110 protein-coding genes, 2 tRNA genes and 1 pseudogene (1 of these 113 running past the window's edge) are annotated in these 112,283 nt (G+C 65.1%); 37 read left to right on the top strand and 76 right to left on the bottom strand.

Going from position 1 to position 112,283, the window contains the following annotated elements; all coding sequences use genetic code 11:
* Window positions 1–324: the 5' end (the start) of a DUF1223 domain-containing protein gene (locus CFP68_RS14415; protein WP_241524105.1), read on the bottom strand. The gene continues 372 nt to the left of window position 1, outside the view; only the first 324 of its 696 coding nucleotides appear in the window; it begins with the start codon at window positions 322–324; the stop codon falls past the left edge of the window.
* 244 nt (window positions 325–568) lie between these two features.
* On the opposite strand from CFP68_RS14415, the gene acnA reads away from it, so the two are divergent.
* Entirely contained in the window at window positions 569–3,352 is a 2,784-nt protein-coding gene (acnA, locus tag CFP68_RS14410; protein ID WP_099827637.1) for an aconitate hydratase AcnA, read from the top strand.
* Window positions 3,353–3,401: 49 nt separating this feature from the next.
* On the opposite strand, the gene CFP68_RS14405 is transcribed toward acnA, so the two are convergent.
* From CFP68_RS14405 to CFP68_RS14355, 11 genes are all read right to left on the bottom strand, one after another.
* The gene (locus tag CFP68_RS14405) at window positions 3,402–3,884 is read right to left on the bottom strand and encodes a hypothetical protein (protein WP_099827636.1); all 483 of its coding nucleotides are present in this window, start codon (window positions 3,882–3,884) and stop codon (window positions 3,402–3,404) included.
* Between the two features lie 277 nt (window positions 3,885–4,161).
* A complete protein-coding gene (locus CFP68_RS14400) occupies window positions 4,162–4,686 on the bottom strand; it encodes a DsbE family thiol:disulfide interchange protein (RefSeq protein ID WP_169961479.1) in 525 nt (174 codons plus the stop codon).
* 13 nt (window positions 4,687–4,699) lie between these two features.
* Window positions 4,700–4,873 (bottom strand): heme exporter protein CcmD, encoded by a 174-nt coding sequence (ccmD, locus tag CFP68_RS14395; RefSeq protein ID WP_099827634.1) that lies wholly within the window; start codon window positions 4,871–4,873, stop codon window positions 4,700–4,702.
* Window positions 4,870–5,598, bottom strand: coding sequence for a heme ABC transporter permease (locus CFP68_RS14390; RefSeq protein WP_099827633.1), 729 nt, complete (start codon window positions 5,596–5,598; stop codon window positions 4,870–4,872). The genes ccmD and CFP68_RS14390 overlap by 4 nt, the downstream gene beginning before the upstream one ends.
* 118 nt (window positions 5,599–5,716) lie before the next feature.
* Window positions 5,717–6,373 carry a heme exporter protein CcmB gene (gene ccmB / locus CFP68_RS14385; protein WP_099827632.1) on the bottom strand — a complete coding sequence of 219 codons (657 nt, stop codon included), beginning with the start codon at window positions 6,371–6,373 and terminating at the stop codon, window positions 5,717–5,719.
* Window positions 6,370–6,984, bottom strand: coding sequence for a heme ABC exporter ATP-binding protein CcmA (gene ccmA, locus CFP68_RS14380; RefSeq protein ID WP_099827631.1), 615 nt, complete (start codon window positions 6,982–6,984; stop codon window positions 6,370–6,372). The genes ccmB and ccmA overlap by 4 nt, the downstream gene beginning before the upstream one ends.
* A 1-nt stretch (window position 6,985) precedes the next feature.
* Window positions 6,986–7,339 (bottom strand): Mth938-like domain-containing protein, encoded by a 354-nt coding sequence (locus CFP68_RS14375; RefSeq protein ID WP_099827630.1) that lies wholly within the window; start codon window positions 7,337–7,339, stop codon window positions 6,986–6,988.
* 86 nt (window positions 7,340–7,425) lie between these two features.
* Window positions 7,426–8,388 carry a protein translocase subunit SecF gene (secF, locus tag CFP68_RS14370; RefSeq protein WP_099827629.1) on the bottom strand — a complete coding sequence of 321 codons (963 nt, stop codon included), beginning with the start codon at window positions 8,386–8,388 and terminating at the stop codon, window positions 7,426–7,428.
* A 1-nt stretch (window position 8,389) separates the two neighbouring features.
* Window positions 8,390–10,051, bottom strand: coding sequence for a protein translocase subunit SecD (secD, locus tag CFP68_RS14365; RefSeq protein ID WP_099827628.1), 1,662 nt, complete (start codon window positions 10,049–10,051; stop codon window positions 8,390–8,392).
* Between the two features lie 33 nt (window positions 10,052–10,084).
* Complete coding sequence (yajC, locus tag CFP68_RS14360) at window positions 10,085–10,408, bottom strand: preprotein translocase subunit YajC (protein ID WP_099827627.1); 324 nt, start codon at window positions 10,406–10,408, stop codon at window positions 10,085–10,087.
* Window positions 10,409–10,560: 152 nt separating this feature from the next.
* Window positions 10,561–11,019 carry an MmcB family DNA repair protein gene (locus CFP68_RS14355; RefSeq protein ID WP_099827702.1) on the bottom strand — a complete coding sequence of 153 codons (459 nt, stop codon included), beginning with the start codon at window positions 11,017–11,019 and terminating at the stop codon, window positions 10,561–10,563.
* 432 nt (window positions 11,020–11,451) lie between these two features.
* Between CFP68_RS14355 and CFP68_RS14350 the strand changes: the two genes are divergently transcribed.
* On the top strand, window positions 11,452–12,744 hold the full coding sequence (locus CFP68_RS14350; RefSeq protein WP_099827626.1) for a hypothetical protein: 1,293 nt from the start codon (window positions 11,452–11,454) through the stop codon (window positions 12,742–12,744).
* Window positions 12,745–12,747: 3 nt separating this feature from the next.
* Window positions 12,748–13,581, top strand: a complete 834-nt coding sequence (locus tag CFP68_RS14345; protein WP_338152818.1) for a hypothetical protein — start codon at window positions 12,748–12,750, stop codon at window positions 13,579–13,581.
* On the opposite strand, the gene CFP68_RS14340 is transcribed toward CFP68_RS14345, so the two are convergent.
* The 5 genes from CFP68_RS14340 to CFP68_RS14320 form a co-directional block, all read right to left on the bottom strand.
* Entirely contained in the window at window positions 13,539–13,832 is a 294-nt protein-coding gene (locus tag CFP68_RS14340; protein WP_099827624.1) for a hypothetical protein, read from the bottom strand. The genes CFP68_RS14345 and CFP68_RS14340 overlap by 43 nt on opposite strands.
* 66 nt (window positions 13,833–13,898) lie before the next feature.
* On the bottom strand, window positions 13,899–14,360 hold the full coding sequence (gene nusB, locus CFP68_RS14335; RefSeq protein ID WP_099827623.1) for a transcription antitermination factor NusB: 462 nt from the start codon (window positions 14,358–14,360) through the stop codon (window positions 13,899–13,901).
* On the bottom strand, window positions 14,357–14,902 hold the full coding sequence (locus CFP68_RS14330; protein ID WP_099827622.1) for a 6,7-dimethyl-8-ribityllumazine synthase: 546 nt from the start codon (window positions 14,900–14,902) through the stop codon (window positions 14,357–14,359). Before CFP68_RS14330 ends, nusB begins: the two co-directional genes overlap by 4 nt.
* Entirely contained in the window at window positions 14,902–16,008 is a 1,107-nt protein-coding gene (gene ribB / locus CFP68_RS14325) for a 3,4-dihydroxy-2-butanone-4-phosphate synthase (protein ID WP_099827621.1), read from the bottom strand. The genes CFP68_RS14330 and ribB overlap by 1 nt, the downstream gene beginning before the upstream one ends.
* A 188-nt stretch (window positions 16,009–16,196) precedes the next feature.
* On the bottom strand, window positions 16,197–16,802 hold the full coding sequence (locus CFP68_RS14320) for a riboflavin synthase (protein WP_099827620.1): 606 nt from the start codon (window positions 16,800–16,802) through the stop codon (window positions 16,197–16,199).
* A 180-nt stretch (window positions 16,803–16,982) separates the two neighbouring features.
* Here CFP68_RS14320 and CFP68_RS14315 point away from each other — a divergent pair, with 180 nt between their 5' ends.
* The 3 genes from CFP68_RS14315 to CFP68_RS14305 all read left to right on the top strand — a co-directional run bounded on the left by CFP68_RS14315 (window position 16,983) and on the right by CFP68_RS14305 (window position 21,559).
* Window positions 16,983–18,275, top strand: coding sequence for a capsule biosynthesis protein (locus CFP68_RS14315; protein ID WP_099827619.1), 1,293 nt, complete (start codon window positions 16,983–16,985; stop codon window positions 18,273–18,275).
* A 99-nt stretch (window positions 18,276–18,374) separates the two neighbouring features.
* The gene (locus tag CFP68_RS14310) at window positions 18,375–19,505 is read left to right on the top strand and encodes a polysaccharide biosynthesis/export family protein (protein WP_099827618.1); all 1,131 of its coding nucleotides are present in this window, start codon (window positions 18,375–18,377) and stop codon (window positions 19,503–19,505) included.
* A gap of 5 nt (window positions 19,506–19,510) precedes the next feature.
* Window positions 19,511–21,559, top strand: a complete 2,049-nt coding sequence (locus CFP68_RS14305; protein WP_241524104.1) for a capsular polysaccharide biosynthesis protein — start codon at window positions 19,511–19,513, stop codon at window positions 21,557–21,559.
* On the opposite strand, the gene ribD is transcribed toward CFP68_RS14305, so the two are convergent.
* The 4 genes from ribD to CFP68_RS14285 form a co-directional block, all read right to left on the bottom strand.
* Window positions 21,542–22,630: a bifunctional diaminohydroxyphosphoribosylaminopyrimidine deaminase/5-amino-6-(5-phosphoribosylamino)uracil reductase RibD gene (ribD, locus tag CFP68_RS14300; protein WP_241524103.1), complete on the bottom strand. Its 1,089-nt coding sequence runs from the start codon at window positions 22,628–22,630 to the stop codon at window positions 21,542–21,544. The genes CFP68_RS14305 and ribD overlap by 18 nt on opposite strands.
* A gap of 1 nt (window position 22,631) precedes the next feature.
* Window positions 22,632–23,096, bottom strand: a complete 465-nt coding sequence (nrdR, locus tag CFP68_RS14295; protein ID WP_099827616.1) for a transcriptional regulator NrdR — start codon at window positions 23,094–23,096, stop codon at window positions 22,632–22,634.
* Window positions 23,097–23,260: 164 nt separating this feature from the next.
* Entirely contained in the window at window positions 23,261–23,653 is a 393-nt protein-coding gene (locus CFP68_RS14290) for a hypothetical protein (RefSeq protein ID WP_099827615.1), read from the bottom strand.
* A gap of 82 nt (window positions 23,654–23,735) precedes the next feature.
* Window positions 23,736–24,158 (bottom strand): secondary thiamine-phosphate synthase enzyme YjbQ, encoded by a 423-nt coding sequence (locus CFP68_RS14285; protein ID WP_099827700.1) that lies wholly within the window; start codon window positions 24,156–24,158, stop codon window positions 23,736–23,738.
* A gap of 82 nt (window positions 24,159–24,240) precedes the next feature.
* On the opposite strand from CFP68_RS14285, the gene CFP68_RS14280 reads away from it, so the two are divergent.
* Window positions 24,241–24,915, top strand: a complete 675-nt coding sequence (locus tag CFP68_RS14280; RefSeq protein WP_099827699.1) for an SDR family oxidoreductase — start codon at window positions 24,241–24,243, stop codon at window positions 24,913–24,915.
* 9 nt (window positions 24,916–24,924) lie between these two features.
* On the opposite strand, the gene CFP68_RS14275 is transcribed toward CFP68_RS14280, so the two are convergent.
* The 4 genes from CFP68_RS14275 to CFP68_RS14260 all read right to left on the bottom strand — a co-directional run bounded on the left by CFP68_RS14275 (window position 24,925) and on the right by CFP68_RS14260 (window position 31,184).
* The gene (locus tag CFP68_RS14275) at window positions 24,925–25,200 is read right to left on the bottom strand and encodes an HlyU family transcriptional regulator (protein WP_099827614.1); all 276 of its coding nucleotides are present in this window, start codon (window positions 25,198–25,200) and stop codon (window positions 24,925–24,927) included.
* Window positions 25,201–25,262: 62 nt separating this feature from the next.
* Window positions 25,263–27,278 carry an RNA polymerase sigma factor RpoD gene (gene rpoD, locus CFP68_RS14270; RefSeq protein WP_099827613.1) on the bottom strand — a complete coding sequence of 672 codons (2,016 nt, stop codon included), beginning with the start codon at window positions 27,276–27,278 and terminating at the stop codon, window positions 25,263–25,265.
* 134 nt (window positions 27,279–27,412) lie between these two features.
* Window positions 27,413–29,344 (bottom strand): DNA primase, encoded by a 1,932-nt coding sequence (gene dnaG / locus CFP68_RS14265; protein ID WP_099827612.1) that lies wholly within the window; start codon window positions 29,342–29,344, stop codon window positions 27,413–27,415.
* A 154-nt stretch (window positions 29,345–29,498) separates the two neighbouring features.
* Window positions 29,499–31,184, bottom strand: a complete 1,686-nt coding sequence (locus CFP68_RS14260; RefSeq protein WP_169961478.1) for a chloride channel protein — start codon at window positions 31,182–31,184, stop codon at window positions 29,499–29,501.
* A 225-nt stretch (window positions 31,185–31,409) separates the two neighbouring features.
* Between CFP68_RS14260 and CFP68_RS14255 the strand changes: the two genes are divergently transcribed.
* Window positions 31,410–32,651, top strand: a complete 1,242-nt coding sequence (locus CFP68_RS14255; RefSeq protein WP_099827611.1) for an Hsp70 family protein — start codon at window positions 31,410–31,412, stop codon at window positions 32,649–32,651.
* A gap of 69 nt (window positions 32,652–32,720) precedes the next feature.
* On the opposite strand, the gene recN is transcribed toward CFP68_RS14255, so the two are convergent.
* From recN to ftsW, 12 genes are all read right to left on the bottom strand, one after another.
* Window positions 32,721–34,370, bottom strand: a complete 1,650-nt coding sequence (gene recN / locus CFP68_RS14250) for a DNA repair protein RecN (RefSeq protein WP_099827610.1) — start codon at window positions 34,368–34,370, stop codon at window positions 32,721–32,723.
* Between the two features lie 37 nt (window positions 34,371–34,407).
* Entirely contained in the window at window positions 34,408–35,253 is an 846-nt protein-coding gene (locus tag CFP68_RS14245; protein WP_099827609.1) for an outer membrane protein assembly factor BamD, read from the bottom strand.
* A gap of 139 nt (window positions 35,254–35,392) precedes the next feature.
* A complete protein-coding gene (gene lpxC, locus CFP68_RS14240; RefSeq protein WP_099827608.1) occupies window positions 35,393–36,313 on the bottom strand; it encodes a UDP-3-O-acyl-N-acetylglucosamine deacetylase in 921 nt (306 codons plus the stop codon).
* Between the two features lie 228 nt (window positions 36,314–36,541).
* Window positions 36,542–38,248: a cell division protein FtsZ gene (gene ftsZ / locus CFP68_RS14235; RefSeq protein ID WP_099827607.1), complete on the bottom strand. Its 1,707-nt coding sequence runs from the start codon at window positions 38,246–38,248 to the stop codon at window positions 36,542–36,544.
* Between the two features lie 172 nt (window positions 38,249–38,420).
* Complete coding sequence (gene ftsA / locus CFP68_RS14230; RefSeq protein WP_099827606.1) at window positions 38,421–39,755, bottom strand: cell division protein FtsA; 1,335 nt, start codon at window positions 39,753–39,755, stop codon at window positions 38,421–38,423.
* A gap of 1 nt (window position 39,756) precedes the next feature.
* Window positions 39,757–40,635: a cell division protein FtsQ/DivIB gene (locus tag CFP68_RS14225; RefSeq protein WP_099827605.1), complete on the bottom strand. Its 879-nt coding sequence runs from the start codon at window positions 40,633–40,635 to the stop codon at window positions 39,757–39,759.
* Window positions 40,623–41,555 carry a D-alanine--D-alanine ligase gene (locus CFP68_RS14220; RefSeq protein WP_099827604.1) on the bottom strand — a complete coding sequence of 311 codons (933 nt, stop codon included), beginning with the start codon at window positions 41,553–41,555 and terminating at the stop codon, window positions 40,623–40,625. Before CFP68_RS14220 ends, CFP68_RS14225 begins: the two co-directional genes overlap by 13 nt.
* A gap of 51 nt (window positions 41,556–41,606) precedes the next feature.
* Entirely contained in the window at window positions 41,607–42,551 is a 945-nt protein-coding gene (gene murB, locus CFP68_RS14215; protein ID WP_099827603.1) for a UDP-N-acetylmuramate dehydrogenase, read from the bottom strand.
* Between the two features lie 10 nt (window positions 42,552–42,561).
* Window positions 42,562–42,816 carry a DUF2484 family protein gene (locus CFP68_RS14210; protein WP_099827602.1) on the bottom strand — a complete coding sequence of 85 codons (255 nt, stop codon included), beginning with the start codon at window positions 42,814–42,816 and terminating at the stop codon, window positions 42,562–42,564.
* 64 nt (window positions 42,817–42,880) lie between these two features.
* A complete protein-coding gene (gene murC, locus CFP68_RS14205) occupies window positions 42,881–44,278 on the bottom strand; it encodes a UDP-N-acetylmuramate--L-alanine ligase (protein WP_099827601.1) in 1,398 nt (465 codons plus the stop codon).
* Window positions 44,279–44,297: 19 nt separating this feature from the next.
* Window positions 44,298–45,434 carry an undecaprenyldiphospho-muramoylpentapeptide beta-N-acetylglucosaminyltransferase gene (gene murG, locus CFP68_RS14200; protein WP_277621464.1) on the bottom strand — a complete coding sequence of 379 codons (1,137 nt, stop codon included), beginning with the start codon at window positions 45,432–45,434 and terminating at the stop codon, window positions 44,298–44,300.
* A gap of 1 nt (window position 45,435) precedes the next feature.
* Entirely contained in the window at window positions 45,436–46,602 is a 1,167-nt protein-coding gene (ftsW, locus tag CFP68_RS14195; protein ID WP_099827600.1) for a putative lipid II flippase FtsW, read from the bottom strand.
* 164 nt (window positions 46,603–46,766) lie between these two features.
* On the opposite strand from ftsW, the gene CFP68_RS14190 reads away from it, so the two are divergent.
* On the top strand, window positions 46,767–47,960 hold the full coding sequence (locus CFP68_RS14190) for a BaiN/RdsA family NAD(P)/FAD-dependent oxidoreductase (RefSeq protein WP_099827599.1): 1,194 nt from the start codon (window positions 46,767–46,769) through the stop codon (window positions 47,958–47,960).
* A 101-nt stretch (window positions 47,961–48,061) separates the two neighbouring features.
* On the opposite strand, the gene murD is transcribed toward CFP68_RS14190, so the two are convergent.
* The 10 genes from murD to CFP68_RS18485 form a co-directional block, all read right to left on the bottom strand.
* Window positions 48,062–49,474 (bottom strand): UDP-N-acetylmuramoyl-L-alanine--D-glutamate ligase, encoded by a 1,413-nt coding sequence (gene murD, locus CFP68_RS14185; protein ID WP_099827598.1) that lies wholly within the window; start codon window positions 49,472–49,474, stop codon window positions 48,062–48,064.
* A gap of 145 nt (window positions 49,475–49,619) precedes the next feature.
* The gene (gene mraY, locus CFP68_RS14180; protein ID WP_099827597.1) at window positions 49,620–50,705 is read right to left on the bottom strand and encodes a phospho-N-acetylmuramoyl-pentapeptide-transferase; all 1,086 of its coding nucleotides are present in this window, start codon (window positions 50,703–50,705) and stop codon (window positions 49,620–49,622) included.
* Between the two features lie 3 nt (window positions 50,706–50,708).
* A complete protein-coding gene (locus CFP68_RS14175) occupies window positions 50,709–52,190 on the bottom strand; it encodes a UDP-N-acetylmuramoyl-tripeptide--D-alanyl-D-alanine ligase (RefSeq protein ID WP_099827596.1) in 1,482 nt (493 codons plus the stop codon).
* Window positions 52,187–53,686 (bottom strand): UDP-N-acetylmuramoyl-L-alanyl-D-glutamate--2,6-diaminopimelate ligase, encoded by a 1,500-nt coding sequence (locus tag CFP68_RS14170; protein WP_099827595.1) that lies wholly within the window; start codon window positions 53,684–53,686, stop codon window positions 52,187–52,189. Before CFP68_RS14170 ends, CFP68_RS14175 begins: the two co-directional genes overlap by 4 nt.
* Before the next feature lie 12 nt (window positions 53,687–53,698).
* On the bottom strand, window positions 53,699–55,489 hold the full coding sequence (locus CFP68_RS14165; protein WP_099827594.1) for a peptidoglycan D,D-transpeptidase FtsI family protein: 1,791 nt from the start codon (window positions 55,487–55,489) through the stop codon (window positions 53,699–53,701).
* Window positions 55,486–55,836, bottom strand: a complete 351-nt coding sequence (gene ftsL, locus CFP68_RS14160; RefSeq protein WP_099827593.1) for a cell division protein FtsL — start codon at window positions 55,834–55,836, stop codon at window positions 55,486–55,488. The genes CFP68_RS14165 and ftsL overlap by 4 nt, the downstream gene beginning before the upstream one ends.
* The gene (gene rsmH / locus CFP68_RS14155) at window positions 55,833–56,834 is read right to left on the bottom strand and encodes a 16S rRNA (cytosine(1402)-N(4))-methyltransferase RsmH (RefSeq protein WP_099827696.1); all 1,002 of its coding nucleotides are present in this window, start codon (window positions 56,832–56,834) and stop codon (window positions 55,833–55,835) included. Before rsmH ends, ftsL begins: the two co-directional genes overlap by 4 nt.
* 7 nt (window positions 56,835–56,841) lie before the next feature.
* Window positions 56,842–57,339, bottom strand: coding sequence for a division/cell wall cluster transcriptional repressor MraZ (locus CFP68_RS14150; protein ID WP_099827592.1), 498 nt, complete (start codon window positions 57,337–57,339; stop codon window positions 56,842–56,844).
* Between the two features lie 696 nt (window positions 57,340–58,035).
* Window positions 58,036–58,608, bottom strand: coding sequence for a P-loop NTPase (locus tag CFP68_RS14145; RefSeq protein WP_241524102.1), 573 nt, complete (start codon window positions 58,606–58,608; stop codon window positions 58,036–58,038).
* Complete coding sequence (locus CFP68_RS18485; protein ID WP_241524101.1) at window positions 58,554–58,874, bottom strand: iron-sulfur cluster assembly protein; 321 nt, start codon at window positions 58,872–58,874, stop codon at window positions 58,554–58,556. The genes CFP68_RS14145 and CFP68_RS18485 overlap by 55 nt, the downstream gene beginning before the upstream one ends.
* 244 nt (window positions 58,875–59,118) lie before the next feature.
* Between CFP68_RS18485 and CFP68_RS14140 the strand changes: the two genes are divergently transcribed.
* A complete protein-coding gene (locus tag CFP68_RS14140; RefSeq protein WP_099827591.1) occupies window positions 59,119–59,337 on the top strand; it encodes a DUF1127 domain-containing protein in 219 nt (72 codons plus the stop codon).
* Between the two features lie 585 nt (window positions 59,338–59,922).
* On the opposite strand, the gene CFP68_RS14135 is transcribed toward CFP68_RS14140, so the two are convergent.
* The gene (locus CFP68_RS14135; RefSeq protein WP_099827590.1) at window positions 59,923–62,376 is read right to left on the bottom strand and encodes an ATP-dependent helicase; all 2,454 of its coding nucleotides are present in this window, start codon (window positions 62,374–62,376) and stop codon (window positions 59,923–59,925) included.
* Between the two features lie 128 nt (window positions 62,377–62,504).
* On the opposite strand from CFP68_RS14135, the gene CFP68_RS14130 reads away from it, so the two are divergent.
* A complete protein-coding gene (locus CFP68_RS14130) occupies window positions 62,505–63,638 on the top strand; it encodes an alpha-hydroxy acid oxidase (RefSeq protein ID WP_099827695.1) in 1,134 nt (377 codons plus the stop codon).
* On the opposite strand, the gene CFP68_RS14125 is transcribed toward CFP68_RS14130, so the two are convergent.
* Both CFP68_RS14125 and CFP68_RS14120 read right to left on the bottom strand, forming a co-directional pair.
* The gene (locus tag CFP68_RS14125) at window positions 63,623–64,156 is read right to left on the bottom strand and encodes a DUF488 domain-containing protein (RefSeq protein WP_099827589.1); all 534 of its coding nucleotides are present in this window, start codon (window positions 64,154–64,156) and stop codon (window positions 63,623–63,625) included. The genes CFP68_RS14130 and CFP68_RS14125 overlap by 16 nt on opposite strands.
* Window positions 64,153–64,365 (bottom strand): hypervirulence associated TUDOR domain-containing protein, encoded by a 213-nt coding sequence (locus CFP68_RS14120; RefSeq protein WP_099827694.1) that lies wholly within the window; start codon window positions 64,363–64,365, stop codon window positions 64,153–64,155. The genes CFP68_RS14125 and CFP68_RS14120 overlap by 4 nt, the downstream gene beginning before the upstream one ends.
* Window positions 64,366–64,530: 165 nt before the next feature.
* Here CFP68_RS14120 and CFP68_RS14115 point away from each other — a divergent pair, with 165 nt between their 5' ends.
* The 4 genes from CFP68_RS14115 to CFP68_RS14100 all read left to right on the top strand — a co-directional run bounded on the left by CFP68_RS14115 (window position 64,531) and on the right by CFP68_RS14100 (window position 70,047).
* Window positions 64,531–65,232 (top strand): PAS domain-containing protein, encoded by a 702-nt coding sequence (locus CFP68_RS14115; protein ID WP_099827588.1) that lies wholly within the window; start codon window positions 64,531–64,533, stop codon window positions 65,230–65,232.
* A gap of 66 nt (window positions 65,233–65,298) precedes the next feature.
* A complete protein-coding gene (locus tag CFP68_RS14110; RefSeq protein WP_099827587.1) occupies window positions 65,299–68,745 on the top strand; it encodes a pyruvate carboxylase in 3,447 nt (1,148 codons plus the stop codon).
* A 92-nt stretch (window positions 68,746–68,837) separates the two neighbouring features.
* Window positions 68,838–68,912: transfer RNA gene (locus CFP68_RS14105), tRNA-Gly, on the top strand.
* 382 nt (window positions 68,913–69,294) lie between these two features.
* On the top strand, window positions 69,295–70,047 hold the full coding sequence (locus CFP68_RS14100; RefSeq protein WP_099827586.1) for a FadR/GntR family transcriptional regulator: 753 nt from the start codon (window positions 69,295–69,297) through the stop codon (window positions 70,045–70,047).
* A gap of 8 nt (window positions 70,048–70,055) precedes the next feature.
* On the opposite strand, the gene CFP68_RS14095 is transcribed toward CFP68_RS14100, so the two are convergent.
* The 4 genes from CFP68_RS14095 to CFP68_RS14080 form a co-directional block, all read right to left on the bottom strand.
* Entirely contained in the window at window positions 70,056–70,802 is a 747-nt protein-coding gene (locus CFP68_RS14095) for an SDR family NAD(P)-dependent oxidoreductase (protein ID WP_099827585.1), read from the bottom strand.
* A gap of 35 nt (window positions 70,803–70,837) precedes the next feature.
* Window positions 70,838–72,133 (bottom strand): TRAP transporter large permease, encoded by a 1,296-nt coding sequence (locus CFP68_RS14090; protein ID WP_099827584.1) that lies wholly within the window; start codon window positions 72,131–72,133, stop codon window positions 70,838–70,840.
* Between the two features lie 5 nt (window positions 72,134–72,138).
* Window positions 72,139–72,630, bottom strand: coding sequence for a TRAP transporter small permease (locus tag CFP68_RS14085; protein WP_158234180.1), 492 nt, complete (start codon window positions 72,628–72,630; stop codon window positions 72,139–72,141).
* A 61-nt stretch (window positions 72,631–72,691) separates the two neighbouring features.
* Window positions 72,692–73,681, bottom strand: coding sequence for a TRAP transporter substrate-binding protein (locus CFP68_RS14080; RefSeq protein ID WP_099827582.1), 990 nt, complete (start codon window positions 73,679–73,681; stop codon window positions 72,692–72,694).
* A gap of 164 nt (window positions 73,682–73,845) precedes the next feature.
* Here CFP68_RS14080 and CFP68_RS14075 point away from each other — a divergent pair, with 164 nt between their 5' ends.
* Together CFP68_RS14075 and CFP68_RS14070 are read left to right on the top strand one after the other, a co-directional pair.
* Complete coding sequence (locus CFP68_RS14075; protein WP_099827581.1) at window positions 73,846–74,532, top strand: fumarylacetoacetate hydrolase family protein; 687 nt, start codon at window positions 73,846–73,848, stop codon at window positions 74,530–74,532.
* Window positions 74,533–74,534: 2 nt separating this feature from the next.
* Window positions 74,535–74,939: an acyl-CoA thioesterase gene (locus tag CFP68_RS14070; RefSeq protein WP_099827580.1), complete on the top strand. Its 405-nt coding sequence runs from the start codon at window positions 74,535–74,537 to the stop codon at window positions 74,937–74,939.
* On the opposite strand, the gene CFP68_RS14065 is transcribed toward CFP68_RS14070, so the two are convergent.
* Genes CFP68_RS14065 through CFP68_RS14050 form a run of 4 tightly spaced genes read right to left on the bottom strand, consistent with a single transcriptional unit; the run spans window position 74,915 to window position 79,014 of the window.
* Window positions 74,915–76,558, bottom strand: coding sequence for an alkaline phosphatase family protein (locus CFP68_RS14065; protein WP_099827579.1), 1,644 nt, complete (start codon window positions 76,556–76,558; stop codon window positions 74,915–74,917). The genes CFP68_RS14070 and CFP68_RS14065 overlap by 25 nt on opposite strands.
* A 4-nt stretch (window positions 76,559–76,562) precedes the next feature.
* Window positions 76,563–77,573: a 5-oxoprolinase subunit C family protein gene (locus CFP68_RS14060; protein WP_099827578.1), complete on the bottom strand. Its 1,011-nt coding sequence runs from the start codon at window positions 77,571–77,573 to the stop codon at window positions 76,563–76,565.
* Window positions 77,570–78,247 carry a 5-oxoprolinase subunit B family protein gene (locus tag CFP68_RS14055; RefSeq protein WP_099827577.1) on the bottom strand — a complete coding sequence of 226 codons (678 nt, stop codon included), beginning with the start codon at window positions 78,245–78,247 and terminating at the stop codon, window positions 77,570–77,572. The genes CFP68_RS14060 and CFP68_RS14055 overlap by 4 nt, the downstream gene beginning before the upstream one ends.
* Window positions 78,244–79,014, bottom strand: a complete 771-nt coding sequence (locus CFP68_RS14050; RefSeq protein ID WP_099827576.1) for a LamB/YcsF family protein — start codon at window positions 79,012–79,014, stop codon at window positions 78,244–78,246. The genes CFP68_RS14055 and CFP68_RS14050 overlap by 4 nt, the downstream gene beginning before the upstream one ends.
* A 220-nt stretch (window positions 79,015–79,234) precedes the next feature.
* Here CFP68_RS14050 and CFP68_RS14045 point away from each other — a divergent pair, with 220 nt between their 5' ends.
* The 4 genes from CFP68_RS14045 (at window position 79,235) to CFP68_RS14030 (ending at window position 82,858) form a co-directional block, all read left to right on the top strand.
* A complete protein-coding gene (locus CFP68_RS14045) occupies window positions 79,235–80,491 on the top strand; it encodes a cation:proton antiporter (RefSeq protein WP_099827575.1) in 1,257 nt (418 codons plus the stop codon).
* A 70-nt stretch (window positions 80,492–80,561) separates the two neighbouring features.
* Complete coding sequence (locus CFP68_RS14040) at window positions 80,562–81,248, top strand: DUF533 domain-containing protein (protein WP_099827574.1); 687 nt, start codon at window positions 80,562–80,564, stop codon at window positions 81,246–81,248.
* 226 nt (window positions 81,249–81,474) lie between these two features.
* Window positions 81,475–82,332 (top strand): PhzF family phenazine biosynthesis protein, encoded by an 858-nt coding sequence (locus tag CFP68_RS14035; protein ID WP_099827573.1) that lies wholly within the window; start codon window positions 81,475–81,477, stop codon window positions 82,330–82,332.
* 112 nt (window positions 82,333–82,444) lie between these two features.
* The gene (locus CFP68_RS14030; protein WP_099827572.1) at window positions 82,445–82,858 is read left to right on the top strand and encodes a Fur family transcriptional regulator; all 414 of its coding nucleotides are present in this window, start codon (window positions 82,445–82,447) and stop codon (window positions 82,856–82,858) included.
* A 7-nt stretch (window positions 82,859–82,865) separates the two neighbouring features.
* Here CFP68_RS14030 and CFP68_RS14025 read toward each other — a convergent pair whose 3' ends face one another.
* Together CFP68_RS14025 and CFP68_RS14020 are read right to left on the bottom strand one after the other, a co-directional pair.
* The gene (locus CFP68_RS14025) at window positions 82,866–83,663 is read right to left on the bottom strand and encodes a metallophosphoesterase family protein (protein WP_099827571.1); all 798 of its coding nucleotides are present in this window, start codon (window positions 83,661–83,663) and stop codon (window positions 82,866–82,868) included.
* The gene (locus CFP68_RS14020) at window positions 83,660–84,577 is read right to left on the bottom strand and encodes a diacylglycerol/lipid kinase family protein (RefSeq protein ID WP_099827570.1); all 918 of its coding nucleotides are present in this window, start codon (window positions 84,575–84,577) and stop codon (window positions 83,660–83,662) included. Before CFP68_RS14020 ends, CFP68_RS14025 begins: the two co-directional genes overlap by 4 nt.
* Window positions 84,578–84,714: 137 nt before the next feature.
* Between CFP68_RS14020 and eno the strand changes: the two genes are divergently transcribed.
* Window positions 84,715–85,992 carry a phosphopyruvate hydratase gene (eno, locus tag CFP68_RS14015; protein WP_099827569.1) on the top strand — a complete coding sequence of 426 codons (1,278 nt, stop codon included), beginning with the start codon at window positions 84,715–84,717 and terminating at the stop codon, window positions 85,990–85,992.
* Between the two features lie 27 nt (window positions 85,993–86,019).
* Here eno and CFP68_RS14010 read toward each other — a convergent pair whose 3' ends face one another.
* The 3 genes from CFP68_RS14010 to CFP68_RS14000 all read right to left on the bottom strand — a co-directional run bounded on the left by CFP68_RS14010 (window position 86,020) and on the right by CFP68_RS14000 (window position 89,480).
* The gene (locus CFP68_RS14010) at window positions 86,020–87,399 is read right to left on the bottom strand and encodes a cytochrome P450 (RefSeq protein ID WP_099827568.1); all 1,380 of its coding nucleotides are present in this window, start codon (window positions 87,397–87,399) and stop codon (window positions 86,020–86,022) included.
* Window positions 87,396–88,664, bottom strand: coding sequence for a hypothetical protein (locus CFP68_RS14005; RefSeq protein ID WP_099827567.1), 1,269 nt, complete (start codon window positions 88,662–88,664; stop codon window positions 87,396–87,398). Before CFP68_RS14005 ends, CFP68_RS14010 begins: the two co-directional genes overlap by 4 nt.
* A 63-nt stretch (window positions 88,665–88,727) precedes the next feature.
* Window positions 88,728–89,480 carry a cytochrome c biogenesis CcdA family protein gene (locus CFP68_RS14000; RefSeq protein WP_099827566.1) on the bottom strand — a complete coding sequence of 251 codons (753 nt, stop codon included), beginning with the start codon at window positions 89,478–89,480 and terminating at the stop codon, window positions 88,728–88,730.
* A gap of 91 nt (window positions 89,481–89,571) precedes the next feature.
* Between CFP68_RS14000 and CFP68_RS13995 the strand changes: the two genes are divergently transcribed.
* Window positions 89,572–89,823: a sulfurtransferase TusA family protein gene (locus CFP68_RS13995; RefSeq protein WP_099827693.1), complete on the top strand. Its 252-nt coding sequence runs from the start codon at window positions 89,572–89,574 to the stop codon at window positions 89,821–89,823.
* Between the two features lie 87 nt (window positions 89,824–89,910).
* Here CFP68_RS13995 and CFP68_RS13990 read toward each other — a convergent pair whose 3' ends face one another.
* The 7 genes from CFP68_RS13990 to purC form a co-directional block, all read right to left on the bottom strand.
* Window positions 89,911–92,544 (bottom strand): Rne/Rng family ribonuclease, encoded by a 2,634-nt coding sequence (locus CFP68_RS13990; RefSeq protein ID WP_241524100.1) that lies wholly within the window; start codon window positions 92,542–92,544, stop codon window positions 89,911–89,913.
* A 470-nt stretch (window positions 92,545–93,014) separates the two neighbouring features.
* Window positions 93,015–94,346: a sigma-54-dependent transcriptional regulator gene (locus CFP68_RS13985; protein WP_099827565.1), complete on the bottom strand. Its 1,332-nt coding sequence runs from the start codon at window positions 94,344–94,346 to the stop codon at window positions 93,015–93,017.
* A gap of 12 nt (window positions 94,347–94,358) precedes the next feature.
* Complete coding sequence (locus CFP68_RS13980) at window positions 94,359–96,128, bottom strand: sensor histidine kinase (protein ID WP_099827564.1); 1,770 nt, start codon at window positions 96,126–96,128, stop codon at window positions 94,359–94,361.
* Between the two features lie 39 nt (window positions 96,129–96,167).
* Entirely contained in the window at window positions 96,168–96,836 is a 669-nt protein-coding gene (gene purQ, locus CFP68_RS13975) for a phosphoribosylformylglycinamidine synthase subunit PurQ (protein WP_099827563.1), read from the bottom strand.
* Window positions 96,837–96,846: 10 nt separating this feature from the next.
* A complete protein-coding gene (locus CFP68_RS13970; RefSeq protein WP_099827562.1) occupies window positions 96,847–97,881 on the bottom strand; it encodes a zinc-binding dehydrogenase in 1,035 nt (344 codons plus the stop codon).
* Window positions 97,881–98,111 carry a phosphoribosylformylglycinamidine synthase subunit PurS gene (gene purS, locus CFP68_RS13965; RefSeq protein ID WP_099827561.1) on the bottom strand — a complete coding sequence of 77 codons (231 nt, stop codon included), beginning with the start codon at window positions 98,109–98,111 and terminating at the stop codon, window positions 97,881–97,883. Before purS ends, CFP68_RS13970 begins: the two co-directional genes overlap by 1 nt.
* A 53-nt stretch (window positions 98,112–98,164) precedes the next feature.
* The gene (gene purC, locus CFP68_RS13960) at window positions 98,165–98,926 is read right to left on the bottom strand and encodes a phosphoribosylaminoimidazolesuccinocarboxamide synthase (protein ID WP_099827560.1); all 762 of its coding nucleotides are present in this window, start codon (window positions 98,924–98,926) and stop codon (window positions 98,165–98,167) included.
* Window positions 98,927–99,078: 152 nt separating this feature from the next.
* Here purC and CFP68_RS13955 point away from each other — a divergent pair, with 152 nt between their 5' ends.
* The gene (locus tag CFP68_RS13955; protein ID WP_099827559.1) at window positions 99,079–99,399 is read left to right on the top strand and encodes a DUF1476 domain-containing protein; all 321 of its coding nucleotides are present in this window, start codon (window positions 99,079–99,081) and stop codon (window positions 99,397–99,399) included.
* Window positions 99,400–99,509: 110 nt separating this feature from the next.
* Window positions 99,510–100,523: a betaine--homocysteine S-methyltransferase gene (bmt, locus tag CFP68_RS13950; RefSeq protein ID WP_099827558.1), complete on the top strand. Its 1,014-nt coding sequence runs from the start codon at window positions 99,510–99,512 to the stop codon at window positions 100,521–100,523.
* 6 nt (window positions 100,524–100,529) lie between these two features.
* Here bmt and CFP68_RS13945 read toward each other — a convergent pair whose 3' ends face one another.
* Window positions 100,530–101,135 carry a GNAT family N-acetyltransferase gene (locus tag CFP68_RS13945; RefSeq protein ID WP_099827557.1) on the bottom strand — a complete coding sequence of 202 codons (606 nt, stop codon included), beginning with the start codon at window positions 101,133–101,135 and terminating at the stop codon, window positions 100,530–100,532.
* 59 nt (window positions 101,136–101,194) lie between these two features.
* A complete protein-coding gene (locus tag CFP68_RS13940) occupies window positions 101,195–102,295 on the bottom strand; it encodes a PA0069 family radical SAM protein (RefSeq protein ID WP_099827556.1) in 1,101 nt (366 codons plus the stop codon).
* Between the two features lie 235 nt (window positions 102,296–102,530).
* Here CFP68_RS13940 and CFP68_RS13935 point away from each other — a divergent pair, with 235 nt between their 5' ends.
* The 6 genes from CFP68_RS13935 (at window position 102,531) to CFP68_RS13910 (ending at window position 105,606) form a co-directional block, all read left to right on the top strand.
* Window positions 102,531–103,232 (top strand): corrinoid protein, encoded by a 702-nt coding sequence (locus CFP68_RS13935; RefSeq protein ID WP_099827555.1) that lies wholly within the window; start codon window positions 102,531–102,533, stop codon window positions 103,230–103,232.
* A gap of 120 nt (window positions 103,233–103,352) precedes the next feature.
* Window positions 103,353–103,982: a glutathione S-transferase N-terminal domain-containing protein gene (locus tag CFP68_RS13930; protein ID WP_099827554.1), complete on the top strand. Its 630-nt coding sequence runs from the start codon at window positions 103,353–103,355 to the stop codon at window positions 103,980–103,982.
* A 115-nt stretch (window positions 103,983–104,097) separates the two neighbouring features.
* The gene (locus tag CFP68_RS13925; protein ID WP_099827553.1) at window positions 104,098–104,286 is read left to right on the top strand and encodes a hypothetical protein; all 189 of its coding nucleotides are present in this window, start codon (window positions 104,098–104,100) and stop codon (window positions 104,284–104,286) included.
* Window positions 104,287–104,350: 64 nt separating this feature from the next.
* The gene (locus CFP68_RS13920; protein ID WP_099827552.1) at window positions 104,351–104,566 is read left to right on the top strand and encodes a hypothetical protein; all 216 of its coding nucleotides are present in this window, start codon (window positions 104,351–104,353) and stop codon (window positions 104,564–104,566) included.
* A complete protein-coding gene (locus tag CFP68_RS13915) occupies window positions 104,547–104,888 on the top strand; it encodes a YbjQ family protein (protein WP_099827551.1) in 342 nt (113 codons plus the stop codon). The genes CFP68_RS13920 and CFP68_RS13915 overlap by 20 nt, the downstream gene beginning before the upstream one ends.
* Window positions 104,889–104,979: 91 nt before the next feature.
* Entirely contained in the window at window positions 104,980–105,606 is a 627-nt protein-coding gene (locus CFP68_RS13910; RefSeq protein WP_099827550.1) for a DUF1638 domain-containing protein, read from the top strand.
* Window positions 105,607–105,727: 121 nt separating this feature from the next.
* On the opposite strand, the gene CFP68_RS13905 is transcribed toward CFP68_RS13910, so the two are convergent.
* The gene (locus tag CFP68_RS13905) at window positions 105,728–106,153 is read right to left on the bottom strand and encodes a SufE family protein (RefSeq protein ID WP_099827549.1); all 426 of its coding nucleotides are present in this window, start codon (window positions 106,151–106,153) and stop codon (window positions 105,728–105,730) included.
* Window positions 106,154–106,265: 112 nt separating this feature from the next.
* Here CFP68_RS13905 and CFP68_RS13900 point away from each other — a divergent pair, with 112 nt between their 5' ends.
* The gene (locus CFP68_RS13900) at window positions 106,266–106,730 is read left to right on the top strand and encodes a hypothetical protein (RefSeq protein WP_241524099.1); all 465 of its coding nucleotides are present in this window, start codon (window positions 106,266–106,268) and stop codon (window positions 106,728–106,730) included.
* 81 nt (window positions 106,731–106,811) lie between these two features.
* Here CFP68_RS13900 and rnd read toward each other — a convergent pair whose 3' ends face one another.
* From rnd to purM, 3 genes are all read right to left on the bottom strand, one after another.
* A complete protein-coding gene (gene rnd / locus CFP68_RS13895; RefSeq protein WP_099827548.1) occupies window positions 106,812–107,993 on the bottom strand; it encodes a ribonuclease D in 1,182 nt (393 codons plus the stop codon).
* A gap of 162 nt (window positions 107,994–108,155) precedes the next feature.
* Window positions 108,156–108,749, bottom strand: a complete 594-nt coding sequence (purN, locus tag CFP68_RS13890; RefSeq protein WP_099827547.1) for a phosphoribosylglycinamide formyltransferase — start codon at window positions 108,747–108,749, stop codon at window positions 108,156–108,158.
* Window positions 108,746–109,804 (bottom strand): phosphoribosylformylglycinamidine cyclo-ligase, encoded by a 1,059-nt coding sequence (purM, locus tag CFP68_RS13885; RefSeq protein ID WP_099827546.1) that lies wholly within the window; start codon window positions 109,802–109,804, stop codon window positions 108,746–108,748. Before purM ends, purN begins: the two co-directional genes overlap by 4 nt.
* Window positions 109,805–109,949: 145 nt before the next feature.
* Here purM and CFP68_RS13880 point away from each other — a divergent pair, with 145 nt between their 5' ends.
* The 5 genes and pseudogenes from CFP68_RS13880 (at window position 109,950) to CFP68_RS13865 (ending at window position 112,225) form a co-directional block, all read left to right on the top strand.
* Window positions 109,950–110,225 (top strand): hypothetical protein, encoded by a 276-nt coding sequence (locus CFP68_RS13880; RefSeq protein ID WP_099827545.1) that lies wholly within the window; start codon window positions 109,950–109,952, stop codon window positions 110,223–110,225.
* A gap of 34 nt (window positions 110,226–110,259) precedes the next feature.
* Window positions 110,260–110,336: transfer RNA gene (locus CFP68_RS13875), tRNA-Ile, on the top strand.
* A gap of 323 nt (window positions 110,337–110,659) precedes the next feature.
* Complete coding sequence (locus CFP68_RS13870; RefSeq protein WP_099827544.1) at window positions 110,660–111,007, top strand: hypothetical protein; 348 nt, start codon at window positions 110,660–110,662, stop codon at window positions 111,005–111,007.
* Window positions 111,008–111,345: 338 nt separating this feature from the next.
* Window positions 111,346–111,450 (top strand): annotated as a pseudogene (locus tag CFP68_RS18225) (transposase); the annotation flags it as partial.
* A gap of 256 nt (window positions 111,451–111,706) precedes the next feature.
* On the top strand, window positions 111,707–112,225 hold the full coding sequence (locus tag CFP68_RS13865) for a sigma-70 family RNA polymerase sigma factor (RefSeq protein ID WP_158234179.1): 519 nt from the start codon (window positions 111,707–111,709) through the stop codon (window positions 112,223–112,225).
* Window positions 112,226–112,283 lie beyond the last annotated feature (58 nt).

The following is a 112,283-nucleotide window of genomic DNA, read 5'->3' as shown; positions in this document are numbered from 1 at the left end:
GACGACATGGTCCTGTCCGCCGACAATCAGTTGCGGCGTGTAGATCGTGCGGCCCTGGGCGGCACGGACGTATCCCTTCTGCCGGGCGGTGTGCGCCTTCTGGCCGAAGATGTCCTTCCAGCCGATGTAATCCCAGTAATCGACGTGCAACGCCAGCGCGATCACGTCGTCACGGCCGGCGAGTCGGGTCAGAAGTTCGTCGGCCGGCGGGCACGACGAACATCCCTGCGAGGTATAGAGTTCGACAAGAACCGGGTTCTCGCCCGCCGGAACCGGCGTGCCGAACCCGCACAGCGCGCCAACGCCGGCAAGGGCTGCTGCCATCCAAACCTTCATCCACTTCCCCCGTGCTGTCGGTCACCCGCCTAACCCCGGCCATGGTGAATGACCAATCAAGGTTTTGCGATGGTATGTGACGAAAACGGCCGCCGCGGGACGGGATGGATGCCAGATCGCCACTGGCATATCATTGTGCACAACGGTATACAGTGTGTGAACCCCTTGATTGACGCCATGGTATGGGCGACACCGAAGGGAACAGGCGCACCCAGTCAAAGGGAGATCAGGAATGCCCATCGAAGTCGGACACGACAGCTCGAACACCCGTCAGACCCTCAAGGTCGGCGAAAAATCCTATGCGTATTATTCAATTCCCGCCGCCGAGAAGGCCGGGCTTGGAGATTTCTCGAAACTTCCCATCGCCTTGCGCGTCGTTCTTGAAAACATGCTGCGGTTCGAGGACGGCAAGACCGTCACCACCGACGACATCAAGGCGTTTTCGGAATGGACCGTGAACGCAGGCACTTCGAAGCGCGAGATCGCCTATCGTCCGGCGCGCGTCCTGTTGCAGGATTTCACCGGCGTTCCGGCCGTGGTCGACCTGGCGGCCATGCGGGATGCGATCATCGACCTTGGCGGCGATGCCCAGAAGATCAACCCGCTGAACCCCGTCGATCTGGTCATCGACCATTCGGTGATGATCGATGAATTCGGCAATCCCCGCGCCTTCCAGGTCAACGTCGACCGCGAATACGAGCGGAACATGGAACGCTATGTCTTCCTGAAATGGGGCCAGAAGGCGTTCAACAACTTCCGCGTGGTGCCGCCCGGCACCGGCATCTGCCACCAGGTCAACCTCGAATACCTGGCAAAGACCGTCTGGTCCGACACCGATCAGAATGGGGCCGAAGTTGCCTATCCCGACACGCTGGTCGGCACTGACAGCCACACCACCATGGTCAACGGCGCCGCCGTCCTGGGCTGGGGTGTCGGCGGAATCGAGGCCGAGGCCGCCATGCTGGGTCAGCCGATTTCGATGCTGATCCCCGAATGCGTCGGCTTCAAGCTGACCGGCGCGATGACCGAAGGCACCACCGCGACCGACCTTGTGCTGCGCGTGGTCCAGATGCTGCGCGAGAAGGGCGTGGTGGGCAAGTTCGTCGAATTCTACGGTGACGGGCTGGACAATGTGCCGCTGGCCGACCGCGCGACCATCGGCAACATGGCGCCCGAATACGGTGCCACCTGCGGCTTCTTCCCCATCGACGCCGAAACCGTGCGCTATCTGACGCAGACGGGCCGCGACCGCGACACCATCGAGCTGGTCGAAGCCTATGCCAAGGCCAACGGCATGTGGCGCGAACCGGGGTATGAACCCGTCTATACCGACACGCTGGAACTGGACATGTCCACCGTGGTGCCCGCAATCTCCGGCCCCAAGCGGCCGCAGGACCACATCGCCCTGACCGAGGCGGCAAGCGCCTTCCGCGCCTATATCAAGGGCGAACGCGAAGGCACCAAGGCACCCGACAAGCAGAAGGAACGCTGGGAATCCGAAGGCGGCCCGATCGCCCCTTGCGACATTCCCGGCGATGCCGGACACCACCGGCGCGGCATCGTGGCCCAGGTGAACGGCAACGACCCCTATCAACTCCACGACGGCTCGATCGTGATCGCCTCGATCACGTCGTGCACCAACACGTCGAACCCCTATGTGATGATCGGCGCGGGCCTTGTCGCGCGCAAGGCGCGCGAGCGGGGCCTGACCCGCAAGCCGTGGGTCAAGACATCGCTGGCCCCCGGATCGCAGGTCGTTTCGGCCTATCTCGAGGCTGCGAACCTTCAGGAAGACCTGGATGCCATCGGCTTCAACCTGGTCGGCTATGGCTGCACCACCTGCATCGGCAACTCGGGCCCGCTCGAGCCTGAAATCAGCAAGGCCATCAACGATTTCGACCTGATCGGCGTGTCTGTCCTGTCGGGCAACCGCAACTTCGAAGGCCGGATTTCGCCCGACGTGCGCGCCAACTATCTGGCGTCACCGCCCCTGGTCGTGGCCTATTCGCTGGTCGGCGACATGAACGTCGACATCGCCAAGGATCCGCTGGGTCAGGACAAGGACGGCAACGACGTCTATCTCAAGGACATCTGGCCGTCGCAGGCCGAGATCGCCGAACTGGTCGAAGCGACCGTGACCCGCGAGGCGTTCCAGAGCAAATATGCCGACGTCTTCAAGGGCGATGAAAAGTGGCGCGGGGTCGAGACGACCGACAGCCAGACCTATGACTGGCCGCCTTCGTCGACCTATGTCCAGAACCCGCCCTATTTCAAGGACATGGGCGCCGAACCCGGCAAGATCAGCGATGTGAAGGACGCCCACGTCCTGGCCATCCTGGGCGACATGATCACGACCGACCATATTTCTCCGGCCGGATCGTTCAAGGAAAGCACCCCCGCCGGCCAATACCTGGTCGACCGCCAGGTGCCCGTGCGCGAGTTCAACTCCTACGGCTCGCGGCGTGGCAACCACGAGGTGATGATGCGCGGCACCTTCGCCAACATCCGCATCAAAAACGAGATGCTGGACGGCGTCGAGGGTGGCTATACCCTGGGGCCGGACGGCGAACAGACCTCGATCTATGACGCCGCCATGGCCTGGCAGGATCAGGGCACGCCGCTGGTGATCTTCGCGGGCGAGCAATACGGCGCCGGATCGTCGCGCGACTGGGCGGCCAAGGGCACCGCCCTGCTGGGGGTCAAGGCGGTGATCGCCGAATCCTTCGAACGCATCCACCGCTCGAACCTGGTCGGCATGGGCGTCATCCCGTTCGAGTTCACCGGCGGCGACACCCGTAAATCGCTGAACCTGAAGGGCGACGAGAAGATCACGATCACCGGTCTCGAGGGCGACATCAAGCCGTCGGCCCTCGTGCCCTGCACCATCACCTATGCCGACGGCACAGTGAAGGAGATCGAGCTGAAAAGCCGGATCGATACCGCGGTCGAGATCGAATACATCGAGAACGGCGGCGTGTTGCACTATGTGCTGCGCAACCTCGCCAAGGCCGCCTGACCCGAACATCAAGGCAAAGTGGCGGCCGTCCCTGAAAGGGGGCGGCCGTTTACGTTTCCGCCGAGACCTGCGGGCGCGGCAGGGGGCGCGCGACGCTTTCGCGCGCAGGCGTGTATCGGTCGGCATGGCGGATATGGATTTCGGAACCGTCGATGAATACCACGTCGCATCCCGCCCATCCGTCGGGATCACAGGTATCGCGCCCCAGGACCGAGATCATGAACGGATGAACCACCCGGTTCTCGATCCCGTGTTCGATCCATCCGACGCGGCCCGTGACCACCGCACCGCCATAGAAGATCAACCCGGCCGCCATGATCCACGTGCCACCCGCCTTGCCCTTCAACGGGTTCTCCGGTCGCAGGTGCATGGCGCACAGGATGAACACCGGCTGGGCGATCATTCCCACCGCAAGGACCACCATCAAGGTCAGGGGCGCGGATCCGACGCCGCCACTGCCCGTCAGGGCCCGCGCCGCACCATCCGCCGTTACATCCAGCAAGCTGGCAAAACTGTTCAGAACCGAATCCATCACACACTCCACACCTTTGCCGGGAAAGTGTTCCGCAACACTCTGACGGAAATCGGGCAGCAGGATGAAAACGCTTTGGCCAATGGTGCGGAAATTTGCCGGCTACATTGGAAACAGTCTGTATTCTGGCCTTCCATCAATCAAACGTTATGGTTTTTCGACAACGCTTGGGGGCGATGAACATGACTGATCTGATCCTGGCGGCCGCGCGCCGCATCCGACTGCCCATTCCACTGCTCGAAACGGGGCTGTTCGTGATGGTGCTTGCCCTCGTGGCCTATCCCGGCTGACCGGCGGCCTTCTCCATGGCGGGGCGGATCGTCTGTTCAAGCACGCGCTGGGTCAACGGGCCGGGGTGGCGGATGACGATGCGCCCCTCGCCGTCGATGACATATGTCTCGGGAACACCGTAAACGCCCCAGTCCAACGCAGTGCGCCCCTTTTCGTCCGCTCCGACCGCGACATAGGGGTTCCCCAGTTCGGCCAGAAATCCCAACGCCTTCTCGGGATTGTCCTTGTAGTTGATGCCATAGATCGGCACGCCCTCGGCCGCCAGCGCATCAAGGTTGGGATGCTCGACACGACAAGGCGCACACCAGCTGGCCCAGAAATTGACCAGCTTCACCCCCGGAGCGCGCAGGACGGCCTCATCCAGCATCGCCAGATCGCCAAGCGGTGCGACCTGCAACGCAGGGGTCAACTGCCCCTCGCGCGCCGATGGCAGGGCGTTGGGATCCTCGCGCCACATGCCGACAAGAAACATCACGGCCAACCCGGCAAACACCAGGGGGGGCGCAATCATGAGAGGCGAAATCCTAGCCACGGGGCCGTTTCCTTTGGTTTGTCATGTCCAACTCGGCCTCGGCCAACCGCCGGGCCACGCGCCGCGCGCGCCAGATGGTCCATATGACCAGGCAGGCAAGCAAGACGAAGGTGGCGCCATAGGCGCTCAACACCGATACCGCGTATTTCCCCAGATCCGGCATCATCCCATCCGCGCCCGCAGGTTCAGCGCGTGAAGCCGCCGCGCCCGGATCTCGGTCTGCGTGCGCACCAGGACCAGGGTCACGAACAACAGGACGAACCCGGCAATGCACACCAATAGCGGAAAATAGAAAACGTCGGCCACGTTCTTCTCCTTGTCCAGGCTCAGCGATGCGCCCTGGTGCAGGCCCTGGTTCCAGAAGTTCACCGCATAGCGCGACAGGACGGCGAAAACCGATCCCACAAGGCACAGGATCGAAGTCAGGTCCGCCGCGGTGTCCGGATCCTCGATCGCCGCCCACAGGGCGATGTAACCAAGGTAGAACAGGAACAGGATCAGGAACGACGTCAGCCGCGGATCCCAGGCCCACCAGGTGCCCCACATCGGCTGCCCCCAGAACGCACCGGTCACCAGCGCGATCAGCGTCATCACGATCCCCACCGGGCCCGCCGCCCGCGCGGCCAGCGCACTGACATGGTGCCGGCGAATCAACCAGATCAGCGAGGCGACCAGCATCATCACCCAGGCATTGATCGCCAGCATCGCCGCCGGCACATGCAGATAGATGATCTTGACCGTCGATCCCTGCCGGTAATCATCGGGGGTCAGGAAGAACCCCCACACCAGCCCCACAACCAGGCACAGCGCGGCCAACCCGCCGCTGACCGGAACGATCCGCGCCGAGAGGACCATGAACCGGGCCGGATTTGCATATTCCCACAACGACATGAAGTTCCCTACGCCCGTCCGCCCAAGTCATACCCTCGGGCTTCTTACCGATTCAAATACCCCCGCCGGAGGCGTCCCGCATCCGCAAGCCGCACCAACGTGGCATGATGCGGATACGTTACCGCAGATTGACCCGCAAGGCACCAGCCGCGGCGAATGGCAGCAAGGCCAGGACCGAACCGCTCACGCCCGCAAGCAACGCCAGGGGCGTCGATACCATCATGCCCTCGGCCCCCCGCCGCGCCACCTCGGCGCCGAAGATCAGGGTCGGCACGTAAAGCGGCAACACGAGAAGCGACAGCAGCAATCCGCCGCGCTTCAGACCGACGGTCAGTGCCGCCCCGAAGGCGCCGATCATGCTCAGGGCCGGCGTGCCAAGGGCGAGGGAGACGACCAGCCAGGTAAACCCCTGTGCCGGCAGGTTCAGCAACACCGCCAGCATCGGCGCGACCAGCGTCAGCGGCAGCCCCGTCGTCAACCAGTGCGCCAGGGCCTTGGCCGCCACCACCCCTTCCAACGGGATCGGCGCAGTCGCCAGCAGGTCCAGCGTGCCGTCCTCGAAATCCAGCGCAAACATGCGGTCCAGCGACAGCAGGCACGCCAACAGCGCGCCCAACCACAACACCCCCGGCGCGATCACCGACAGGCGCGTGGTGTCCGGCCCCATGGCAAACGGCACCAGCGTCACGACGATCAGGAAGAACGCGACGCCGAGGCCGAAACCGCCACCGGCGCGCACCGCCAGCATCAGATCCCGCGCGACAAGCCGGATCATGCGACACCGGTGGCGAAGGGATCGTCCATGGCGCGGGCCCGGAACTGTGCGATATCCAGAACGTCGGCCGTCAATCCCAGGTCGATATGGGTCGCCACGATGGCGGCGCCCCCCTGGGCCAGGTGCGATTCGACCGCTCTCGCGAACAATCCGACGCTGGCGGTATCCAGAGATACCGTGGGCTCGTCGAAAATCCACACCGGGCGCTGCGTCAGCACCATCCGCGCCAGACCCAGCCGCCGCTTTTGTCCCGCCGACAGGTTCTGCGCGGCCCGTTCGCGCAGGTCCGTCAGATCGAACGCTTCAAGGGCCGGCGCGATGTCGCGGGTGCCGAAGATACCCGCCCAGAACGTCAGGTTGGCGGCCACACTCAGCCCGCCTTTCAACCCATCGGCGTGGCCGGCATAGGCGACCGCCTCTGGCCCCGGATCGATCGTGCCGCGCAGAGCCGGCTGCAACCCCGCGAGCGTGCGCAGCAGCGTGGTCTTGCCGCTGCCGTTCGGGCCGCGCAGGATCAGCGCGCGCCCCTGCCCCAGTGTGAATGCGACATCCGACAATACGGGCACACCGCCCCGCGCACAGGCAAGATCGCGCACCCGCAGCCGCGTCATCTCAGACCGCAATCAGCGCGACGCCGACGCGCCGCCCCTCGCTCAGCAGGACGTTATAGGTGCGGCAGGCCGCGGGCGTGGCCATCGTTTCAACGCCCAGCCCCGCCGCCTCAAGGGTCGCGCGCAACGCCGCCGGGATATGCGCGATCTCGGCCCCGGTCCCGATGAACAGCACGTCGAGATCCTGCGCCAGGGCCAGCAACGTCTCGGTATCGCCATACCCGCCCCAGGGGCGCACACCCGCCGGACCGATTGCCGCGTCACCATGTATCACCTCACCCGCGATGCGGAAAAAGCCGGGGCCATAGCCGTCGATCGGGCGGGCATCCGTGAATGTGATCTCGTTCAGTCGCATCTCGCCTCTCCTTGCTGCACCAGAGCATAGGGCGACCGGGCACGCCCGACCACCCATGGCCAAGGGTGCCGTCAGGCCAACCCCTGTCAGGCGTCGATGCCTGCGAACTGGTTGCCCTTGTCGGTCGGCTTGTCCTCGCGGTTCAGGCCGATGAACAGCACGACGTTCTTGGCCACGAACACCGACGAATAGGTGCCGACCACAACGCCCCACGTGATCGCAAAGACAAAGCCGCGGATCACGTCACCTCCCAGGATCAAGAGTGCGATCAACGCGATCAGGGTGGTGCCCGACGTCATCAACGTCCGGCTCAGCGTTTCGTTGACCGAGATGTTCATCACCTCGCGCAGATCACGCTTGCGATACTTGATCAGGTTTTCGCGCAGCCGGTCGAAAATCACGACGGTATCGTTGATCGAATAGCCGATGATCGTCAGGATCGCAGCGATGGTTGCCAGGTCGAACCGGATCTGCAACGCCGAAAAGATTCCGATGGTCACGATCACGTCATGGAACAGCGCCACCACCGCACCGACCGAGAACTGCCATTCAAACCGCAACCAGATGTAGAACAGGATCGCCAGAAGCGATGCACCCACCGCGATGAACGCGGTCTGGATCAGCTCGCCCGACACCTTCGGCCCCACCGATTCGACCGACGGGAAGGTGATCGACGGATCGACCTCCTGAAGGGCCGCCTCGACCGCGGCGATGGTCTCGGCCGTCACCGCTTCCTGGTCGTCCTGGGCCTGGATGCGGATCATCGCGACGTTCTGATCGTCGCCGAAGGTCGGATCGAACACCTCGGTGATGCTGACATCGCCCAGGTCCAGCGGCGCGATGGCGGCACGGTAGTCCCCGATATCGACCGATTGAACCGATTGCGTCCGGATTGTCGTGCCGCCCTGAAAGTCGATGCCGAAGTTCAGCCCGAACATCGCCCAGACCACCACGGACAGAACCATGGCGACGCAGGATGCCCCGAACGTCAGCCTGGCGCGGCCGAAGAAGTCGATGTTCGTCGTCTCTGGAACCAGTCGCAAGCGCATGTCAGACCTCGATCGTTTTGGGGCGGCGGCGTTCAAACCACATCACGATGATGATCCGCGTGACGAAGATTGCGGTGAAAACCGATGTGAGGATACCAAGGCCAAGCGTGATCGAGAAACCGCGCACCGGCCCCGAGCCAAGCGTGAACAGGATGGTCGCGACGATGAAGGTGGTGATGTTCGCATCGACGATCGCCGAAAGCGCGCGCTCGTATCCCAGCTCGATCGCGCGCGCCGGACCCTTTGCCGTCTTCAACTCCTCGCGGATCCGCTCGAAGATCAAAACGTTGGCATCGACCGCCATGCCGATCGTCAGAACGATCCCGGCGATTCCCGGCAGGGTCAGCGTCGCACCGATCACCGACAGCAGGCCGAACAGAAGCCCGACGTTCAGCAGCAATGCGATATTGGCGAACATGCCGAACAGACCGTAACTCAGCCCCATGAACACCAGGACGGCGCCAAAGGCCACAAGGCAGGCGATGCGCCCGGCATCGATGCTGTCCTGGCCCAGCTCGGGGCCGATCGTGCGTTCTTCCAGGAACGTCATTTCGGCCGGCAACGCACCGGCGCGCAACAGCACGGCCAGATTGGTCGATTCCTCGATGTTGAAATTGCCGGTGATGATGCCGCTGCCGCCGGGAATATGGCTCTGGATAACCGGGGCGCTGATTACCTCGTCGTCCAGCACGATGGCAAAGGGCGATCCGATGTTCTCGGCGGTATAGTCGCCGAATTTCCGTGCGCCCGACGGGTTGAAGCGGAAGTTGACCGCCGGCCGCCCGTTCTGATCGAACGCCGGTTGCGCATCGGTCAGCTCCTCGCCGGTGACCACCGGTGTGGATTCGACGATATAGAACTGTCCCGGCTCATCCAGCGATGGCAGAACCTTCTGGCGCGGCTCGGGGCGGGTGTTGGCGTCCGACGTGCGGCCGACCACGGGGTTGAAGGTCAGCTGCGCGGTGGTGCCGATCAGGTCCTTCAGCTCGGCGGCCGATCCGATGCCCGGCACCTGGATCAGGATCCGGTCGGTGCCCTGCCGCTGGATCGTCGGCTCGCGCGTGCCGACCTCGTCCACCCGGCGGCGAATGATCTCGACCGACTGGCGCATGGTGCGGGTGTCGGTGGCGACCTTTTCGGCCTCGCTCAGTTGCACGGTGATGGTATCGCCGGCGCCGGATACCACCAGATCGCTGGCTCCCGCGCCGGTCAGGGTCGCCACCGGAACCGCGAGTGCGCGCACGAGGCGCAGCGCCTCTTCCATGCCCTCGGGGCGCGAGATGCGCACCGACAGCGTGCCGGGCTCGGCGTCGGTGCGACGCACGGTGCCGACCCGGTCGCGTGCGCCGCGCAGGGCGTCGCGCACGTCGGGCCACATGCCGTCCATCCGGTCGGCATAGACATCGCTGACCTGAACCTCGGCCAGAAGATGCGCGCCACCGCGCAGATCCAACCCGAGATTGACCAGTGTCGCCGGCGCCCAATCGGGCCAGGCGGCGCGATCCGCCACCAGTTCAGGCGTGCTGCCCTGCATTTCGATGGTCTGGATCGCGTCGTTGTGCGTCTCGACCCGTGAATAGAAGGCGTTGGGAAGGGCGAACACCAATCCGAGAACGACAAGTCCCCAGATGACGATCCGCTTCCACGTCGGAATATGCAGCATGTGCCTGCCTGATTGCTGGAAGAAAACGGGGGGTCAGGACGCGGCGGGTTCGGTCTTGTTCAGAACCTGCGCGATGGTCGAACGGACGACGCGCACCTTCACGCCCTCCGACAGTTCGACCTCGATCTCGCCGTCGTCCTTGACCTTGGACACCTTGCCGATCAACCCGCCAGCCGTGACCACCTGGTCGCCGCGGCGCAGGGCCTCGACCATCTTCTGATGCACCTTCACCTTTTTCTGCTGCGGACGGATCAGCAGGAAATACATGATGGCGAAGATCAGGATCAGCGGAACAAAGCTGGTGAACGCCCCCGCGGCGCCTCCAGCCGCTTGCGCATAGGCAGGCGTTGCAAACATGAATAAGGGTCCTTCGGTTCTGGTCGGTGTCAGGTTCGTCACGGTGTGTCAGGGCCCGCGAGCCCACGTCGCGCGCACCCTATCTGCGCACCCCGGGACTTACAAGCAAGGGCAGGACGCAGATTCAGCCGCGTTTCGGCAAACCGCCGCGCTCAGAAAGCCTGCGCCAGACCCGGATCGCGCAGCGCCTGCAGCCGTCGCGCGGCGTGGCGGGCAAAAGTCTGGGTCATCACGCGCCGCCGGGCCGGCGGCAGCCGCGTCTCGGGCCCCATGCGCAGGATTTCGGCATCATAGGCGTCGGCGATCATCAATCCGGTCCCGTCCGGCAGAAGATCGGTTGGAAACGCCGCATCCACCGCCCAGAAATATCTGTCGCACCACTCAAGATACCCCTGCCATTTGCGGTCCGAGGTGAAATCGACCCGGCTGGACTTGCATTCGACGATCCAGACCTCGCCCTTCGGACCCAAGGCCATGACATCGACGCGCAGACCCGGGGTCGGCACCAGTTCCTCGACGCTCATGAAATCGTGACCCAGCAGATGCCGGCAAACGCCCCGCGCCAACAACTGGCCGGGCCGGGGAAACGGAGAGGCGGAAGCGTCCATCATTCCGGGATGTGTGAACAAATCATAAACAAAGATCAACCCCACCCGCCGATACACTGCATGTTCCGGCTTTTTCTTGCTCGAAATACTCGAATCCCCAAGGCTGATCCGGGCACCGCGCGAACAAGTCGATCGCCCCTTGTCACGAACCTGCACCGGACCTAACTGTTGGGTGTGGCGGGCACTGCGCTTCTCGTGCCGGGGTTCTATTCCAGTGGCCTTAATCAATTCCGAGGGGGCTGGCGCTGTCCGGATCGTGGTCCGGTTACCTGGTTCCCACCTGTGTATACAGGCTCTCGGGAATGAACACCCCGACGGTCGATCAGCGGTCCCGCCATACCTTCCCTACCCAGCTACCATGTGCCACGATTGCGTCATCCGTCTTTCGCCGGCCCGCAGGCCACGCCATAGTCAGCCGCAAGACCGGGGAGCCGCATGACAGACGACAAGCATCTCAGCCGCACCGAAGCGCAGGGCGTGCGCTATGCACGCGAACTCGAATCGCACCTCGGGTGGCTCGAAACATTCTCGGGCACCGCGCTTGGCGTGCTGGCCGTGGCGTCGGGGATCTATACCTATCTCGGGGTGTCGTCGTTGCTGGACGATGACGGCGCGTTGTCGATCTTTGCGGCGCTGGCCTATTCCATCGCCGTCTCGGTCGGCATCTTCGTGTTCTGGTCCTACCTCATGCGGCTGTTGCCCGCGGTGCGCACGGCTGCCGCGCGGCTGGGGTTGTTCTTTTCCATGGCGTTGGGTTCGCTGGCCATCATTGCCATGTCGTCCTGGCTGAACGCCGCTGCTTTGGCGGGGGCGGCCGCGGTCGAACAGCACTTGGCCCATACGGTGCAGGATTATCAGGCCGCGCTGGAGCGGGCCAACACCATCACCGTCTCGGCGCAGGGTCTGAACCGCGATGTCGCCCGCGTGCGCCAGAGCTTCGAGGATCTGTCGCAACAGGAGGCCACCGGCGATCTGTCGGGCGTTGCCGGGCGTGGTGCGGTGTTTCGCGTGCTCCGCCAGAAGTCGGAAGAGCTGACCGGGCTGGAAACCCAGATCGCGGCACAGGAGCCGCTGGTCGCCGAGGCGTTTGCCGTCGGCAACGAGATCCTCAGCCGGATGCGCGCGCTGACGGTCGAACCCGGCCCGGTCGAGGCCCGGTCGGTCGATTTCTCGGAAGAGGCCGTGCGCCTTGCCGGCATCATCACCCAGTTGCGCCAACTGTCGGTCGCACCCTTGGTGGCGCGGGCGGCGCAGGATCTGTCGGCCTCGGTCGTGTTGCCGCGGCTGGACGGATCGACCGCGGCCATTCAGGCCGGGCAACAGGCCACCATCGATTCGGTCCTGACCCTTCTGGGGCAGCGCGCCGACACGCTGCGCGCCGCGGCCGAGAACGTGATGCAGATGGAGCCGCCCGCCGAAACCGCCTATACGCCGATTTCCAGCGCCGATGCGGTGATCCGTTACGCCGGAAACTTCATTCCGTCCTGGGCCGGTGCCATCGCCATCGATTTGCTGCCGGCGGTTCTGGTCCTGATCCTGATGATCACGCAGGCCGCCATCCGCTCGGGCCGCGATCCTGTGGGGATGGAAGACACCCTGACACTGGCCGAATTGCGCGCCGCCGTGTCGGCGTTGCGCGACATGGAAGACACGCTCGATCGTCCGGCCCCCAAACCGGCCGTCGAAAAACCGGCACCGGCCAGCCCCCTGCCCGACGCGGCGGAATAACCCGTGCGCGTGTTGCCAACGCTCACCAAGGCTTCGCCCTCCGCCGACAGCGCCATGCAGGTGCGGCGCGGGCGCCCCGGTGTCGCCACCACGATCAAGGCGATCCTCGCGCTGCAACTGGCGATGGCGGCGGTCATGTTCGGCAGCGATATCGCCGCCGGTCTTCAGGGCCTGTCCTTCACGCCCCCCGCCCCCCGACTGGACGAACCGGCGCGCCCCGGCGATCAGACCCGGCGGTATCGTCCGCGCGACGCGCCCGAAGGCCCGGCCGATCGTCCGTTTCCGCCCGTCACCGACATGCCCCAGCGGTTGCAGTTCGAGGTCGTGGCGTATGCCGGACGCCCGGCGATGCGGCTCACCGGCGAGATCGCCCCGGGCGACGCGGTGCGGTTCACGGACCGGCTGATCACGCTTGAGGCCGCGCCCGAGGTCGTGCTGCTGAACAGCACGGGCGGCTCGGTCGTCGATGCGCTCCAGATCGGGCGCGCGCTGCGCGATGGCGGGTTCGAGACCGAACTGACGGCCGGTGATGTCTGCCTGTCGGCCTGCCCCTATATCCTGGCGGCGGGGACCGAGCGGCGGGTGGATCCGCAGGCTTACGTCGGCGTCCATCAGCACTACTTCGGCCAGAACACGATCCTGCCCGCCTTCCTTGCGGTCGAGGACATTCAACGCGGCCAGGGCGAGGTGATGGCCTATCTCGACGACATGGGGCTCGATCCGCTGTTGATGCGCCACGCGCTGGTGACGCCGCCCAACGCGATCTACGTCTTTCTGCCCGATGAGCTGACCCGTTACCGGATCGTCACCGGAACGACCGATGGCGACGCTGCCTGAGCGTGGCCGCCGCGCGGGCCCTTGTCTTCGGGTTCCGTCATCAGCATGACCGCGACGCCGCATTGGGCGCCGGCAAAGACCAGGCCGTTGAAGAAGAACAGCAGGAAAAGCGCCAGCCACCCGATGTCCGACCCCGATACCAGATGCCAGAGCCCGGCAACATTGAACCACAGGACCAACGCCACGAAGATCGCGGCCCAGAAAAAGCCGATGGCGCAATTGCGGATGTAGAATCGGAAGATCGGCGGCATGGATGTGCCTTTCAGATGCGGATCACCCTAACCTAAACCCGTGATCGATGCCGTCAAGCGGCACCTTCAGAACGCTTCGGGCTGCGCCTCGCGCGCCATGTGATCCAGCACGCCGTTGACGAACCGCGGCTCCTTGCCATCGGGAAAGAAGGCATGGGCGACGTCGACGTATTCGGTGATGACGACCCGCGGCGGCGTCGCACGCTGGACAAGCTCGGCCCCCGCGGCCCGGAACAGCGCGCGCAATGTCGGATCAATGCGCGCGATCGGCCACTTGGCGACCAGCGCGCGGTCGGTCATCTGGTCGATCCTGGCCTGATGGTTCACCGCGTCATCCAGCAGGCGGCGGAAGTGATCGACGTCGCCCTCCATCATCTCGTCGCCCTCGTAGATCGCGCCGAACCGGTGATCTTCGAATTCGACGCGCACCTTGTCGGCCGACAGCGAGGAATGTTCCATCTGGAACAGCGCCTGAACCGCGTAGAGCCGCGCGGCCGATTTCATCTGGCGTTTCGTCGGGGATTTCATGCCGTGGTCTTGCCTTCGTCGTCCCCTGCCACCCGATAGCTGCCAGTTGGCTGGAATCCGACGCCCTTGGGTTCGCGCCGCCACTTGCGGCTCAGCGCGATCAGGTGCAGCGCCGCCGCGGCCGCGCCGCCGCCCTTGTTCTGATCGTCGGGATTTGCGCGCACCGCTGCCTGTTCGTGGTTTTCCACCGTCAGGATGCCGTTGCCGATACAGCAGGCGTCCAGCCCCAACAAGGTCAGCGCGCGGCTGCTGTCGTTGCAGACCGTGTCGTAATGGGTCGTCTCGCCCCGGATCACACAGCCAAGCGCCACGAACCCGTCAAAGTTGCTCTGGCGGTGCGCGATGCGGATCGCGGTGGGAATTTCCAGCGCGCCGGGCACTTCGACCAGATCCCAGGTCGCGCCCACCGCGTCGAGCTGCGCGGTCGCCCCGGCAACCAGGTGATCGGCGATGTCCCGGTAATAGGGCGCCACCACGATCAACAGTTTCACCGGATCGGTGAACTCGGGCATGGGCGGGGTGTAATGCGATGCGCCGGCCATTATTCGATCTCCGATATCTTGCGGGTGCCCGTGATTTCCAGGCCGTAGGCATCCAGTCCGACGACCTTTGGACGGGGCGAATTGGTCAGCAGGACCAGTTTCGACACGCCCAGGGTGCTGAGGATCTGCGCCCCCAGGCCATAGTTGCGCAGGGTCTGCGGCGAGACTTCGTTTTCGGCGCTGATCTTCATGTGCAGATCGCGCAACAGCACGACGGCACCGCGCCCTTCGGCGGCGATCGCGCGCATGGCATTGCCGAATTCGGCGGTCCGCGCCGCGCCGCCCGCGCCCACCACGTCCAGCACCGGATCCAGCGCGTGCATCCGCACCAGCACCGGATCATCCCCCGACAGATCGCCCTTGATCAGCGCGATATGCTCGGCGCCCTGGGTTTCGTCGGAAAAGATCCGCATGGTCCATTCGCCGCCGAATTGCGAGGTGATCGTCTGCTCGCTGCTCTGGCGCACCAGGTTGTCGTTGCGGCGGCGATAGGCGATCAGGTCGGAAATCGTGCCGATCTTCAGGCCGTGACGTTGCGCAAAGGCCACCAGGTCGGGCAGCCGGGCCATGTGCCCGTCGTCGTTCATGATCTCGCAGATGACGCCGGCGGGCTTCAGCCCGGCCAGCCGGGCGATGTCGGTGGCCGCCTCGGTATGGCCGGCGCGCACCAGCACACCGCCGTCGCGCGCGCGCAGCGGAAAGACATGGCCGGGGGTCGCGATATCGGCGGCGGTGGCGTCGTCGTCGATGGCGACCTTCACCGTCAGGGCGCGGTCATGGGCCGAGATCCCGGTGGTCACGCCGTCGCGCGCCTCGATCGAGATGGTGAAGGCGGTTTCGTGGCGCGACGAATTCTGCGACGCCATCAACGGCAGGCCCAGCGCGTCGATGCGTTCGCCCGTCAACGACAGACAGATCAGCCCGCGCCCGTGGGTGGCCATGAAATTGACCGCCTCGGGCGTGGCCATTTCCGCCGGGATGACAAGATCACCTTCGTTCTCGCGGTCTTCGTGATCGACAAGGATGAACATGCGACCGGCACGCGCATCTTCGATGATCTCTTCTATCGACGAGATGGCATCATGGTAATGACTTGGATCGGACATGGGCGCTCCTTCGTATCGGAGCGCCAGATAGCGCAGGCATGGCGGAAACGCCAGTGCTCAAAGGCGGGGATGCCGCACCGTCGCGCAGGGTCGGTGATATCGGTCCGGCGCGCGCCGGCATCCGGCGGCGCCACGGCCGCACCGATGGCCGCTGCAACGACATGGGGGGCGCGGTGGCGTGACCGGTTTCAGCCCGCCATCTCGGACAGCCGCGCGACATAGCGCGCCATGGTATCGACTTCCAGGTTCACGGAATCGCCCACCTCGGCCCGGCCCCAGGTCGTCGCCGACTTGGTGTGGGGAATGAAGTTGATGCCGAACGACGCGCCCTCGACCTCGTTCACGGTCAGCGATGTGCCGTTCAGCGCGACCGATCCCTTGGGCGCGATGAATTTCGCCAGGCTTTCGGGCGCCTGAAGCGTCACGCGGGTGCTGTCGCCTTCGTCGTGCATCGCGGTGATGACCGCCACGCCGTCGACGTGGCCCGATACGATGTGACCGCCCAACTCGTCACCGACGCGCAAGGCCCGCTCGAGGTTCAGCCGCTTGCCGGGTTTCCAGCCATCGGCGCCGATGTTGGTGGCCGACACGGTCTCGGCCGAAATCTCGACGTCGAACCACCCGCGCGGATCGTTTCCCGTGGCGATCACCGTCAGGCAGACGCCATCACAGGCGATGGACGCGCCGATGTCGATCCCCGGGATGTCATAACCCGTCGCGATGCGCGCCCGCAGATCGCCGCGCCGTTCGACTTCCAGCACTTCGCCGATGTCGGTGATAATTCCCGTGAACATGGTATTCCTGCCCTCGATTGTCTCGCTGATCGGGGTAGCGGGCGCAGGATCGCAAGGCAAGAGGCACGCGAAAACCGCCTGCCCGCCGGCGTGATGCCACAAGGTGGTCAGATTTGGCTGCAATCTTCACGTTTGGGCGCTAAGCAACGCCTGTCGCAGCACCGAAGGCCGGATCGGACAATGCCAAAGCATCAGCCAACAGAACGCCATTTCCTGTTCCTGCAAGGGCCGCACGGGCCGTTCTTTGCCCGGCTGGCCAGGATGCTGCGCGCCGCCGGGGCACGGACATGGCGTGTCGGGTTCAACCGGGGCGACGCGTTCTTCTGGTCCGATCGCCGCCGTTACATCGCCTACACGGGCGCGCCCGAGGATTGGCCCGAAACCCTGGCAAGGATCGTCGCCGAAAAGGGCATCACCGATATCGCGCTCTATGGCGACACCCGGCCGATCCATGCGGCGGCGGTGGCGCTGGCGCGCCGACTGGGGCTGGGCCTGCACGTGTTCGAGGAGGGGTACCTGCGCCCCTATTGGGTCACCTACGAACGGGGCGGATCGAACGGCAATTCACAGCTGATGGACCTCGACATCGCGCGGATGCGGGCGGCCCTGGCCAATGCCGAACTGGAAATGCCCGAAGCGCCGGCACGCTGGGGCGACATGCGGCAGCACATCTTTTACGGCGCGCTGTATCACGCGTTCGTGTTGCTGGCGAACCGGCGCTATGCCCGGTTTCGCCCGCACCGCGCGATGGGCGTCGCGCAGGAGTTTCGCCTGTATCTCAAGCGGTTGTTCCTGATGCCGTGGCACTGGGCCGACCGCGTTCAGGCGACGTGGCGCATCACCCACGGTGGCTTTCCCTATCACCTGGCACTGCTTCAGCTGGATCACGATGCCAATTTCCAGATGCATTCACCCTTTTCCGGCACGCCCGAGTTCCTCGAAGTGGTGATCGCCGGTTTCGCCAAGGGGGCGCCGACGCATCACCATCTTGTCGTCAAGGCCCACCCCCTGGAAGACGGGCGCACCCCGCAACGGCGCGAGGTAAGGCGCCTGGCGCAGCTGCACGGAGTCACCGGCCGGGTGCATTACGTGCGCGGCGGCAAGCTGGCCCATATGCTGGACCACGCGCGCAGCGCCGTGACGGTCAATTCGACCGCCGCGCAACAGGTGTTGTGGCGCGGTCTGCCGTTGAAGGTGTTCGGCGACGCGGTCTATGCCAAGCCCGAATTCGTCAGCACGCAACCGATTGGCGAATTCTTCGCCCGCGCCGCGCGCCCCGACAGTCGCGCCTATCGCGATTACCGCCACTTCCTGCTCGAGACGAGCCAGATCGCCGGCGGCTATTATTCGTCCAGCGGGCGGCGTCAGTTGCTGCGTCAGGTGGTCGACATGATGCTGGCCGACGATGACCCCTATCAGGCGCTGATGCATGGCACAGCGGCACCAAGGCAACAGTTGCGCATCGTGAAATGAGGCTTTGGTGACACGGTCTGGCTTTTTCGCCACCTTTCCCGTAGCTTCGAAAAAAAAGACGACCCGAGGCAGAAAAAAAACAGGTCAGGAGACCGAGCAGTGAACAACAAGGGATCGCGCTGGACCAGGTCCGTCGCCCTCGTCGCGCTTGTGGCATTGGTCGCAGGCTGCGGATTGCCCCGTTCCGGGCCCAGCAAGAGCGAGATTTTCGAAGGCTCGGTCCAACGGTCGGGCGACGCTTTCATCGTTGCCGTCAACAGCCGGGTCACCCGTGCCACATCGGTTGTGCCGGCGCTGGGCTTTTCGACGCAGTTCCTGCAATCGGGCGTGGTGGGATCCGACACGATCCGGCCGGGCGATACGCTGGGCCTTACCATCTATGAAAACGTCGATGACGGCCTGTTGGCCGCCGAAGGCACCAACGCCACCCTGCTGGAAGAAGTGCAGGTCGATGGCTCGGGCTTTATCTTCGTGCCCTATGCCGGACGGATCCGCGCCGCCGGCAATACGCCCGAGGCGATCCGCCGCCTGATCACCGAAAAGCTGGACAGCCAGACCCCCGACCCCCAGGTGCAGGTGCGCCGCCTTGCCGGGGACGGCTCGACCGTTTCGGTCGTCGGCGGTGTCGGCGCCCAGGGCGTCTATGCGATCGAGCGGCCGACCCGCACCCTGTCGGCCATGCTGGCGCGCGCGGGGGGGATCGCGATCCCGGTCGAGATCGCGCAGATCAACCTCATTCGCGGCGGACAGAAGGGGCGGATCTGGTTCCAGGATCTCTATGCCAACCCGCAGCTTGACGTCGCGTTGCGCGGCGGCGACCGGATCCTTGTCGAGGAAGATACCAGGTCGTTCACCGTGCTGGGCGCCACCGGCACCCAGAGCCGTATTCCGTTTGAAACCCGGACCATCAGCGCGATCGAGGCCATCGCCCAAGTCGGGGGCCTCTCGACCTCGCTGGCCGATCCCACCGGCGTGTTCGTGTTCCGCAACGAACCACCCGAGATCGCCAACCAAGTGCTGGGCCGCACCGATCTGGTCGGCACACAGCGGATGGTTTACGTGCTCGACCTGACGGCCCCCACCGGCATGTTCGAAGCGCGCGATTTCGTGGTGCGCGATCAGGACACCGTCTATGTGACCGAAGCGCCCTATGTCCAATGGACCAAGACGCTTTCCGCGCTGACCGGCGCCATCGGAACCGTCGATACGCTCAACTCGATCTCCGAGTAACCTGCGTGGCGACCCGATCTGACGATGCCGCCGGAGAGACCGCTCTCCGGCGGCTTTTCGTTTACAACACCGGGTTCCTGACCCAACGGCGGTTGCGGCGCATCCTGGCATTGTCGGGGTGGGCCTTGCGCGTCGGTCGGCCCGGCCCCGAAGATACGATCGCCGTCTGGGGCAAAAGCCCCACGGCCCATCGCGGCGAGGCCATGGCGGCACGCACCGGCGCGGCCTTGCTGCATGTCGAGGATGCGTTCCTGCGATCGGTCCTGCCCGGACGCGCCGGATCACCGCCGCTCGGCCTGATGCTGGATCGGCGCGGCGTGCATTTCGACAGTTCGCGCCCGTCGGATCTGGAACACCTGCTTGCCACCCATCCGCTGGACGATACGGCGCTTCTGGATCGCGCGCGCGACGGCATGGCCCGGCTAAAACGCGGCCATCTGTCGAAATACAATGCCCATGATCCCGCCGCTCCCCTGCCCGATCCCGGTTACGTGCTCGTCATCGATCAGACCCGCGACGACGCCTCGATCCGCCACGCCGCAGGCTCGGCCGCGCTGTTCGATGAAATGCTGGCGTTTGCCCAGATCGAACATCCCGGCCGGAAAATCCTGTTGAAAACCCACCCCGAAACCCAACAGGGACACAGAACCGGACATTTCGAGGCGCGGCACGAGGATCATCGCACCACGCTGTTCAGCGACGCCGTGTCGCCCTGGGCCCTGCTCGAAGGCGCCGTTGCCGTCTATGTCGTCAGTTCACAACTGGGGTTCGAGGCGCTGCTGGCAGGCCATCGCCCGCGGGTCTTCGGGCAACCTTTCTATGGCGGCTGGGGCCTGACCCAGGACGAAAACCCTGTGCCGCGGCGCGAACGGCGCCTGACGCGCGCGCAACTGTTTGCCGCGGCGATGATTCTGGCGCCGACCTGGTACGATCCGTTCCATGACAGGCTGTGCAGCTTCGAGGACGCGCTGGCGATCCTCGAAGCCGAGGTTTTCGCGTGGCGGCGCGATCATGCAGGCCATGTCGCCAGCGGGATGCGGCTGTGGAAGCGGCAACCGTTGCAAAAGATCTTCGGACGTCACAAGCCATTGGTGTTCGAAGACGATCCCCTGCGCGCCACGACTGCTGCGCAAAACCTCGGACGACCGATGCTGGTCTGGGCGGGCAAGGAGACATCCGATCATCGCGCCGATCCGCTGTTCCGGCTGGAAGACGGGTTCTTGCGCTCGCGCGGCTTGGGGGCGGATCTGGTGCCGCCGCTTTCGCTGGTCGCCGACGATATGGGGATCTATTACGACCCCACCCGCGCCTCGCGACTCGAACGGCTCATCGGAGAATCGGCATCACTGACACCTTCAGATCTGCAACGTTCGCGGCGATTTATTGCAATGTTGCTGTCTACAAACCTTTCAAAATACAACATCGGCACGACTACGGTGCCCGACCTGCCCGACGGCCCCCGCATCCTCGTGCCCGGTCAGGTGGAAGACGACGCGTCGATTCGGCTTGGCGGCGGCGCCTGTCGCACGAACCTTGAGCTGTTGAAAACCGCGCGCCAGATGAACCCCGGCGCCGTGATCCTGTATAAACCGCATCCCGACGTCGAAGCGGGGTTGCGCGCCGGGACGGTATCCGAGGCCGACGCCCGCGCCCATGCCGACCTGGTGATCGGACGCACCGATCCCATGGCCCTTGTCGCAGAGGTCGACGATGTCTGGACGATGACGTCACTTTTGGGGTTCGAGGCCCTGTTGCGGGGCAAATCCGTGGTCTGTCTCGGGGCGCCCTTCTATGCCGGCTGGGGGCTGACCCGCGATCTGGGCCCGGTGACAGCGCGGCGCCGCGCACGGCCCACCTTGGAGCAACTGGCCCACGCAGTGCTGATCGGCTATCCGCTCTATCACGATCCGGTCACGAACGCTCCCTGCCCGCCCGAGGTGGTGGCCGACCGACTTGCGACCGGGCAGATCCCCCGCCCCGGGCCATTCAACCGCACGCTGGCCAAGGCGCAGGGCGTGCTGGCCGGATACGCGCACCTATGGCGCCGGACGTGACCAGACCTGCATCACGTCATCGCCGACACGCGCCACACGGTTCAGCGTAAACCGCGGCGCGGCGCCCAGATGGCGAACGCCCAATGCACCCAAGGCGGGCTGTCCGTCGGCGCCGATGGCAATACCGGCACCGAAAACCACCAGGCGATCCACCAGACCGGCCCGCAGCAGCGACGCGGCCAACGCGCCACCCCCTTCGCACAGGACACGGGTCAGCCCCGCCGCGCCAAGGGTCTGCAGTGCGACCGCCGCATCCAGCCGGTCATCGCGGATCGGGACGCCGAAGGTGCGGGCGCCCAGGGCGTGCCACTCATCAAGATCTTCGATGTCGTCACCGTGCATCAGCCACAACGGGATCCGGTGCGCCGATCTTGCCAGTCGTCCGTCACGTGACAAACCGGCTTGGCGGGCCATGATGACGCGCACGGGCTGTTCCACGTCGCCCATGTCGCGGATGTCCAGCATCGGATCATCGGCGCGGGCCGTTCCCCCGCCGATCAGCACCGCATCATGGGTCATGCGCAAACGATGAACCGTGCGCCGCGCCGCCGCACCGGTGATCCAGCGGCTTTCGCCCGACACGGTGGCGATACGCCCATCAACGCTGGTCGCCAGCTTGAGCGTGACCATGGGCCGACCGCGCGTCACCCGCGACAGGAAACCGGCGTGATCGTCGGCGGCCTGGTCCCCCAGCACCCCTTCGATCACCTCGATCCCCGCCGCGCGCAACATCGCAAGGCCCCGTCCGGCGACGCGCGGATCCGGATCGCCCGCCGCACAGACCACACGCGCGACACCGGCCGCAATCAGCGCCGATGCACAGGGCGCCGTCTGGCCGGTATGCGAGCAAGGTTCGAGCGTGACAAAGGCCGTCGCCCCCCGCGCATGGGCTCCGGCCTGGTCCAGCGCAATGGTTTCGGCATGGGGCCGACCGCCCGGTTGGGTCCAGCCGCGCCCGACGATGCGACCGCCCGACATGATCACGCAGCCCACGGCGGGGTTCGGCCAGCACCGGCCCAACCCCCTGCGCCCCAGCGTCAGGGCGTGGCGCATCGGTTCGATCAGGTCCATCTTATTCAGGCAGGACCGGCGGGCGCAACTCACTGACGAATCTGTCGAAATCGTCCGCGGCCTGGAAGTTCTTGTAAACGCTTGCGAACCGCACATAGGCGACGGTATCGATCCGCGCCAGACTTTCCATCACGATTTCGCCGATGGCCTTGGAGGGGATGTCGGTTTCGCCAAGGGATTCAAGCCGGCGCACGATACCGCTGATCATCTGATCCATGCGTTCCGGTTCGACCGGACGCTTTTGCAGAGCAATCCGGATCGAGCGTTCCAGCTTGTCGCGGTCGAACTCTTCCCGGCGGCCGTTGGTCTTGATGACCACCAGATCGCGCAGCTGCACCCGCTCATAGGTTGTGAACCGACCGCCGCAGGCCGGGCAGAAACGGCGGCGGCGGATGGCCACGTGGTCTTCGGCGGGACGCGAATCCTTCACCTGCGTGTCGATGTTTCCGCAGAACGGGCAGCGCATCGGCCGGTCTCCCTTGATTTGGTGTGCCGTCCCGGCGCGCGGGGTCAAGGCGTGTTACGCACCGAGTATAGAAGAGGCGTCAACACTTCGGGTAGCGCAATCTGGAAGCCACCGCATCTGGGGGCCAAGGTGTGGCGAGGCGGACTCAGCCGTGCGGTCGAACCCTACCAGAATTCGGGTTCGATCACGCAAAAGGTGCTGCGCGCGTGTCCCGCCGAAATCGTGCCGTCGGCGCTGCCGAAAACCGAAAGGCCGTTCTTGGCGGTGGCGCGCGCCGGGTCCAGCGTAAAGCCCACCCCCTGCCCCTGCTTGCGCGGGGTCGGCGTGGCGCGGAACAGCCGGGTGCGGCTGGGCAGCCCCAGGCCGCTGATGACGTAATTGGCCGCCGCGCACCAATAATCACGCTCCAGCGCGCCGCCCCGAAACAACACCCTGAAATCCGGCCCGCCGGTGGCCTGGACGGTCAGGCGGTTGGCGCTGCGAAAGGTTTGTGCAGGAAGGATCGCCGGGGCAAGACCCAGCGCGAGACCGAAGGCGAGGCATAGGGCGCGGTGCATGGTGTTCTCCGATTCAACGTTGCTGGAACCATAGCGTGCAACCGTGCCCGGAGCGCGGCCCGCCGGTTCAATCTTTCGTCACCTATGTTCCCCCCATGTGAAGCACAACCTGCCGGCAGTGCGGTCGGCTGCGATGTTCGAACAGGTATATGCCCTGCCATCGGCCCAACTGAAGGGTCGCGTCGATCACCGGCACCGTCAGGCTGACCGGCATCATCGCGGCCTTGATGTGGGCCGGCATGTCGTCCGGCCCCTCATAGGTGTGGGTGATATAAGCCATCGTCGGATCGTCGGTCGGCGGCACGAGGCGATGAAAAAACGCCTGGAGGTCGATCTGCACCTCGGGATCGGCGTTCTCCTGGATCAGCAGGGAACAGGACGTGTGGCGCACGAACAACGTCAGAAGGCCCGTGCCTGCACCGCTGCGTCCGACCCAGTCGGTGACGCGATCGGTGAATTCGTAAAGACCTGCGCCTGTCGTCTCGATCTCGATGGTTTCGATCATCCCCGCCACCTTTCCCTGTCCCCGACGCAACCGCAGCGGCGCCACCGCGTTGGTCGCAGGCATCATAATGAAAGGACAGCAAATGGGCAGCAAGACGATATTCATCACCGGGGCGTCCTCGGGCATTGGCGCGGCGACTGCGCGGGCCGCGGCCAAGGCCGGCTGGAACGTGGGCCTGTTCGCGCGCAGCGAAGACAAGATCAGCAAACTGGCGGACGAGATCGGCGAAACGGCCCTGGCCCTGCCGGGCGATGCCACCGATGCCCAGGCACAGCAGACGGCGATCGAACAACTGGCCGACCGGTTTGGCGGTATCGATGCCGCCTTCGCCAATGCGGGGATGGGCATCGGCAAGTCGGGAACGGAGAACGGCGATCCCGACGAGTGGCGCCAGGTGATCGAACTGAACACCCTTGGCGTCCTGTTCACCGCCAAGGCCGCGCTGCCGTATCTGAGGAAAACCAAGGGGCACATCGTGCTGACCGGATCAGCGGCCGGGCGCAATCACATCAAGGGGTCGATCTATGGCGCGACGAAATGGTTCGTGCATGGATACGGCGGCAACCTGGCCGAAGAGATGCGCGAATGGGGGGGCCGCTGCACCATCGTCGCGCCCGGCATGGTCGACACGCCGTTCTTTGACGAAGCGAAACCCGACAAGCTGCACCCCGAGGATGTCGCCGATGCCGTGATGCACGCCCTTTCGGCCGATCCGCGCAACACCGTGCGCGAAGTCTACCTGATGCCCAGCAACTAGCGCCGCGCGTCAGTCAAACAGGTCGTCGCCCTGTTCGTCGATGACCTGTTTGGCCTTGACGATGGCGGCGGCGATCGCCTGATCGCGGTTTTGGAAGGTGTCGGCCCGGATCATCCGATGCACCTTGGTCTGATCACCGGTGTCCTTCTCGATCCGCGCGGCCAGCCGATGAACCGCGCCTTCTGCGATAGGGTCGGGCACGATCCGGTAATCGCCATAGGCCTCGGACGCCGCTTCCGCGGGCAGGCCGGGTTTGCCCCCGAACAGGCGTTTGAGAATGGACACGACAACGCTCCTTTTCGCCAGACAAACTGGGCCTGCGGACCGCGCGGCCCTGCTACGTCACCTCACTGATCGAGAAACGAGCGCAGCTTGCGCGACCGGCTGGGATGCTTCAGCTTGCGCAGCGCCTTCGCCTCGATCTGGCGAATCCGCTCGCGCGTGACCGAGAACTGCTGACCGACCTCTTCAAGCGTGTGATCGGTGTTCATCCCGATCCCGAACCGCATCCGCAGCACGCGTTCCTCGCGTGGGGTGAGAGACGCCAGAACCCGCGTCGTTGTCTCCTTCAGGTTCTCCTGAATCGCGGAATCCAGCGGCAGGACGGCATTCTTGTCCTCGATGAAATCGCCAAGCTGGCTGTCTTCCTCGTCGCCGATGGGCGTTTCCAGCGAAATCGGCTCCTTGGCGATCTTCATCACCTTGCGCACCTTCTCCAGCGGCATCTGGAGCTTTTCGGCCAGTTCCTCGGGCGTCGGTTCGCGGCCGATCTCGTGCAGCATCTGGCGGCCGGTGCGCACAAGTTTGTTGATCGTTTCGATCATGTGCACCGGGATGCGGATCGTGCGCGCCTGATCGGCGATGGAGCGGGTGATCGCCTGGCGGATCCACCACGTCGCGTAGGTCGAGAATTTATAGCCGCGGCGATATTCGAACTTGTCCACGGCCTTCATCAGGCCGATGTTGCCTTCCTGAATGAGATCAAGGAACTGCAGACCGCGGTTGGTGTATTTCTTGGCGATCGAGATGACCAGGCGCAGGTTGGCCTCGACCATTTCCTTCTTGGCCTGGCGGGCCTCTTTCTCGCCCTTCTGGACCTGCTGGACGATGCGACGGAATTCGGTGATGTCGACGCCGACATACTGACCCACCTGCGCCATGTCGCCGCGCAATTCCTCGACCTTGCCGGCCGAGCGTTCGATGAACGCCTGCCAGCCGCGACCGGGCTTCTCGGCCATCTTGTCCATCCAGGCCGGGTCAAGCTCGTACCCGCGATAGGCTTCGACGAACTCGCGACGGTTGATGCGGGCCTGGTCGGCCAGTTTGACCAGCGCGGAATCGATCGACATGATCTTGCGGTTGATCCCGTAAAGCTGGTCGATAAGCGCTTCGATCCGGTTGTTGTGCAGATGCAGCTCATTCACCAGCAGCACGATTTCCGAGCGCAGCTTCTGATATTCCACCTCGTCGGCCTCGTTGAAGCTGTTGTCCTCATTCAGGGTCGCGGACATCCGCAGATCCTGCATCTCAGAAAGCTTGACGTAATCGTTGGCGATCACTTCCAGCATTTCCAGGACGCGGGGCTTCAGCGCCGCTTCCATGGCCGCAAGCGACATATTCGCCTGTTCGTCCTCGTCGTCGTCTTCTTCGGCCTTGCTGATCGGGTTGCCGTCCGCATCCAGTTCGGTCTTGGCGGCGCCCGTATCGCGTGCGGGCTGCGCCGCCGGCGACGCCGATTGCGTTCCCATGGCGGTCGCGGGCACGACGGCTTCTTCTTCGTCGTCCTCGCCCATGGAACGGCCAAAGGTCGTTTCCAGGTCGATCACGTCGCGCAGCAGGATGTCTTCGTTAAGAAGTTCGTCGCGCCAGATCGTGATCGCCTGGAACGTCAGTGGGCTTTCACACAGGCCCAAGATCATCGTGTTGCGGCCCGCCTCAATCCGCTTGGCGATGGCGATCTCGCCTTCGCGGCTGAGCAGTTCGACCGATCCCATTTCGCGCAGATACATGCGCACCGGGTCGTCCGTGCGGTCCAGCTTTTCGGATTCCGACGAGGACAGGACGACATCACGCGCACCGGCGGTCGTCACAAGGTCGGTGGCGCCCTTGGTCTCTTCCTCTTCCGCTTCCTCGTCTTCGATGATGTTGATGCCCATCTCGGACAGCATCGACATCACGTCCTCGATCTGTTCCGAAGACACCTGTTCCGGCGGCAGCACCTGGTTCAGCTGGTCGTAGGTGATGTAACCCTTCTCACGGGCCTCGGCGATCATCTTCTTCACGGCGGCCTGGCTCATGTCGAGCATGCCGTCGTTGTCCTGATCGTCCTGCTTCCGGTCGTCGTTGGCGTCTTTGGCGGCCACTGGGCACTTCCTCCACAACTTGGGGCGATTCGATCAACGGGGCAACGTCGACGAACCATTTAGCGCGAATCACCGATTCGTTCAGATGCTAACCCTTATTTGTTTACCGCTCCCTCACCAAGAGTCACGGACATTCACTTCGCCTTGCCACGGCTGATTTCTTCCAGCAGCGAATCAAATGCACGCTGCTCGCCCCGGTTGATCCGCGCCCCGTTCGCACCGATTTCAAACTCGGTCCGGTCCTCGGTCTGGGCGCGCTCGGCACGGTTTCGCGCTTCTGCGGCCTGGCCAAGGCGCCAGGTCATTCCTTCGTTTCCGTCGATTTCCGCGTTGCGCATGGCCTCTTCGATTTCCTGGCGCGCACCCCGATGCGCGTGCAGCTTGCCCAGTTCCTCGGCGACGCAAAGCGCAGCGATGTCTGAATCCTCGCGATCGCGCACGGCCGGACAGAGCGAGACATGGCGCGGCGCAAACAGCTTTTCAAGGGGCGCGGCGCCCACGACCCCCTCCAACGCGGCGCGCAGGTCGTCGGCTTCGAGGTGAACGATCATCGCCGCGGCGATCCGGCCGTGGTCTGGATCCAGAAATTCCAGTCTTTCCAGCGCATCCTCGAACTGGGGCAGGATCGCGGGATGGGTCAGCAGCACCGCCAGGATCACCTGTTCGCGCAGGATCTCGTCCATCCTCGAATCGCCCTGCGCCAGCATGGACGCCCGCGTGGTCACCGATGCGGTGACCCGCGCGCGCGCGCCCTTGGGTTGCCACGCCGGGCGGGGGCGGGACGGGTTGAACAGGCTCCAGCGCATCCGCTTGATGGCCTCGCCGTAATGCGCCCGGATGAACGGATCCTGGATCTTGCCGATCGCACTGCGCAGGTTCCGATCCAGGGCCGCGCGCCGTTCGGGGCTGTCGAAACTGCCGCCTTCGGTTTCACGCTGCCACAACAGATCGACCATGGGGCGCGCCTGCTCCAACAGCTTCTGCATCGCGCCGGCGCCCTGGTTCTTCAACAGATCGTCCGGATCCTGCCCTTCGGGCATCAGGCAGAACCGCAGCGATTTGCCGGCCTGCAACAGCGGCAAGGCCACATCCACCACCCGCATCGCCGCCCGAACCCCGGCCGTATCTCCGTCCATGGCGATGACGGGTTCATCCGCGATCCGCCACATCAGCGCCAGCTGATCGGGGGTGATCGCCGTTCCCAACGGCGCCACCGTCGCACTGAACCCGTGTTCCGACAGCGCGATGACGTCCATGTACCCCTCGGCCACCACAAGGGTTTTCGCCTTGCCGGCCGCCTCGCGGGCGGGGGCGAAATTGTACAGGGTGCGCCCCTTGTCAAACAGCGGCGTTTCGGGCGAGTTCAGGTACTTGGCCTTGTCGTCCGGGTCCATCGCGCGACCGCCAAAGGCAATCGGGCGACCACGGGCGTCATGGATCGGAAACAGGATGCGGTTGCGGAACGTATCATAGGGTGGGCGGTCGTTGTTCGATCGTTTCGCCAGCCCCAGTTCGATCAGAAGCTCGTCCGAAACGCCCCTGGACGCCAGATGATCGCGCAGCGACTGCCAGCCCGGCGGGGCAAAGCCGATCATCCAACGCTCCTGCGCGGCGGGATCCAGACCCCGGCGCGACAGGTAATCGCGCGCCGCCGAGGCCGCGCCGGTTTTCAACTGAAGCCGGTAAAAAGCCACGGCCTGTTCCATGATCTCGATCAGCTGCGTGCGGCGGTCGGCCTTCTGCTGGGCCTGGGGGTCGCGGGCCGGCATCGGCATCCCCGCCTCGCGCGCCAGGATCTCGACCGCTTCCATGAAGCCGACATTCTCGGTTTCCTGAATGAAGCCCAGGGCATCGCCCTTGGCATGACAGCCAAAGCAGTAATAGAACCCCTTGCGGTCATCCACATGGAACGACGGGCTTTTTTCCTGATGGAACGGGCACGGCGCCCACATGTCGCCCTTGCCCTGGTTGGATTTGCGGGCGTCCCAGATCACCTTGCGCCCGACCACCTGGCTGAGCGAAGTGCGCGTTCTGAGTTCGTCGAGGAATCCGGGGGGCAGGCTCATACCTTTGATATTGGATGAAACGCCGCCGGTGTCCAGAGGCCGGCCTGCGGCATAAGCCGCGCGGGTGCGGCGTGGCGCGCCCCTGACGCCTGCCGGTTCGATCTGTCGCCGGCCCGTGCGCCCGAACCTGCCTGCGGGAAAGGTGCGCGGCACCTCATGACCGTTCGGCCGCTGTCGCGGCCAGGGCCTTGTTATAGGCGCGCAGGGCATCGACGTGGAACAGGGCGCCCAAAATCTCGGGCTCTTCGCCCTTGGCGCCCAGGCGGACCACGGGGATGAACATGCGATAGGTTTCCTCGAACAGGGGCATGGCCGTCTTCAGCGTGGCGTTGGCCTCGATCATGTGGCCCTCTTCGATCGCGGCCCAGACCGCGTCGTCGGGGGCGGCGCGCGGATCGTCGGGTTTGCGCATCACGTTGGCGACCCGGAACATCGACAGCAGATAGGCCTGGGGCCCCTTGGACAGCGCGATGTTGCGCAACTCAAGTTGGGTCAGGAAGAACGACCGGTCGACCAGCCGCGAGGCCACGGCCGATGACAGGGACACGGCGACCATCACCACGATCCCCGTCTGCCAGTCACCGGTCAGCTCGAACACGATCAGCGTGGTCGAGATCGGCGCGCCAAGGACCGCCGCAGCCACCGCCCCCATCCCCGCCAGCGCATACAGCGTCTCCGAGCCGGAAACATCGGGAAAGACCGAGGTTGCGATGGTCCCGAAGGCCAGCCCGGTCAGTGCCCCCACCATCAGCGAGGGCGAGAAGACGCCGCCGCCCATGCGCCCGCCCATGGTGATCGCCACCGCCGCCACCTTGAGCACGGCAAAGATCATCGCTTCGTGCAGGACCAGATCGCCGGTCAGCGCGCGCGACGTGGTTTCGTAACCGACCCCGATGATATGGGGAAAGACGATGGCAATGGCGCCCAGCACCGCGCCCGCAATCGCCGGGCGCAAGGCGCGGTGCAGTCCGGTTCTCGCCTGTATCCGGTCGCCCACCCTTTCCGCCCAGAAGATCGCCCGCATCATCAGCACGGCGACAACGCCGCAGGTCAGTCCCAACAGCAGGAAAGCCGGCAGTTCGACATAGAATTCCACCAGGCTGTCGTTGCCCAGCGAAAACTCGGTCACGTCGCCAAAGGCCATGCGGTTGATGACGGTTCCGGCGACCGATGCGATGGCGATCGGCGCAAAGGTGTGCATGGCGAAATGGCGCAACACCACCTCAAGCGCGAAAAGCGCGCCGGCAATCGGCGCGTTGAAGCTGGCCGAGACGGCGGCGGCCACGGCACACCCCAACAGATCGCGCCCGGTGATCCCGTTGGCGTCGATCAGGTTGCAGACCCAGCTTGAGACGACGGCCGCAAGGTGTACCACCGGCCCCTCGCGTCCGGTCGAACCGCCCGTGGACAGGGTGATGATCGATGCGAAGGTCGACGCCAGACCGGCCCGTTTTTCGACCCGTCCATCATACAGCGCTGCCCCTTCGATCACATCGGCGACCGACCGCACGCGGGCATCGGGGGTGAACCAATGCAGGATCAGACCGGTCACCAACCCCCCGGCGACCGGAATCGAAACGATCCAGTACCAAGCCAGACCACCGGCGAAACTGTGCAGCCGAAGCACGTCGTCGGTGCCGTAAAGAAATCCCTGCAAACCGTTGATCGCCATGCGAAACCCCAGCGCGGCAAAGCCCGCACCGATGCCCACGGCCAGCGCGATGAACCAGAACTGGATTTGCGACGGCCCCCGGTTGCGCATCACCGACCAGCCCGACCGACAGGTTTCGGCAAACCGTGACAGCCGGTTTCTGACAACGGGCGGTTCGGGTCGGTGCATGTGGTGCGGCCTCGCTTCGGCAATCTCTGACAGGCGGGTGCGGACGGCTGGCGGGTCGATCCGGTTGCAGGACCGACCGACACCTTCGTGGATTGCACCCCGAACATGGATCCGGGTCAGTGTTAGGGGATCGTGCGCGGCGCTCCAAGAGCGATCTGGGGCCGGTGGATTGCACGCCCGCCATGGTTGGTCTAGATCCCTCGTCTTTTACGCAACGGGGGCGCAATGGCCACGCTCGGGATCGATTTCGGCACCTCCAATTCCGCTTGCGGCGTTCTGGTGAACGGCAAGCCGTGGCTGATCGACATCGAGCCCGGTGCGCGCACGATCCCGACGGCCGTGTTCTTTGATGCCGACACGCAGCGCACCCTGTTCGGCGAGGCGGCCAACCGGGCGCTGATCGACGGCCGCGACGGGCGTTACATGCGTGCGCTGAAAAGCGTTCTGGGCACGCCCCTGATGCGCGAGCGGCGGGCGGTGATGCACGAGCGGCTGGATTTCATCGACATCATCGCGCGTTTTCTCGACCGCATCCGACGGCGCGCCGAGGCCGCGACGGGGCAGACCTTCGATCGCGCGTTGTCGGGGCGTCCGGTGCGGTTTCATTCGTCCGACGAACGGCGCAACGATCAGGCGCTGGCCGATCTGCGCGAATGTTACGAACGGGCCGGATTTGACGCCGTCGCCTTCCTGCCCGAACCCGAGGCGGCGGCAATCGCCAACGGCGCGCTTGGCGGCGACGGGATCGGCCTGATCGTTGATATCGGCGGCGGCACCTCCGATTTCACGGTGTTCCGCCCGGACAACACCGCCGGGCTTGAGGTTCTGGCCTCGGGCGGCGTGCGCGTCGGCGGCACCGATTTCGACCGCACGCTCAGCCTGATCCATGTCATGCCGCTGCTGGGGTATGGCGGGATGATCCGCCCCACCTTCGGTGCCGGCGCCCTGCCCGCACCGCGCCCGCTGTTTCAGGATCTGGCGACCTGGGAAAAGATTCCCTTCGTCCAGACACCGCAAACCCTGCGCGAGGTCCGGCAGTGGGAACGGCTGGCCGTTGATCCGCGGCCTTTCTCGCGCCTCGGCGACGTCCTCGAAAACCACATGGGCCACGACATCGCCTTCGCGGTCGAGCGTGGAAAGATCGCGGCAAACGGCGGCCGCGGGCGGGTGGCACTGGGTGCGGTCGAGCGTGGGCTGGCGGTCGATCTGACGCGTGAAGGATTGAACGACAGCTTGCGCGATCATGCCGACACCATCGGCGCCTGCGCCCGGTTGACCTGTGATGCGGCAGGCATTGCGCCCGACGACATCAGTCGCGTGGTGTTTGTCGGTGGCTCAAGCCTGCTGCACGTGATCGAGGCGGCCATGGCCCGGCTGTTCCCCAAGGCCCGCTTTCACCGCTCCGACCCCTTCACCGGGGTCGTTGACGGACTGGCCATCGCATCGGCAACGGCGTTTCCGACTTAGACTTTTGCAACATCTTGTGCTGGGTATTCACGCTATCAGCGCCCGAAGAAGAACAAATCGAACATTCGATCAGCCAGCCAACAGTTTAGCGGCGGCGCCCCGCGCTTCTTCTGTCACGGTGTCGCCCGACAGCATACGCGCGATTTCGTCGATCCGCGCCGGGGGGTCCAGCGGCACGACGTTGGATGTGGTGACTTCGCCGGTGATCGACTTTTCGACCCGCCAGTGATGCTGGCCCAGGGCCGCAACCTGTGGCGAGTGGGTGACCACCAAAACCTGTTGCCCCTCGGCCAGGGCAGACAGGCGACGTCCGACGGCGTCGGCCGTTGCCCCCCCTACCCCGCGGTCGATCTCGTCAAAAATCAGGGTCAGACCGGTATTGCTGCGCGACAGGCAGACCTTCAGCGCCAGAAGAAAGCGCGACAACTCGCCGCCCGACGCGATCTTGCCCAAGGGGCCGGCCGGCGCACCGGGGTTCGTGGCGACCGTGAACGAGACGTCGTCGATGCCGTCGGGCCCGGGTGTGGCCGGGGTGATCCGGGTCGCGAAAACCGCACGCTCCATCTTCAGCGGCGCCAGTTCGGCCTTCATCGCGGTGTCCAGCCGCCCGGCCGCCTCGACGCGCAGCGCACTCAACCGTCGGGCCGCATCACCATAGGCGGCATCCGCTTCGGCAACCGTGTCTTTCAGACGTGCCAGATCCGCCTCGCTCGCATCGAGGGCTTCGATCTTGACGCGGAGCCCATCGGCAAAATCCGACAATTCGTCGGGCAGGACGTCGTATTTGCGGGCCAGGCCCCGGATCGCGAACAGGCGCTCTTCGGTCTGCTCCAACGCTTCGGGGTCGAGATCCAGCGCGGCCAGGCAAGACGCCACCCCCTGCTCGGCCTCGCCCAAGGCGTCAAAGGCGCGGGTCAGTGCCTCGAGCGGGGCGTCGAGCATCCCTTCGGCCTGGGGCGCGGCAGCCTCGAGCCAGCGGGCGGCATCGCCCATCTGCCCCTCGGCCCCGTCGGACCCCAGCGCCTGAAGCGCGTTCTGGATCCCCTCGCGAATCCGCTCGGCCGCCTGCATCCGGCGACGGGTCGCATCCAGCGCGGCGTCCTCGCCGGGTTGCGGGTCCAGCGCATCCAGTTCCCCGATCGAATGGCGCAGGTATTCTTCCTCGGCCCGCACCTTTTCGACGGCGGCTTCGGCTTCGGCCAGCCGCTTGGCGGCAACGGAACGTGCACGCCATGCATTGCGGGTGGCAGCGACCGCCAGATCGGCACCGGCAAACAGATCCAGCAGCGCTATGTGGCCGCGCGGGTTCAGCAGGCCGCGATCGTCATGCTGGCCGTGCAGTTCGACCAGCGTTTCGGACAACTGGCGCAGAACCTCGCCCGAGGTGCGCCGGTCGTTGACGAACGCGGTCTTGCGCCCCTCGGCGGTGTTGATCCGGCGCAGGATCAGTTCATCCCCCGCGGGCAGCCCGGCTTCTTCAAGGATTTCATGGGCGGGGTGACCGGGGGGCAGGTCGAACCACGCCGTCACCTCGCCCTGCCCGGCGCCGGCGCGCACCAGTTCGGCACGGCCGCGCCAGCCCAGAACGAAGCCGAGCGAATCCAGAAGGATTGATTTGCCGGCCCCGGTTTCTCCGGTCAGCACGTTCAGACCGGGCTGGAACATCAGTTCCAGCCGGTCGATTAGCAGCATGTCCCGAATGTCGAGTCCGCGCAGCATCTGCGTCTACCCTATGATGGGGTCGCCCCCATCCCCTCTACAACCACTGGCCGCGGATCACCTGGCGATAGACTGTATTCAACCAGCTGTCGCCGGCAGGCTCCAGCGTCAGACCCTGACCCGTCAACAGGGCAAAGCTGTCTTGATACCATTCGGTTCCCTGGAAGTTGTGGCCAAGGATCGCACCGGCGGTGCGCGCCTCGTCCGTCAGGCCCAGGGAAAGGTAGGCTTCGACCAGACGATGCAGCGCCTCGGGCGTGTGCGTCGTGGTCTGAAACTGTTCGACGACCACGCGGAACCGGTTGATCGATGCCGCATAATTGCGCCGCTTCAGGTAATAGCGCCCGATCTCCATCTCTTTCGCAGCCAGGTGATCGAACGCCAGATCGAACTTCAGGATCGACGAGCGGGCATATTCGCTGTCGGGATATTGCTCGATCACTTCGCGAAGCGCCTGAAGCGCCTGGAAGGTCAGCCCCTGGTCGCGGCCGACGTCGTCGATCTGGTCATAATAGCTGAGCGCCAGAAGATATTGCGCATAGGCGGCATCGTCGTCGCCGGGATAGAAGTCGATGAACCGCTGGGCCGAGGATCGCGCGGCTTCGTAATCCTTGTCGCGGTGATAGGCAAAGGCCTGCATGATCAGCGCGCGCTTGGCCCATTCGGAATAGGGATACAGACGCTCGACCTCGCCAAAGAACTTGGCGGCGGTTTCGGGCTTGTTGTCCTCAAGCTCGAACTCGGCCTTCTTGTAGATTCCTTCGGCCGAAAGCCCGTCAAGCGGTTGGTTGCGCGTGGACTGGCTGTTGCCACAGGCCGCAAGGGCCAGCGCAAGCGCCACCGCACAGGCCGATTTCCCGAGTTTGCCATTGCCGAGGCCCATGCCACGCTCCTTCCCCGCGACGCCCGAAACACAACAGCGTCGTCCCACACTTGCTGTCCGTTTAGCACAGATGTTTTCGGGGCAAAACGTCTTTGCGCCGGAATTGCCACGCAAAGCGTATCCGTGATGTCGGTCGGGATCAGACGTGGCGCGGTGCATCGCTGCGGCGCAGGCCCGCGCCCGGAAGGCGGGCCATCATGCCGGTGTCGCAAACCACCATCCGACAGGCGTCAGGCCGCGCGAAAAGCGCGCGCAACAAGGCGTTCGTCATCGAATGACCTGCGCGAAACCCCGTATAGCGCGCCAGAAGCGGTGCGCCGGCCAGCGCCAGATCACCGAGTGCATCCAGCATCTTGTGGCGCACTGCCTCGTCCTCGTGACGCAGACCGCCGGGCGACAGCACCTGCGCGCCGTCGACCACCACCGCATTTTCCAGCGTTCCGCCCAAGGCCAGGCCCTTGGCGCGCATGGCTTCCACGTCGGATTGACGACAGAACGTCCGGCTGTCGCAGAGTTCGTGCACGAAGGTGCCGTTCGCCATGTTAAGCCGCTTGTCCTGAACGCCGATGGCCGCGTCGGGAAAGTCGATGTGGAAGTCGATTTCCAGATGATCACAGGGCGTCAGGCGGGCAAAGGCGTCGCCGTTGCGGACCTCGACGGTCTGCAAGACCTCAAGCGCACGGATCGGCGCATCCAGGCGGCGCAGACCCCGTGACAGGATCGCGCTGACGAAGGGCGCGGACGATCCGTCGAGGATCGGCACTTCGGGGCCGTCGATTTCGATCATCAGGTTCTGGATTCCACATCCGGCGACGGCCGCCATGACGTGTTCGATCGTCGACACCGAGGTGCCCTGGCGGTTGACGATGCGGGTGCAAAGCTGGGTGGGCTGAACGGCATCCCAATGGGCGGGAACAAGGGCCGCGTCGGGGGCGACATCGGTCCGCTTGAACCAGATGCCATGCTCGGCCCCGGCGGGACGCAGGATCATGCGCGCGGGGCGACCCGAATGCAGGCCGACGCCGGTGAAGGTGATGGGCGATTTGACTGTCATCTGCATGGTCCGACGTCCCTCTGCTGCACGATCAGGGCGTGTTCTCCGCCCGTTGACAGTGAGCTAAGCACACCATGGCATATAGACAATTCAATCTTTGCAACGGTCTGAAACATCCCGTCGACAGACGGGCGGGAACCGGCCCATTTTTCGCCGGCCAACCGACAACCCATTGTTCCAAAACGAAAAGGGCCAGCGCAAGCTGACCCTTTCCAAGCTGAATGTGACCCTGCGTCAGTTCGCTTGACGCCGCAGGAAGGCCGGAATTTCGATCCGTTCCTGTTCCGCGCTCAGTTCCGGGTCTTCGATCCGGTTCGACTGGGGCGCTTCGCGACGGACCTGCGGCGCAGCCGAAGATGCCTTGGCGCGCGCCGTCGACTGGGCATCGGGGTGCCCGGTCATCCGGTTGATCAGCGAATTGATACCGAAACGCGGGCGCTCGCCTGCGGCGGCCGCCGGACGCTGCCCCTGCTGGGGTGCGGCATTCTGGGCCGGACGCTGCTGACCCGGCTGACCCGGTGCGCGCTGCACCGCGGCCTGAAGGCGTGCCATCGCCTCGGGCGACGGGGTGCCGGCGCGGGGTGCGCGGGGGGCGACGAACTCCTCGGGATCGGCATTGGCGGTGCGGTGATCGTGAGCCGCGGGCGCGGTGCGCTGCGGCTGATAGGCCGGGGGCGGCATGTCGTCGGCGCCCTGCTCCATCGGTTCGCCGAACAGGTCCTGATCGTCCTGCGGTGCGTCGCGACCCGGCATCATGTCGGCGAAGAAATCGTCAACCTCGTCGGCTTCCGGTTCGGCCTGCTGCGGTTGCTGACGGGGTTGGAACCGGGCCACTTCGGCCTGCGGCGCCGGTGTCGGTGCCGTGCGTGCCGCCGGTGCCGCGGCAACGGGCGCCTCGGGCTCTTCCAGGGTGGTCGTGGTCTTCAGCGGTGCCGACATGCGGCGGCGCGGCACCGGCATTTCGGTCTGCACGTCCGACACGTCGATGCCGGTGGCCACCACGCTGACGCGCATGCGGCCTTCCATACCCTCGTCCAGGGTCGACCCGACGATGATGTTCGCCTCGGGATCGACTTCCTCGCGGATGCGGTTGGCGGCTTCGTCCAGTTCGAACAGGGTCAGGTCATGGCCACCGGTGATGTTGATCAGAACGCCCTTGGCGCCGCGCAGCGAGATTTCGTCGAGCAGCGGGTTGGCGATGGCACGCTCGGCGGCTTCGACCGCGCGGTTCTCGCCCTCGCCCTCGCCGGTGCCCATCATCGCCTTGCCCATCTCGTCCATCACGGCACGGACGTCGGCGAAGTCCAGGTTGATCAGGCCCGGACGCACCATCAGGTCGGTCACGCCCTTCACGCCCTGATACAGCACGTCGTCGGCCATCGAGAACGCTTCGGTGAAGGTGGTTTTTTCGTTGGCCAGACGGAACAGGTTCTGGTTCGGGATGATGATCAGGGTATCGACCATCTTCTGAAGCTGCTCGACGCCCTCTTCGGCCTGCTTCATCCGCTTCGAGCCTTCGAACTGGAACGGCTTGGTGACAACGCCCACCGTCAGAACGCCAAGCTCGCGCGCGGCTTGCGCGATGATCGGCGCCGCACCCGTGCCGGTGCCCCCGCCCATGCCGGCGGTGATGAAGCACATGTGCGCGCCGGCCAGGTGGTCGACGATCTGCTCGATGCTTTCCTCGGCGGCGGCGGCACCCACGGACGGACGTGCGCCCGCACCCAGACCTTCGGTGACCTTGATGCCCATCTGCACCTTGGCGGGCGCAAAGCTCTGCTGCAGGGCCTGCGCGTCGGTATTGGCGACCACGAACTCGACCCCGTCGAGTTCCTTTTCGATCATGTTGTTGACCGCGTTGCCACCGGCACCGCCGACGCCGAACACGGTGATCCGGGGCTTCAGTTCATCCTGTTCGGGCATCATGAGGTTCAGTGTCATTTTCGGTGTCCGCCTGTTTTACTGCCCGCTTACGGGGCTTTCCGCCTTGATATGGTCCGATTCTACCGTTTTCCGGTCCATACGTCACCCGAAAAACACTTATTTATAACAAAATCTGGCCTGCGTTGAAGCACGTTAAGCGGGATTTCGCCAAGCCCGCAATATCTGGGGGTTACCAGTTGTCCTTAAACCATTTCACGGCCCGACGCAGTGATCTCTGGGGATAAGTGTCGGCCGGAATCTGGAAATCCCACCATTCATCCTGCGGGTTCGCCGCGAACAGGCACAGACCGACCGCGGCGGCAAAGCCGGCGCCCGTCGCGGCCTGCGGCAGGCCGGTCACGCGCAGCGGCCGGGCGATGCGCACCTGCTGCCCCAGGATCTTGGGGGCCAGGGTGTCGAGGCCGGGGATCTGCGACGCGCCGCCGGTCAGCACGATCTGCTGGCTCGGCAGGTGTTCGAACCCTGCGCCGTCCAGCCGCACGCGCACCTCTTCCAGGATTTCCTCGACCCGGGGGCGCATGATGCCGATCAGTTCGGCACGCGACACGGTGCGCCGGTCCAGATCCCAATCGCCGGTCTCGCCACCGATCTCGATCAGGTCGCGGTCGTCCATACCGGTGGCCACGACGCCACCATGCACCGTCTTCAACCGCTCGGCCGTGGCCAGCGGCACCTGAAGGCCCTTGGAAATATCCGACGTCACCTGATCACCGCCCAAGCCAACGGCGTCGGCATAGATCATGTGTTTCTTCATGAAGATCGACAGGCCCGTCGCGCCACCGCCCATGTCGATGCAGGCGGCGCCCAGTTCCTGTTCGTCCTCGACCAGTGATGAACACCCGGCGACATAGGCCGACGAGGCCAGCCCGGCCAATTCCAGATCGCACCGCTTGATGCAATACAGCAGGTTCGAGATGACGTTGCCGTCCACCGTCAGCAGATGCATGTCGCAGGCCAGCGTCTGGCCGATCTGGCCGCGCGGGTCGGCCATGCCCGACCGGTGATCCAGTGCGAAGTTCACCGGCTGTGCGTGCAGCACCTCGCGGCCTTCGCCGAAATCGGGCATGTCGCAGGCGGCCATGACGCGGGCGACGTCCTGTTCGCTGACATGGTTGCCCTCGATCTCGACCTGACCGGCCAGCCCGTAGGAGCGGGGTTCGCCCCCGGCAAGGCAGGCGATGACGTGATCGACCCGGACATTCGCCATCTTCTGCGCCGCTTGAACCGCGGTGCGGATCGCGCTTTCCGTCTCGCGCATGGCGTCGATTTCACCGAACCGCACCCCGCGCGAACGGGTGGTGGCGGCGCCGATGACCCGGAAACTGCTCTGGCCCGCGAGGGACTTCACGCCGTCGCTTTCGCGGAACGTTTCCGGCCCGTCGAAGCGCAGCACGAGGCAGGCGATCTTGGACGTGCCCACGTCGAGGATCGCGATGACACCCCGCTGCATGGCGGCCCGCCGCATGGCCCGCATGGCGCGCTGGGATTCGTAGAGGTCCTTCATGTCAGTCGTCTCCCAGTTCCAAAGCCCTGATTTCGCGCATCCGTTCGCTGGCGCTCTCGCCCAGCCGGAGTGTCGGTCGGCGCGGATTGCGCATGTCGACCACTTGCACCTCGCGCGCCAGAAGATCCTGCGCCTGATCCAGCGCGATCACCTGTTCCAGCGCCGGAACCGGCGCCGTTTCCGGCAGCCGGATCGCCTGTCCGTCGTCCAGCACGATGTCCCAGCGCCGCTTGCCGACCCGCACGAGACCGCGCAGATCGTCAGCCAGCGGGGCGGCGGCGGCGAACAGTTCCAGCGCCTCGTCGATCTCGTCCTCGGCGCCGGCCCCCGCGATCAGCGGCAGGTCGGGACGCGCGAACCGCGCGCCCAGCGGCGCCACGCGGATGCCCGAGCGGTCCACCAGGTCCAGCGCGTTGCTGGTGCGCAGGATCGCCACGGGGATCCGCTCGACGATCGCCACCTGCAGCACGCCACCGGGCCGCACCCGCATGTCGACCCGCGCCACGGCCGGCAAGGCGGCCACGTCCGAGCGCATGCGCGTCAGGTCCAGATCGAACGACGACACCGGAAAATCGACCGGCAGAACCTCGCGGATGTCATCGGCCAAGCCAGCCGACGCACCGTCGATCGCCATCAGCCGAACCATGAATTCAGGGCGCTCGCGCACCGTCGACTTGATATCGTCCACCAGCATCGCGATTCCGTCGCGCCGCCCCTGGTCGGAGAGATACAGCCCGACCGCCGCCGCGACACACAGCGCCGGCAGCCCGAAACGCAGCGCGCGTCGCACCGTCGGGCGCAGCATCAGCCGGTGCATCCGGTAGTTCAGCCGCGACGGCGCGGGATCGCGGCGCGGCGGGCTGTGTTCTATCTGTTGCATGAGGCATCCTCGACCATCCAGCGGCACAGCGCGCCGAACGTCATCCCCGCATGGGCCGCCTGTTCGGGCGCCAGCGATGTGGGCGTCATGCCCGGCTGCGTATTGGTTTCCAGCAGGATCAGCCCGTCCAGACCGCGGCTTTCGTCCCAGCGGAAATCGGTGCGGGTCAGGCCGCGGCAGCCCAGCGCCTCGTGGGCGCGCAGGGCGTAATCCAGGCACGCACTGTGAATCTGTTGCGGCACATCGGCAGGGATGACGTGGCGCGAGCCGCCGACCTTGTATTTCGCGTCGTAATCATACCAGCCGTCGGTGATGATATCGGTAACACCCAGCGCGCGCGCCTCGGTGTCGGGGCCGGCGCCCAGCACCGTGGTGGTCAACTCGCGTCCCGGCGCGAAGCGTTCGACCATCACCCATTCGGGCATCGTATCGGCCAGTTTCGGCGGCCCGTTCGCCACCTCATGCACCAGGTAGACGCCGACGCTGGAGCCTTCGTTATAGGGCTTCACCACATAGGGGGGATCCATGACATGGCTGGCCATGACGTGCCGCGATTGCGCCAGAAGCGACGGCACCACAGGCAGACCCGCTTTGCGGAACATGTCCTTGGAGCGTTCCTTGTCCATGGCAAGGGCCGAGGCCAGCACACCTGAGTGGGTATAGGGGATGCCCATCCACTCGAGCAGACCCTGGATGCAGCCGTCTTCGCCCCAGCGGCCGTGCAATGCGTTGAAGACGACGTCGGGCGACACGGCGGACAGGGTCGCGGGAAGGGTGCGATCCGCCTCAAGCGTGACCACCTCGAATCCTTCATCCCGCAGTGCGGCCGCGCACTCGTGTCCCGAAGACAGGGAAACCTCGCGCTCTGCCGAGGGTCCGCCCGATACGACCGCCACCTTGGGGTTTGTCCTGCTCGACATACCCGCCACTTATCGCCCCACACATGGCCTGTTGCGACCATTTGTTGTTATTTACGTGTCTTGTTTTGTATCAGCGATCGTGTCCCCGACCCGCATGATTTCCCACTCTAAACGAATCCCGCTGTTTTGGAAGACCTTTTCGCGCACCTCTTCGCCCAGACCTTCCAGGTCGGCGGCGGTGGCGTGATCGGCGTTGACCAGGAAATTGGGGTGTTTCGGTGACATTTGTGCGCCGCCGCGCCGATGGCCGCGCAAACCGGCGTCGTCGATCACTTTCCACGCCTTCAGATCATGGGCATCGTCGGCCTGTCCGGTGCTGGAATAGCCGGCGGGGTTGCGGAATGTCGATCCGGCGGTGCGGTCTTTCGTCGGCTGGGTCGCGTCGCGTTTCGCCAGTTGATCGGCCATCTGCGCATGCAGCGCGTCGGGATCGCCCGGCGCAGCGCGGAACGTGGCCGAGGTCAGGACCGCGCCCTCGGGCAGCGTGCTGAAGCGATAGGCCAGCGCAAGGTCGGCGGGCGTCAGGGTGACGACGGTGCCGTCGCGCAGGACCGCATCGGCCGACACCAGGTGGTCGGCGACGTAACTGCCATAGCATCCGGCGTTCATGCGCACCGCGCCACCGATACTGCCGGGGATGGTGCGCAGGAAGGTCAGATCCCGGCCGCCGTCTGCGGCGCGGCGCGCGACATGGGCATCCAGTGCCGCCGCCCCCGCCGTGACCGTGTCGCCATCGACCGTGATCGTATTGAACCCGCGCCCCAGCCGGATCACCACGGCGCGCAATCCGCCGTCGCGCACGATCAGGTTCGATCCGACCCCCATGGGAAATACCGCAACATCGCCGGGCAAGGCGGCAAGGAAGGCGCAAAGGTCATCACGATCTGCAGGTTGGAACAGCCAATCCGCGGCCCCCCCCACCCGAAGCCAGGTCAGATCGGCCAACGGCCGGTTGGCCATCAGCGTGCCGCGCACGTCCGGCAGGTCATACACCATCGTCAGCCCCCTATTGCGTTGACGACACGCGCCGTTTCAGCCACCGGCCCAGATGCATCACCGGCCAGCGCAGGACCGAAACGCCCCCCGCCAGCAACAGCAGACCCACCCATGGGCCGTGTTGCGAGGTCGCGAACCCCAGAAGCGGAATACCGCAGACGATCAGCGCCCACGCCAGCGGGCGATGGTTGTGCCGGCTGGGAAAGAGCGCCCCCAGATTGGCGGCGATGAACCAGAGGCACGCAAGGATCAAGGTCAGCGGCATGGCGCGCCCCCTTGCATCTGTCGACGGCACGTCGAGGTCCGCGAAAGCCGCGGCAGTCTGCGCCTCATCTACCCAGCCGTTCGGGCAGATTGTTGGCCCAGGTGCTGATCGTGCCGGCGCCGAGGCAGACCACCATGTCGCCCGGGCGCGCCTGTTCGCGCACCAGCCGCTCCAGATCGTCTTCGGAAACGATGGCGCGGGCGTGGCGGTGGCCGTGGCGGATCAGGCCCGCCACCAGATCGTCACGCGACGCGCCGGGAATCGGGTCTTCGCCCGCGGCATAGACATCGGCGATGGCGACGACGTCGGCCTCGTTGAAACAGGCGCAGAAATCGTCGAACAGCGACGACAGGCGGGAATAGCGGTGCGGCTGATGCACCGCGATCACCCGGCCCTCGGTGGCCTGGCGCGCGGCCTTCAGCACCGCGGCGATTTCCACTGGATGATGGCCGTAATCGTCGATGATGGTCACGCCGTTCACCTCGCCCACGCGGGTGAAGCGACGGTTGACACCACCGAACGCGGCCAGCGCGCGGCGGATCTCGTCATGGCTCATGCCCAAGTGCCGCGCCACCGCCACCGCCGACAGCGCATTCGAGACGTTGTGATCCCCCGGCATCGGCAGCGCGCAACCTTCGATCACCGCATCCTCGGCCTGAAGCACGATGTCGAAACAGGCGACGCCACCCTTGTAATGCAGGTTGATCGCCCGCACGTCGGCCTGCGCGTTGAAGCCGAAGGTGACGACGCGGCGGTCGGTGATCCTGCCCACCAGCGCCTGCACCTCGGGGTGGTCGGTGCAGCAGACGGCAAGGCCATAGAACGGGATGTTCGAGACGAAATCCAGGAACCCCTGGCGCAGGGTGTCGAAATCGCCCCAGTGTTCCATGTGTTCGGGATCGATGTTGGTGACGATGGCGATGGTTGCCGGCAGGCGGTTGAAGGTGCCGTCGCTCTCGTCGGCCTCGACCACCATCCATTCGCCCTGCCCCATGCGCGCATTCGATCCATAGGCATGGATGACGCCGCCGTTGATCACCGTCGGATCGATGCCGCCCTCGTCCAGCAGGGCCGCGACCATGGTGGTCGTGGTCGTCTTGCCATGGGTGCCGGCCACCGCGATGTTCGATTTCAGCCGCATCAGTTCGGCCAGCATCTCGGCCCGCCGCACCACGGGCAGCCCGCGCGCCCGGGCCGCGTCAAGCTCGGGGTTGCCCGGCTTGATCGCGGACGAGATCACGACAACCTCGGCCCCGTCCAGGTTTTCCGCGGCCTGTCCGACCATCACGTTTGCGCCTAGCGTTTCCAGCCGCTCGGTGATCGCGCTGGCCTTCAGATCGGACCCCTGCACGGTATATCCGTGGTTCAGCAGCACCTCGGCGATGCCCGACATGCCGATGCCGCCGATCCCGACGAAATGGACCGGCCCCAACTGGGTCGGCAATTTGGTGGCAGCGTTCATGGCGGGTTCTCTCGGTATGTCAAACATCGGTGCGGTCCTTGGTCCGTTCGGGCGATAACAGGGATTCGATCAGCGCGACAAGGCGATCGGTGGCATCCGGCCGCCCCAAGGCGGCAGCGGCGGCGGCCATTTCGCGCGCGCGCTCGGGGTCGGTCAGGATGGCGCGGACCTCATCGGCCAGCGCGGATGCGGTGAACGCGGGCTCGGGCATCAGGATCGCGGCGCCCGCATCGACCAGACCACGCGCGTTGGCCGTCTGTTCGTCGCGGATGGCGGCGGCCAGCGGCACCAGAATCGACGGGCGCCCGATGATCGACAGATCGGCCATGGTCGACGCGCCCGACCGGGTAATCACCAGTTGCGCATCGGCGAACCTTTGCGGCGCGTCTTCGAAAAAGGGCTGCACGTCGGCCTTTATTGCGGCGGCGGCATAGGCGTCGGTCACGCGCTGGTGATCTTCGCCGCGGGCCTGATGCGAAACCCGCAACGTCGCGCGCAACTCATCAGGCAGCGACGCCAGCGCCGCCGGTACCACGTCGGACAGGATCCGCGCGCCCTGGCTGCCGCCCATGACCAGAACATGGCGCCCGGCCTCCGATGGCGCGACATAGGGCGCGCCCAGACGATCGAGGATCGCGGCGCGCACCGGGTTGCCGATATGGATGCCCTCGACCCCGGCCGGCAGGTCGGTCGGCCACGTCCCACAGGCCACGGCATCCACACGGCGCGCAAACAACCGGTTGACCCGGCCCAGAACCCCGTTCTGTTCATGGATCACCCGGGGCAGTTTCAGCATGTCGGCGGCCAGCAGGGCCGGAACCGAGGGATAACCGCCGAAGCCCACCACAGCGGCCGGCCGTTCGCGCAGCATGGCACGGCGCGCCGCCGCCGCCCCGGCCAGAATGCGGAACGGCGCCGCGATCTTCGCCGCCAGACCGCCGCGCGCGAAGGTCGCGGCACTCACCTGCCGGATCTCGACCGCGTCCGGAAAGCCACCGACATAGCGCGCACCGCGCGCATCGGTCGACAGTTGCACCCGGTATCCGCGCGCCAGCAGCGCCTCGGCCAGGGCCTGGGCGGGAAACATGTGTCCGCCGGTGCCGCCCGCCGCCAGAACGATCAGCGCACCGGGCGGGTGTTGGTCGGCTCGCGCCACCCTACCGCCCCCGCGAGATCAGGATATCGCCGATCTCGCCCTGGGGTCGTGTGCGTGTGAAGGCCAGCAGCATTCCGACGGCGATCCCGCCCGCGATCAGGGACGAGCCGCCATAGCTGACGAACGGCAGCGTCATGCCCTTGGCCGGCAACAGGCGCACGGCGACGCCCATGTTGATCATCGCCTGCACGCCGAAGATGCAGGCCAGCCCCGTGCCGGCAAGACGGATGAACGGATCGCGCTCGCGCATCAGCCGGATCAGCGACCGCACGACGATCGTGGCGTAAAGCGCGATGATCGACAGCACCAGGATCAGGCCGTATTCCTCGGCCGCGACGGCAATGATGAAATCGGTGTGCGCATCGGGCAGCGACCACTTGACCTGCCCCTCGCCCACGCCGACGCCCAAGAAGCCGCCCTCGCGGATGGCGTCGGTGGCATAGCCAAGCTGGGTCGTCGGATCCAGGTCGGCCGACAAAAAGCCGTCGATCCGGCGCGCGAAGTGCTCCGAGTTGTTATAGGCCACCGTCCCGGCAAGGATCACGGCCAGCGCCAGGCCCACCAGCAGGACCATGGGCGCGCCGGCCACGAAATACATCACGCCCCAGGAAAACATCACCAGACAGGCTTGGCCGAAGTCGGGCTGCATCGCCAGGAAGCCGACGACAGCCACGCACATGACCAGCGACATGGACTTGCCCGGCGGGCCGCCCGGCTCCTGCGACGCGGCGAACATCCAGGCGGCGACGACGATGAACCCGGGCTTCAAAAACTCGGACGGCTGGACGCTGGCGAAGCCCAGCGAATACCAGCGCACCGCGCCCTTGCCGAAATCGGTGCCGAAGATCGGCAGCAACGCCAGCGCGCCGAACGCGCCGAGGAACCCCAGAACCGCCAGACGCCGCACCAGTTGCGGCGACATGAGCGTGGTCAGCCAAAGCGCCAGCAGGGCGGCCGAGCCGAAGATCGCCTGTCGCTTGACGTAATGGAACGGTTCGAACCCGTTGCGCGCGGCCAGTGGCGGCGAGGACGCAAGCCCCAGAAGCAGGCCGATGCCGAACAACAGCAGGATGCACGACAGCGACCATCGATCGATCGTGTTCCACCAGCGTGGAAGAATCGGTTCGCCGCCCTGCACGTGAACCGTGCCATAGACCATTTCCGTCATGGGATGTGCCGCCTACTGCTCTGTCTTGCCCGTTTGCCGGGTCTATCCCGAACCATAGCGCGCAATTCATCCCGGTGCCACAGTTTTTCCACACCTCCGCCCTCGAAACCTGTCGAAGTGACGCGCCCCCTTGTCCCGGCGCACGAGCCGTGGTGTCAGGAGCCATGGAGCGTTTCGATACCCTCATCCTCGGCGCCGGCGCGGCGGGCCTGATGTGCGCGGCACGATGCGGCGGTCGCACGCTGGTGATCGACCACGCCCGCGCCCCTGGCGAGAAGATCCGCATCTCCGGCGGCGGCCGCTGCAACTTTACCAACCTGCACACGGAACCGCGCAATTTCCTGTCCGACAATCCGCATTTCGCCAAATCGGCGCTCAGCCGCTATACCCCGCAGGATTTCATCGACCTGGTGAACCGGCACGGGATCGGGTGGCACGAAAAGACGCTGGGCCAGCTGTTCTGCGATCACAGCGCGAAAGACATCGTCGCGATGCTGCTGGCCGAGATGACCCGGGCGGGCGCCGAGCTTTGGTTGCGCACCGCGGTTGACGGGATCAGCCATGACGGCACCGGCTTCACCGCCCGCCTGTCGCGCGAGGGGGCGACGCGCGAGGTGGCCGCGCGCAACCTGGTACTGGCCACCGGCGGGAAATCGATCCCGAAAATGGGCGCGACCGGCCTGTCTTACACGCTGGCGCAACAGTTCGGCTTGCGGATGACGCAAACCCGCCCGGCCCTTGTGCCGCTGACGTTCGGGGCCGACGTCATGGCCCGGTTCGCGCCGCTTGCCGGGGTGGCCGTGCCGATCCGCATGACATGCAACGGCGCCAGCTTCGACGAAGCGATGCTGTTCACCCATCGCGGCCTTTCGGGGCCGGCGGTGCTGCAAACCTCGTCCTATTGGCGCGACGGCGACACGGTCGACATCGATCTGCTGCCGGCACGGGACGCGTTCGCGGAATTACGCCAGCGGCGCGCCGCGGCAGGGCGCAAGGCGGTCGCGACCCATCTGGGCGATCTGCTCCCGGCGCGGCTGGCGGCACATCTGGCCGCGACCATGGAGGTCACCGGCAATCTGGCCGACCAGCCCGACAGCCGCCTTCGCGAGATCGCCGATGCCCTGCACCGCTGGACCCTGCGCCCGTCCGGCACCGAAGGATACCGCACCGCCGAGGTCACCCTGGGCGGCATCGATACCCGCGATCTGGACAGCCGCACCATGGCCGCACGGCGGGTGCCGGGCCTTCATGCCATTGGCGAAGTGGTGGACGTGACCGGCTGGCTGGGGGGGTATAATTTCCAGTGGGCATGGGCATCGGGCCACGCTTGCGGCACAGCGATCGCGGCGCGGCAATAGCGATGTCGCCTTCGGCGAGAGTATTTCAAGCAAGAAAAAACCAAAGACGCGCCCGGATTTTTCTTGCTCCAAATACTCCCGCGCGGAGCGCTTCGACCGGCTCAGTCGTCGCGCGGCCCGATCAGGCGTTGCACCGCGGCAACGAAGGCTTCGCCGCGCTTTTCGAAGTTCGCGAACTGATCGAAACTGGCCGCGGCGGGCGCCAGCAGGACAGTATCGCCAGGCTCGGCATCGGCGGCGGCGCGGATCGTCGCGGTGTCGATATCCTCGCAGATCTCGTGGGGCGTATCGCCCAGTTGCAGGGCGAAGTCGCGGGCCGAGTGGCCGATGAGATAGGCCTTGCGCACGTCGCCGAGATAGGGGGCGAGGGACGCGATGCCGCCGTCCTTGCCAAGCCCTCCGGCGATCCAGCGGATCTTGCGGAACGCCTTGAGCGCCTGTTCGGCGCTGTCCACGTTCGTCGCCTTGCTGTCGTTGACGAAGCGCACGCCGTCCTTTTCGCCCACCGTCTGGCTGCGATGGGGCAGACCGGCAAAGCTGTGGAACGCCTGTTCGATGGCGCGCGGCGCAAGGCCCAGCGTGCGCGCGACGCCGTAGGCGGCACAGGCGTTCTGGTGGTTGTGGGTGCCGGGGAGGCCCTTGATGTCGCGCAGATCGACGGTGGCGATCTGGCGGTGTTTGCGCGTCTCGGTCAGGAATCCCTTTTTTGCCTGCACGCTCCAGCCCGGCCCGGTCAGCTTGCGCTCGACCGAAATCCGGATCAATCGGTCGTCGGCGGCGGTTTCGACCATCTGGTTGGCCATGTATTGGCCCTCGGGTTCGTCGACGCCGATCACCGCGCGATCCGGCCCGCCTTCGGCGAACAGGCGGCGCTTGGCCGCGAAATACCCGCCAATGCCGCCGTGGCGGTCGAGGTGGTCGGGCGAGAGGTTCGTGAACACGGCCACATCGGGCGTCAGGGCGCGCGCAAGTTCGGTCTGGTACGAGCTGAGTTCCAGCACCACCACCCCGCCGTCGCCCGGCGGATCGATGTCCAGCACGCCGCGGCCGATGTTGCCGGCCAGCTGGCTGGTCCGGCCGTTTTCGATCAGGATGTGGTGGATCAGGGCCGAGGTTGTCGATTTGCCGTTGCTGCCGGTGATCGCCACGATACGCGGTGCGCTGTCGTATTGATCCCAGTCGCCGGCCGCGAGCGAGCGGAAGAATAGGCCGATGTCGTTGTCGACGGGCACGCCCGCCTCCCAGGCGCGGGCGATGATGCGGTTGGGTTCGGGATAGAGGTGCGGGATGCCGGGCGAGACGATCAACGCCGCGATCCCGTCGAAGGCCTCGGCCCGCGTCAGGTCGTGCAGGGTGAGCCCGCCCTCCTCGGCGGCGGCGCGGGATTCGGGGCTGTCGTCCCAGCACAGGGCGTGCGCGCCGCCCGCCTCCAGCGCACGCGCGCTGGCAAGGCCCGAACGGCCGAGCCCCAGCACGGCGACCTTCGCATTCTCGTAACCCCTGACCGGTATCATGATGCCCCCCTTGGTTTTCCGTCCTGGTAGCGCGTCAAAGTGGCGCGTTCCAGCGCGCGCTGCCTCTTCGATGGTGGCGCATGGTGTCAAAGCGCGGAGTGAGTATTTTCGGCAAGAAAAAACCGCGCGGCCGCTTTTGCGGGCGTCAACGCAGCTTAAGCGTGGCCAACCCGATCAGTGCCAGAATCAGGGATATGATCCAGAAGCGAATCACGATCTGCGGTTCGGCCCAGCCGCGTTTTTCGAAGTGGTGGTGGATCGGCGCCATGAGGAACACGCGCTTGCCGGTGCGCTTGAAATACAGCACCTGGATGATGACCGACAGCGCTTCGACCACGAACAGGCCGCCGACGATGCCCAGCACCAGTTCGTGCTTGATCGCCACCGCGATTGCACCCAGCGCGCCGCCCAGGGCCAGCGATCCGGTATCGCCCATGAACACGGCCGCCGGGGGCGCGTTGTACCACAGGAACCCGAGCCCCCCGCCGATCAGGCCCGCCGTGAAGATCAGCAGCTCGCCGGTGCCGGGCACGTAATGCACTTCGAGGTAATCGGTGAAATCGACCCGGCCCACGGCATAGGCGATAACGCCAAGCGTGCCCGCCGCGATCATCACCGGCATGATCGCGAGGCCGTCCAACCCGTCGGTCAGGTTCACCGCGTTGGCCGCGCCGACAATCACGAACATCGCGAAGGGGATGAAGAAATAGCCGAGGTGCAGCAGCACGTTCTTGAAGACCGGAACCGCCAGATTGTAGCTGAGGTCGGGCGGATGATGCCAGGCCGCCCAGATCGACGCGGCGGCGGCGATGGCAAAACCGATGGCCAGACGCGCCTTGCCGGACAGGCCGGCGTGGGAGTTCTTGGTCACCTTCGAATAGTCGTCGGCAAATCCGATCAACCCGAAGCCGACCGTCACGAACAGCACCATCCAGACATAGGGATTGTCGAGCCGCGCCCAGAGCAGGGTGGAAAACACCAGCGCCGACAGGATCAGCAGCCCGCCCATGGTGGGCGTGCCCGCCTTGGCGATGATATGGCCTTCGGGGCCGTCGGTGCGGATCGGCTGGCCGTTGCGCTGGCGGCGGCGCAAAAGATCGATCAGGGGGCGTCCGAAGACGAACCCGAAGACCAGCGCGGTGAAGAAGGCCGCTCCGGCGCGGAACGTGATATAGCGGAAGAGGTTGAAAACATCCCCGCCGTCAGAAAGCCCGGTCAACCAATACAGCACCTGTTACGTCCCCTTGCGGGCGCCCGGCCCATCGTTGTCGTCCGGCACCCTGCCGGTATCGGGCGTGCGATGGCCCAATTTGCGGATCGCGTCAACAACAAGGCTGACCTTGATGCTCTTGGATCCCTTGACCAGCACGATGTCGCCCGCATCCACCAGATCACGCGCGCGGCTCGCAAGATCGGACGCGCTTTCGACCCATCTGCCGCGCATGTGTTCGGGCAGGCTGTTGAACAGCGGCTTCATCAGGGGGCCGACGGCATGGATCACGTCGATCTGGCGGAGGCTGTCGAGATCGCCCAGTGCCAGGTGCATGGCACCCGCGTCGGGCCCCAGTTCCAGCATGTCGCCAAGGATCGCGATGCGCCGTCCGCGCGCGATGCGGCCAGTGTTGTCGGTGGGCGTGCTGTCGGCCAGCACCTCGAGCGCGGCGGCCATCGAGGCCGGATTGGCATTGAAGGCGTCGTCGATGAGTTCGATGCTGCGGTGCGGCTCGGCCGGATCCAGCACGATGGTTTCTCGGGTGCCGCGCCCCTGTGGCGGGTGCCAGCGCCCGATGTCGCCGGTCAGCCGTCCGAGGTCGGCGCCCACCGCCTCGGCCGCGGCGATGGCGCCCAGAGCGTTCATCGCGAAGTGCTGCCCCCCGGTCATCACCTTGAACAGCAGCGCCTCGTCGCCATGGTGCGCCTGCACCACCGTGGTACCGGCCGCCGGCCTGGCCGAGGCGAGGCGGAACATCGCCGCCGGATCGGCCCCGAAGCCGATGACACGCAGACCGGCGCGTTCGGCGGCCGCGGTCAGGATCGGCGTCTGTGGCAGATCGAGGTTCACGATGGCCGCACCGCCCGGGGCCATGCCCGAGAAGATCGCCGCCTTTTCGCGGGCGATTCCGTCCAGGTCATCGAACGCCTCAAGATGGGCGGCGGCGATGGTGGTGATGAACCCGACATCGGGCGCGGCCATGGCCGAGAGCGGCGCGATTTCGCCGGGGTGGTTCATGCCGATCTCGACGATGGCGAAATCGGCGTCGGCGGGCATCCGCGCCAGGGTCAGCGGCACGCCCCAGTGGTTGTTGTAGCTGGCTTCGGCGGCATGGGTGCGACCCTGGGGCGTAAGCAGGGTGCGCAGCATCTCCTTGGCCGAGGTCTTGCCGACGGAACCCGTGACAGCGATCACCTTCGCCGTCGTGCGGGCGCGGGCGTGGCGCCCCATGGCGACAAGCGCGGGCAGCACGTCGTCGACGATCAGCAGGGGCGCGTCGGCGCCGACACCGTCCGGCACCCGCGAGACAAGCGCGGCTGCCGCCCCCTGCGCCAACGCCTGTGCGACGAAGTCGTGGGCGTCGCGCTGGTCCTTCAGGGCTACGAACAAATCGCCCGGTTGCAGGGTGCGGGTATCGATGGACACGCCGGTTGCCTGCCAGTCACGGGTCGTGCGGCCACCGGTGGCGGCAACGGCCTCGGCCGCGGTCCAGAGCGCGCTCATGCGGGGTATCCGTCGAGGGCGGCAACCGCGACGCTGGCCTGTTCGACGTCATCGAAGGGGAACACGTCATCACCCACGGTCTGGCCCGTCTCGTGCCCCTTGCCCGCGATCAGCAGCGCGTCGCCGGGTTGCAGCATGTCGACCCCGCGCAGGATGGCTTCGGCGCGGTCGCCGACCTCGATCGCGTCGGGATCGGCGTCGAGGATCTGCGCCCTGATTTCGGCCGGGGTTTCCGTTCTGGGGTTGTCGTCGGTGACGATCCGCACATCGGCGTATTTCGCGGCCTCGGCCCCCATCAGCGGGCGTTTGCCCCGGTCGCGGTCGCCGCCCGCACCATAGACCACGATCAGACGGCCCATGACGTGGGGGCGCAGGTTCGACAATGCCGTGGCCAGCGCATCGGGGGTGTGGGCGTAATCGACGAAAACCGCCGCGCCGTTGTCGCGCGTCGCGGCCAGTTGCATGCGGCCGGGAACCGTAACCAGGTCGGTCAGGGTGTCGAACACGCGCGCGGGGTCTTCGCCACAGGCAATGACCAGACCGGCCGCGGCCAGGACGTTCGCCGCCTGAAAGCCGCCGATCAGGTTCAGACGCACCTGTCGCACCGCGCCGTTCCACGAAAACCGCAGATCCTGGCCCGTCACGTCAAACCGCTGACCCAGGATGCGCAGCGCTGCGGTGTCGCCCTGCCCCACGCGCAGCACATCCTGGCCGCGCGACTCGGCGATCAGCGCCATGTCGGCGCCGCGCGGATCGTCGATGTTGATCACGGCGATGGCGTCTTCGGGCAGCACGCGGTCGAACAGTCCGGCCTTGGCCATGAAGTATTCATCGAAGTCCGCGTGATAATCCAGATGGTCCTGGCTGAAGTTGGTGAAGGCGGCCGCCGTCAGACGCACGCCGTCAAGGCGGCGCTGGGCCAGACCGTGACTGGACGCCTCCATCGCCACATGGGTGATGCCCGACGCGTCCAGTTCGGCCAGCATGGCGTGCAGCGTGATCGGTTCGGGCGTCGTGTGGCGCAGCGGCGCGCGATAGGCGCCCTCGACCCCGGTGGTGCCGAGGTTCACCGCTTCTTCGCCCAGCGCCTGCCAGATCTGGCGCGTGAAGGTCGCGACCGACGTCTTGCCGTTGGTGCCGGTTGTTGCCGTGATCGTGCCCGGCTGATGTTCGAACCACAATGCGGCGGCATAGGCCAGGGTCTGGCGCGGATCCTCGGCCACGATCAGCGCGGCGTCCGATGCGGCCAGCGCGTCGGCCGCCAGCGCGGCACCGTCGCGGTCGGTCAGGATCGCCGTCGCCCCCTGTTCAAGCGCGGTCTGAACGAACGTGGCGCCATGGACGCGGACCCCCGGCAATGCGGCGAACAGCGTGCCGGGGCGCACCTGTCGGCTGTCGACGGCCAGATTGGTGATCCGGGCCTCGCGCCCCTGGGCGGCGGTCAGCCCCAGGCCTGCCAGGGTTTCGGTGCGCCCGTTGCCGTCGTGTTCGCCCATGTCTGCCTCGCCTCACTCGGATGATGTGAGTGTTAACGCGGATACGTCCGACGTTTCAATGATCGGCGGAAGCCCCAGAAGCGGCGCGGTGCGGCGGATGACTTCCGCCGCCACGGGAACGGCCGTCCAGCCGGCGGTGCGCTTGGGCTTGTCACCCGAGGTGTCCGCCGCCTCGTCCATCGACACGATCAGGACGTATTTGGGGTCCGACACCGGGAACACCGAAGCGAAGGTGTTGATGTTCTTTTCGGCATAATATCCGCCGTTCGGCTTGGGTTTTTCCGCCGTGCCGGTCTTGCCGCCCACCTCATAGCCCGGAACCGCGCCGAAGCTGGCGGTGCCGCGCACGATCACCTGGCGCAGCATTTCGCGCGACGCGGCCGACACCGCTTGGGACACGATCCGCGGACCGGGTTCGACCGTGCGTTGCTTGAGCAGCGTCGGCCGGACCAGCGTGCCGCCGTTCAGAAGCGATGAATAGGCCGCCGCCAGGTGCAGCGGCGACGCGGCGATGCCATGGCCATAGGACGCGGTGATGGTCGAGATCTCGCTCCAGTTCGACGGATAGATCGGCGCCGCCCCCGGCGCCTCGACCAGTTCCACCGGCGTCGCTTCGAGCAGGCCGAGCTGCGCCATGAATTCCTTCTGGCGGGTGTTGCCGATGCGCATGGCCAGCCGCGCCGTGCCGACGTTGGACGATTTGACGATGACGTCGGTGACCGACAGCTTGGGGCCATAGTTGTGGTTGCGGTATTCGCGAATGGTGAATTTGCCCCACCGCATCGGCGCGTCGGCGTCGACCATGGTTTCCGCCCCGACCAGCCCCAGTTCCATCGCCTGCGCCGTCGTGAAGATCTTGAAGGTTGAACCCAACTCATAGACCCCCTGCACCGCGCGGTTGAACAGCGGGCTGTCGGCGGGGTCACCCTTGATCAACTGGCGCGGGCGGTCGTTGGGGTCGAAGTCGGGCAGCGACACCATCGAAACGATCTCGCCGGTGTAGACATCCATCAGAACCGCCGCGGCGCCCTTGGCGTTCATCAGCTTCATGCCGCCGTAAAGCACCTCGCGCATGGCCGATTGCACCGTCAGATCGATCGACAGTTGCAGCGGCCGGCCCTCTTGCGCGGGGTCGCGCAGATAATCGTCGAACGCCTTCTCGACACCGGCCACGCCGATCACCTCGGCCGAATGGACACCCTCGCGCCCGAAGGTGGCACCGCCCAGAACATGGGCCGCAAGCGCGCCGTTCGGGTAAAGCCGCATCTCGCGCGGGCCGAACAGCAGGCCGGGATCGCCGATGTCATGCACCGCCTGCTTTTGCTCGGGGCTGAGCTTCTTGCGGATCCACAGGAACTTGCGCTTGCCCGAAAAGTCCTTCAGCAGTTTCTCTTCGTCCATCTCGGGAAAGATCGCCGCCAGCTCCTTGGCCGCCTTGGCCTTGTCGATCATCAGCGGCGGCTGGGCATAAAGCGAATGGGTGAACATGTTCGTGGCCAGGATCCGGCCGTTGCGGTCGGTGATGTCCGATCGTTGCGCGACGATGGCCGCGCCGCCGGCCTGGGCACGGGGTTCTTCCGGCACCGATGCCGCCAACAGGCCCATCCGCGCGCCGATGACGCCAAAAGCGCAGAAAAACACCACCGAAAGCACCAAAAGCCGCGTTTCCGCCTGCAACCGGTCGCGGTCGCGGTGTTCCTCGCGGCGCAGACGCAGGTTCTCGGCCTCGATCGCATCGGGGTTTTCGCCGGTTTCGCGCGCTTTCAGGATACGCGCCAGCGGGCGCAGCGGGGTGCGGATCATGGCTGCTGCTCCTCTTCGCCACTGGTCAGAACGGTGCCTTGCAGATCGAACGGCACGGCGCGCACCGGAAAGGCGATCTGATCGACGCGGGCGAATTGTTCAGGGGTCAGCGGCAGCAACCCCAGGCGTTCGAAATTCAGCCCGGCCAGATCGCGCAGACGGTCGGGACGGTTCAGATAGGCCCATTCGGCCCGCAGGATCGCAATGGCTTCGCGCCGCTTGCCGATCTCGCCCTGAAGCCGCTCGACAACCCGCAAGGATTGCTGGGTCTTGTAGTTCTCCTGATAGGCCCAGAACGCCAGCCCCATGACGGCCATGGCCGAGAGGATGTATAAAATGGATTTCATGTGCGACGATCCCCCAGATGGTCGAATTTCGGCAATCCCAGCGCGCCACGATCCACCGGGCCGGCCGGTGCGTCGGTGCGGGTTGCCACCCGAAGGCGGGCCGAACGGGCGCGCGGGTTCTCTTCAAGTTCGCGGTCGTCGGGGCCGATGGCCTTGGACAGCCGCTCAAAGCGCGGCGCGTCGGCCTCGGTTTCGGGCAGGTGGCGGTTGGCCCGCCCGCCCCCACCGGACCGCGCACTCAGGAACCGCTTGACGACGCGGTCCTCGAGCGAATGAAAGCTGACGACAGCCAGGCGACCGCCCGGCTTCAGCGCCCGTTCCGCGGCCTCGAGGCCGGCGACCAGTTCGCCGAACTCGTCGTTCACGGCGATGCGGATCGCCTGGAAGCTGCGGGTGGCCGGATGGCTCTGCCCCGGTTTGGCCCGCGGCAGGCAGCCTTCGACGATCCGGGCCAGGTGGCGCGTCGTCTCGATCCGGCCCTCGGCGCGGATCTTGACGATGGCCCGCGCGATCCGGCGCGAGGCACGTTCCTCGCCGTAATGAAACAGGATCGACGCCAGCGTTTCCTCGTCGGCGTCGTTCACCAGGTCGGCGGCCGACGGCACGTCGCCGCCCATCCGCATGTCGAGCGGTCCGTCCTTCTGGAACGAAAACCCCCGGTGGGCCTGGTCCAGCTGCATCGAACTGACCCCGAGATCCAGAACCACGCCGTCCAGCGGCGCATCCGCATAAGTGTCAAGCTGGCCGAAGGTGCCCTCGACCATGTGCAGCCGGTTGCCGTAGGCGCCGGCCCATTGTGCGGCCATGGTGAAGACGGCCGGATCGCGATCCACGCCGATCACCCGGTCCGCGCCTGCGTCCAGCAGGCCACGCGCATAGCCGCCAGCGCCGAACGTGCCGTCAAGCCACACGCCCGAGAGTGGCCCGAGCACGTGAAGAAGCGGGCGTAACAGCACGGGAACATGTGGTTTCTTGGGGTTTTCAGGAGCGCCGGACATCATCGGATCAATCCACGTCGCCCGCCAACCAGACCGATGCGTCGAGATCGGGATCAAAGTCATCCTCGGCCTTGAGGTTGGTGACGCCTTCGGTGTCATAGCTGGCCGGGTTCCAGATCTCGAAGGTATCGACGCTGCCGACGACCTTGGCCATGTCGGTGAGCCCGAGTTTCTCGCGCAGCTTCGCGCTCAGCACGATACGACCCGTATCGTCGAGCGTCGCATACAGCGTTTTCTGGGCGTAAAGTTCGCGCAGGCTCTGGCTCTTGGCCGATCCACGCGGCATCCGCGCGACGGCCTTCAACACCTTGAGAAGGTCGGCGACGGGAAAAACTTCGAGGTAATTGCGCTTTGCATCGCCATAGACGATGGCCATCGTCGCGTTCTTGCCGGGTTCCCACTTGGGGTCGCCCTCTTCGATCACGCGACGGAAATCGGCCGGTATCGACACCCTGCCCTTGGTGTCGATCTTGTTGTCGTGTTCGCCGATGAACACTCCGTACACGACCGATGCATCCTTTTCTTCTGCCCGCCCCAGGTTTGTGCTAAGGTGAAGGTGAAACGAAGACGGCGAACCGAACTGCTGCCACTGTTCGGTCCGCCGCCTGGATCCCGTTTCCGGGGTTTTTCCGACTGCGCGCGCCACCTGGGGGGATGTCTGCTCGCCCGCGCGCCGGATCTCTGTTCATCAAGAGGAAGCGTGCCTGTATGAAGCCTGCCATGTCTTTGTTTTTCTTAGTGCTTTCGGGATCTTTTCGTGTCCCTTCCGCTGCCCTCTCGATGAGGTAGGGATGCCATGGGAAATCATGGGAAACAACAGAAATATGCGGCTGAGATTTCCAACAGATTGTTGTTGCAATTTTACATCTAATATTAACCAACGTTAAATCAGTGTGTTACGGCGTAAACTTGTTGTGATCAAATTGATCAGCACCAGATATTGTGCGCATCTCATGGCAAGATTTTTTCCGGCGCCAAGGAACGCGCCGCAGGACTCAGCGTTATCCACAGGGTTACACACAGCTGGCACTCGAATCTGAGGGGAATCGGCCCACCAGATTCGAACGATGCGCGCCGATTCTGCGGATGCCATCCCGAATCTCGGATGCTCCCTTCGACCGAAGACCAAGCAATCACCCACCAGAAATGGAAAACCCCCGAAATGGCCGAGCGTTTCCCATGCCTTCCCAAATCCGATTGATCAGCCGGCCAGCTTTCCCATGAGGTCCCGCGCCCGACGCCCGAAGTGGCCCGTCTCGGCGTCCCCGCACAACGCGACCGGTGTTCTGGCGTGTTTCGCCAGTCGCGCCTTCGGCGTCAGGGGCAAGGCGGCCAGCAACGGCACGCAAGGGTTCTGCGCCTCGGCCGCTATGCCGCCGCCTCCGAAGATATGTGACTGGCCGTCGCAATGTGGGCAGGTGAACGCCGACATGTTCGCCACCAAGGCCAGAACCGGCGTGTCCAGCGGCCTGTGTGCATCCAGAAGCGCGACGTCCTGGGGTGTCGACACCATAAGGACGCCGTCCGCGGCATAGCGCTGACAAATGGTAAGGGGCGCACCGTAGGTCTCGGACGGCAGGTCGACCAGCAGGACGTCCAACGCGCCCCAGGCCACCTGTCCCGGCATCTGTTGCAGTGCACCCATCGGGCCACGCCGGATCACCGAACCCGCCTGATCCGGCATCAGGCCGATCGACATCAGGGTGGCGCCATGGGCCGTTACCGGCTGGACAATATCGCCATCGGTCGAAACCGGACGGGCGGACACGCCCATGTGCGACTGCGGCGCGCCTTGACTGTCGGCATCCGGAAGTCCGCCACCGACACCCTTGCCAGATCGGCCACCACCTTTTCGGCCGCAGTCCGGACACACGCGATCGCGCGCGCGATTTCGGGTGTCGGCGCCTCGATCACGAACCGCACGGCCCCATCCGGCGCGATCGTCAGCGCGCGGATCAGATCTGCCGGCACCAAGTTCCTTCGATCCGGCAGTGCGACCTGCGCAAGGGCCTTCAGGATCTGTTCACGGGTGATGGCCATGTCTGACACCTTTCTGTCGGTGTCGGCGCAAACTGCACCTTCGATCCCGGTCACACGGGCACGATCCGTTCGGGGTGCCCCCATAACCCCTTAAAAACACTTGCCGTTAGGTCAACACCACTTATGCAAATGCCGCATGGCAGCATTGCCTTTTTCATCATTGTGCAAGTGCAGCATATGCCTATCTTCAGTCTCAACGGAGCGCAGCACAACACAGCGAGCGCCCACATGATGAGGTAGAGACATGGCTTACACAGCGACGCACCAAACCGCCACACGCGGCAACACCGGCCGGTTCGCGGCCACGATGAATTCCCTTCGGGTGCGCCTGGCGCAGTATCGCGTCTATCGCCGCACCCTGAACGAACTCGAGCGCCTGAGCGATCGCGACCTCGCGGACCTCGGCATCTCGCGCTCGATGATCACAACGGTCTCGGCCGACGCCGCTTACGGCAACAACTGAGACAGGCATCGGACGGCTCCACCTCCTCCCGGGGCCTTCTGTTCCTGCGGTGACACTCACCTCCTCCCGGGTGTCACCGTTTTTTACACCGGGTTTCGTCCTGACCGGACGCACACCCAGAGCCACGCGGACCGGATCCTCCCTCCGGCACCCGCGTTTCCAGAGCGGCGGTGTCCACCTCCTCCCGGGCATCGCCGCCTCTGGCCGAGTTAGCGGCCAATCCAGGCTGCACAAGTTCCGCGCAACCGATCCTCCCATCGGGGTCCGCGGGAACACAGGCCGCGATGTCCACCTCCTCCCGGGCATCGCGGCGCGTCATTCACGGCGAAGCCATTCAGGCACCGCCACGAGATACGTCCGATCCCGATCCTCCCTCGGGAAAAGGCGTTACGCAGACTGCGGCCCCGTCCTCCCCGGGGTCGCAGGCTCTGCGAGGTTTTCGGAACCGGCAGCTTCTGCCGTTCCACCGAAATCCAAGAGGGTCGGATCCTCCCTCCGCACCTTTTGGCCAGACACCGGCGCTTTCCTCCCGAAGCACCGGTGTCTTTTCGTTTCAGACCTGTTGCGATCACATCCTTGGCCGGTTCAGAACGGCACATCCCCGGCGCGCGATGCCTCGACGACGAACTTGGCCACAACCTTTTTCGCCCCGGCCTTGTCAAATTCGATGTCCAGCTTGTCACCCTCGACCCCCATCACGGTGCCATAGCCGAACTTGGTGTGAAACACCCGGTCCCCGGCGGTAAAGGCGGACACGGCGGTGGCGTCGATGGTCATGTTGCGCTGTTCGCGCGGCTGGCTCATCGGGCGCGAGGCGCTGCGCGCCTGCATCCGTTTCCATCCCGGCGAGTTGTAGACATCCGCATCCTTCACCCGCTGGTGAAGATCCGATTGCGCCCCCAGCGCAATCGACGGCGACGCCGAAGCCGCCATGCCGGCCGCACCATAGCCGCCGCCATACAAGCCCGGCGGGGTCAGAACATCGACATGCGCTTCGGGCAATTCGTCGATGAACCGCGACGGCAGCGCCGATTGCCACTGGCCATAGACCCGGCGGTTGGCGGCAAAGCTGATTGTCGCCAGGCGTTCCGCACGGGTGATGCCGACATAGGCAAGGCGGCGTTCCTCCTCCAGTCCCTTCAGGCCCGATTCGTCCATCGACCGTTGCGACGGAAACAGCCCGTCTTCCCAGCCGGGCAGGAACACGGCGGGAAACTCCAGCCCCTTGGCGGCGTGCAGTGTCATGATCGACACCTTTTCGCCCTGTTCGCCCTGTTCGTTGTCCATGATCAGCGAGACATGTTCGAGGAACCCCTGAAGGTTGTCGAACTGCTCCAGCGCCTTCACCAATTCCTTGAGGTTTTCCAGGCGGCCCGGCGCTTCGGGGGTCTTGTCGTTCTGCCAATGGGCGACATATCCCGATTCTTCCAGGATCTGTTCGGCCAGTTCGATATGGCTGATCCCCGGTCCGTCGGGCGTTATCGCCTCGACCACGTCGGGATCGCCGACCGTCCCGGTCGCCGCGATCTGGCGCATGGCAAGATCGTGCCAGCGGTCGATCCCGTCGATCAGGTGGCGCAGCGCGCCCGCACCCTTGCCGCCGATTCCGCCTTCGCTCAGCAGGATCCGCGCGCCGTCGACCAAGGTCGCGCCGTTGCTCCGCGCGGCGATCTGGATGTTCTTCTGCGCCTTGTCGCCAAGCCCGCGTTTCGGGGTGTTCACGATCCGCTCGAACGCCAGATCGTCCTCGGGCGATACGGCCAGCCGGAAATAGGCCATGGCATCGCGAATTTCGAGCCGTTCATAGAATCGCGGCCCGCCGATCACCCGGTACGGCAGACCGATGGTCAGGAAACGATCCTCGAACGCGCGCATCTGGTGCGACGCGCGCACCAGAATCGCCATGTCGTCCAAAGATGTCGCCGCACCGTCACGCGCCCCGCGTTGCAACGCCTCGACCTCCTCGCCGATCCAGCGTGCTTCTTCCTCGCCGTCCCAATGGCCGATCAGGCGGACCTTCTCGCCCTCGGTCAGGTCGGTGAACAACGTCTTGCCCAGCCGCCCCTGGTTGGCGTCGATCACGCCGGACGCCGCGGCCAGGATATGCGGGGTCGAACGGTAGTTCTGTTCCAGCCGCACCACATGGGCGCCGGGAAAATCCTTTTCGAACCGCAGGATGTTGCCCACCTCGGCGCCCCGCCAGCCATAGATCGACTGATCGTCATCGCCGACGCAACAGATGTTCTTGTGCTCCTGCGCCAGAAGCCGCAACCAGATGTATTGCGCGACGTTCGTGTCCTGGTATTCGTCGACAAGGATGAATTTGAACCACCGCTGGTATTGCGCCAGAACGTCGGGATGCTGCTGAAAGATCGTCACGACGTGCAGCAGCAGGTCACCGAAATCGGTGGCGTTCAGGGTTTTCAGCCGCTGCTGGTAGTAATCGTAAAGTTCGGTGCCGCGGTTGTTGAAGGCCCCGGCATCGGCCGCCGGGACCTTTTCCGGCGTCAGCGCGCGGTTCTTCCAGCCATCGATGATCCCTGCCAACTGGCGCGCGGGCCAACGTTTTTCGTCGATGTTCTCAGCCAGAATCAGCTGTTTCATCAGACGGATCTGATCGTCGGTGTCCAGAATCGTGAAATTCGACTTCAGCCCGACCAGTTCGGCGTGCCGGCGCAGCAACTTGACACAGATCGCGTGAAAGGTGCCCAGCCACGGCATCCCCTCGACCGTCTGGCCCAACAGGCGCCCTACACGTTCTTTCATCTCGCGCGCGGCCTTGTTGGTGAAGGTGACGGCGAGGATCTCGTTCGGCCTGGCCCGACCGGTCGTCATCAGGTGGGCGATTCGCGCGGTCAGCGCCTTGGTCTTGCCGGTGCCTGCCCCGGCCAGCATCAGCACCGGACCGTCGAGCGTTTCGACCGCCTTGCGCTGTGCGGGGTTCAGATCGTCCAGATAGGGCGCACGCGCCCCGGCCATTGCCCGCTGGCTCAGCGGCACAGCCGCCTCGAAGGCATCGCTTTCGTCGAAATCATCCATGGCGCACAGTATAATGGGCGATAACGCCAAGGGAAAGGTCTGTTCGCGGTATGTTCTGCCATCGGACGCGGGTTTCCTGTGGACGTTCGGTTCCAACTTGGGGAATGTTCGCGCGACCGGAGCATGCCATGACCCTTGAAAAAGACTTTCCCGCCCTGACAGACCTGCGTGACCGCGCGCGCCGCCGCCTGCCCCGCTTCGTGTGGGAATACCTCGACAGCGGCACCGGCGCCGAAACCGCCGCGCCGCGCAGCGCCGCCGCCCTGGCCCGGGTCGAGATGACGCCGCGCGCCCTGTGCGGCGTGCAGGAGGCCGATCTGTCGGTGCAATTGCTGGGGCGGCGATACCCCCTGCCCTTCGGGTTCGCGCCGGTGGGCATGTCCGGGCTGATCTGGCCCGACGCCGAAGGCATCCTGGCCCGTCTGGCCGCGCGCGAAGGCATCCCCTTCGGCCTGTCCACGGTCGCGGCGCAATCGCCCGAGGACGTGGCCCCCCATATCGGCGATCAGGGCTGGTTCCAGCTTTATGCGCCGGGCGAGCCCGAGATCCGCACCGACATGCTGAACCGGGCGCGGGATGCGGGGTTTCACACGCTGATCCTGACGGCGGACGTCCCGAAGGCCAGCCGCCGTGAACGGCTGACCCGGGCCGGGGTGACCAACCCCATGCGCATGAGCCCGCGCATTCTGGCCCAGGTTGCCGTATCCCCCGCATGGGCCATGGGGATGGCGCGCCAAGGCATGCCGAGCCTGCGGTTCCTTGAGAAATACGGCGACACCAAGACCGCGCGCAGCGGCACCGGGCACATCGGATACCAATTGCGCACCGCGCCCGACTGGGCATACCTCGAGGCGGTCAAGCGGGAATGGGACGGCCCGGTTGTGGTCAAGGGCGTGCTGTCGGCCGACGATGCGCGCCGCATCGCCGGGATTGCCGATGCGGTCTGGGTGTCGAACCACGGCGGGCGACAGTTCGATGCCGCCCCGCCACCGGTGACCGTGCTGCCCGCGATTCGCGACGCGGTCGGCCCGCAATATCCGCTGATCGCCGATGGCGCGGTGCAAAGTGCGACGGACATCCTGCGCCTGCTGTCGCGCGGCGCCGACTTCGTGATGCTGGGCCGCGCGGTGCACTGGGGGCTGGGCGCGTTCGGCGCACGGGGCGCGGCCCATGTGGTCGATATCCTGCGTGCGGGATTGATCGCGGACATGGCGCAACTGGGCATCGCGGATCTGGGCGCGTTGCGTCACGCCGCGGGATAGACGACCTTGCCATCGGCGCGCACGCAGGCACCGCGCGTCATCTCGGCGGCATCGATCCGTTCCGACCCCATCAGATGATCGACCGCGTGTCCGGCGGCCAGAAAATGGTCGGTGATGATGCGCCGATGGCACCGCCACCAGACGGCCTCGGAACACATCATCGCCAGTCGGCGCTTTTCGCCTTCCGCCAGAAGTGCGCGAAACGCCGCGCCGAACGTGTCACCCAGCGCGTAATCGGCATAGTTCTGAAAACTGCGCACCCGCCACATGGCATTGGTCGCCTCGTCCACGTCCGGCTGCCTGTTCCGTCGCCCGCCAAGGTCGGGCATGTGGCAATAGCCGATCTGGACCTTCTCGAGGTCATCAGGCAGTGAATCGATGTTGAACGCCGGATTGCTGCGCGAACGGGGGAACGAACGCACATCGACCACCAGATCGACGCGCCCGTGCCGCAGGATGTCCAGAAACTCGTCCAGCGGCCGGTTCGAGTGGCCGACCGAGGCGAATCGGGCCGTCATTCATCGACCTTTTTCAGCGCGTCCTCCTTATGGGCCGCGATGTGATCGGTCTTGTCGCTTTCGATCTCGTATTGCGGCTCGTCCTTGCTGGCGCGGCGCTGGTGGCCCTTGTACTTGAAATCGCTCTCGTGGATCTTGGTGATCTTGCCGCTCACGTGGCCGGCCTCCGAATTCCAGGTGACGTGATCTCCGACTGAAAACTTTGCCATGGTCATCTCCTTTCAGGATCAGAACACCTGAACAGGCACCTGCGTTCCGTCCCGCCGGGCCGGGCGCGGAGCCGAAACCCGGAAACCGGCCGGGGCGCATTAATCGATCCTTTGAGAAATTCGATTATCGATGCCGTCAACGCGGATCATCGAACAGGTAACGACATGTTTTCACAGGAAACCGGGGCCGAACTGCGACTGGCCCTGAACGATTTCGACGTCCCGATGTTCGCCGCCGAACGTCGGCCGGGCGGCGTGTTCTTCCGGCTTCTGGCGATCAACGTCGCCCACGAGGCGGCATCGGGGATTTCGCACGAACACTCGGTCGGCAAGACCATCGACGAGCTTTTGCCGCCGGACGACGCGGCGCTGGTCAATGGCCGTTATACCATGTGCGCCGACAGCGGCGCGCCGCTGAGCTATGAGGAAGAACTGACGATGGACGGGCGGCGCCAGAAATGGAACACCGCGCTGTTCCCGTTCATCACGCCGAAGGGAAACCAGCGCGTCGTCGGCACCGCGGTCGTGGTCGACATGAACCGCGGGTTGCGTCAGGATCGCGGTTTCGACGACATCCGCGAACTGGCGATCCAGTCGTCGTTCCAGTTGTCGCGCGTGATCGCCTATCTGGACGCGGTGAACACGCCCGGCATGTCCGGTGCGGCGCGCGCCGGCGTCGACCTCGACTCGGTCCTGAACCTCTGCCGCTCGACCGACAGCATCCTGAACAGCATCCGCGCGGTGATCGAAGCACAGGCAACCCTGCGCGCCGCCCACGCCGAGGCCCGGGCCGCCCCCGCCACGCCGGATCGCACCCTGCGCCACACGTCACGAACCCTTGCCAATATGCTCAGCCAGCCGCCGTGAGTGCAAAAACAACTTTCCACGCCCGAACCTGCGGTTATGCTGCGCCTGCAAAAACAAGGGTGACGCATGGCCGACTTCAAGAAGATCCTCATCGCGAACCGCGGCGAAATCGCAATCCGCATCATGCGGGCGGCCAACGAGTTGGGAAAAAAGACAGTCGCGGTCTATGCCGAGGAGGACAAGCTGTGCCTGCACCGCTTCAAGGCTGACGAGGCGTATCGCATCGGCGCCGGTCTTGGCCCCGTCGCCGCATACCTGTCGATCGACGAGATCATCCGCGTCGCCAAGATGGCCGGCGCCGACGCGATCCATCCGGGCTATGGCCTGCTGTCCGAAAACCCGGATTTCGTGGATGCCTGCGTCGCCAACGGGATCGCCTTCATCGGGCCCCGGGCCGAAACCATGCGCGCCCTTGGCGACAAGGCCAGCGCGCGGCGCGTGGCGATCGAGGCCGGCGTGCCGGTCATCCCCGCGACCGAGGTGCTGGGCGATGACATGGCGAAGATCGCCCAGCAGGCCGAAGAGGTCGGGTATCCCCTGATGCTGAAGGCATCCTGGGGCGGCGGCGGACGCGGGATGCGCCCGATCAACGGCCCCGACGAGCTTGAGGAGAAGGTGCGCGAGGGCCGGCGCGAGGCCGAAGCCGCCTTCGGCAACGGCGAAGGCTATCTGGAAAAGATGATCCTGCGCGCCCGCCACGTCGAGGTGCAGATCCTCGGCGACAAGCACGGCGCCATCTATCACCTCTGGGAACGCGATTGTTCCGTGCAGCGGCGCAACCAGAAAGTCGTCGAACGCGCGCCCGCTCCCTATCTTTCCGCAGCGCAGCGCGAAAAGCTGTGCAACCTCGGCAAGAAGATCTGCGAGCACGTCGATTACGAATGCGCCGGCACCGTCGAATTCCTGATGGATATGGAATCGGGCGAGTTCTACTTCATCGAGGTGAACCCCCGTGTGCAGGTCGAACATACGGTGACCGAAGAAGTCACCGGCATCGACATCGTGCGCGCCCAGATCCTGATCGCCGAGGGCAAATCGCTGGTCGAAGCCACCGGCACGCCGTCGCAATATGACGTCCAGTTGCGCGGACACGCGATCCAGTGCCGCATCACCACCGAAGACCCGACCAACAATTTCATTCCCGATTACGGCCGCATCACCACCTATCGCAGCGCGACCGGCATGGGCATCCGGTTGGACGGTGGCACGGCCTATGCCGGTGCAGTGATCACGCGATATTACGATTCGCTTCTGGTCAAGGTCACGGCATCGGCCCCGACCCCCGAGGCGGCGATCGCCCGGATGGACCGCGCGCTGCGCGAATTCCGCATTCGCGGCGTCAGCACCAATATCTCGTTCGTCGAGAACCTGCTGAAGCATCCGGTATTCCTGAACAATGAATACCATACCAAGTTCATCGACCAGACGCCCGAGTTGTTCGATTTTGCTCCGCGCCGCGACCGCGCGACCAAGATCCTGACCTATATCGCCGACGTCACCGTGAACGGGCACCCCGAAACCGAAGGGCGCCCTGCCCCTGCCGCCGATGTGAAAACCCCGGTGCCGCCGAAACTGCGCACCGAGGATCCGGTGCCGGGCACCCGCCAGATCCTGGATCAGTTCGGCCCCGAAGCGGTCGCCGAGTGGATGGCCGAACAGAAACAGCTGCTGATCACCGACACGACCATGCGCGACGCGCACCAGTCGCTGATGGCGACGCGCATGCGTTCGCTGGACATGATCAAGATCGCGCCGGCTTATGCCGCCAACCTGCCACAGCTGTTTTCGGTCGAATGCTGGGGCGGTGCGACGTTCGACGTGGCCTATCGCTTCCTTCAGGAATGCCCGTGGCAGCGGCTGCGCGACATCCGGGCGCAGATGCCCAACCTGATGACGCAGATGCTGCTGCGTTCGTCCAACGGGGTCGGCTATACGAATTACCCCGACAACGTGGTGCAAAGCTTCATCGCACAGGCCGCCACCTCGGGGGTCGACGTGTTCCGCGTGTTCGACAGCCTGAACTGGGTCGAAAACATGCGCGTCGCCATGGATGCCGTGATCGCCGCCAACAAGGTCTGCGAAGGGACGATCTGTTACACAGGCGACCTCTTGAACCCGGACCGGGCAAAATACGATCTGAAATACTATGTCGAGATGGGCAAGGATCTGAAAAAGGCCGGCGCCCATGTTCTGGGCCTCAAGGACATGGCGGGACTGCTGAAGCCGGCATCGGCCCGTATCCTGATCAAGGCCCTGAAGGACGAGGTCGGCCTGCCGATCCACTTCCACACCCACGACACCGCAGGCATCGCCTGCGCCACCATCCTGGCCGCCTCGGAAGCGGGGGTCGACGCGGTGGATTGCGCCATGGACTCGCTGTCTGGCAACACGTCGCAGGCGACCTTCGGCACCATCGTCGAGGCGCTGGCCCACACCGATCGCGAAACCGGCATCGACATCGGCGCGGTGCGCGAAATCTCGAATTACTGGGAAACCGTGCGCGCCCATTACGCGGCCTTCGAGACCGGACAGCAGGCCCCGGCGTCCGAAGTCTATCTGCACGAGATGCCGGGCGGGCAGTTCACCAACCTCAAGGCCCAGGCGCGTTCCATGGGGCTCGAGGAACGCTGGCACGAGGTCGCGCAGACCTATGCCGACGTGAACCGGATGTTCGGCGACATCGTCAAGGTCACGCCATCGTCCAAGGTGGTGGGTGACATGGCACTGATGATGGTGTCCCAGGGCCTGACCCGCGAACAGGTCGAAGACCCCGAGATCGACGTGTCGTTCCCCGATTCCGTCATCGACATGATGCGCGGGTCGCTGGGCCAGCCCCCGGGCGGGTGGCCTGAGAAGATCCAGAAGAAGATCCTCAAGGATGAAAAGCCGATGACCGGCCGCCCCGGCCTTCACCTGAAACCCGTCGATCTGGAAGCGGCTCGCGCCGAAGCGGTCGCCGCCCTGGACGGTGCTGTCGAGATCGACGACGAGGATCTGAACGGATACCTGATGTATCCCAAGGTCTTCCTCGATTACCGCCGCCGCAATCTGGACTATGGGCCGGTGCGCACCCTGCCGACGCGCACGTTCTTTTACGGCATGGATGCGGGCGAAGAAATCACCGCTGAAATCGGCCCCGGCAAGACGCTTGAAATCCGCTGCCTCGCTCTGGGCGATACCGACGATACCGGACAGGCCAGAGTGTTCTTCGAGCTGAACGGCCAGCCACGGCTGATCCGGGTGCCGAACCGCAAGGCCACGGCCGTAAGCGCCGCACGTCCCAAGGCCGAAGCCGGCAACCCGGCCCATGTCGGCGCTCCGATGCCCGGCGTGGTGGCCAGCGTGGCCGCCGTGGTCGGCAAGACCGTGAACGAGGGCGATCTGCTGTTGACCATCGAGGCGATGAAGATGGAAACCGGGATCCACGCTGAACGGAAGGCCAAGATCAAGGCGGTCCATGTCACGCCCGGTGCCCAGATCGACGCCAAGGACCTGCTGATCGAGCTTGAGTGATCGCGGCCCGCGCACCCGCGGCGAAAATCTCGCCGCGGGCGCATTTTTCGCTTGCAGCCCGCCGGCGCTCTGGCTATCTCAGCGACAAGGAAGCGGGCGTAGCTCAGGGGTAGAGCATAACCTTGCCAAGGTTAGGGTCGGGCGTTCGAATCGCCTCGCCCGCTCCAAATAAACAATCGACGCAAACGATCAGACGTTTCCCGAACGGGGCCACCCACCCTCTTCAGGCCTGATCATCGGTTGTTGCGACGTTGATTATCACAGCATTGCGCGCGGGGGTTGGACATTGATCCGACCCTATTCGCGTTTCGGCTGACCCGCGGTCAGCCGAATCGGCGCGCGGTCCTTTGACGTTTCCCCAATGGTATGCGTTCCGACACGGGCGCCCGCCAGGGTCGAGACGAGCGCACTTTCCAGGCACAACCGAAGACCTAGTTCGATAACGTGAGAGCAACGTGGACTCGCCGCGCTTGCGACGTTATGATTTGTATGACAATTCGACGCAGGCGATGATGCTCATTCGTTCCGAAAACTCAAGAGGTTGCGCATTTGACCAATAGAAACTGGGCCGACAGCTTCAAGCTGCATCTTCGCGTGGGCGATCAGATCGGGCTGGCGATCATGCGGGGCGAGTTTGCGCCGGGCAGCATCCTGCCGACCGAGGCCCAGTTTTGTCAGACCCTCGGTGTCAGCCGCACGGCGGTTCGTGAGGCGGTTCGCGGGTTGATCGCGAAAGGCCTGGTCGAGGCGCGCTCGAAACTGGGGACGCGGGTGCGCGCGCCCGAGGACTGGAACCAGATGGACCCCGACGTGCTGAAGTGGCGCATCCAGCTGGCCGATACCTCGACCTACCTGGAAAAGATGTTTCAACTTCGCAACGCGGTCGAACCGGCGGCGGCAGAAAACGCCGCGATGTATGCGCGGGAGGTGGATCACGACCGCCTGAGCGAGGCATTCGGGTTGATGGAGGCCGCGGGCGACGACAACGCCGCCTGGGTCGAGGCGGATCTCGCCTTTCACAAATGCATCTATATCGCGACCCGGAACGAATTCTTCTGGCCCATCGGCCAGCTTTTTGAAATCGGCCTGCGCGAGATGTTCTCGATCGCGGCCCTGGGCCAGCATCGGCCCCGCGCTCTGGAAGAACATCGCGACCTGCGCGATGCGATCCTGCGAAAAGACCCGGCGGCCGCAAGAGAGGCCGCACAGGTCATGCTGGGCAATGCCAGGACGGACATCGACATCATCCGTGAACCGACCGGCACCAAGCCGAAGCGCAGTGCCGATCGTGCCGGAGAATGACGGCCCGCTCAGCCGGTGACGCGCATCGACATTCCGCCGTCCACGACAAGCGTTTCGCCGGTTATGAACTCGTTCTGGAGAAGCGTCATCATCGCTTCGGCCACATCGTCGACCGACCCCTCGCGCCGCAGCGGAATGCGGTTCTGCAGGTTGTGGGCCTGCGCCTCTTTCGTCATCGCGTCATGGAAACGGGTGCGGATGATGCCCGGGGCGATCACGTTCACCCGGATCCCCTCGACCCCGTGATCCATGGCCAGCGCCTTGGCCATCGGGATCAATGCGCCCTTCACGGTCTGATAGGCCACCGTGCCCGGACAACCCCTGATCCCTGCGACCGATGACACCAGCAGAACCGCCCCACCCTCTTTCGCCAGCAACGGATGTGCGGCCTGGAACAGGTGAAACACGGGATGCACGTGAATGGCGAAGGCCTGCATCCAGCTTTCTGTCTCCATCCCCGGAACCTTGCCGCCGGCCGGACCGCCCGCGGAATGGACCAGCATGTCGAGCCGGCCGAAACGGGCTTCGGTCTCGGCCACAAGCCGTGCGGCTTCGGCCGGCACCGACACGTCAGCCTCGACGATGACCACATTGTCGGCTCCGTGGGTCTCTTGCAGGGCACGCGCCTCGTCCGTCGTGCTGCGTCCGTTGATCACGACCCTGGATTTCTGTTGCAACAGGTGTTCCGCAAGGGCCAGACCGATGCCTCGCGTGCCCCCCGTGATCACGGCAACCTTTTCAGCCACGTCATACATTCGTCTTCTCCTTGTTACTGTGTCGAGTGATGATTTTATCGGGTGAGCGCCCAGGTCGGGATCGCGCTGGCCACCGGTGTCCAGAACACGACCAGCATCAAGACCGCGATTTCCGCCGCGATGAACGGCCAGACATAGCGTACCGTTTCGCGATACGGACAGCGCGCGATGCTTGAGGCGACGAACAGCAGGACCGCCACCGGTGGCGTTGTCGAGCCGATCTGCGTGGCAATCGTCAGCGCAAGGCCAAGCTGGAAGGGGTCGAGCCCGTAGGAGTTTCCGATCTGCACCGCGACCGGAACGCTGATGATAAGCACCGCCATGCTGTCGACGAACATGGTCAGCACCAGCATGACCAGAACCAGCAGCAGAAAGACGATCTGCGGATTGTCGGTCACGGCATAGATGTTGCGCAGCACGATCTGGTTGAAGTTCAGATAGGCCAGAAGCCACCCGAAACCGCCCGCGATCGCGATGATGCCCGACACCATGCACGTGGTCATTGCGGCGGCCAGGAAAATACGCGGAAGATCGGCAAGCTTGACGGTTCGATAGATGAAGAAGGCGATGATGAACGAATAGACGCAGGCGACGACTCCGGCTTCCGTGGCCGTAAAGATGCCGCCCAGGATGCCGCCGACGATGATCAGCGGCGCCAGCAATGCGGCCCAGACCCGCGGCAGCGCCCGCAGAACGGCCCCAAGGTGGAACGACCCTTCGCGGCTTTGCATCTCGGGGTATTTCTTCGCGTTCCGCGACTGGACCACGACGACCGCCATGAAGGCGACGCCCACCAGGATGCCGGGAATGATCCCGCCAAGGAACAGCCCGCCGATCGAGACATTGGCAAGCGAGCCATAGACGATCAACGTCATGCTGGGCGGGATGATCGCGCCGATCGTGCCGCTGGTTGCGGTAATGGCCGCGGCATACCCGGCCTTGTAGCCCTTTTCCTTCATCGCCGGAATGAGGACCGAGCCGATGGCCGAGGTATCAGCCGTCGAAGACCCCGACACGCCGGAAAACACCATCGAGGCGACGATATTGGCCTGGGCCAATCCGCCCCGCAGATGGCCGACAACGGTTTCGGCAAATTCCACCAGCTTGCGGCTGATCCCGCCGCGCGCCATGAGTTCACCGGCCAAGATGAAATAGGGCAAGGCAAGCAGGCTGAAGCTGTCGAGGGTGGTGAACATCTTTTGCGGGAACAACGCGAAGTTCAGCTCGGGCACCCCGGCGATGCCCCCCACCCCGATAAGGCCGAGGGCAAGAATGACGGGAATACCCGCAAAAATCATCACCAACAGCAGAACGAAAAGTCCGATCAACATCGCCTTCAGCTCCCGATGTGTTCTTTGGGAATATCGCGTCCCTGCACCGTGACCACGATGCGTCGCAGACTGACGAAGATCAGATAGACCATCCCGACCACCAGGCCGCCATAGGCCCAATCCATCGGCATACCCAATCCCGGGCTTTTCTGCCGGGCCAGCAGGGGCATCAACGTGTTGAGGCCATAGAGGACGGAACCCGCCAGCAGCAGCCACAGGAAATCGATCCCGAGCGAAAAGAGGCGACGACCCCGGGGCGAGAACCAGTCGTCCAGAAGGTCCATCCCGATGTGCATTCCACGCCGATAGGCCACGGGAATGCTCAGGAAAACCAGCCAGATCTGGCCGTATTTCTGAAACTCCTCACTCCAGCTCAGGGATGAGTTCAGGGCGTATCGGTTCAGAACCTGGGCCGTGCCAACGATGACGATGGCCAGGAAGATGACGAAGATCAGCGTCTCGACCAGGCGATCGATCTCTCGAAACAGGCGATGCATTGCACTCTCCGATGTCGGCAAAAAGGCTGCCCCGTTCAGGGACAGCCTTCTGAAATGCGGCTCACTCGGCCGCGGCGCGGATGTCTGCCAGAACATCGGTGGCGTCGATTCCGGCGGCAAGCTCGTCCTGCAACGGCACGGCTGCCTCGGCGAAACCGGACGTGTCGATCTCGGTGATCGTCATGCCCTGCTCGCGCAACAGATCCAGCGCGGCGGCTTCGCGGCCCGGGGCCAACGCCCGCGCCACCTCGATCGCGAAATCCGCCCCCGCCTGCACGACCTCCTGCTCCTTCTCGGTCAGCGCCTCCCATTGCGACAGCGAATAGGTCAGCACGGTCGGCCCGAACAGGTGCCGGGTCAGGGCGACATTGTCGGTCACCTCATACAGTTTCGACGAATAGACCATCGACGCCGCATGTTCGAACCCGTCCAGCACACCGGTCTGAAGGGCGGTATAGACCTCGCCGAAGGCCATCGGCGTTGCGTTCGCCCCCATCGCGTTCAGCGCCGCGACATAGATCGGCGACTGAATGGTGCGAAGCTTCAGCCCCTTGATGCCCTCGGGCGAGTTGATCGGCGCGCCGCCGGTCACGACGTTGCGGTAGCCCCAGCTGTAACCCCAACCCAGAACCTTGAAGCCGGACGCCTCGAAATCGGCTTCCAGCGATGCGCCGACATCGCCGTCAAGCGCGCGGCCGACATGGGCATAATCCTGCCAGAGAAACGGCAGATCCAAAACTCCGACACGTTCGATGAACGAGTTGAACAGCGCCGTGCCGCCGATGTGCATCGTGGCGCCCGAACCGAGCTGCATCGCCTGCAGGACGTCCTGATCGCTTCCCAGTTCGCTGGAGCCGTAGAGACCGACCTCGAGCGTGTCGCTGCGGCTTTCGACGAATTGCTTGAAGATCCAGGCCGTTGCGCCGTTGTCATTCTCAAGATCGGTTGGCGAAGAATAGCCGAAACGGATCAATTTCCTGTCTTGCGCGGCCCCCACGGACGGCACCGCCACCGCCAGGCCAGCGGCCAGAGCCATTACCAGTTTGAACATGTCTACCTCCCCTTTGGATTCTCTTCCCGAGGCTATATATCATACAATATACGCAATGCGTCAATATTGGATTCCCGCAGCCCCGCGGCGTGGTGTTGCGCATCTGGTTGCGGAGCGACGAGGCGGTGACCTAGAGTGAAAATACATCAGCCGGAGAAGCCCCAGTGAACGTCCATGTCATCCCATCGCCTCGCGTCATCGCCCTGCCCGTTGCCGGCATCGACGCCACATTTCCGGTGCGTCGCGTGTATTGCATCGGTCGCAACTATGCCGCCCATGCGGTCGAGATGGGGCATGACCCGGACCGCGAGGCGCCGTTCTTCTTTCAAAAGAACCCCGACAACCTGGACCCGTCCGGCACCTTCCCCTATCCGGTCAAAAGCGATGACGTGCACCACGAGGCGGAAATCGCCGTGATGCTGAAATCGGGCGGCGCGGACATCGCCGTCGCCGATGCGCTGGATCACGTCTATGGCTATGCCCTTGCGCTGGACATGACGCGGCGCGATCTTCAGGGCGCTGCGAAAAAGGCCGGGCGCCCTTGGGAAATCGGCAAGGCGTTCGAACGCTCGGCCCCCATCGGCCCGATCCACCCCGCAGCGGAGATCGGCCATCCGTCCGACGGCGCGATCACGCTGCATGTCAACGGCGATCTGCGCCAGTCCGGGGATCTGAACCAGATGATCTGGAAGGTGCCGGAAATGATTGCCTATCTGTCGTCGTATTTCACGCTTGCGGCGGGCGACGTGATCCTGTCGGGCACCCCTGCCGGGGTCGGCCCCGTGGCGCGGGGCGACGTGATGGAAATTGCGGTGGACGGGCTTGGCGCCATGCGCGTCGAAGTCGTCTGACGATGCAGGACACCCCCGACGGCACCCTGACGATCCAGACGCTGGCATTCCCGAAGGACACCAATTCGGGCGGCGACATCTTCGGCGGCTGGGTCATCAGTCAGATGGACATCGCCGCCGGCGTGACCGCCGCCGCCCGCGCCAAGGGGCGCTGCGCCACCGTCGCCATTGACGCCATGCGGTTTCACGCGCCGATCTATGTCGGCGACCTGGTGTCGGTCTATACCGAAGTCACGCGGGTCGGGCGCACGTCCATGACGCTGCACGTCGAAACATGGGTCACGCGGCAGAACACCGGCGACCGGACGATGGTGACCGAAGGCGATTTCACCTTCGTCGCGATTTCCAGTTCGGGGATCAAGCGGGTGATCCCGCCCGAAGATCAGGCGTTGTCCCTGCCCGGCTGATCAGCGTCGGTTTCGCGCTTCATCCGCGACAGTTCATCCTCGTCCCAGAACCCGATCAGGATGCCGGCATCGACCGTCCGGCGTTCGGATTGCGACAGGATCGCCGCGTCCGACATCGTGATCCGCTGTCGTTGTGCGCGGGCCCAGGCAAACACATGCTCGCGCATGTCGGAGCACACATCGGCACAGGCCGGGTCGGCGCCGAGGTCGTTCAACTCCTGCGGATCGGCCACAAGATCGAACAGCATCGGGCGGAACCCTTCGGCAAAGACATATTTCCAACGCTGCGATACGGCCATGATCAACCGGCAATCGCCCGCCCCCCGGCCCAGCGCGGCACGCACCGCCGTGGGGGCATAGTCGTATTCCGAGATCGCCACCTTGCGCCACGGCGGATTTTCCCCGCGCAAAAGCGGCAGCAGCGACCGCCCTTCAAGCCGGTGGGGTTGGGCCGTGCCGCCGAAGGTTTCAAGGAAGGTCGGTGCAAGATCGATCGCCTCGACCAGGGCATCCGACACGGTGCCGCGGGTGGCGTCGGCCTCGGGCGACGGGTCGTACACGATCAGGGGAATCCGCACCGAGGGGTCGTGAAACAGCTCTTTCTCGCCCAGCCAATGATCGCCCAGATAATCGCCGTGATCCGAGGTGAAAACGATCATCGTGTCGTCTGACAACCCCCGGTCGTCAAGAAAGGCGAACAACCGCCCCATCTGGTCGTCCATCTGTTTGATCAGGCCCATGTAACCGGGCAGCACCGTTTCGCGCACATCGTCGCGAGAGAAATTGCGCGACACCCGCAGGTCCATGAACGCCTTGTAAACCGGGTGCGGATCGTTCCGCTCGGACTCGGCGCGCACCGGTGGCAGCCAGGTGTCGGGGCCGAACATGTCGTGATAGGGCGCGGGCACGATATAGGGCCAGTGCGGCTTGATGAACGACAGATGGCACATCCATGGCGTGTCGTCGGTGCGACTGTCGATGAACTCCATGAACCGTGTGGTCAGATAGGGCGTTTCGCTGTGCTCCTCGGCCACCTTCGCGGCGCGGTCGGAATATTTCAGAAACCATCCCGTTCCAGTTTCATTCCCCTCGGGGTCCACGGAATTGGCCGCCGCCTGCCACGGATTGGCATCGTCATAGCCCCGTGCGCGCAGCCAGTCGTTGTAACGCGGCGACGTGGCATAGCCGGTGTCGGGATGCAGCCCGTCATCGCGTTCGAAGACGTCAAAGCCGCATTCCGCCAGCCGCGCGCCGATCACCGTGCCGGGTTCGATCCCATAGCGCGCCATGCCCTCGGCATCGGCCTTCATGTGGGTCTTGCCGATCAGCACGGTATCGACCCCGAGAGGGCGCAGATGATCGCCCAGCGTCAGCTCCCCCACCTTCAGCGGATAAGAGTTCCATGACGACCCGTGCGAGATGACATAACGCCCGGTATAAAAGCTCATCCGCGAGGGCCCGCAGATCGGCGATTGCACATAGGCGCGGTCGAACCGGACGCCGCGCGCGGCCAGCCCATCGATATGCGGGGTGTGCAGGTGCGGATGACCGCCGCAGGACAGATAATCGTGGCGCAACTGGTCACACATGATGAACAGGACGTTTTTCGCACGCGCCATCCGCTCAATCCCCACCGTCCGTGACGCCATCGATCAGGTTCGCCCGTGCCAGACGGTCGGCCAGCGATCCCGGCGCTTCGGCCAGTGCGCCAAGGAAGGCCGCGCGCCGGTCATGATCGGCCCGCGCCTGTTTCAGCGCGGCTTCGGGGGTGACGGCCACGAACCGCACGGCATCGCCGCTGCGCGACTGACAGAACGCATCCAGTGCGTGCCCCGGCACGGTCGCGATCTTGGGATATCCGCCGGTGGTCTGGTGATCGGCCAGCAACACCGTCGGGGTGCCATCGCCCGAGACCTGGACCGACCCCTTCAGCACCGGCTCGGACGGCATGTCGAGGCTGCCCGCCACGGGCAGGGCCACCCCGGACAGGCGCACGCCCATCCGGTCATAGGCGTCGCCGATCCGGAAGGTTTCAGATGTCAGGGCCGCCAGGGTTTCGGGCGCGAAGAAACGGTCCTGCGGGCCGGGCACCACCGGCACCTTCGCGCCGGGACGCGCAAAGGTAGGCGGTTCAATCGCCGTGGCGCGCCCGTCGCGGCGTTCGGCGCCGGCCACCGTCACGACCTGGCCCGACGTGATCGCCCCGCCCCCGAACCCCGATTGCGCATGGGTCGCGGCCGAGCCCAGCCATGTCTCCACCTCAAGCGTTCCGCCAAAGGCGAGGCACGCCCAGCTGCCCCATTCGCCGGGGCGGATCGTCAGGGTCTGCCCCGCCACCATGGATGCGACGCACCAGGGGCCCAGCGTTTCACGATCAAGCGTCACCTTGAAACCACCGCCCGCGACGGCAAAGCCCACCGCGCCTTCGGTGCATTCCAGCGTCAGACCTCCCATCGACACCTCGATCAGCGCGCCACCTTGGGGGTTCCCGATGGCGGCGTGGGCGGCATCGAACGCCAGCCGGTCCATCGGGCCGGACGCGGGCACGCCGAACCGCATGTTGCCCGGACGCCCGGCATCCTGCACCGAACAATGGGGTCCGGCGTGAACGACCTTGAAGCGCGCGACGCTCATGTCGCGGCCTCGAACGCGGCGCGGTCGATCCGCTCGAACGTGACCGGATCGCCGACGTCGAACAGGAACGGCCGGTCGGCGTCGCCGGTCAGGACGGGGGTGGGCGAGCGGCCGATGATCCACCATCCCGTCGGCATGGTCAGCGTGGTGATCAGGCACTGTGGCCCGGCGATGATCACGCTGCCCGCGGGCACCCCGCGGACGGCGGCGGGTTTTCGCGGCAGTTGCAGCGCCTCGGGCACGCCGGCCATATAGGCATAACCGGGTGCGAACCCGTAGAGGAACACGCTGTAGTCGCCGGACAGGTGGGCGTTGATCGCCTCTTCGACGCTCAAGCCCGACTGGCGCGCGACCTCTTCCAGGTCGGGCGCGAGATCGCCGTCATAACAGACCGCGACGCGGCGGGCGGTGGTCTGTTCCGGCGCGTCCTGTGCACCGTCCAGCAGCGCGCGCAGGCCCGCGCTCACCTCGTCGTGGTCGGTTTCCAGCGGATCGAACACCACCAGAAGGTTGGCATAGGCCGGAACCGCCTCGATCAGGCCCGCGACCGGTTGGGCCGCCAGCGCCCGGTCCAGGCGGAGGACATCGGCGTAGATATCGGTGTCGATCTGGTCGCCGAACTCGGCCAGGACGGCGCGGTCCGACACCGCGACGAAGCGGGGGAAATCCGTCATCGCGGCGCCATGAACGGGGCGATTGTGATCCCCGCATCGGTCAGGGTGCGGCGGACGTGGCGGGCCATGTCCACCGCGCCGGGGCTGTCGCCGTGCACGCAGATCGAATGGGCCGCCAGCGCGATCTCGCCGCCGTCGATGGTCGGCATCCGGCCGGTTTCCAGCACCCGCACCATGCGCCGCCCGGCCTCGTCCGGGTCGTGGATCATCGCACCGTCGCGGGACCGGGGCACAAGGCGGCCGGTGGTCAGATAGGCCCGGTCGGCGAAAATCTCGGAATGCACGTCAAGGTTCTGGCCGTGACCTGCGCCTTCAAGTTCGGTTCCCGAAATCGCCAGCAGGGCCAGATCGCGCGACACCGCCCGCACCGCCCGCGCCACGGCGTCCGCCACACCGCGATCATCGCTTGCGACATTGGACAGCGCGCCGTGCGCCTTGACGTATCGCACCTGAACGCCCGCCAGGGCCGCCGCGCCCAGCAGCGCGCCGATCTGCGTGGCGACCATGCGTTCGATCTGATCCGTCGACATCGGCAACACCCGCCGCCCGAAGGCCATGGGGTCGGCATAGCCGGGATGGGCGCCCGCGATCACGCCGTTCGCCCCCGCCTCGCGCAGCGTCGCCACCATCGTGTCGGGGTCGGACGCATGGCCGCCGCAGGCGATGTTGGCCGAGGTCACGATCTTCAGCATCGCGGCGTCGTCGCCCATGGTCCAGGGGCCGAAACTTTCGCCCAGATCGGCGTTGAGATCGACCGTGATCGCCATGGCACTGCCTTTCGTCCGCATCGTCACGCCCAAGATAACGACGGCCCTTCCCCTTGTCAGGCGCAAAGGTGCGAAATCGCGAACTTTGCCCATGACGCATCGCCGCGCGCACGCGTCTCGTGCCATACGGGGCAGGTTCGGCGAATTGCCGCGAAACCCTTTGCAGCCGAACGCGCTTGGTCTATCGCACGCGCAGCGTCCGAACCGGAAAGAACCGCCGATGAATTTCCTTCAAATCACCTCGTCCATGATCGTGCTGGCGGGGCTGTTCGGCGCGATCAACTATCTTTTCCTGCGCCTGCCCTCGTCGATCGGGATCATGGTCGTCGCGCTGATCGCGTCGCTCGGCATCATCGGCGCCGATCTGGTCTGGCCCGCGTTGGGCATGGCCGACGAGGTGCGCGCGGTCGTCACCGGGATCGACTTTTCCGACGCGCTGCTTGAGGGGATGCTGGGCCTGATGCTGTTCGCCGGCGCGCTGCACGTCAAGCTGGGCGATCTCAGGGCGCAATGGCTGCCGGTGTTCCTGATGGCGACCATCGGTATCGCGCTGTCGACGACGGTTGTGGGGGTCGGCTTTAGCTGGCTGACCGGCATGCCCTTGCTGGTGGCGCTGGTCTTCGGCGCGCTGATCTCGCCCACCGATCCGGTCGCGGTGCTGGGCGTGTTGCGCGAAACCGACCTGCCGCAGTCGATGGAAACCAAGATCGCCGGTGAGTCGCTGTTCAACGACGGGGTCGGGTATGTCGTGTTCCTGGTCCTTGTCGGCCTGGCGTTTCCATCGACCCGCGAACATGCAGGCGGCCACAACGAAGTCGCCGACGCCGCGATCCTGTTCGCGCAGGAGGCAGGCGGCGGCGCGGTTCTGGGGATCGTCCTGGGCTGGCTGACGTTTCAGCTGATGAAACGGATCGACGATTACTCGCTCGAGGTGCTTCTGACGCTGGGCCTTGCCTTTGGTGGCTATGAACTGGCTGTCGCACTGCATGTCAGTGCGCCGATCATGGCGGTCTGCGCCGGGCTTCTGATCGGCGATGTCGGCACCCGCGAGGGCATGTCCGACGAAACCCGCCGCTATGTCGACGGCTTCTGGAAACTGGTGGACGAGATCCTGAACGCTGTCCTGTTCCTGATGATCGGGTTCGAAGTCTTCGCCGTCGCCTTCGACACTTCGGCCCTGGTGACCGGCGCGCTGTCCATCGCGCTGGTGCTGGTGGCGCGGCTGGTGGCCGTGGCGGTTCCGATCCTGATGTTGCAACCGTTCCGCACCTTCGATCCCGGGGTGATCCCGGTGATGACATGGGGCGGCCTGAAGGGCGGCATTTCCGTCGCGCTGGCGCTGTCCCTGCCCGACGGTGAATGGAAGCCGCTGATCCTGACCTGCACCTATGTCGTGGTGGTGTTTTCAATCATCGTGCAGGGGCTGACCGTGGCGCGCGTTGCCGAAAGCACCGCCCGCCAGCGCGACCTGCTTTAGACGCGGCGCCCTAGAATCCGGAACCGCGCGTTCCTATCTCTTGCGAAATGTTTTTCATGGGAGAATATGAATGTCGCTGACCAAGATGCTGGGCAAACTGGCCATCGCCTATGTCGCCGCCAAGGGCGTGCAATCGTTCAGCCGGAATGGCGGAATGGACGGTGTCCGGCGCAAGCTGGCCGAAAACAAGGGATCGGGCGGCGGCCTGGGCGGCCTTCTGGATGCGGTCGGCCTCGGGGGTGGTGCTGGTGGCAACATGACCGGGACACCCGGTGGCGACGCGGGTGCTTCGGGCGCCGGCGGCATCGGCGGGATGCTTGGCGGTCTGGCCGGCGTCACCGGCGGCGCGGCGGGTGCGCAGAAGATGAAGGGCCTGCTGGACACCACCAAGCCGGTCAACGACGAAGAGGAAGCGGGTCTCGTGATCCGCGCCATGGTCATGGCCGCGAAGGCCGACGGCGAGATCGACGAGACCGAGCGCCGCGCGCTGTGGGAAGTGCTGGGCGACGCCGACCCGTCGGACCGCGCCTTCCTGGATCACGCGCTGTCCGCGCCGGTGGATGTCGAGGCCCTGGCCCGCGACGTGCCCGGCGGCATGGAAGTCGAAGTCTACGCCGGTGCACTGATGGCGATCCAGCCTGACAACCGCCCCGAGGCCGAGTTCCTGGATCGTCTCGCCAAGCGGCTGGGCATCTCGGAAACGGACGTCAACGAGATCCACACAGCCCAGGGCAAGACGCCGCTTTACACGGTGTAACCCGGAACGGGGCCGTATCGGGCGATGCGGCCCCTTCCCCTCCGGGCCGCATCGAACGTGGCCGTCCCCGGAATTTTCCAGACGCCCGGCGCCCCTGAACGGCGGCGGAAACCCCGGGATGTGTTCGCGCGCCACCCATCCCGATCTGCCGGTGCGGGCGCAAGGCGCTTTCCCTGACCTCGTGTTCTGGTGCAACGTTGCACAACCCGGAAGGAAAGCGCGCGCCATGACCGATTACATTGTCTACGATGTCTTTACCGACCGCCCGTTCGGCGGCAACCCCCTGGCCATCATCACCGATGCGCGCGGCCTGGCCGAGGACGCGTTGCAGAAGATTGCCCGCGAGTTCAACTTTTCCGAAACCACCTTTGTCTATCCGCCCACCGATCCGGCGCATACCGCGCGGGTGCGGATCTTCACCCCCACGATGGAAGTCCCCTTCGCCGGTCATCCGCTGATCGGGACGGCCACCGCGCTGTTCGATCTGGGCCGGGGCGGACGGCAAACGCTGGAACTGGGCGTTGGGCCGATCGACTGCACCGTCGATGACGATGGCGCGACCTTCACGACCACCCAGCCCCTGCGCATCGATTCCCATCCCCAAGCCGGCGACGTGGCGGCCTGCGGTGGCTTGCTGCCCGGCCAGATCCGCACCGACCGGCACCTGCCCGTCCAGGCCGGGGTCGGGTTGCCCTTCGTGCTGGCCGAGCTGACCGATGATGCCGCCCTGTCGGCCGTGGTCCCCGACACGGGCGCGTTTCGTCGCGCCGCCGCGGCCTATCCCTCTGATCTCGACTTTGCCGTGCTGTTCTATGTGCGCGACGGTGCATCCGTCCACGCAAGGATGTTTGCGCCGCTCGACAACATCCCCGAAGACCCCGCCACCGGCAGCGCCGCGGCGGCGCTGGGTGCGTTCCTGTCACAGATCGAAGACCGGTCGTTGACGCTGTTGCTGGAGCAGGGTGTCGACATGGGCCGCCCCAGCCGGATCCGGATCGACACCGAGGTGATCGACGGGTTGTGCCGCTCGGTCCGGATTTCGGGCAACGCGGTGCGGATCATGGAAGGCCGGCTGACCCTCTGACGCGGCGCACGGCACCGGCGCCATTCGCAGCCCGCACCGATATGGGGTGGAGCGCGCGTGCATCATGGGCTAAAGCCGTGACCCGAGACAGACCGGCGGAGAGTGAGCGCACATGGCCGAGGGCATCATCGACCGTTGCGAGGCCAAGGGCCTGCGCATGACCGAACAGCGGCGCACCATCGCATCCGTACTGGAAGACTCGCCCGACCATCCCGATGTCGAGATCCTGTATGCCCGGGCGACGGAACGCGATCCCCGGATCTCGCTGGCGACGGTCTATCGCACCGTGAAGCTGTTCGAGGAAGCGGGCATTCTGGAAAAGCTGGAGTTCGGTGACGGCCGGGCCCGTTACGAGGACGCCGAGCGCGATCACCACGACCACCTGATCGACCTGTCCACCGGTGCCGTGATCGAATTCGTCGACCCCGAAATCGAGGCGCTGCAGGAACGCATCGCCGCCAAGCTGGGCTATGAGTTGAAGGGGCACCGGATGGAGCTTTACGGCATTCCCAAGAAATCCGACTGACGCGGCCTCACGATACGGCCCAGCCCCGATCGCCCAGGGCAAACACCACCTCGCGATCCGCGACAAAGCCGGTTGCGGCATCTTCGGCGGCAAAACGCTCGACACGCACGCGGCCTGCGCCCAGCGTCAACAGGTTGAAATCGTTCGCCTCGCCCCGCTGTCGGGTGGACAGCCCGGTGCCCGCCTGAACCTGAAGCGCACCGCGCCGGTCGGGCCGGCTGGCAAACAGCGCCGCCGACCATGTGTGCAGATGCCCCGACAGGACAATGTCGGTGCCGCAGGCGTCCAGCGCCGACAGCGCGCGGTCGGCCCCCTTGATCAGGCGTTTGCGTTCGCCGGGCAGATGTTCCAGCGGGTGGTGGACGACAACAATTCGGATCCGGCTTTTTTCACCGGCAAAGGCCCGGCGCACCTTGGCGATGTCCCGCCGCGAGAACCAGCCGCGCTGCCAGAAGATCGGGTTCATGGTGTTGATCCCGACGACGATCATATGGTCGTCGGTGTGCGTCGGCTCCAGATCCTCGGCGATCCAGCGCTTATAGCGCCGCCACGGATGGAACGCCCGGGCCCAGAGATTGTCGAGCGGCACATCGTGGTTGCCGGGCACGCACAGAACCGGCGCATCCAGGCTGTCGATGAAGGCGCGCGCCGCCTGGAACTGCCGGTTGCGGGCGCGCTGGGTCAGATCGCCGGAAATCGCCACCAGATCAGGTGCCAGATCGTTGACGGTGCGGGTCAGAGCGCCCACCAGATCGGGGCGGTCCCGACCGAAGTGCAGATCTGACATGTGGACGAGACGTTTCATCGAACCTCCAGCGCCAGATCGCGGGGCACCATCACCCTGAGCGCATCGTGGCGGGCTTCTATGATGAAGGGGCTTCGCAGGCGCAGGCGCTCGCCGTCCAGCGCGGCGCGCTGTCGCTTGCGGCGCGCGTGGATTTCAAAGCGGCGCGCGCTCAGCAAATGGAAATCGCGTTGTTCCACCGCCACCCCCAACGCCAGCGCAAGGGCATGACGGATCATGCCCAGACGGCCCGAGTCCGGCGACAGATACATGACCAGCTTGCCACTGGCCAATGCGTCGATCCCTTCCAACCCCTGCTGTTCCATCTGGAAGGCATTGTTCAGCACGAACACGATCGGCGTGCGCAACCGGTGCTGCGTGCCGTCCGCATCAATGGTCAATTCAAGCGGCCGGCGCAGGGTCGTCAGCGTCTTGACGACCGACCAATAGGCAGCCAGCCGCGACCGCCCCCAGCGGCGATAGATGCCTTCGCGGGTGGCCAGGATTTCGGGATAGCGGCCGATGGAGGTGTTGTTCAGGAACAACCGGCCATTGATGGCGCCGGTGCGCACGTCGCGGGCGTCTCCATTGACGATGACATCGACGGCCTGTTCGGGATCATCCGGAATATCCAGTGAGCGCGCGAAATAATTGAACGTTCCCAAGGGAATGACGCCCATGGGCACGCCGCTTCCGGCCATTCCCTCGGCCACGCCGCAAATGGTGCCGTCGCCGCCGCCCGCCACCACGCAATCGGGCCGTTCCTTCAGCACCGCCCGCACGCGTTCGGGAATGTCATCGCCCTTTCGCAACAGCCGGATGTCGGCCTGCGCACCGGCGGCCCTGAACCGCGCTGCGAGGTCGCGTTCGATCGCGCCGCCTTTTTCCGTGCCGGACTTGGGATTCAAGAGCACGACGATTCCGGTTTTCTGCATGAATGTTCCCGCCTTTCGCACCGCTCAACGCATCAAGACCAAGGCGGTTGCATCGGGTGTCGCACATCTCAAGTCCGGTTTCCCCTACGTTCGCGCCCTGCTATAGATCGTGCAGATCAACCAAGGCGGAGCCTCACATGAGCACCATCATCGATATCATCGGTCGCGAAATCCTCGACAGCCGTGGCAATCCCACGGTCGAGGTGGACGTGTTCCTGGAAGACGGCACCATGGGGCGCGCCGCCGTGCCGTCCGGTGCATCGACAGGGGCCCACGAGGCGGTTGAAAAGCGTGACGGCGACAAGGGCCGTTACATGGGCAAGGGCGTGCTGGGCGCGGTTGCCGCCGTGAACGGAGAGCTTGCCGAAGCTCTGGTCGGCATGGACGCCACCGAACAGGAGGCCATCGACGCCGCGATGATCGAAATCGACGGCACCGAAAACAAGGGCCGCCTGGGTGCCAACGCGATCCTGGGTGTGTCGCTGGCCGCCGCGAAAGCCGCTGCCGAATACTGTGGCCAACCCCTGTTCCGCTATGTCGGCGGCACGTCTGCACGCACCCTGCCGGTGCCGATGATGAACATCATCAACGGCGGCGAACACGCCGACAACCCGATCGACATCCAGGAATTCATGATCATGCCGGTGTCGGCCATGGATATCCGCGAAGCGGTGCGCATGGGCGCCGAGGTGTTTCACACCCTGAAAAAGGAACTGACGGCCGCGGGCCTGTCCACCGGCATCGGCGACGAGGGCGGTTTCGCCCCGAACATCTCATCCACCCGCGACGCGCTGGATTTCATCCTGAAGTCCGTGGAAAAGGCCGGCTATACCCCCGGCGACGATATCATGCTGGCGATGGATTGCGCCGCGACTGAATACTACAAGAACGGCAAATACGAGATGAAGGGCGAGAACGCGTCGCTGTCAGCGGAGGAAAACGTCGCCTACCTGGCCAAGCTGGTCGCCGATTACCCGATCCTGTCGATCGAGGACGGGATGAGCGAAGACGATTGGGACGGCTGGAAGATGCTGACCGACGAGTTGGGCGCCAAGGTGCAGCTGGTCGGCGACGACCTGTTCGTCACCAACCCCGACCGCCTGGCCGACGGCATCGCCAGGGGCTGCGCCAACTCGATGCTGGTGAAGGTCAACCAGATCGGCACCCTGTCCGAGACGCTGCGCGCCGTCGATATGGCCCACCGTGCGCGCTTTACCAACGTGATGTCGCACCGTTCGGGCGAAACCGAAGACGCGACCATCGCCGACCTGGCGGTTGCCACCAACTGTGGTCAGATCAAGACCGGATCGCTTGCGCGGTCGGACCGGCTGGCCAAGTACAACCAGTTGATCCGTATCGAGGAAATGCTGGGCGAAACCGCCGTCTACGCCGGCCGTTCGGTGTTGCGCGGCTAAGCGCGCCCTTTGCGCCCGGTCAGCGTTTCAGCGCAAACCGGGCGCATCGCCGCCCGCCCCGTCCTGGCGCGGCGTGATGTTCAGGTGGATGCCGCGCCGGGCGCGCACCGTCAGATGGGCCACCGGCACGGGCGTTTCATCCGGCACCGGCGCGAATTGCCACCGCGCCAGCAATGTCGCCAGCAACAGCGGCCCTTCGACCATGGCGAACCCGGCGCCGGGACAGACCCGCGCACCGCTCGAGAACGGAATATAGGCATCACGCAGGCAGGTGCGGCCGTTTTCCGTGGCGAAACGGTCGGGGTCAAAGCCGTCGGGATTGTCCCACAGGCGCGTGTGTCGATGCAGGTGCCACGGGCTCAGCACCACCTGCGCGCCCTTTGGAACCTCGCGATTGCGAAAAACCTCGCCCTGGATGGTTTCGCGCACCATCATCGGCACCGGCGGATACAGGCGCAGCGTTTCGCGAAAAACCTCGCGGGTGTGCCGCAATGCCGAAAGGTTGGCGAATTCCGGGTTGGCCATGAAGGCCCGCGCCTCGGCGGCACAGCGACCTTGGGTTTCGGGATGAATGGCCAGCAGATACAGCGCCCAAGCCAGCCCCGATGCGCTTGTCTCGTGGCCGGCCAGAAAGAAGATCGCGACCTGGTCCACCATTTCATCGGTGGTGAATGGCGTTCCGGTCACCGGATCATCGGTGGTCATGATCTTGGTCGCCAGGTCATCCGGCGCGGTGCCCGCCGCGATCTCGGCGCTGCGGGCCTGCGTCAGCGTCGTGATCAGCGCGCGGATGGCGCGCGCCGTCGCCCGGGTGCGGCGGTTGTGGAACCGCGGCATCCAGCGCGGCAGCGGCACGAAGGCGGCCAGGTTCAGGATCGGCTGGCTGCGCTGATGTTCGCGAAACTGATCGAAGGTCTCGGTGGCGATGCGGTGTTCGATCGGGATGGAAAACAAAGTGCGGAAAATCACGTCGGCGGCGGCGTGGGATGTTTCGGGTTCGATATCGCGCACGCCGGGACGCAACCGGTCGGCGGCGGCCCGTCCGGCCGCCAGCATCGCCGGAAACGTATCGCGCAGGCGCCCGCCCTCGAACGACGGGTCGATGATGCGGCGCTGGCGTTTCCAGGTCTCGCCATTGGTCAGGAACACGGATCGGCCCAGCAACGGGCGCAAGCCCTCGCCGATCCGCTCGGATTTGGGGAAACTTTCGGGCCGCGTCTTCAACACCTCTTTCAGCAGCGCGGGATCGTTCACCAGATAGCTGCGGAAGAACGGCGTGCGAAACTCGGCCATCCAGGCGCGGTAGAGCTTGGCCGGCTGTGCCGACAGGATATCGTCGCGAAACAGACGCAGATAGCGCCAGAGCGACACCTTCTCGGGTCGCGCATCGGGCTTGGGCGGGATCATGTGGCCATCGACGTATGGGGTGACGCGGGACGTTCGATCCGCGATCGGCTTGGCGCGCGCCCGGCGTAGCGTTGGCCGAGGGTCAGGGGCCCCGCGGTGATGCGGAAATAATCGTAATCGCCCGGCGCATCGAAGGCGCAGAGATACTGAAAATGCAGCCGGAAGAACCGCCAGCGCAGCGCTTTCCACGTCTCAGGCTTCAGCGTCTGGGTAAAGGCCGCGGACAGGACCAACGGCCACTTGCGATCATCGGGCGCCACCCCCGACACCGCCACCGGATCGCACAACGCAAAGGCACAGCCATCCCCCGGCGCCGTGACGTCGACCCAGGTCAGCTCGTCCCGGCGGGACAGGAAATGCAGGTCGGCGCGCAAGCGGTCGGCCTTGGGCAAGAAGCTCACCATGGGAATGACCTGCCCCAGCGACAGGAAAGACAACGCAGGCGACTGCGGCGTGACGTGGCCTGCGCGGATCAGATCGGCCAGGCACGACACCGCGATATGCGCGCCGGACGAATGGCCGACGACAAGAACCTCGTCGGTGTCGGACCCCAGGGCTTTGGCGATGGCGGCGGTGAAATCGGCCATCCGCGCCTCGAGCGCGGCGGGATTCGCCCCCCTGGTTGCCGCCGAGAAGGCATAATCGTGCATCAGGTAATAGGCGAAGATGCGGTTGTCGTGCCGCTTGAACCACGCCAACACCCCGAAGGCGACAACGCCGAACGCCACCGCCGCCACGACGCCCACCGCAACGGCAAGGAAACCGGGCGCGCCGTCACCGCCCGCCAGGCCCAGCATCCCAGCAACACTCGTGACAAGCGCGCCCGCCCCGAGGCCGGCGATCACCGCGATCGCCAGCTGCACCAGCAACATGCCCACGGGATAGAGCGCGGCGATCACCGGTCCCTTGCGCAGCCACATCAGCCGACGCAGGGCGCCCGACGCAATATAGGTCCAGGCCGTGCGAACCAGTTGGCCATAGGTGGCGAGGATGCCGGTCGCCATGGAAGCGCGCACGATATCGGACCACACCAGAACCTCGATTGTCGTCTCGACAACGGCGTCGTCCATCCGCCCCTGCACGTTCCAGCCATAGCGCGCGCCCTTGCGGGGGGTCAGCGATATGTCATAGCCCGAAATCGCCGCTTGCGCCGCGCCTTCCTTGCGGAACAGCTCGCGATACCGGCGCGGGTGAATCGGGTCATAGCCCGGGATATAGAAAACCCGGCGGCGTCTGACACGGTTCGTGGTCACGTCATTCGGCATCGATCTGTCCCAAGGCGTCCGCACAAGGGATACCCGATGATCCGGGCGAAATTAAGCCACGGTTCAGCCAAGCACGGCCAGCGCCGGGAAGGTTTCGAGCAGCCAGAACGAAAACGCCGAAAACGCACCGGTCAGCAGGGCGATCCCGACCAGGATCAGCAACGCGCCCATCGCCTTTTCGATGACGCCCATCCACGGCTTGATCCGGTTCATCACGCCCATGGACCGTTGGATGAACATCGCCGCCAGAAGGAACGGAATGCCCAGCCCTGCGGCATAGACCCCCAGCAACAGCGTGCCCCGCGACACCGATGCCTCGGACGCGGCCAGCGACAGGATCGCGCCCAGTTGCGGGCCGATGCAGGGCGTCCAGCCGAAGGCAAAGGCAAGGCCTAGAACGAAGGCGCCAAAGGCCGAACCGCCCTTGTCGCCGGCATCCAGACGCGCCTCGCGGTTCAGCAGCGGAATCCGGAACACCCCGACAAAGTGCAACCCGAAGACGATCACGACAACGCCCGAGATCTGGGCCAGAAGTTGCTGGTTCTGGAGGAAAAACGCGCCGAAGGCCGACGCGGTGAACCCGAGGAACAGGAACACCACCGACAGCCCCATGACAAAGAACAGCGCGGCCACCACCGCGCGGCGATGGGCGGTCGCGTTCTCCTTCATCTCGTTCAGCGAGATGCCGCCCATATACGCCAGATAGGGCGGCACGATGGGCAGCACGCAGGGGCTGAGAAAGCTGAGCAACCCCGCAACCAGGGCCACGGCCATGGCGGGCAGCAGACCCGCATCGATGATCTCGATTCCAAACATGCCTCTCTCTAGGACGTTGGGCGCGCGGGGTCACGCGGTCTGTCGTCAAATCCGCGTGGACAATCTGAAACAATCGCGCGAACATGGGAACATGGATGAAAAGGATGCCGAACTGGACACGCGGGGGTTGCTTTGCCCCCTTCCCGTTCTGAAAGCGCGCAAGCGGCTGGGAACGCTTGAACCCGGCCAGATTCTGAAGATGCTGGCCGATGATCCGGCCGCGGTGGTGGACGTGCCACACTTCTGCGCCGAGGCGGGCCATGCCCTGCTTGAGATCCAGACCGAAGGGGCGCGCCTGACGTTCCTGATCCGCCGTGGCGGCCGGGATCATTCCTCGGCCTAGAGCGGGCGTCATCTTCCCGACGAAATCATGCACCTGCTGAAAAACAAACAGCCGGGCGAAGGTGCCCGGCTGTTCGCAGTTTCGTCCTCAGCGGCCCAGCGACCACCAGCCGCGCCGCTTGGGCTTGCTTTCGCCATCGCCGTCGTCCGCTTCGCTTTCCGCCATCGCCGGCGCGGGCTCCTGCGACGCTGCGGGCGCGGGTTCGGATTTGGCGGGCGCCGGTTCGGTCGGTTCGGGCTCGGCCGGCGTGTCCACCACGGCGACGGTTTCCGCTTCTGCCGTCGGTTGCGCGGCCTCGGGGGCGGGTTCGTCGGCGTCGGCTGCTGCTTCTTCCGTCTTGACCGGCTTCTTGCGGGTGCGGGGTTTGGCCGCGGCGCGGGTGCGGGTGCGCTTCTTCGGCTTTTCCTCGGCCTCGTCCGCGCTCTCGGGCGTCGGTTCGGCTGCCGGGGCCTCGGCCGTCGTTTCGGCCGTGTCCGGGGCATCGGCCGCGATGACCGGCGGCTGTTTCACCGCGTCGTCACCCGACGACACATCGCCATCGGATCCAGCATCATTGTCGGAATCGTCCGATTGCGAGCCGTTGTCGTCCGATCCGTTGTCGTCCGCGCCATTGCCGTTCGATCCGTTGCCGTTCGACTTGCGACGGCGGCGGCGGCGGCGGCGCTTCTTGGGCTGGCCGTTGTCGTCGTCGTCCGACTCGGTCTTGGTCGCGGGCGCCTCGGCTGGCGCATCCTGATCCACGGGTGCCGGTGCTTCGTCCTCGATCACCTCGTCGGGGATGTCATCGTCCAGGTCGGCCATGTGCGAGGCATCCACCGATACCACGGGCGCGGTCTGTTCGACGACGCGCGTCGCCGTCTTGAACTTCTCGATGTGGAAGTCGGGCGAAATCAGGGTCGGATCCGCCTCGATCCGCACCGACATGCCATAGCGGGCTTCGATGTTGGCGATATGCTCGCGCTTCTGGTTCATCAGGAAGTTGCAGATGCCCACGGGCACCTTGACCAATACCTCCTTCGACCGCTTGCGCACGCCTTCTTCCTCAAGCTGGCGCAGGATGTTCAGCGCCAGGTTGTCGTCGGACCGGATCAACCCGGTGCCGTGGCAGGCCGTGCAGGGTTGGGTCGTCGCCTCGATCATGCCGGGGCGCAGACGCTGGCGCGACATCTCCATCAGGCCAAAGCCCGAGATGCGGCCGACCTGGATGCGGGCACGGTCGGTCTTGAGTTTGTCCTTGAACAGCTTCTCGACTGCGGCGTTGTTCTTGCGCTCGTCCATGTCGATGAAGTCGATCACGATCAGACCGGCAAGGTCGCGCAGGCGCAACTGGCGCGCCACTTCGGCGGCCGCTTCCAGGTTGGTGTTCAGCGCCGTCTGTTCGATGCTGCCTTCCTTGGTCGCGCGGCCCGAGTTGACGTCGATGGCCACCAGCGCCTCGGTCACGCCGATCACGATATAGCCGCCGGATTTCAGCTGGACCGTCGGGTTGAACATGGCCGACAGATACGATTCGACCTGGTGGCGCGCGAACAGCGGCATCTGGTCCTGATACAGTTTTACGTTCTTGGCGTGGGACGGCATGATCATCTTCATGAAGTCCTTGGCCGTGCGGTATCCTTCCGCCCCTTCCACGAAGACCTCGTCGATGTCGCGGTTATAGAGGTCGCGGATCGAGCGTTTGATCAGGTCGCCTTCCTCATAGATCTTGGCGGGCGCGATGGATTGCAGGGTCAGCGCGCGGATCTGTTCCCACATCCGTTGCAGGTATTCGTAATCGCGCTTGATCTCGGTCTTGGTGCGTTGCGATCCGGCGGTGCGGATGATCAGGCCCGCGCCTTGCGGCACGTCGATGCCGTTGGCGATTTCCTTGAGCTTCTTGCGGTCCGCGGCATTGGTGATCTTGCGCGAAATCCCGCCACCGCGGGCGGTGTTGGGCATCAGCACGCAATAGCGGCCGGCCAGCGACAGATAGGTGGTCAGCGCTGCACCCTTGTTGCCACGTTCTTCCTTGACGACCTGCACCAACAGGATCTGGCGGACCTTGATGACCTCCTGGATCTTGTACTTGCGGGCGCGGGGACGGCTCGGGCGGTTGATCTCGTCAGAAACATCCTCTTCCGCGATCGATTCGATCTCGTCGTCCTTGTCGGAGGCTTGCGGCGCATCGTCGTCGTTGTCGTCGTCGCCATTGTCGTCATCGGGGGACGCGACCGGGCTTTCGCCGACGCGTTCCATGGGCGACGATCCCTCTTCGTCATCGCCGTGATCGTCGCCGTCAAGATCGACGACGTCCATGCCGGCGATGGACGGGCCGTCTTCGCCGGATGTCACGACGGCGTCGTCGGATGACACGTCGGCCGCCTTCGGCTTGGCGCGGCTGCGCGACCGGCTGCGCTTTCTGGGCTTTTCATCCTCCTCATCCTCCGCGCGGGCGGCGGCGGCTTCTTCCGCCAACAGCGCCTCGCGGTCGGCGACGGGAATCTGGTAGTAATCCGGGTGAATCTCGGAAAAGGCGAGGAATCCGTGGCGGTTGCCACCGTATTCGATGAACGCCGCCTGAAGCGACGGTTCGACGCGCGTTACCTTGGCAAGATAGATATTGCCGGCAAGCTGACGACGGCTTTCGGATTCGAAATCGAATTCTTCAACCTTGTTTCCATCCACAACCACCACACGGGTCTCTTCCGAGTGGGTGGCATCGATAAGCATCTTCTTTGACATGTGATATGTTCTCGCACCGCGCCGAAACGCCCCCCGAGGGGAGGCGGTTCGCGGCGATGTTGTCTGTTGGGGGCGATGGGGCGTGATCCGGACATGGAAAAGACGGCGCTTTCGCCCCGTGCCCCCTGCCCTTCGATCTTGTCGCGCGTCATCGCGTTGCTTCTCCGACATCCCGGGGGATGCCCATTCATGAACCCGGCCATTGCTGGCACGCAGGCGTTCGGTTGGCCTTGCAGCCGATCATCGATCCTCGGGAAACGGCCAGAGCGCCGATTTGGCGCCTTGCTGACACACGGACCCGAGGTCGTGAAACTCGTCCCGGAATCCGAAGACGGCACACAAGGCGCCGTCGAACGGATTTCCATTCCCCATGATAGCGGTCCCGGCAGGGCGAATACAACGATATTCTTGCTGCGCGCGTGCCTTTGAAGAAATGCGTCGGCTGCACGATGCCCCGGCCGCGCCTCGGCTCAGAGATAATCGGACCGGGTGAGGTTATATTTCGCCATCTTCTCGTTCAGCGTCCGGCGCGGCAGGCACAACTCGTCCATCACCGCGACGATGGATCCCTTGTGACGCCGCATGGTGTTGTCGATCAGCATCCGCTCGAACGCCTCGACATATTCCTTCAGCGGCTTGCCCTCGGTCGTCATGCCCGGTTCGCCCTCTTCGGAATCGGCCATCAGCAGGGATGAAATCGTGCCGGTGCCCCTGCGGCTTTGCAGAACCGCGCGTTCGGCGACATTCACAAGCTGGCGGATGTTGCCGGGCCAGGGCGCCTGCAAAAGTTGCGCGGCCTCCTGCGCCGATACCTCGGGCGTCTCGCAGCCGTATTCGTCGGCGAATTGCTCTGAAAAGCGCGCGAACAGCGTCAGGATATCCTCGCCCCGCGCACGCAGGGGCGGGATCGTCAGCTTCATCGCCGCCAGACGGTAATAGAGATCGGGGCGCAACACGTCTTCACAGGTCTTGCCCTGCTCCTGAAGGTTCGAAATCGCCACCAGCCGGGTTTCGGCCGGTGTGCCCTGGTCGTTGATCCAGGTCAGCAACCGCGCCTGCAGCGGCATCGGCAGCGCATCGATATCTTCCAGAACCAGCGTGCCACCGCGGGCCTCTTCCAGCAACGGCATTTGTTCGTCGTCCGCGCCCGAACCGAACAGTTTCGCCGCCATCGCATCGGGGTCGAGCGCCGAACACGATTGAATCACGAACTTGCGCCCCGGCTTGGCCCCCACCGCGTGCAGCGCGTGGGCCACCAGCGTCTTGCCGGTGCCGGTTTCGCCATCGATCAGGACGTGGCCGTCGGCCTGCCCCAGATCCAGGATGTCCTCGCGCAAGCGCTCCATCACCGGTGACGTGCCGATGACCTTGCGCATGATGCCGGTGCCGTCCGACAATTCACGCCGCAGCGCGCGGTTGTCCAGCGTCAGCCGCCGCGCCTGTGCCGCGCGCTTGGCCAGTTCGGTCATGCGTTCGGGGTTGAACGGCTTTTCCAGGAAATCGAACGCGCCCACGCGCATCGCCTCGACCGCCATGGGCACATCGCCGTGCCCGGTGATCATGATGACCGGCAGGGCCGAATCGACGCTCATCAGCCGTTTCAGGAAGGTCATGCCGTCCATTCCCGGCATCTTGATGTCGCTGACCACGACACCGGGATAATCGGCACCCACGGTTTTCAGCGCGTCTTCCGCGCTTGCGAAGGTTTCGGTATCGAAGCCGGACAGCGCCAGCCATTGGCTGATCGATTGGCGCATGTCCTTCTCATCGTCCACGATCGCGATCTTCATTGCCTGCGCCATGAGGTGCTCTTCCTATTCCGCTGCCTGCACGTTTCGTTCCAAGATGGGGAGTTGCATCTCGAATACAGCCCCCCCGTCGCGGCCGTTGCGTGCCGTAAGACGTCCACCGAGATCGGCCACGATTCCCGACGAAATGGCAAGCCCCAGCCCGACACCGTCGCCCGGGGACTTGGTCGTATAGAACGGCTCGAACAGATGTTCGAGATCGGCAATGCCGGTGCCATTGTCCCGCACGCTGAGCGCGGCCGAGGTGCCAGCGGCCAGCAGGATGCCGATCTGGCCCTTCTCCTGGTCCTTGGTGGCGTCCAGCGCATTGCGCAACAGGTTGATGATCACCTGCTCGACACGCAACCGGTCGCCCTGCACCCAGACCGGCGTGCGCGGCAACGACTTCGTGATCTCGACGTCGCGTTGCTTCAACTGCGGCTCCATCATCGCCAGCGCGGCCGACACCGACAGGCGCAGGTCCATCGGTTCGAACGCCTCGGATCCCCGCCGCGCATAGCTTTTCAACTGGCGCGTGATGGCGCCCATGCGGTCGATCAGATCGTCGATTCGCGCGAAACTGCTCAGCGCCTCTTCCGGGCGACGCCGCTTCAGCAACAGCCGCGCCCCCGCCAGATAGGTCTTCATCGCCGCCAGCGGCTGATTCAGTTCGTGACTGACGGCCGCCGACATCTCGCCCAGCGCGGCCAGCTTGCTGGTCTGCGCGACGGTCTGCTCGGCCACCTCCAGGTTCTTCTCGGCCTTGCGCCGTTCGGCGATTTCCCGCTGCAACGCCGCGTTCAACTGGCGAAGCTCCGCCGATTCGCGTTGGAAGAACAACACCCGGCTCAGCGCCTTGCGGCTGACCAGGTAGAATCCCGCCGCCAGCAACAATGCGAACCCCATGATCTCCAGCGCCAGCACCCCGTTCACCCGCTCGCGCACCGACGAATAGGTGGTAAACGACGCCATGCGCCAGCCCTGGAACGGGATCCGCGCCTCCTGGCGCATGACGGCCTCGCCCAGCAGATAGGCATCGGCCGGCAGCGCGGCCCAATCGGCGGTGGCCTGCAACGCCCGCTCGATGGCCGTGGGGGCGGACCGCACCGCCAGCGCCTCGGCCTCGTTGCGGCCCCGCCAGCGGCTTTCGGTGGACAGGATGATCGTGCCTTCGCTGTCGGTCACGAAGACCGCGTCGGAAAAGCCGGCCCAACTGCTTTCGAACTTGGCCAGATCCACCCCGACCACGATCACACCGGTCAGATCGCTGCCCGACGCGATCTTGCGCGAATACGAGAAACGGAACCCTCCCGCCTCGGTACGCGCGATGCTGAACACCGTATCCGACGATCGCACCGCATCGATGAAATAGACCTGGCTGCGCAGCGTCGCGCCCAGGCTTTCGCGATCAGTCGCCGCAACGACCCGCCCGCCCCGGTCCAGCAGCATCAAGGATGCCGCCCCGATTTCATCGCGATACGAGATCAGCCGCTGCGTGGATTGCGAGAAGTCGCCGGAATTCAGCGCCCCGATCAGCGCCGGATCCCGGCTGAGCAGCAGCGGCACGATCGACGCGCGCTGCAATTCCGACCGCAGGTTGCCGATATACAGCGCCATGCGAACCTCGGCGCGGTTCCTGGTGCTTTCGGTGAATCGCTGGGTCAGGAACTGGTTGGTGAACCAGACGACCGACAGCGCGATCACGACCAGCGCGGCGAACAGCATCCGAAGATACCACCGGCGCGGCGCGGGTTCCGCGCCGTGGGGGCGCGGATCGATGGTGATGTCGGTTCCCATGGACGACACATTACGCCGTGCGTCTGATCCCAACAAGGCTCAGACCGCGGCCATGGCTCCGACCAGCCCGGCAAGCAGCGCCCGCCCGTCCGTGCCGCCCAAGGCAGGATCGGCCGCGCGTTCGGGATGCGGCATCATTCCCAGGACCCGGCCATTGGCCGACAGCACCCCGGCGATATCGCGCACCGATCCGTTGGGATTCGCGCCATAGCGAAAGGCGATGCGCCCGGCATCCGACAATTCCGCACCCGTGGCATCATCCACGGTATAATTGCCATCGTGGTGGGCGATGGGGATCATCAGGGTCTGACCGGGGGTATATTCGGCGGTGAACGCGCTGTCGCATTCGCCGACGATCAGGGGTTCGGTGCGACAGATATAGGTCAGGCCGCGGTTGCGCATCAGCGCACCGGGCAGAAGGCCGGTCTCGCACAGCACCTGGAACCCGTTGCACACGCCCAGGACGTAACCGCCCCTTTCGGCATGCTTCACGACCGCGCCACAGATCGGCGAGCGCGCGGCGATGGCGCCGCACCGCAGGTAATCGCCAAAGGAAAACCCCCCGGGGATCGCCACCAGGTCGATACCCTCGGGCAGGCCGGTGTCCTTGTGCCAGACCATCGAGACATCGGCACCCGCCGCACGCAGCGCGACAGCCATGTCCCGATCACAGTTCGAGCCGGGAAAGACGATGACGGCAGCTTTCATGGCGCCCCCCTCAGTTCAGAAAGTCGGTGACGACGGCAACACCCGGCGCCGTCGGCCCGTTGAACGCGGCCAGTTCGGCACTGACCCCGCTCAGCGCGATTTCGCGCGCGATCATGGGCGAGACATCGACGCGCCCCGCCTCGATCAGGCTCAGCAGGCTGGGATAGCGCCAGGACGGCATGCCGCGCGTACCATAAAGCGCAAGGTTGCCCATGTAGACGGCGTTCATGTCGATCTGCATCCTCGCGGTATGGCCGATGGGCATGCCCACCTGCACGTGCCGACCCAACGGGCGCAGACAGGCAATACTGGCGTTCGTGGTCTGCTCGATACCCAGCGCCTCGACGCTGACATGGGCGCCGCCGCCGGTGATCTCGCGGATCCGCGCGGCCACGTCGCCGTCGCGCGCATCCACTGCCGCCTCGGCGCCGAGGCCCAGCGCATGGGTCAACTTCTCGGGCACGACATCCACCACGACCACCCGCGCGCCCAGGGCGCGGCCCAGGATCAGCGTGGCCAATCCGATGCCACCCGTGCCATGCACCGCCAGCCACTCGCCGGCCTGCACCGCTGCCCGCCCGGTCAGCGCGTGCCAGGCCGTCGTCACCCGACAACCCAGGCCCGCGGCCACGACCGGCGACAGATCGCCCAGCGGCGACAGGTTGTGATCGAAGGGCACCGCCACGTATTCTGCAAAGGCTCCCGGCTCGACAAATCCGGGCAGCCGCTGGTTCGGACAGGTGTTCTGCGCACCGCTCTGGCAGGCCTGGCACCGCCCGCAGGCCAGGATGAACGGCGCCACCAGGCGGTCGCCCACCCGGTGGGTGGCGCGCGGCCCGGCCTCGACCACCTCGCCGCAATATTCGTGCCCGCCGATCTGGCCCGGCTTCACCCGGGGATGTTCGCCGCACCAGCCGTGCCAGTCCGAGCGGCACACGCCGCAGGCCAGCACCTTCAGCACCACGCCGTCTTCCGGGCAGGCCGGCTCGGCGACATCCTCGATCGACAGGTCGGCGTTGTATTCGCGCAGGACCGCCGCGCGCATCACAGCAACTCGACGCGATAGGATTCGATCACGGTGTTGGCCAACAGCTTTTCGCACATCTCGTCGATCCGCGCGGGATCCGTGCCGTCGGCCAGGTCCAGGTCGATCACCTTGCCTTGGCGCACGCCATCGACCTCATCGAACCCCAGGGTGCCCAGGGCATGGCGGATCGCCTCGCCCTGCGGGTCCAGAACGCCGCTCTTCAGCATCACATATACCCGTGCCTTCATGCGCCGTCTCCGTGCTTCTTACCGATCCAAATACTCAAAAATCCGACCTTGCCTCAGTTGATGAGCGTGGGCTTGGTCGCATGGGTGACGTTGGTGGGCAGCACGCCAAGGCGCCGCGCCACTTCGGTATAGGCATCCGACAGCGACCCCAGATCGCGGCGGAACACGTCCTTGTCCAGCTTGCGCCCGGTCTCGATATCCCACAGCCGGCACGAGTCCGGTGAAATCTCGTCGGCGATGATCAGGCGGTGGAAGTCGTTTTCCCAGATCCGGCCGATCTCGATCTTGAAATCCACCAGCTTGATGCCGACCGCCAGCATGACGCCGGACATGAAATCGTTGACCCTGAGGGCCAGGGCGATCATGTCGTCCAGATCCTGCTGGGTGGCCCAGCCGAAGGCGATGATGTGTTCCTCGCTGACCAGCGGATCGCCCAGCGCATCGTCCTTGTAGCAGAATTCGACGATCGGGCGCGGCAGCGGCGTGCCCTCGACCAGGCCCAGCCGCTTTGACAGCGATCCGGCGGCGAAGTTGCGCACGATCACTTCCAGCGGGATGATCTCGACGCTGCGGATCAGCTGTTCGCGCATGTTCAGCCGCTTGATGAAGTGGTTCGGGATGCCGACCTGGGTCATGCCGGTCATGAAATATTCCGACAGCCGGTTGTTCAGCACGCCCTTGCCCTCGATCGTCGCCTTCTTTTCGGCGTTGAACGCGGTGGCGTCGTCCTTGAAGTACTGCACCATGGTTCCCGGCTCGGGGCCTTCGTACATGATCTTGGCCTTGCCTTCATAGATCTTCTTGCGACGTGCCATGGGCGCTCCAATACTCACTGGCGCCGACCCCTTGGACCCGCGCCGTTTGCCGCCCTATAGGACATTGCGGGGGGGCGGGCAAGAACACCCTCTTGCCGCCGCGCCCGTGGCCGACCATATCGGTATCACCTGACGTCAGCAAAGGATCGAACATGTCCACCTTCGACGACCGCAAGAACGCCTTCGAGAACAAGTTTTCCCACGACGCCGAGATGCAGTTCAAGGCAGAGGCCCGGCGCAACAAGCTGCTCGGGCTCTGGGCCGCCGAATTGATGGGCAAGTCCGGCGACGACGCCGAAGCCTATGCCCGCGAGGTGATCAAGTCCGACTTCGAGGAGGCGGGCGACGAAGACGTCTACCGCAAGGTGTCGGGCGATCTGGGCGACAAGGCCGACGAGGCGACGATTCGCGCCAAGATGTCCGACCTGCTGGTCGAGGCGAAGGCGCAGCTGATGACCGAGCTGCGCGACTGAACCGGACGCATCCGGGCGTTTCGCCACGCTTTTTTGCGCAACGCCCGTTTGCCAAATGCGCCTGCCCGTGGCATGTGCACCCGATCCGACACCAACCTGCAAGGCGCCCCATGTCCGATCCGCTGTCCCGGCTTCTGGCCGAAAGATCCGTCCTTCTGGCCGATGGCGCCACGGGAACGAACCTGTTCAACATGGGGCTGCAGTCGGGCGATGCGCCGGAATTCTGGAACGTCGACCACCAGGACAAGATCCGCGCGCTCTATCAGGGCCCGGTCGATGCCGGCAGCGACCTGTTCCTGACCAACACCTTCGGCGGCAACGCATCGCGACTGAAGCTGCACCATGCCCAAGACCGGGTGCGCGAGCTGAACCGGGCGGGCGCCGAGATTGCCCGCGACATCGCGGACCGTGCGGATCGCCCCATCGTCGTCGCCGGATCGGTCGGACCGACCGGCGACATCATGGTGCCCATGGGCACGCTGACCCATGATTCGGCCGTCGAGATGTTCCATGAACAGGCCGAGGGCCTGAAGGAGGGCGGCGCCGATGTCCTCTGGGTCGAAACCATCAGTTCGCCGGAAGAATTCGCCGCCTTCGCCGAAGCGGCGGACCTGGCCGGAATGCCGTGGTGCGGCACGATGAGTTTCGACACCGCGGGCCGCACCATGATGGGCATGACCAGCGCCGGCATGGTCGACATGGTGGAAAAGCTGAAGGTGCCGAAACCCCTGGCCTTCGGCGCCAACTGCGGCGTCGGCGCGTCCGACCTGCTTCGCACGGTTCTGGGCTTTGCCTCGTCGGGCACCGAACGGGTGCTGATCGCCAAGGGCAACGCCGGCATTCCGAAATTTCAGGACGGCCACATCCATTACGACGGCACGCCCGAGCTGATGGCGGATTATGCTGTACTGGCGCGCGATTGCGGCGCCCGGATCATCGGCGGCTGCTGCGGCACGACGCCCGAACACCTGCGCCACATGCGCGAGGCGCTGGACACCCGCCCGGCCGGCGCACGTCCGACCCTTGACGAGATCACGGCGCGCCTGGGCGGCTTTTCATCCGCATCCGACGGCACCGGCGACAACGCCGGTCCGACGCGCGAACGCCGCCGCCGCCGCGGCTGACCCGCCCTAGTCCGGATCGAAAATCGGCACGCGCGATCCGGCCGCGCGGGGCAGCGCGCCCATCAGGCGCGGATCCTCTGCAATCTCGACCTGCTGGCGCACGGGGGTGAACCCGCTGCGCCGGTAGAACCCCAGGGCATCGGGGTGGTCCAACGTGCAGGTGTGAACATCCAGCCGCGTGATCGGATGGGCCCATGCGATTTCGATGGCGCGGTTCATCAACCAGCGCCCCGCGCCCTGCCCCACCAGCCCCGGCGCCAGACCGAAGAACGCCAACTCGCAAATGCCCGGCGTGCGGAAATCCAGTTCCAGCAATCCCACATCCTCCGACCCGTCGCGTTGCAGGGCATAGACCTTCACCGCCGGGTTCGACAGGATCTGCGCCAGCTTGGCGGCCGGCATCACGAGGCGCGAGAACCACAGCCAATCCGCGGCCCCGACCTTGCGATACAGCGACAGGTAACGCTCGGGGTCGGGCGCATGCAGCCGCGTCAGGGTCAAACCCTCGGGGTCGGGCACCGCGCGCGGCGGGGCTGGGGCGGCCATCTCGAGATGGGTGACAACGGCGGCAACCCGCCCCTTCGGCACATCGTGAAATCCGCTTTCCAGCATCGACGCTCTCCTTGGGTTTGGGTGTTTTATAGCCGGCCCGACACGTTTTGCCACATCCCTCAGAACAGCGAAAGCTGATCGCCCTTGCGCGGCGGAACATGAAACAGATCATGCCGCAGCGGTGGCAGTTTCTCCGCCAAGCCCAGCCGTTCGCACGCCAGGTCGAACCGCCTGGCGATCAGGTCGGCATAGACGCCTTCGCCGCGCATCCGCTTGTGCCAGTCGGAACTGTATTCGCGCCCGCCGTGCATCTCGCGCAGCTTCGACATCACCTTGCCGGTGCGATCGGGGTAATGGCGACGCATCCAGTCGACGAACAGCGCCGACACCTCGAGCGGCAGGCGCAACATGACCCAGCCGGCCGATTGCGCGCCGGCGTCGCGCGCGGCGGACAGGATCGTTTCGACCTCGTGATCCGTCAGCCCCGGAATCACCGGCGCAACCATCACGCGCACCGGGCATCCGGCCCGCGCCAGCGTCTCGATCGCCTTCAGGCGACGGACGGGGGACGGCACGCGGGGTTCCAGACGGCGTGCCAGAACCGGATCCAGCGTGGTGATCGAAATCCCGACCCGCGCCAGACCCGCCTGCCCCATCTCGCCCAGAATATCGGCATCGCGTTCGATCAGCGTGCCCTTGGTGGTGACGGTCACCGGATGGCGAAACTCGGACAGCACCTCGAGACAGCGGCGCATGATTTGGCGGTCGCGTTCGATCGGCTGATAGGGATCGGTGTTGGTGCCGATGGCAAGGGGCGCGACCCGGTATCGCGGCGACGACAGCTCTTTCGCCAGACGCTCGGGCGCCGCGGGCCGGGCGATCAGCCGGGTTTCGAAATCCAGCCCCGCCGACAGCCCGAGATAGGCATGGGATGGTCGTGCGAAACAATAGACGCAGCCATGTTCGCATCCGCGATAGGGATTGATCGACCGGTCGAACCCGATATCGGGCGACGTGTTGCGCGTGATCACCTTGCGCGGCACCTCGACGCTGACATGGGTGCGCAACGGCGGCAGGTCCTCGTCGCGGTCCCAGCCATCTGGTTCGGCCACCCGTGCATAGGGTTCGAACCGGCCCACATCATTCGTTGCCGCCCCGCGCCCCTTCAGACGGGCGGCAAACCTAGTATCGGCGGGCTGAGTCGGGGCGGCATCGGACATGGGTCGACGTTGGAACATTCAGCGAACATTGACAAGTCATCGCGCAACCTCATCATCATCATGCGGATTATGAGGGCTCGGGCCACTTGCGTCGCGCGCGCCATCGTCAGAGGGTCGCGCGAAACCCGGCGAACGTCGCAAACCGTCGCGTGGCCTGTGTGAAATGCGGCAAACAATATGAATGTCCGGTCGGGGCGCAACATGCGCCCCCTCTGTCAGCGCATTGGAGTGCAAGATGTCCGACGAAGAAATCATTCTGTCCGACCTGTCCGATGAAGAACTTGTCCTGCAGATGCATGACGACCTGTATGACGGCATGAAAGACGAGATCGCCGAGGGCGTTCACATCCTGCTTGAACGCGGCTGGACCCCCTATGACATCCTGACCCAGGCCCTGGTGGCGGGCATGACCATCGTCGGGCATGATTTCCGCGATGGCATCCTGTTCGTGCCCGAAGTGCTTTTGGCCGCGGGCGCCATGAAGGGCGGGATGCAGATCCTCAAGCCGCTGCTTGTCGAAACCGGCGCGCCGCGCATGGGCAAACTGGTGATCGGCACGGTCAAGGGCGATATCCACGATATCGGCAAGAACCTTGTCGGCATGATGATGGAAGGCGCGGGCTTCGAGGTGATCGATCTCGGCATCAACAACGCGGTCGAGAAATACATGGCCGCGCTGGAAAGCGAACAGCCCGACATCCTGGGCATGTCGGCGCTTCTGACGACGACGATGCCCTACATGAAGGTGGTGATCGACACGATGGTCGCCGAAGGCATCCGCGACGATTACATCGTGCTGGTCGGCGGTGCCCCCCTGAACGAGGAGTTCGGGCGCGCCATCGGTGCCGATGCCTATTGCCGCGACGCCGCCGTGGCGGTGGAAACCGCCAAGAGCCAGATGGCCCGCAAGCACAACCAGCTGGCCACCGGCGGCTGATCGGACGGCCGCACCGCGAACATTCACGGCCGCCGCCAGGTCGCTATTGCGGCTGTGTGCGACGCGCTCGGGATCTGGTATGGTTGCGAAAATGTTTCTTCAGCCGCAGGAATAGATGCCATGACCCTGACGCTCCACCTTGCCAAAGGCACCGTCGCCCTTGCCTCGCATATCGCGCTCGAGGAGATCGGCGCGCCCTTCGATCTGGTCTGGGTCGACTTTCGCGCCGGCGAACAGCGCAGTGACGAATATGCGCGGATCAACCCCAAGGGGCGCGTGCCGGTCCTGACCACGCCCCACGGCCGGCTGACCGAAACGCCCGCGATCCTGAACTGGCTGGCGGCGACCCATCCGGCCGCCGGTCTTTGGCCTGACGACGCGTTTCAACGGGCGCGGATCGACGAGATGTCGGCATTTCTGGCCTCGACCATGCATGTCAACCATGCCCACCGGATGCGCGGCGCCCGCTGGGCGGACCGGCCCGAATCGCTGGCCGACATGGCCGCGAAGGTGCCCGAGACGATGGCCGCGGCCGCCGCGCTGGTGGAAAAGGCGCTGCCGGACGGCGGGCCGTGGGTTTTGGGCGATCGGTATTCGACCGCCGACATGCATCTGTTCACCGTTTCGTCCTGGCTGGAAGGCGACAGCGTGGAGATCACCGATTTCCCGCGCCTGAGCGCCCACGCCGATGCGATGCGTGCCCGCCCCGCGGTGCAGCGGACATGGGCGCTTCATCAGCCGGGGGCGTGAGCGGGCACCACAGGCCGTGAAACGACCCGGTTTCCACCCCAAGCGCGCCTTTTTTCGGACACACCCCCGGGTGAATGTGGGTTAACCGCATACGAGGCACGAAAGGGTCACTGCCATGTCCGTCAAGAACTTCCTGAGCGCCGTCACCGTCATTCTGGCGCTGTTCGCCATGGCATGGATCGCCCGGCTGCTGTTCCAGAGCGATCCGGCGCTTCTGGTCAGCAAGCTGATGTTGCTTGCGCCCATCCTGGGATCCGCCGTGCTGCTGATCCGTCTGACACGACGCACCGGTCGGCAGGCCTGAGGCGGCCCTTTGCGGCGCCGGCACGTCCACCCATATAGGGATGGCCTAGACAGGGAACCGCGCCATGCCGCTCGACCGGATCGTTCTTATCATCTGCATCGTCATCGCGGCCGCGGGGGCGACGGTCTGGCTTGCCGTCTATCTCAGCGTCGCGGCCGACATGCCGCTCCTCGGACTTGGCCTGATCCCGATCGCATTGATCGCCTGGGTGGTCTGGCGGGTGATCGCGGAGCGGCTGAACAACACCGAGGACGACCATTATGACAAGATCGAAAAGTGATCTCGTGGTGGTCACGACCGACCTCGTGCCGGGGCGCGAGGTGATCGCCCCCCTCGGATTGGTGCGCGGATCGACCGTGCGCGCGAAACACATCGGCTCGGATATCGTGGCCGCGCTTCGCAACCTCGTCGGCGGCGAGATCCGGGAATACGCCCAGCTTCTGGCGGCCGCACGCGAACAGGCCTATGACCGCATGATCGAGGAAGCGGTGGCCCTGGATGCCGATGCGGTGGTGGGCACGCGGATGCAGACCTCGGCCATCGGCCATCAGGCCTCCGAAGTCATCTTCTACGGCACCGCCGTGCGGCTGGCGCACCGCTGAGCCTGTGCCGGCAGTCCCTCACCCGCTCACGACGTGTTTACCTTCCGGCAAGGCCCTTGCACATCGTCCCGGCGGCGCGCACCTTCGACCCATGGATGACCACACCCTCACCCGATCCGGCGCCACGCTGACGACCGGCGCGCCCGTGCTTCTGATCGCCTGCGGCGCGCTGGCCCGGGAAATCCTGGCGCTGAAGTCCGCCAACGGCTGGGACCACATCGATCTGATGTGCCTGCCGGCGATCCTGCACAATCACCCCGAACGCATCACGCCCGCAGTGCGCGCCGCCGTCGAAAAGCACCGCGCCAGCCACGACCGTATTTTCGTCGTCTATGCCGACTGCGGCACGGGCGGCACGCTTCAGGCCGCCTGCGCCGAAATGGGGGTCGAGATGGTGCGCGGGCCCCATTGCTATGCCTTCTTCGAAGGCGTCGATGCCTTCACCGCCCGCGCCGAGGATGAAATCACGGCCTTCTACCTGACCGACTTCCTGGTGCGTCAGTTCGACGCCTTCGTCTGGGAACCGCTCGGCCTCGACCGTCACCCGTCCCTGCTCGAGATGTATTTCGGCAATTATACCAAGCTGGTATATCAGGCGCAGACCGATGATCCGGCGCTGACGGCCAAGGCGGAAGACTGCGCCCGACGGCTGGGCCTAGCGTTCGAACGCCGCCTGACGGGCTATGGCGACCTTACGGCCACACTCGGCGCGCTGTGAAGTCCGGAAGTCCGGTCACCACGGAACCGTTTCGCCGCGCCATCACGGCCGGCGCGGGACGATAGATGCGCCTCCGGCGGGAGTATTTTCAGCAAGAAAAAACGCCGCGCGCGCTCGGATATCAGCCTTCGGCCCGGGCCGCCGTCTCGCGGATCCGGGCGATCATCGCACGCACCCCGTTCGAACGTTGCGCAGACAGGTGGTCGTGCAGCCCCAGACGCCCCAATTCCGCGGGCGCGTCGATCTGGCCGACCTCGTCCACCGTCACGCCGTTGTAAAGCGCCCCCAGCACCGCGATCAGCCCCCTGACGATCACCGCATCGCTGTCCCCGTCGAAGCGGAAGATCGCCGCCGCCCCCTCGCCTTCGATCCGGGGCACCAGCCAGACCTGGCTGGCACAGCCATCGACCTTGGTGGCCGGCACGCGCAGCGCCTCTGGCAGGGACGGCATCGCCTTGCCCAGTTCGATCACGTGGCGATACCGGTCCTCCCAATCGTCAAGAAATTCGAAGGTGTCGGCAATGTCTTCAAAAGCTTCGGTGGCCATGGCCCTCTCCCGATGTCACAGCCCTTGGGTAAGCGTGCGCGCGCCCGGCCTCAACCCTTTTCAAGCGCACGACTTTCCGCTAACCCGATTTTGCATGGCAAGGGAGGCATCCATGACGGGCCGGCTGATCGCGACACTCATGATCCTGACCATTGCCGTGGGCTGCGGCAGGGTCGCAGATTCGCGGCTGAACCCGCTGAACTGGTTCGGCAGCTCGCGTCCGGTTGCGGTCACACCCGTTACGGCCAGCGAAACGGGCGACCCCCGGCCGCTGGTCGATCAGGTCATCGCCCTGCGCATCGACCGCAACGCGGGCGGCGCCATCATCCGCGCCACCGGCCTGCCGGCACAGCAGGGATACTGGGACGGCGAACTGATTGCGCTAAACGATGGCGAGCCGGTCAATGGGGTGATCGAATATCGGTTCCACATCAAGCCGCCGCTGACCCCCACGCGCGTGTCGACACAGCAATCCCGCGAGGTGATCGTAGGTCAGTATCTGACCCGTCAGGAGCTGGACAACGTGCGCGAAATCCGCGTGTCGGGCGCGCGCAACGCACGGGCTGTCAGCCGCTAGTCAGCGCGCGACAGGCACCGGACGCGCGGGCTTGTCGCCCATGCGAACAAGACGGCTGAACCCAGGGCTCGCGGTCCGCTATCAGCCCGCGACGTTGCCGCCCTGCTGGATCGGAAAGACCTGGACGCTGCCGCCCTTGACCACCAGTCCGACCTCGCCATTGCACAACCGCAGCGCGTCGTTTCCGAACACCGTCTTGCGCCATCCCGACAATGCCGGCACATCGCGCTGTCCGGCGGCGATGGCGTCCAGATCCGATGATGTGGCGATCAGCTTGGGCGCCACGCCCGTGCTTTCGGACTTGGCCTTGAGCAGGACGCGCAGCAGATCCGCCAAGGCGGGGTTCACCTGCAACTTCTCGCGCGAATTGTCGGGCTTGGGAAACTCCTTGGGATCGGTGGCCAACCCGGCCGAGACCGCCGCAAGAATGCCATCGGCTATGTCGCCACGCCGCGCATCGCGCAGCAAAAGCCGTGATCGGCCGAGATCCTGAAGGGTGGTCGGCTTGGTCGAGGCCAGCTCGACCAGCGCATCGTCCTTGTAAACCCGCGACCGCGGCACGTTGGCACCCCGGGCGTAATCTTCGCGAAACCTTGCAAGTTCGCGCACGACGGCCAGGAACTTGCCCGATGCGTTGCGGGTCTTGACCCGCTGCCAGGCCTCTTGCGGGTCCGTGACATAGGTGGCGGGATCCGTCAGCACCGACAGCTCCTCTTCGACCCATGGCGTGCGTCCGGATTTCTCCAGCTCGGCCGAAAGATGCTCGTATATATCCCGCAGATGCGTCACATCCGCCAGGGCATAGGTTTTCTGCGCCGCCGACAGGGGCCGATGCGACCAGTCGGTGAAACGCGATGTCTTGTCCAGCTGCTGCTTGGCGATCTTGCGCACCAGCGTTTCATATCCGGCCTGCTCGCCGAAACCGCACACCATTGCGGCAACCTGGGTATCGAACAGGGGTTCGGGAAAGACGCCCCCCTCGACAAAGAAGATTTCCAGATCCTGGCGCGCGGCATGGAACACCTTGACGACCGAGGTGTCGCGAAACAACGCATAAAGCGGCTCAAGCGACAGGTTGCCAACCAGCGGATCGACCAGAACGGCGTCTTCCTCCGCATCCCCGGGAACGGCCATCTGTATCAGGCAGAGTTTCGAGTAATACGTGCGTTCGCGCAGGAACTCGGTGTCGATGGTCACGTAATCATGGCCGCGCGCGCGCTCACAGAATGCCTCAAGGCCCGTCGTCGTCGTGATCGTTATCATACGCGTCCCATACCATGCCGGTCGTGCCACGCGTGATATGCAATCCGCGCAGGAAAGGAAAGCGTCATGGGGCCGCTTGAAACACCGGCCATTTCTTACTGATGAAAATAGTCCCGCGCGGAGCGCTCCCGCACCACATGCGACACGACCGACAACAGGGCGTCAGCCCAGCATCAGCGGCGTCCGGTCGCCGCCGGCGAACCGGCGCACCACGGCCGGATACAGTCGATGCTCGGCTTTCAGCACCCGTGCCGCCAGGCTTTCCGCGCAATCGTCCGGCATCACCGGCACGCGGGCCTGGCCGCGGATCGGCCCGTCATCCAGGTCGGCGGTGACCTCGTGCACCGTGCATCCCGCCTCGGTGTCGCCCGCCTCCAGCGCACGGGCATGGGTGTGCAATCCCCGGTATTTCGGCAGCAATGACGGATGGATGTTCAGCATCCGACCGGCCCACCGCGCCGTGAAATCACCCGTCAGGATACGCATGAAACCGGCAAGGCAGATCAGGTCGGGTTCGGCTTGCATCAACCGGGCGTGCAGCACATCCTCGAAGGCCGCGCGATCGCCGGCGAAAAGGCGATGATCCACCGCCGCCGTATCGACGCCCAGGGCAGTCGCGCGCGCCAGCCCGCCGGCCGCCGGATCGTTGGACATCACCAGGACCGGGCGTGCCGGATGGTCGCCGGTCATGCTTTCGACAAGGCGGACCATGTTCGATCCGCCCCCCGACAGCAGGATCGCGACCCGCACACTCAAACCAGGCGTCCCTCGTATCGAACGCCCTGCCCCTCGACGACGTGGCCGAGACGACAGACCTCTTCGCCGGCCTGCGCCAATTGATCGCTCAGGGCATCGGCACGCGCCGCATCGACCACCAGGACCAGGCCGATGCCCGCGTTGAACGTCTTCAACAACTCGGGTTCGGCGACACCGCCTGTCTGCGCCAGCCAGCGAAACACCGGCGGCAATTCCCATGCCGACAGGTCGACCTCGACGCCGCAGCCTTCGGGCAGGACACGCGGCAGGTTCTCGGTCAGGCCACCCCCTGTGATGTGGGCCAGGCCATGCACGCCGCCGGCACGAATCGCCGCCAGCGCCGGGCGGACATACAGCCGCGTCGGCGTCAGCAAGGCCGCGCCCAGCGAGCCGTCGCCGAAAGGACATGGGGCATCCCACCCCAGCCCCGACATCTCGACGATGCGGCGCACCAGCGAAAAGCCGTTGGAATGCACGCCGTCCGATGCAAGACCCAGCAACACGTCGCCCGGCCCGACCCCGGCCGGCAGCGCCGTGCCACGCTCCATCGCGCCCACGGCGAATCCGGCAAGGTCGAAATCACCCGCCCCATACATTCCCGGCATCTCGGCCGTCTCGCCACCGATCAGGGCACAGCCCGCAGCAGCACAGCCCGACGCAATGCCTTCGATGACATCTGCCGCCTGGTCGGTGTCCAGCTTGCCGGTGGCGAAATAGTCGAGAAAGAACAGCGGCTCGGCCCCCTGACAGATCAGGTCGTTGACGCACATCGCCACAAGGTCAACGCCGACACCGCGCACATCGCCGGTGTCGATGGCAATGCGCAGCTTTGTTCCCACGCCGTCGGTCGCCGCCACCAGAACGGGATCGGTGAACCCGGCCGCCTTCAGATCGAACAAACCGCCAAAGCCGCCCAGCCCCGCCATGACGCCGGGCCGGTTCGTCGCCCGGGCCGCCGGCTTGATCCGCTCGACCAGGGCATTGCCCGCGTCGATATCGACCCCCGCCGCCGCATAGGTCAGTCCGCTGCGCCCGTCGTTGTCCGCATCCGTCATCGCCTGTCCCCCATGGGTTTCGCTGCCTTCATTAACCTCACGGCAATGGGCGACCGGATAGACGGTTCTGCGCAGCGCCGCAACGCTCAAGGGAACCTTCGGCGGCAGCGAACGTTCGCAAGATGAAGCAAACACAGGTATCGTCATGCTGAGACTGACAAAAACGCCGATCCAGGCCCTTGCCGCCCTGGCCCTTGGATCCTTTCTTTGCGCGCCCGTCGCGGCGCAGGAGGCAGACGGCGTTCACCCGGTCGATTTCGAAGCGCCGGTCAGCGATGACATGTCGTTGCGCGCGCTTTCCGAGATTGACGGCGACCTGTCGACCTTCACGGAGAAGGAACGGCGCAAAATGCTGGTCCTCGCGCAGGTTCTTGGCACCTCGCCGATCGAGGAAACCGACCATTTGCAAGCTAACTCTTGACCCAAGACGCGGCTCTGATAGTCGGTAAGGCGACGGGCCTGTAGCTCAATTGGTTAGAGCAGAGCGCTCATAACGCTTTGGTTGCGGGTTCAAGTCCTGCCGGGCCTACCAAAACACCGTCTGACGCATTGATTTTATGTGAGAGGAATACCCCACGTGGGGTAAATTTCCATCTAAATGGTATCAACGGGTTAGCGCCTAGATTACCCCACCCTCTCCAACACACAAGCCCAGAGGAATCGTACCTTCGCGCGGAAGCCCCCGAGCAAGCGACGGCGCTGGGATCAGTCAAACCTTCCGCGATTCTCGAAGCTACTCTGGCCCGTCCGTTTGGGACAAGCGCCGGGGCCTGGCCTAGAGCGCCGCCGTTCAAGTAGACCTCCGCCGCCATAGCTCGCGTGACGAAAAACTTCTTTGTTTCAAGGGACAATCCAATGGAGACCGAAGATTTTATCTTTGTCCGCGTAACCCGAACTTACATCCTGACGCGCTCCCAAGCCAAACAGGCGGTGACAGTCGCCCGCGCGCTGAACGCGGACACCAAGTACCATTCACGTGACGACGACGGCACGGAGTTGGTTGTCGAGGGGAACGACTATCTTAATGACGACAGTTCGCCGGACGAAGTCGCGGCCATGAACGACCTTCCGGACCCGGAGTCACTTCTTCGGATCGAATGCGTCGTGTCAGTAGCAGAACGATTGACACCGCAGGACGCTGCAGAGATCACCAGCCGCTGGCCCGACAACTGGCGTGAACAACGTTCTGTATCGGACCACTGAGCGAGAAGCAGCTTCTGACGAAAAAAACGGCGCGCAGGCACCATGCCGCCCTGCGCGGCAGACCGGACCCGGCCCCATCCTTGAAGGTCAAGTTCAACGGCTGCGCACTTACAGCATCCACCCATCCGGGCGGTTTCCGGACTTTAGCTGCATCTGCGAAGGTTCTGTGCCAGAATTGCAAAAGCGGCCATTCAAGCCGTAGCAGACCGAAGCCCGCATGCTACGCTGTACGCCAAGGTCGGCTGTGCGCAGGAAGTGTAAGCTACCCCCCGAAATTCGGACACTGACATAAGCTACGATATGCAGTCTGCTGATCTTCAACACCAAGGAGATTACAGATGTCTAAACGCAAGCAGCATGCGCCGGAGTTCAAGGCGAAGGTCGCGCTGGAGGCCTTAAAGGGCGAGGAGACCGCAGCCGAACTGGCGAGCCGGTTTGGGGTGCAGCGGACATGGTCAACACCGTCGCGCCGAGCATACAGGATCTAAACATTTCTTTTCCTTTCAATGCTATGAACAGTCCCATCTCTGGGGTGCTCAACTTCTTGGATGCAGCGAGCTCGGCAAGGTTCCCGGCATTCTAAGGAAATTCGACTCCACTCGTTCGATCGGTCGAGGGAACACGGCAAGCGATGTGTTGTCCGGGACGACAACTTGCGAAGAGTTCGTTCGCGAGGGCAGCCCAAGTCGGTAAGAGGTGGTGCAGGAAACCTACCTGAACGCGTTTACAAAACTTGACAGCTTTCGCGCCGAGTCCCGGTTTTCCACCTGGATCACCCGCATTGCCATCAACACCGCGCGGATGCATCTCCGGCGCGTCCTGCCGCAGGAGGAATATGATACCGTGTCCGAAGATCAAAACGCTCCCGACTCCATCCTTTCCTTCCCCGGCCAGCACCCCAACCGGCCCGAGGCTGCACTTGGACGGGCGCAAGTAAGAGGCTTTCTCGAAAGCGCTGTGGCACATCTGCCGCCGGATCTACGCCTGCCCTTTCTGATGCGAGAGGCCGAAAACATGAGCATTCTCGCCATCGCCCGCGATCTGTCGCTCAACCCGATCACCGTCAAGACCCGTCTGTTCCGCGCACGCCGCCGCCTGCGCATCGCGCTTGAAGAGCGCATCCAGGGAGGCTTCGACGCGATCTTCCCGTTTGATGGTGAACGTTGTGCTGACATGGCGGATCGGGTTGCGGCAGAGCTTAGGGTCAGGACCCATTGATTTTCGACTGGTTGCATGATTCACGGGTCGAAAATCGAGCGGTGAACATGTCTGATCT

The organism is Oceaniglobus indicus, from assembly GCF_002751875.1.
Taxonomy (GTDB): domain Bacteria; phylum Pseudomonadota; class Alphaproteobacteria; order Rhodobacterales; family Rhodobacteraceae; genus Oceaniglobus; species Oceaniglobus indicus.
The sequence above is the reverse complement of the archived record's forward strand: the minus strand, read 5'-3'. Positions and strand labels throughout refer to the sequence as shown.

Excerpts from the sequence above, each read along its gene's own strand:
- acnA (WP_099827637.1), top strand. The coding sequence starts at position 569 with ATGCCCATCGAAGTCGGACACGACAGCTCGAACACCCGTCAGACCCTC.
- CFP68_RS14405 (WP_099827636.1), bottom strand. The coding sequence starts at position 3,884 with ATGGATTCGGTTCTGAACAGTTTTGCCAGCTTGCTGGATGTAACGGCG.
- CFP68_RS14400 (WP_169961479.1), bottom strand. The coding sequence starts at position 4,686 with ATGATTGCGCCCCCCCTGGTGTTTGCCGGGTTGGCCGTGATGTTTCTT.
- ccmD (WP_099827634.1), bottom strand. The coding sequence starts at position 4,873 with ATGATGCCGGATCTGGGGAAATACGCGGTATCGGTGTTGAGCGCCTAT.
- CFP68_RS14390 (WP_099827633.1), bottom strand. The coding sequence starts at position 5,598 with ATGTCGTTGTGGGAATATGCAAATCCGGCCCGGTTCATGGTCCTCTCG.
- ccmB (WP_099827632.1), bottom strand. The coding sequence starts at position 6,373 with ATGATCCGGCTTGTCGCGCGGGATCTGATGCTGGCGGTGCGCGCCGGT.
- ccmA (WP_099827631.1), bottom strand. The coding sequence starts at position 6,984 with ATGACGCGGCTGCGGGTGCGCGATCTTGCCTGTGCGCGGGGCGGTGTG.
- CFP68_RS14375 (WP_099827630.1), bottom strand. The coding sequence starts at position 7,339 with ATGCGACTGAACGAGATCACATTCACGGATGCCCGCCCGATCGACGGC.
- secF (WP_099827629.1), bottom strand. The coding sequence starts at position 8,388 with ATGCGCTTGCGACTGGTTCCAGAGACGACGAACATCGACTTCTTCGGC.
- secD (WP_099827628.1), bottom strand. The coding sequence starts at position 10,051 with ATGCTGCATATTCCGACGTGGAAGCGGATCGTCATCTGGGGACTTGTC.
- yajC (WP_099827627.1), bottom strand. The coding sequence starts at position 10,408 with ATGTTTGCAACGCCTGCCTATGCGCAAGCGGCTGGAGGCGCCGCGGGG.
- CFP68_RS14355 (WP_099827702.1), bottom strand. The coding sequence starts at position 11,019 with ATGATGGACGCTTCCGCCTCTCCGTTTCCCCGGCCCGGCCAGTTGTTG.
- CFP68_RS14350 (WP_099827626.1), top strand. The coding sequence starts at position 11,452 with ATGACAGACGACAAGCATCTCAGCCGCACCGAAGCGCAGGGCGTGCGC.
- CFP68_RS14340 (WP_099827624.1), bottom strand. The coding sequence starts at position 13,832 with ATGCCGCCGATCTTCCGATTCTACATCCGCAATTGCGCCATCGGCTTT.
- nusB (WP_099827623.1), bottom strand. The coding sequence starts at position 14,360 with ATGAAATCCCCGACGAAACGCCAGATGAAATCGGCCGCGCGGCTCTAC.
- CFP68_RS14330 (WP_099827622.1), bottom strand. The coding sequence starts at position 14,902 with ATGGCCGGCGCATCGCATTACACCCCGCCCATGCCCGAGTTCACCGAT.
- ribB (WP_099827621.1), bottom strand. The coding sequence starts at position 16,008 with ATGTCCGATCCAAGTCATTACCATGATGCCATCTCGTCGATAGAAGAG.
- CFP68_RS14320 (WP_099827620.1), bottom strand. The coding sequence starts at position 16,802 with ATGTTCACGGGAATTATCACCGACATCGGCGAAGTGCTGGAAGTCGAA.
- CFP68_RS14315 (WP_099827619.1), top strand. The coding sequence starts at position 16,983 with ATGCCAAAGCATCAGCCAACAGAACGCCATTTCCTGTTCCTGCAAGGG.
- ribD (WP_241524103.1), bottom strand. The coding sequence starts at position 22,630 with ATGGACCTGATCGAACCGATGCGCCACGCCCTGACGCTGGGGCGCAGG.
- nrdR (WP_099827616.1), bottom strand. The coding sequence starts at position 23,096 with ATGCGCTGCCCGTTCTGCGGAAACATCGACACGCAGGTGAAGGATTCG.
- CFP68_RS14290 (WP_099827615.1), bottom strand. The coding sequence starts at position 23,653 with ATGCACCGCGCCCTATGCCTCGCCTTCGGTCTCGCGCTGGGTCTTGCC.
- CFP68_RS14285 (WP_099827700.1), bottom strand. The coding sequence starts at position 24,158 with ATGATCGAAACCATCGAGATCGAGACGACAGGCGCAGGTCTTTACGAA.
- CFP68_RS14280 (WP_099827699.1), top strand. The coding sequence starts at position 24,241 with ATGGGCAGCAAGACGATATTCATCACCGGGGCGTCCTCGGGCATTGGC.
- dnaG (WP_099827612.1), bottom strand. The coding sequence starts at position 29,344 with ATGAGCCTGCCCCCCGGATTCCTCGACGAACTCAGAACGCGCACTTCG.
- CFP68_RS14260 (WP_169961478.1), bottom strand. The coding sequence starts at position 31,184 with ATGCACCGACCCGAACCGCCCGTTGTCAGAAACCGGCTGTCACGGTTT.
- CFP68_RS14255 (WP_099827611.1), top strand. The coding sequence starts at position 31,410 with ATGGCCACGCTCGGGATCGATTTCGGCACCTCCAATTCCGCTTGCGGC.
- recN (WP_099827610.1), bottom strand. The coding sequence starts at position 34,370 with ATGCTGCGCGGACTCGACATTCGGGACATGCTGCTAATCGACCGGCTG.
- CFP68_RS14245 (WP_099827609.1), bottom strand. The coding sequence starts at position 35,253 with ATGGGCCTCGGCAATGGCAAACTCGGGAAATCGGCCTGTGCGGTGGCG.
- lpxC (WP_099827608.1), bottom strand. The coding sequence starts at position 36,313 with ATGCAGATGACAGTCAAATCGCCCATCACCTTCACCGGCGTCGGCCTG.
- ftsZ (WP_099827607.1), bottom strand. The coding sequence starts at position 38,248 with ATGACACTGAACCTCATGATGCCCGAACAGGATGAACTGAAGCCCCGG.
- ftsA (WP_099827606.1), bottom strand. The coding sequence starts at position 39,755 with ATGAAGGACCTCTACGAATCCCAGCGCGCCATGCGGGCCATGCGGCGG.
- CFP68_RS14225 (WP_099827605.1), bottom strand. The coding sequence starts at position 40,635 with ATGCAACAGATAGAACACAGCCCGCCGCGCCGCGATCCCGCGCCGTCG.
- CFP68_RS14220 (WP_099827604.1), bottom strand. The coding sequence starts at position 41,555 with ATGTCGAGCAGGACAAACCCCAAGGTGGCGGTCGTATCGGGCGGACCC.
- murB (WP_099827603.1), bottom strand. The coding sequence starts at position 42,551 with ATGGTGTATGACCTGCCGGACGTGCGCGGCACGCTGATGGCCAACCGG.
- CFP68_RS14210 (WP_099827602.1), bottom strand. The coding sequence starts at position 42,816 with ATGCCGCTGACCTTGATCCTTGCGTGCCTCTGGTTCATCGCCGCCAAT.
- murC (WP_099827601.1), bottom strand. The coding sequence starts at position 44,278 with ATGAACGCTGCCACCAAATTGCCGACCCAGTTGGGGCCGGTCCATTTC.
- ftsW (WP_099827600.1), bottom strand. The coding sequence starts at position 46,602 with ATGACGGAAATGGTCTATGGCACGGTTCACGTGCAGGGCGGCGAACCG.
- CFP68_RS14190 (WP_099827599.1), top strand. The coding sequence starts at position 46,767 with ATGGAGCGTTTCGATACCCTCATCCTCGGCGCCGGCGCGGCGGGCCTG.
- murD (WP_099827598.1), bottom strand. The coding sequence starts at position 49,474 with ATGATACCGGTCAGGGGTTACGAGAATGCGAAGGTCGCCGTGCTGGGG.
- CFP68_RS14175 (WP_099827596.1), bottom strand. The coding sequence starts at position 52,190 with ATGAGCGCGCTCTGGACCGCGGCCGAGGCCGTTGCCGCCACCGGTGGC.
- CFP68_RS14170 (WP_099827595.1), bottom strand. The coding sequence starts at position 53,686 with ATGGGCGAACACGACGGCAACGGGCGCACCGAAACCCTGGCAGGCCTG.
- CFP68_RS14165 (WP_099827594.1), bottom strand. The coding sequence starts at position 55,489 with ATGATCCGCACCCCGCTGCGCCCGCTGGCGCGTATCCTGAAAGCGCGC.
- ftsL (WP_099827593.1), bottom strand. The coding sequence starts at position 55,836 with ATGAAATCCATTTTATACATCCTCTCGGCCATGGCCGTCATGGGGCTG.
- rsmH (WP_099827696.1), bottom strand. The coding sequence starts at position 56,834 with ATGTCCGGCGCTCCTGAAAACCCCAAGAAACCACATGTTCCCGTGCTG.
- CFP68_RS14145 (WP_241524102.1), bottom strand. The coding sequence starts at position 58,608 with ATGGGCGTGTCCGCCCGTCCGGTTTCGACCGATGGCGATATTGTCCAG.
- CFP68_RS18485 (WP_241524101.1), bottom strand. The coding sequence starts at position 58,874 with ATGGCCATCACCCGTGAACAGATCCTGAAGGCCCTTGCGCAGGTCGCA.
- CFP68_RS14140 (WP_099827591.1), top strand. The coding sequence starts at position 59,119 with ATGGCTTACACAGCGACGCACCAAACCGCCACACGCGGCAACACCGGC.
- CFP68_RS14135 (WP_099827590.1), bottom strand. The coding sequence starts at position 62,376 with ATGGATGATTTCGACGAAAGCGATGCCTTCGAGGCGGCTGTGCCGCTG.
- CFP68_RS14130 (WP_099827695.1), top strand. The coding sequence starts at position 62,505 with ATGACCCTTGAAAAAGACTTTCCCGCCCTGACAGACCTGCGTGACCGC.
- CFP68_RS14125 (WP_099827589.1), bottom strand. The coding sequence starts at position 64,156 with ATGACGGCCCGATTCGCCTCGGTCGGCCACTCGAACCGGCCGCTGGAC.
- CFP68_RS14120 (WP_099827694.1), bottom strand. The coding sequence starts at position 64,365 with ATGGCAAAGTTTTCAGTCGGAGATCACGTCACCTGGAATTCGGAGGCC.
- CFP68_RS14115 (WP_099827588.1), top strand. The coding sequence starts at position 64,531 with ATGTTTTCACAGGAAACCGGGGCCGAACTGCGACTGGCCCTGAACGAT.
- CFP68_RS14110 (WP_099827587.1), top strand. The coding sequence starts at position 65,299 with ATGGCCGACTTCAAGAAGATCCTCATCGCGAACCGCGGCGAAATCGCA.
- CFP68_RS14095 (WP_099827585.1), bottom strand. The coding sequence starts at position 70,802 with ATGTATGACGTGGCTGAAAAGGTTGCCGTGATCACGGGGGGCACGCGA.
- CFP68_RS14090 (WP_099827584.1), bottom strand. The coding sequence starts at position 72,133 with ATGTTGATCGGACTTTTCGTTCTGCTGTTGGTGATGATTTTTGCGGGT.
- CFP68_RS14085 (WP_158234180.1), bottom strand. The coding sequence starts at position 72,630 with ATGCATCGCCTGTTTCGAGAGATCGATCGCCTGGTCGAGACGCTGATC.
- CFP68_RS14080 (WP_099827582.1), bottom strand. The coding sequence starts at position 73,681 with ATGTTCAAACTGGTAATGGCTCTGGCCGCTGGCCTGGCGGTGGCGGTG.
- CFP68_RS14070 (WP_099827580.1), top strand. The coding sequence starts at position 74,535 with ATGCAGGACACCCCCGACGGCACCCTGACGATCCAGACGCTGGCATTC.
- CFP68_RS14065 (WP_099827579.1), bottom strand. The coding sequence starts at position 76,558 with ATGGCGCGTGCGAAAAACGTCCTGTTCATCATGTGTGACCAGTTGCGC.
- CFP68_RS14060 (WP_099827578.1), bottom strand. The coding sequence starts at position 77,573 with ATGAGCGTCGCGCGCTTCAAGGTCGTTCACGCCGGACCCCATTGTTCG.
- CFP68_RS14055 (WP_099827577.1), bottom strand. The coding sequence starts at position 78,247 with ATGACGGATTTCCCCCGCTTCGTCGCGGTGTCGGACCGCGCCGTCCTG.
- CFP68_RS14050 (WP_099827576.1), bottom strand. The coding sequence starts at position 79,014 with ATGGCGATCACGGTCGATCTCAACGCCGATCTGGGCGAAAGTTTCGGC.
- CFP68_RS14045 (WP_099827575.1), top strand. The coding sequence starts at position 79,235 with ATGAATTTCCTTCAAATCACCTCGTCCATGATCGTGCTGGCGGGGCTG.
- CFP68_RS14040 (WP_099827574.1), top strand. The coding sequence starts at position 80,562 with ATGTCGCTGACCAAGATGCTGGGCAAACTGGCCATCGCCTATGTCGCC.
- CFP68_RS14035 (WP_099827573.1), top strand. The coding sequence starts at position 81,475 with ATGACCGATTACATTGTCTACGATGTCTTTACCGACCGCCCGTTCGGC.
- CFP68_RS14030 (WP_099827572.1), top strand. The coding sequence starts at position 82,445 with ATGGCCGAGGGCATCATCGACCGTTGCGAGGCCAAGGGCCTGCGCATG.
- CFP68_RS14025 (WP_099827571.1), bottom strand. The coding sequence starts at position 83,663 with ATGAAACGTCTCGTCCACATGTCAGATCTGCACTTCGGTCGGGACCGC.
- CFP68_RS14020 (WP_099827570.1), bottom strand. The coding sequence starts at position 84,577 with ATGCAGAAAACCGGAATCGTCGTGCTCTTGAATCCCAAGTCCGGCACG.
- eno (WP_099827569.1), top strand. The coding sequence starts at position 84,715 with ATGAGCACCATCATCGATATCATCGGTCGCGAAATCCTCGACAGCCGT.
- CFP68_RS14010 (WP_099827568.1), bottom strand. The coding sequence starts at position 87,399 with ATGATCCCGCCCAAGCCCGATGCGCGACCCGAGAAGGTGTCGCTCTGG.
- CFP68_RS14005 (WP_099827567.1), bottom strand. The coding sequence starts at position 88,664 with ATGCCGAATGACGTGACCACGAACCGTGTCAGACGCCGCCGGGTTTTC.
- CFP68_RS14000 (WP_099827566.1), bottom strand. The coding sequence starts at position 89,480 with ATGTTTGGAATCGAGATCATCGATGCGGGTCTGCTGCCCGCCATGGCC.
- CFP68_RS13995 (WP_099827693.1), top strand. The coding sequence starts at position 89,572 with ATGGATGAAAAGGATGCCGAACTGGACACGCGGGGGTTGCTTTGCCCC.
- CFP68_RS13990 (WP_241524100.1), bottom strand. The coding sequence starts at position 92,544 with ATGTCAAAGAAGATGCTTATCGATGCCACCCACTCGGAAGAGACCCGT.
- CFP68_RS13985 (WP_099827565.1), bottom strand. The coding sequence starts at position 94,346 with ATGGCGCAGGCAATGAAGATCGCGATCGTGGACGATGAGAAGGACATG.
- CFP68_RS13980 (WP_099827564.1), bottom strand. The coding sequence starts at position 96,128 with ATGGGAACCGACATCACCATCGATCCGCGCCCCCACGGCGCGGAACCC.
- purQ (WP_099827563.1), bottom strand. The coding sequence starts at position 96,836 with ATGAAAGCTGCCGTCATCGTCTTTCCCGGCTCGAACTGTGATCGGGAC.
- CFP68_RS13970 (WP_099827562.1), bottom strand. The coding sequence starts at position 97,881 with ATGCGCGCGGCGGTCCTGCGCGAATACAACGCCGACCTGTCGATCGAG.
- purS (WP_099827561.1), bottom strand. The coding sequence starts at position 98,111 with ATGAAGGCACGGGTATATGTGATGCTGAAGAGCGGCGTTCTGGACCCG.
- purC (WP_099827560.1), bottom strand. The coding sequence starts at position 98,926 with ATGGCACGTCGCAAGAAGATCTATGAAGGCAAGGCCAAGATCATGTAC.
- CFP68_RS13955 (WP_099827559.1), top strand. The coding sequence starts at position 99,079 with ATGTCCACCTTCGACGACCGCAAGAACGCCTTCGAGAACAAGTTTTCC.
- bmt (WP_099827558.1), top strand. The coding sequence starts at position 99,510 with ATGTCCGATCCGCTGTCCCGGCTTCTGGCCGAAAGATCCGTCCTTCTG.
- CFP68_RS13945 (WP_099827557.1), bottom strand. The coding sequence starts at position 101,135 with ATGCTGGAAAGCGGATTTCACGATGTGCCGAAGGGGCGGGTTGCCGCC.
- CFP68_RS13940 (WP_099827556.1), bottom strand. The coding sequence starts at position 102,295 with ATGTCCGATGCCGCCCCGACTCAGCCCGCCGATACTAGGTTTGCCGCC.
- CFP68_RS13935 (WP_099827555.1), top strand. The coding sequence starts at position 102,531 with ATGTCCGACGAAGAAATCATTCTGTCCGACCTGTCCGATGAAGAACTT.
- CFP68_RS13930 (WP_099827554.1), top strand. The coding sequence starts at position 103,353 with ATGACCCTGACGCTCCACCTTGCCAAAGGCACCGTCGCCCTTGCCTCG.
- CFP68_RS13925 (WP_099827553.1), top strand. The coding sequence starts at position 104,098 with ATGTCCGTCAAGAACTTCCTGAGCGCCGTCACCGTCATTCTGGCGCTG.
- CFP68_RS13920 (WP_099827552.1), top strand. The coding sequence starts at position 104,351 with ATGCCGCTCGACCGGATCGTTCTTATCATCTGCATCGTCATCGCGGCC.
- CFP68_RS13915 (WP_099827551.1), top strand. The coding sequence starts at position 104,547 with ATGACAAGATCGAAAAGTGATCTCGTGGTGGTCACGACCGACCTCGTG.
- CFP68_RS13910 (WP_099827550.1), top strand. The coding sequence starts at position 104,980 with ATGGATGACCACACCCTCACCCGATCCGGCGCCACGCTGACGACCGGC.
- CFP68_RS13905 (WP_099827549.1), bottom strand. The coding sequence starts at position 106,153 with ATGGCCACCGAAGCTTTTGAAGACATTGCCGACACCTTCGAATTTCTT.
- CFP68_RS13900 (WP_241524099.1), top strand. The coding sequence starts at position 106,266 with ATGACGGGCCGGCTGATCGCGACACTCATGATCCTGACCATTGCCGTG.
- rnd (WP_099827548.1), bottom strand. The coding sequence starts at position 107,993 with ATGATAACGATCACGACGACGACGGGCCTTGAGGCATTCTGTGAGCGC.
- purM (WP_099827546.1), bottom strand. The coding sequence starts at position 109,804 with ATGACGGATGCGGACAACGACGGGCGCAGCGGACTGACCTATGCGGCG.
- CFP68_RS13880 (WP_099827545.1), top strand. The coding sequence starts at position 109,950 with ATGCTGAGACTGACAAAAACGCCGATCCAGGCCCTTGCCGCCCTGGCC.
- CFP68_RS13870 (WP_099827544.1), top strand. The coding sequence starts at position 110,660 with ATGGAGACCGAAGATTTTATCTTTGTCCGCGTAACCCGAACTTACATC.